General features: G+C 65.6%; 95 protein-coding genes and 1 pseudogene (1 of these 96 running past the window's edge). 42 read left to right on the top strand and 54 right to left on the bottom strand.

Annotated elements, in window-relative coordinates:
* The 11 genes from DFS13_RS24875 to DFS13_RS39975 form a co-directional block, all read right to left on the bottom strand.
* Positions 1-1,840: the 5' portion of a DUF927 domain-containing protein gene (locus DFS13_RS24875; protein ID WP_166677930.1), read on the bottom strand. The gene continues 1,022 nt to the left of window position 1, outside the view; only the first 1,840 of its 2,862 coding nucleotides appear in the window; it begins with the start codon at positions 1,838-1,840; its stop codon lies beyond the left edge, outside the window.
* 127 nt (positions 1,841-1,967) lie between these two features.
* Entirely contained in the window at positions 1,968-2,294 is a 327-nt protein-coding gene (locus DFS13_RS24880; protein ID WP_111442229.1) for a hypothetical protein, read from the bottom strand.
* A gap of 9 nt (positions 2,295-2,303) precedes the next feature.
* Positions 2,304-2,651, bottom strand: a complete 348-nt coding sequence (locus tag DFS13_RS24885) for a hypothetical protein (RefSeq protein ID WP_004522498.1) — start codon at positions 2,649-2,651, stop codon at positions 2,304-2,306.
* The gene (locus tag DFS13_RS24890; protein WP_111442230.1) at positions 2,644-2,856 is read right to left on the bottom strand and encodes a hypothetical protein; all 213 of its coding nucleotides are present in this window, start codon (positions 2,854-2,856) and stop codon (positions 2,644-2,646) included. Before DFS13_RS24890 ends, DFS13_RS24885 begins: the two co-directional genes overlap by 8 nt.
* Complete coding sequence (locus tag DFS13_RS24895; protein WP_111442241.1) at positions 2,849-3,151, bottom strand: hypothetical protein; 303 nt, start codon at positions 3,149-3,151, stop codon at positions 2,849-2,851. The genes DFS13_RS24890 and DFS13_RS24895 overlap by 8 nt, the downstream gene beginning before the upstream one ends.
* Entirely contained in the window at positions 3,144-3,320 is a 177-nt protein-coding gene (locus DFS13_RS24900) for a hypothetical protein (RefSeq protein ID WP_111442231.1), read from the bottom strand. Before DFS13_RS24900 ends, DFS13_RS24895 begins: the two co-directional genes overlap by 8 nt.
* Before the next feature lie 360 nt (positions 3,321-3,680).
* Positions 3,681-3,959: a hypothetical protein gene (locus DFS13_RS24910; RefSeq protein ID WP_069239085.1), complete on the bottom strand. Its 279-nt coding sequence runs from the start codon at positions 3,957-3,959 to the stop codon at positions 3,681-3,683.
* Positions 3,956-4,177 carry an AlpA family transcriptional regulator gene (locus DFS13_RS24915; RefSeq protein ID WP_080484275.1) on the bottom strand — a complete coding sequence of 74 codons (222 nt, stop codon included), beginning with the start codon at positions 4,175-4,177 and terminating at the stop codon, positions 3,956-3,958. Before DFS13_RS24915 ends, DFS13_RS24910 begins: the two co-directional genes overlap by 4 nt.
* Positions 4,178-4,293: 116 nt before the next feature.
* Positions 4,294-5,085, bottom strand: coding sequence for a transcriptional regulator domain-containing protein (locus tag DFS13_RS39965; RefSeq protein WP_124259945.1), 792 nt, complete (start codon positions 5,083-5,085; stop codon positions 4,294-4,296).
* 141 nt (positions 5,086-5,226) lie between these two features.
* Positions 5,227-6,690, bottom strand: coding sequence for a helix-hairpin-helix domain-containing protein (locus tag DFS13_RS39970; protein ID WP_134163168.1), 1,464 nt, complete (start codon positions 6,688-6,690; stop codon positions 5,227-5,229).
* The gene (locus DFS13_RS39975) at positions 6,687-7,439 is read right to left on the bottom strand and encodes a hypothetical protein (protein WP_124259947.1); all 753 of its coding nucleotides are present in this window, start codon (positions 7,437-7,439) and stop codon (positions 6,687-6,689) included. The genes DFS13_RS39970 and DFS13_RS39975 overlap by 4 nt, the downstream gene beginning before the upstream one ends.
* Before the next feature lie 316 nt (positions 7,440-7,755).
* Between DFS13_RS39975 and DFS13_RS24920 the strand changes: the two genes are divergently transcribed.
* The 4 genes from DFS13_RS24920 (at position 7,756) to DFS13_RS24935 (ending at position 12,686) form a co-directional block, all read left to right on the top strand.
* On the top strand, positions 7,756-8,331 hold the full coding sequence (locus DFS13_RS24920) for a recombinase family protein (protein ID WP_111442232.1): 576 nt from the start codon (positions 7,756-7,758) through the stop codon (positions 8,329-8,331).
* A 988-nt stretch (positions 8,332-9,319) separates the two neighbouring features.
* Positions 9,320-10,882 carry a recombinase family protein gene (locus tag DFS13_RS24925; protein ID WP_241308728.1) on the top strand — a complete coding sequence of 521 codons (1,563 nt, stop codon included), beginning with the start codon at positions 9,320-9,322 and terminating at the stop codon, positions 10,880-10,882.
* Complete coding sequence (locus DFS13_RS24930) at positions 10,879-11,766, top strand: ParB/RepB/Spo0J family partition protein (RefSeq protein WP_111442233.1); 888 nt, start codon at positions 10,879-10,881, stop codon at positions 11,764-11,766. The genes DFS13_RS24925 and DFS13_RS24930 overlap by 4 nt, the downstream gene beginning before the upstream one ends.
* The gene (locus tag DFS13_RS24935) at positions 11,766-12,686 is read left to right on the top strand and encodes a plasmid partitioning protein RepB C-terminal domain-containing protein (protein ID WP_111442234.1); all 921 of its coding nucleotides are present in this window, start codon (positions 11,766-11,768) and stop codon (positions 12,684-12,686) included. Before DFS13_RS24930 ends, DFS13_RS24935 begins: the two co-directional genes overlap by 1 nt.
* 46 nt (positions 12,687-12,732) lie before the next feature.
* Here the strand turns inward: DFS13_RS24935 and DFS13_RS24940 are convergent, their stop codons facing one another.
* From DFS13_RS24940 to DFS13_RS24950, 3 genes are read right to left on the bottom strand one after another with little or no spacing between them, the layout of a single operon-like run.
* On the bottom strand, positions 12,733-13,851 hold the full coding sequence (locus DFS13_RS24940; RefSeq protein ID WP_048986015.1) for a DUF3396 domain-containing protein: 1,119 nt from the start codon (positions 13,849-13,851) through the stop codon (positions 12,733-12,735).
* A gap of 4 nt (positions 13,852-13,855) precedes the next feature.
* Positions 13,856-14,617, bottom strand: coding sequence for a VRR-NUC domain-containing protein (locus DFS13_RS24945; protein ID WP_048986016.1), 762 nt, complete (start codon positions 14,615-14,617; stop codon positions 13,856-13,858).
* Complete coding sequence (locus DFS13_RS24950) at positions 14,614-15,111, bottom strand: PAAR domain-containing protein (protein WP_241308727.1); 498 nt, start codon at positions 15,109-15,111, stop codon at positions 14,614-14,616. The genes DFS13_RS24945 and DFS13_RS24950 overlap by 4 nt, the downstream gene beginning before the upstream one ends.
* Positions 15,112-15,875: 764 nt before the next feature.
* Between DFS13_RS24950 and DFS13_RS24955 the strand changes: the two genes are divergently transcribed.
* Positions 15,876-16,079 carry a hypothetical protein gene (locus tag DFS13_RS24955; protein WP_011546589.1) on the top strand — a complete coding sequence of 68 codons (204 nt, stop codon included), beginning with the start codon at positions 15,876-15,878 and terminating at the stop codon, positions 16,077-16,079.
* 108 nt (positions 16,080-16,187) lie between these two features.
* Here DFS13_RS24955 and DFS13_RS24960 read toward each other — a convergent pair whose 3' ends face one another.
* Positions 16,188-16,988 carry a transporter substrate-binding domain-containing protein gene (locus DFS13_RS24960; RefSeq protein ID WP_111442236.1) on the bottom strand — a complete coding sequence of 267 codons (801 nt, stop codon included), beginning with the start codon at positions 16,986-16,988 and terminating at the stop codon, positions 16,188-16,190.
* Positions 16,989-17,269: 281 nt separating this feature from the next.
* Between DFS13_RS24960 and DFS13_RS24965 the strand changes: the two genes are divergently transcribed.
* A complete protein-coding gene (locus DFS13_RS24965) occupies positions 17,270-17,587 on the top strand; it encodes a hypothetical protein (RefSeq protein WP_048986020.1) in 318 nt (105 codons plus the stop codon).
* 81 nt (positions 17,588-17,668) lie between these two features.
* Positions 17,669-18,004 (top strand): hypothetical protein, encoded by a 336-nt coding sequence (locus DFS13_RS24970; RefSeq protein WP_006494425.1) that lies wholly within the window; start codon positions 17,669-17,671, stop codon positions 18,002-18,004.
* A gap of 114 nt (positions 18,005-18,118) precedes the next feature.
* Here DFS13_RS24970 and icmH read toward each other — a convergent pair whose 3' ends face one another.
* From icmH to tssJ, 3 genes are all read right to left on the bottom strand, one after another.
* The gene (gene icmH, locus DFS13_RS24975) at positions 18,119-18,901 is read right to left on the bottom strand and encodes a type IVB secretion system protein IcmH/DotU (protein WP_006491869.1); all 783 of its coding nucleotides are present in this window, start codon (positions 18,899-18,901) and stop codon (positions 18,119-18,121) included.
* Positions 18,898-20,244, bottom strand: a complete 1,347-nt coding sequence (tssK, locus tag DFS13_RS24980; RefSeq protein WP_006477098.1) for a type VI secretion system baseplate subunit TssK — start codon at positions 20,242-20,244, stop codon at positions 18,898-18,900. Before tssK ends, icmH begins: the two co-directional genes overlap by 4 nt.
* 105 nt (positions 20,245-20,349) lie before the next feature.
* Entirely contained in the window at positions 20,350-20,949 is a 600-nt protein-coding gene (gene tssJ / locus DFS13_RS24985; RefSeq protein ID WP_006485335.1) for a type VI secretion system lipoprotein TssJ, read from the bottom strand.
* Positions 20,950-21,335: 386 nt separating this feature from the next.
* On the opposite strand from tssJ, the gene DFS13_RS24990 reads away from it, so the two are divergent.
* From DFS13_RS24990 to tssA, 9 genes are all read left to right on the top strand, one after another.
* Positions 21,336-21,962 (top strand): M48 family metallopeptidase, encoded by a 627-nt coding sequence (locus DFS13_RS24990; protein WP_043204524.1) that lies wholly within the window; start codon positions 21,336-21,338, stop codon positions 21,960-21,962.
* Positions 21,963-22,008: 46 nt separating this feature from the next.
* Positions 22,009-22,524, top strand: coding sequence for a type VI secretion system contractile sheath small subunit (tssB, locus tag DFS13_RS24995; RefSeq protein ID WP_048986023.1), 516 nt, complete (start codon positions 22,009-22,011; stop codon positions 22,522-22,524).
* A gap of 15 nt (positions 22,525-22,539) precedes the next feature.
* Positions 22,540-24,030, top strand: a complete 1,491-nt coding sequence (gene tssC, locus DFS13_RS25000) for a type VI secretion system contractile sheath large subunit (RefSeq protein ID WP_006484397.1) — start codon at positions 22,540-22,542, stop codon at positions 24,028-24,030.
* A 70-nt stretch (positions 24,031-24,100) separates the two neighbouring features.
* Positions 24,101-24,604: a type VI secretion system tube protein Hcp gene (locus DFS13_RS25005; protein WP_006477093.1), complete on the top strand. Its 504-nt coding sequence runs from the start codon at positions 24,101-24,103 to the stop codon at positions 24,602-24,604.
* A gap of 62 nt (positions 24,605-24,666) precedes the next feature.
* A complete protein-coding gene (tssE, locus tag DFS13_RS25010) occupies positions 24,667-25,152 on the top strand; it encodes a type VI secretion system baseplate subunit TssE (protein WP_006477092.1) in 486 nt (161 codons plus the stop codon).
* 76 nt (positions 25,153-25,228) lie between these two features.
* Complete coding sequence (gene tssF / locus DFS13_RS25015) at positions 25,229-27,064, top strand: type VI secretion system baseplate subunit TssF (RefSeq protein ID WP_006494422.1); 1,836 nt, start codon at positions 25,229-25,231, stop codon at positions 27,062-27,064.
* The gene (gene tssG, locus DFS13_RS25020; protein WP_058901209.1) at positions 27,028-28,128 is read left to right on the top strand and encodes a type VI secretion system baseplate subunit TssG; all 1,101 of its coding nucleotides are present in this window, start codon (positions 27,028-27,030) and stop codon (positions 28,126-28,128) included. The genes tssF and tssG overlap by 37 nt, the downstream gene beginning before the upstream one ends.
* Positions 28,129-28,169: 41 nt before the next feature.
* On the top strand, positions 28,170-30,839 hold the full coding sequence (gene tssH / locus DFS13_RS25025; RefSeq protein WP_111442237.1) for a type VI secretion system ATPase TssH: 2,670 nt from the start codon (positions 28,170-28,172) through the stop codon (positions 30,837-30,839).
* A 44-nt stretch (positions 30,840-30,883) separates the two neighbouring features.
* Complete coding sequence (gene tssA, locus DFS13_RS25030; RefSeq protein WP_006494418.1) at positions 30,884-32,005, top strand: type VI secretion system protein TssA; 1,122 nt, start codon at positions 30,884-30,886, stop codon at positions 32,003-32,005.
* A 93-nt stretch (positions 32,006-32,098) separates the two neighbouring features.
* Here the strand turns inward: tssA and DFS13_RS25035 are convergent, their stop codons facing one another.
* The 4 genes from DFS13_RS25035 to DFS13_RS25050 form a co-directional block, all read right to left on the bottom strand.
* Positions 32,099-33,049, bottom strand: a complete 951-nt coding sequence (locus DFS13_RS25035; protein WP_006494417.1) for an OmpA family protein — start codon at positions 33,047-33,049, stop codon at positions 32,099-32,101.
* Between the two features lie 4 nt (positions 33,050-33,053).
* Positions 33,054-34,043 (bottom strand): type VI secretion system-associated protein TagF, encoded by a 990-nt coding sequence (gene tagF, locus DFS13_RS25040; RefSeq protein ID WP_006483243.1) that lies wholly within the window; start codon positions 34,041-34,043, stop codon positions 33,054-33,056.
* Positions 34,040-37,984 carry a type VI secretion system membrane subunit TssM gene (gene tssM, locus DFS13_RS25045; RefSeq protein WP_034201072.1) on the bottom strand — a complete coding sequence of 1,315 codons (3,945 nt, stop codon included), beginning with the start codon at positions 37,982-37,984 and terminating at the stop codon, positions 34,040-34,042. The genes tagF and tssM overlap by 4 nt, the downstream gene beginning before the upstream one ends.
* A gap of 301 nt (positions 37,985-38,285) precedes the next feature.
* Complete coding sequence (locus DFS13_RS25050) at positions 38,286-39,131, bottom strand: M15 family metallopeptidase (protein ID WP_006488977.1); 846 nt, start codon at positions 39,129-39,131, stop codon at positions 38,286-38,288.
* A 121-nt stretch (positions 39,132-39,252) separates the two neighbouring features.
* On the opposite strand from DFS13_RS25050, the gene DFS13_RS25055 reads away from it, so the two are divergent.
* Entirely contained in the window at positions 39,253-40,245 is a 993-nt protein-coding gene (locus tag DFS13_RS25055; protein WP_111442238.1) for a phage tail protein, read from the top strand.
* A 211-nt stretch (positions 40,246-40,456) separates the two neighbouring features.
* On the top strand, positions 40,457-41,485 hold the full coding sequence (locus DFS13_RS25060; RefSeq protein WP_006481924.1) for a transporter: 1,029 nt from the start codon (positions 40,457-40,459) through the stop codon (positions 41,483-41,485).
* 30 nt (positions 41,486-41,515) lie between these two features.
* Here DFS13_RS25060 and DFS13_RS25065 read toward each other — a convergent pair.
* Positions 41,516-41,662 (bottom strand): annotated as a pseudogene (locus DFS13_RS25065) (DUF1427 family protein); the annotation flags it as partial.
* Between the two features lie 27 nt (positions 41,663-41,689).
* Positions 41,690-42,667 carry a zinc-binding alcohol dehydrogenase family protein gene (locus DFS13_RS25070; protein WP_034201070.1) on the bottom strand — a complete coding sequence of 326 codons (978 nt, stop codon included), beginning with the start codon at positions 42,665-42,667 and terminating at the stop codon, positions 41,690-41,692.
* A 161-nt stretch (positions 42,668-42,828) separates the two neighbouring features.
* Between DFS13_RS25070 and DFS13_RS25075 the strand changes: the two genes are divergently transcribed.
* The gene (locus DFS13_RS25075; RefSeq protein WP_006481915.1) at positions 42,829-43,749 is read left to right on the top strand and encodes a LysR family transcriptional regulator; all 921 of its coding nucleotides are present in this window, start codon (positions 42,829-42,831) and stop codon (positions 43,747-43,749) included.
* Between the two features lie 122 nt (positions 43,750-43,871).
* Here the strand turns inward: DFS13_RS25075 and DFS13_RS25080 are convergent, their stop codons facing one another.
* Positions 43,872-46,040, bottom strand: a complete 2,169-nt coding sequence (locus tag DFS13_RS25080) for a M1 family metallopeptidase (protein WP_006481916.1) — start codon at positions 46,038-46,040, stop codon at positions 43,872-43,874.
* A 643-nt stretch (positions 46,041-46,683) separates the two neighbouring features.
* On the opposite strand from DFS13_RS25080, the gene DFS13_RS25090 reads away from it, so the two are divergent.
* The 4 genes from DFS13_RS25090 (at position 46,684) to DFS13_RS25105 (ending at position 49,916) form a co-directional block, all read left to right on the top strand.
* Positions 46,684-47,178 (top strand): LEA type 2 family protein, encoded by a 495-nt coding sequence (locus DFS13_RS25090; protein WP_060263508.1) that lies wholly within the window; start codon positions 46,684-46,686, stop codon positions 47,176-47,178.
* A 154-nt stretch (positions 47,179-47,332) separates the two neighbouring features.
* The gene (locus DFS13_RS25095; RefSeq protein WP_034201067.1) at positions 47,333-47,665 is read left to right on the top strand and encodes a YegP family protein; all 333 of its coding nucleotides are present in this window, start codon (positions 47,333-47,335) and stop codon (positions 47,663-47,665) included.
* A gap of 137 nt (positions 47,666-47,802) precedes the next feature.
* Entirely contained in the window at positions 47,803-48,936 is a 1,134-nt protein-coding gene (locus DFS13_RS25100) for a class I SAM-dependent methyltransferase (protein ID WP_006494412.1), read from the top strand.
* An 89-nt stretch (positions 48,937-49,025) separates the two neighbouring features.
* The gene (locus DFS13_RS25105) at positions 49,026-49,916 is read left to right on the top strand and encodes an SAM-dependent methyltransferase (protein ID WP_111442243.1); all 891 of its coding nucleotides are present in this window, start codon (positions 49,026-49,028) and stop codon (positions 49,914-49,916) included.
* A gap of 63 nt (positions 49,917-49,979) precedes the next feature.
* On the opposite strand, the gene DFS13_RS25110 is transcribed toward DFS13_RS25105, so the two are convergent.
* Both DFS13_RS25110 and DFS13_RS25115 read right to left on the bottom strand, forming a co-directional pair.
* Positions 49,980-50,552, bottom strand: coding sequence for a DUF1415 domain-containing protein (locus tag DFS13_RS25110; RefSeq protein ID WP_060263506.1), 573 nt, complete (start codon positions 50,550-50,552; stop codon positions 49,980-49,982).
* A 76-nt stretch (positions 50,553-50,628) separates the two neighbouring features.
* A complete protein-coding gene (locus tag DFS13_RS25115) occupies positions 50,629-51,249 on the bottom strand; it encodes a TetR/AcrR family transcriptional regulator (protein WP_006481919.1) in 621 nt (206 codons plus the stop codon).
* Between the two features lie 219 nt (positions 51,250-51,468).
* Between DFS13_RS25115 and DFS13_RS25120 the strand changes: the two genes are divergently transcribed.
* From DFS13_RS25120 to DFS13_RS25130, 3 genes are all read left to right on the top strand, one after another.
* A complete protein-coding gene (locus DFS13_RS25120) occupies positions 51,469-52,752 on the top strand; it encodes an MFS transporter (RefSeq protein WP_012492315.1) in 1,284 nt (427 codons plus the stop codon).
* 155 nt (positions 52,753-52,907) lie between these two features.
* Positions 52,908-53,513, top strand: a complete 606-nt coding sequence (locus tag DFS13_RS25125; protein WP_006482064.1) for a nitroreductase family protein — start codon at positions 52,908-52,910, stop codon at positions 53,511-53,513.
* 189 nt (positions 53,514-53,702) lie between these two features.
* Positions 53,703-54,953, top strand: coding sequence for an Hsp70 family protein (locus DFS13_RS25130; RefSeq protein WP_006494125.1), 1,251 nt, complete (start codon positions 53,703-53,705; stop codon positions 54,951-54,953).
* Between the two features lie 101 nt (positions 54,954-55,054).
* Here the strand turns inward: DFS13_RS25130 and DFS13_RS25135 are convergent, their stop codons facing one another.
* Positions 55,055-55,258, bottom strand: coding sequence for a cold-shock protein (locus tag DFS13_RS25135; protein ID WP_006477070.1), 204 nt, complete (start codon positions 55,256-55,258; stop codon positions 55,055-55,057).
* A gap of 420 nt (positions 55,259-55,678) precedes the next feature.
* Between DFS13_RS25135 and DFS13_RS25145 the strand changes: the two genes are divergently transcribed.
* Positions 55,679-57,277, top strand: coding sequence for an APC family permease (locus DFS13_RS25145; protein ID WP_006482046.1), 1,599 nt, complete (start codon positions 55,679-55,681; stop codon positions 57,275-57,277).
* 111 nt (positions 57,278-57,388) lie between these two features.
* On the opposite strand, the gene DFS13_RS25150 is transcribed toward DFS13_RS25145, so the two are convergent.
* The 7 genes from DFS13_RS25150 to DFS13_RS25180 all read right to left on the bottom strand — a co-directional run bounded on the left by DFS13_RS25150 (position 57,389) and on the right by DFS13_RS25180 (position 63,497).
* Positions 57,389-58,180 (bottom strand): class III extradiol ring-cleavage dioxygenase, encoded by a 792-nt coding sequence (locus tag DFS13_RS25150; protein WP_048986033.1) that lies wholly within the window; start codon positions 58,178-58,180, stop codon positions 57,389-57,391.
* Positions 58,181-58,382: 202 nt separating this feature from the next.
* Positions 58,383-58,979, bottom strand: coding sequence for a UbiX family flavin prenyltransferase (locus tag DFS13_RS25155; RefSeq protein WP_006482052.1), 597 nt, complete (start codon positions 58,977-58,979; stop codon positions 58,383-58,385).
* A 24-nt stretch (positions 58,980-59,003) separates the two neighbouring features.
* Positions 59,004-59,315, bottom strand: a complete 312-nt coding sequence (gene grxD, locus DFS13_RS25160) for a Grx4 family monothiol glutaredoxin (RefSeq protein ID WP_006477066.1) — start codon at positions 59,313-59,315, stop codon at positions 59,004-59,006.
* Between the two features lie 67 nt (positions 59,316-59,382).
* Positions 59,383-60,225, bottom strand: a complete 843-nt coding sequence (gene prmC / locus DFS13_RS25165) for a peptide chain release factor N(5)-glutamine methyltransferase (RefSeq protein ID WP_048986034.1) — start codon at positions 60,223-60,225, stop codon at positions 59,383-59,385.
* A 7-nt stretch (positions 60,226-60,232) separates the two neighbouring features.
* Positions 60,233-61,315 (bottom strand): peptide chain release factor 1, encoded by a 1,083-nt coding sequence (gene prfA, locus DFS13_RS25170; RefSeq protein WP_006494405.1) that lies wholly within the window; start codon positions 61,313-61,315, stop codon positions 60,233-60,235.
* 92 nt (positions 61,316-61,407) lie between these two features.
* Complete coding sequence (hemA, locus tag DFS13_RS25175) at positions 61,408-62,706, bottom strand: glutamyl-tRNA reductase (RefSeq protein WP_006482047.1); 1,299 nt, start codon at positions 62,704-62,706, stop codon at positions 61,408-61,410.
* Positions 62,707-62,732: 26 nt separating this feature from the next.
* Positions 62,733-63,497 (bottom strand): response regulator transcription factor, encoded by a 765-nt coding sequence (locus DFS13_RS25180; protein ID WP_006494404.1) that lies wholly within the window; start codon positions 63,495-63,497, stop codon positions 62,733-62,735.
* 171 nt (positions 63,498-63,668) lie between these two features.
* Here DFS13_RS25180 and DFS13_RS25185 point away from each other — a divergent pair, with 171 nt between their 5' ends.
* The 4 genes from DFS13_RS25185 to DFS13_RS25200 all read left to right on the top strand — a co-directional run bounded on the left by DFS13_RS25185 (position 63,669) and on the right by DFS13_RS25200 (position 67,025).
* Complete coding sequence (locus DFS13_RS25185; RefSeq protein WP_006477062.1) at positions 63,669-63,923, top strand: hypothetical protein; 255 nt, start codon at positions 63,669-63,671, stop codon at positions 63,921-63,923.
* A gap of 18 nt (positions 63,924-63,941) precedes the next feature.
* Positions 63,942-65,756 (top strand): aminopeptidase P family protein, encoded by a 1,815-nt coding sequence (locus tag DFS13_RS25190; RefSeq protein WP_034201063.1) that lies wholly within the window; start codon positions 63,942-63,944, stop codon positions 65,754-65,756.
* Between the two features lie 97 nt (positions 65,757-65,853).
* A complete protein-coding gene (locus DFS13_RS25195; protein ID WP_006482082.1) occupies positions 65,854-66,405 on the top strand; it encodes a cysteine hydrolase family protein in 552 nt (183 codons plus the stop codon).
* Entirely contained in the window at positions 66,402-67,025 is a 624-nt protein-coding gene (locus tag DFS13_RS25200) for an HAD family hydrolase (RefSeq protein WP_111442239.1), read from the top strand. Before DFS13_RS25195 ends, DFS13_RS25200 begins: the two co-directional genes overlap by 4 nt.
* Positions 67,026-67,165: 140 nt before the next feature.
* Here DFS13_RS25200 and ettA read toward each other — a convergent pair whose 3' ends face one another.
* From ettA to gcvA, 3 genes are all read right to left on the bottom strand, one after another.
* Positions 67,166-68,833 (bottom strand): energy-dependent translational throttle protein EttA, encoded by a 1,668-nt coding sequence (ettA, locus tag DFS13_RS25205; protein WP_006494122.1) that lies wholly within the window; start codon positions 68,831-68,833, stop codon positions 67,166-67,168.
* Between the two features lie 168 nt (positions 68,834-69,001).
* Positions 69,002-69,310 (bottom strand): DUF3761 domain-containing protein, encoded by a 309-nt coding sequence (locus tag DFS13_RS25210; protein ID WP_006482070.1) that lies wholly within the window; start codon positions 69,308-69,310, stop codon positions 69,002-69,004.
* An 89-nt stretch (positions 69,311-69,399) separates the two neighbouring features.
* Positions 69,400-70,317, bottom strand: coding sequence for a transcriptional regulator GcvA (gene gcvA / locus DFS13_RS25215; protein ID WP_006482065.1), 918 nt, complete (start codon positions 70,315-70,317; stop codon positions 69,400-69,402).
* Between the two features lie 193 nt (positions 70,318-70,510).
* Here gcvA and DFS13_RS25220 point away from each other — a divergent pair, with 193 nt between their 5' ends.
* The 4 genes from DFS13_RS25220 to DFS13_RS25240 all read left to right on the top strand — a co-directional run bounded on the left by DFS13_RS25220 (position 70,511) and on the right by DFS13_RS25240 (position 75,435).
* A complete protein-coding gene (locus DFS13_RS25220; protein ID WP_048991856.1) occupies positions 70,511-71,779 on the top strand; it encodes an MFS transporter in 1,269 nt (422 codons plus the stop codon).
* Between the two features lie 81 nt (positions 71,780-71,860).
* A complete protein-coding gene (locus DFS13_RS25225; RefSeq protein ID WP_006482050.1) occupies positions 71,861-72,208 on the top strand; it encodes an MmcQ/YjbR family DNA-binding protein in 348 nt (115 codons plus the stop codon).
* A 376-nt stretch (positions 72,209-72,584) separates the two neighbouring features.
* Entirely contained in the window at positions 72,585-73,976 is a 1,392-nt protein-coding gene (gene gabP / locus DFS13_RS25235; RefSeq protein ID WP_006482059.1) for a GABA permease, read from the top strand.
* A 253-nt stretch (positions 73,977-74,229) separates the two neighbouring features.
* Positions 74,230-75,435, top strand: a complete 1,206-nt coding sequence (locus DFS13_RS25240) for an MBL fold metallo-hydrolase (RefSeq protein WP_048986036.1) — start codon at positions 74,230-74,232, stop codon at positions 75,433-75,435.
* Between the two features lie 256 nt (positions 75,436-75,691).
* Here DFS13_RS25240 and DFS13_RS25245 read toward each other — a convergent pair whose 3' ends face one another.
* A complete protein-coding gene (locus tag DFS13_RS25245) occupies positions 75,692-76,426 on the bottom strand; it encodes a hypothetical protein (protein ID WP_048986037.1) in 735 nt (244 codons plus the stop codon).
* A gap of 158 nt (positions 76,427-76,584) precedes the next feature.
* Positions 76,585-77,679 (bottom strand): redox-regulated ATPase YchF, encoded by a 1,095-nt coding sequence (gene ychF, locus DFS13_RS25250; protein WP_006482062.1) that lies wholly within the window; start codon positions 77,677-77,679, stop codon positions 76,585-76,587.
* Between the two features lie 246 nt (positions 77,680-77,925).
* Between ychF and DFS13_RS25255 the strand changes: the two genes are divergently transcribed.
* The 4 genes from DFS13_RS25255 (at position 77,926) to DFS13_RS25270 (ending at position 82,572) form a co-directional block, all read left to right on the top strand.
* Complete coding sequence (locus DFS13_RS25255; protein ID WP_043204516.1) at positions 77,926-79,104, top strand: UbiH/UbiF family hydroxylase; 1,179 nt, start codon at positions 77,926-77,928, stop codon at positions 79,102-79,104.
* Between the two features lie 90 nt (positions 79,105-79,194).
* Positions 79,195-79,923: a DsbC family protein gene (locus DFS13_RS25260; RefSeq protein WP_006482072.1), complete on the top strand. Its 729-nt coding sequence runs from the start codon at positions 79,195-79,197 to the stop codon at positions 79,921-79,923.
* A gap of 105 nt (positions 79,924-80,028) precedes the next feature.
* Positions 80,029-81,828: a M61 family metallopeptidase gene (locus DFS13_RS25265; protein ID WP_048989066.1), complete on the top strand. Its 1,800-nt coding sequence runs from the start codon at positions 80,029-80,031 to the stop codon at positions 81,826-81,828.
* Positions 81,829-81,975: 147 nt separating this feature from the next.
* Complete coding sequence (locus DFS13_RS25270; protein WP_006482079.1) at positions 81,976-82,572, top strand: FMN-dependent NADH-azoreductase; 597 nt, start codon at positions 81,976-81,978, stop codon at positions 82,570-82,572.
* A 123-nt stretch (positions 82,573-82,695) separates the two neighbouring features.
* Here DFS13_RS25270 and DFS13_RS25275 read toward each other — a convergent pair whose 3' ends face one another.
* The 8 genes from DFS13_RS25275 to rpe form a co-directional block, all read right to left on the bottom strand.
* Complete coding sequence (locus DFS13_RS25275) at positions 82,696-83,613, bottom strand: uracil-DNA glycosylase (protein WP_048989067.1); 918 nt, start codon at positions 83,611-83,613, stop codon at positions 82,696-82,698.
* Positions 83,614-83,626: 13 nt separating this feature from the next.
* Positions 83,627-84,253, bottom strand: coding sequence for a CYTH domain-containing protein (locus DFS13_RS25280; protein ID WP_006482076.1), 627 nt, complete (start codon positions 84,251-84,253; stop codon positions 83,627-83,629).
* On the bottom strand, positions 84,253-85,038 hold the full coding sequence (trpC, locus tag DFS13_RS25285) for an indole-3-glycerol phosphate synthase TrpC (protein ID WP_048989068.1): 786 nt from the start codon (positions 85,036-85,038) through the stop codon (positions 84,253-84,255). The genes DFS13_RS25280 and trpC overlap by 1 nt, the downstream gene beginning before the upstream one ends.
* Positions 85,039-85,066: 28 nt before the next feature.
* Positions 85,067-86,098, bottom strand: a complete 1,032-nt coding sequence (trpD, locus tag DFS13_RS25290) for an anthranilate phosphoribosyltransferase (RefSeq protein WP_006482067.1) — start codon at positions 86,096-86,098, stop codon at positions 85,067-85,069.
* 13 nt (positions 86,099-86,111) lie between these two features.
* Positions 86,112-86,711 (bottom strand): aminodeoxychorismate/anthranilate synthase component II, encoded by a 600-nt coding sequence (locus tag DFS13_RS25295; RefSeq protein WP_006494392.1) that lies wholly within the window; start codon positions 86,709-86,711, stop codon positions 86,112-86,114.
* A 13-nt stretch (positions 86,712-86,724) separates the two neighbouring features.
* Entirely contained in the window at positions 86,725-88,218 is a 1,494-nt protein-coding gene (gene trpE / locus DFS13_RS25300; protein ID WP_006482077.1) for an anthranilate synthase component I, read from the bottom strand.
* A gap of 357 nt (positions 88,219-88,575) precedes the next feature.
* The gene (locus tag DFS13_RS25305) at positions 88,576-89,340 is read right to left on the bottom strand and encodes a phosphoglycolate phosphatase (RefSeq protein ID WP_006494389.1); all 765 of its coding nucleotides are present in this window, start codon (positions 89,338-89,340) and stop codon (positions 88,576-88,578) included.
* Between the two features lie 4 nt (positions 89,341-89,344).
* Positions 89,345-90,031, bottom strand: coding sequence for a ribulose-phosphate 3-epimerase (gene rpe / locus DFS13_RS25310; protein ID WP_006482066.1), 687 nt, complete (start codon positions 90,029-90,031; stop codon positions 89,345-89,347).
* A 178-nt stretch (positions 90,032-90,209) separates the two neighbouring features.
* On the opposite strand from rpe, the gene apaG reads away from it, so the two are divergent.
* Positions 90,210-90,584 (top strand): Co2+/Mg2+ efflux protein ApaG, encoded by a 375-nt coding sequence (gene apaG / locus DFS13_RS25315; protein WP_006477037.1) that lies wholly within the window; start codon positions 90,210-90,212, stop codon positions 90,582-90,584.
* 21 nt (positions 90,585-90,605) lie between these two features.
* Here apaG and DFS13_RS40895 read toward each other — a convergent pair whose 3' ends face one another.
* On the bottom strand, positions 90,606-90,749 hold the full coding sequence (locus DFS13_RS40895; protein WP_006482075.1) for a hypothetical protein: 144 nt from the start codon (positions 90,747-90,749) through the stop codon (positions 90,606-90,608).
* Between the two features lie 28 nt (positions 90,750-90,777).
* On the opposite strand from DFS13_RS40895, the gene DFS13_RS25320 reads away from it, so the two are divergent.
* A complete protein-coding gene (locus DFS13_RS25320; protein ID WP_049126219.1) occupies positions 90,778-91,902 on the top strand; it encodes a murein transglycosylase A in 1,125 nt (374 codons plus the stop codon).
* Between the two features lie 254 nt (positions 91,903-92,156).
* On the opposite strand, the gene paaK is transcribed toward DFS13_RS25320, so the two are convergent.
* The 5 genes from paaK to paaN form a co-directional block, all read right to left on the bottom strand.
* On the bottom strand, positions 92,157-93,455 hold the full coding sequence (gene paaK, locus DFS13_RS25325) for a phenylacetate--CoA ligase PaaK (protein ID WP_048989069.1): 1,299 nt from the start codon (positions 93,453-93,455) through the stop codon (positions 92,157-92,159).
* 38 nt (positions 93,456-93,493) lie between these two features.
* A complete protein-coding gene (gene paaI / locus DFS13_RS25330) occupies positions 93,494-93,946 on the bottom strand; it encodes a hydroxyphenylacetyl-CoA thioesterase PaaI (RefSeq protein ID WP_059723913.1) in 453 nt (150 codons plus the stop codon).
* A 1-nt stretch (position 93,947) separates the two neighbouring features.
* On the bottom strand, positions 93,948-94,739 hold the full coding sequence (paaG, locus tag DFS13_RS25335) for a 2-(1,2-epoxy-1,2-dihydrophenyl)acetyl-CoA isomerase PaaG (RefSeq protein WP_111442240.1): 792 nt from the start codon (positions 94,737-94,739) through the stop codon (positions 93,948-93,950).
* Between the two features lie 45 nt (positions 94,740-94,784).
* Positions 94,785-95,987 (bottom strand): 3-oxoadipyl-CoA thiolase, encoded by a 1,203-nt coding sequence (pcaF, locus tag DFS13_RS25340; protein ID WP_048989071.1) that lies wholly within the window; start codon positions 95,985-95,987, stop codon positions 94,785-94,787.
* A gap of 87 nt (positions 95,988-96,074) precedes the next feature.
* Positions 96,075-97,781 carry a phenylacetic acid degradation protein PaaN gene (gene paaN / locus DFS13_RS25345; protein ID WP_006494382.1) on the bottom strand — a complete coding sequence of 569 codons (1,707 nt, stop codon included), beginning with the start codon at positions 97,779-97,781 and terminating at the stop codon, positions 96,075-96,077.
* A 129-nt stretch (positions 97,782-97,910) separates the two neighbouring features.
* Between paaN and DFS13_RS25350 the strand changes: the two genes are divergently transcribed.
* Positions 97,911-98,687, top strand: coding sequence for an enoyl-CoA hydratase (locus DFS13_RS25350; RefSeq protein WP_006491102.1), 777 nt, complete (start codon positions 97,911-97,913; stop codon positions 98,685-98,687).
* Positions 98,688-99,023 lie beyond the last annotated feature (336 nt).

Here is a 99,023-nt window from a genome sequence, read left to right on the forward strand (position 1 = left end):
GCCCGATTTCGTCGAGGATCAGCAGCGCGTCGCTATGCTGCGTGGCGACGGCTTCGAGCGCGTTGTCGGTCGCCTTCCAGCTCCGCACGTAGTCCGGCGAGCCGAATACGGACGCGGCGATGACGCCGCCGGTCGATTTGCCCTTGGACGTCGTGCCGAGCAGGTGGAAGCCGCCCGACTGAAGCCCGGAGAAATGCAGCAGCGGACCAGCGAAGGCGGTAGCGACGCAGAACAGCAGCCGGCTATTGCCGACGCAGTAGGCCGCGACCTCGCGTTGCCAGTCGTCGAGCGTGCCGCGCTCCTTGAACTGGCTCTGGATTGGCGTGTCGGCCTGATAGATCAGCGCCTCCTTGCCGGTGCCGATCACGCGATCGGGTAGCACGAACGCGCCGTGATGCCAGCCGACGCGCGGCACGCAGCGCACGCGCTCGTCCGGTTGCGCCATCTGCACATAGTTGGCGATCTGCGTGCGGGCGATCTGCGTCACGCCGAGCTTCACGCCCATATCGAGCAGCATGCGGCGCAGCTCCGTGCCGTCGCCGGCAAAGAGGCCGGCCGGCACCGCCCATCGTTTCAGGATGCCGTCGCGATCCGTGAATTCGAGCAGGTAACCCCACTCGCTGTTCATCTCGTTCCGCGTCTCCGCAATCACGTCGATACGCGTGCTGACCCAATGCGGCGGCAGCGGATCGCCCTGATTGTTGAAGCCGTGAAACCACACGCCCTTGTCGTCGACGACAAACCGCGACTTGCCGTCCTGCGCTCGGGCCGTTTTCGGGCGCTTGGCGGGCTTCGCGGCGACTGGAGCAGCCTTGGCCTTGCCGGCGTCCGCCGAGCCGGCCGAGGCGAGCGCAGCACGCACGGCGGCGGCCACCGCATCCGGGCCGAGATGGACAGCCAGGTCGTTGAAGTCGGTGCCGGCCGCCGGGCGGTTCGGACCGAAGTCAGGCACCGCGACGATGCCGGCGACGGCCTCGGCCGCCGCACGGGCCTTCGTCACGCCCGGATTGCCTTTCGTCGTGTGATCGTCATCGGCGCATACGACGATGCGCGCGTCCGGATACTGGCCGCGCAGTGCAGTCGCCACGGCGTGCAGGTTGCCGGCGTCGAACGCGACGGCGGCCGGATAGCCCGTCGCGGCCGCGAGCGTCGCGCACGTCGCGTAGCCCTCGCCAATCAGCAGCGTGGACGGCGCGGAAGATAGCGGGCCGCCGATCAGCGAGAAGCAGCCCGCCTTGCGGCCGTTCGGCAGATAGCGCTTCTGGCCGTCCGTCAGGACGAACTCCAGCGTCCACAGCTTCCCGTCCGCGTCACGGGCCGGGATGACGAGGGCGCCGTCGCATGCGGCCGTGCCGATGCACAAGCCGCCGCGATAGACGCGCAGCGCGTCGACCGGGATGCGCTTTCGAACGAGGTACGGGTGATCGGCCGGCGCGGGCTCGGCCGCCGACCAGATCGATTCAGCGAGCGCCGACGCGGCTTGCTGTTTCTCGGTCAGTTCGGCCAGCTCGGCCGCTTCGCGGGCCGCGCGCTCGGCCTTCTGCCGCTCGCGCTCCGCTGGATCGACTGGCTTCGCCCGATGCGCGCGCGGATCGAAGCCGCCGACCTTGGCGAGGTGAAACAGCGTATTGATGGTGATCTTGCCGCCCTTGAACGACTTCCACACATCGCGCGCGTCCTTGCCGTTGTAGTTCTGCGCGCCTTGGCTCCATTCGTTCCAGAGGGCGAAGCCCTCCTCGCCAAACTCGGCCTTGAGCGCCATCCCCACCTGACGCCACGTGTCGCGGTCGTCGGGCGGAACATAGCCGAGCGCGACTCTCGCCCGCTCGAATTCGGACATGGGTGCGTTACTCATAGGTTCCCACTGGACGCGCGTCGGTCGGCTTCCGATTAGTAGTCCATATCGGGTAAGCAGCTACCCGACGCGCGAAGAATTGAATGATGCGACGATGCCTAGCGGCGCAGCGTCAGCCGGCCGCGCGAGGCACCGATAGAACGGCCCCGCCGGCCGTGACGTCGTTGCTGTAGACGTAGCGGCCGAGCCGTGACTCCCCAAGGGCGTCGTTGGCCGCCTCCAGCGCCGCGCCGATCGACGGCAGGGACGCGCGGAACAGGCTCAGCACAAGCCAGTAGTCGTCATCGGACATGGCCTTGTCAGCCGCCCAATGCAGGCTGTCCAGCAGCTCCATCGCATCGCTGATCCGTGTCCCGATGCGGGCGGAATCGAGGCGGTTCACCTCGGCCACGAAGTGCGACGCGAGCGGCTGCACGGCATTCTTGTTCGTCTTTGCCATGACCGCCCCTCAGTGCGTCGTGCGCGGTTCGCGCGTGACGAGGCCGAGCGCCGCGAACAGGTGCTGCTGCACGCGCCCCATCAGGCCGGCCGCGAACGCTTGGCGGCTGATCGTCACGCGGTGCGCGTCGACGTCGCCAGCGTCCTGCATGGCGGATTCCATGCCGCGTGCGAACGCGGCGGCTTGATGGGCCGCGTAGTCGTGCAGCCGCACGTCGCCTTTCAGGTCGAGCCATGCGTCGGCGCAGATCGCGCCGAGGTCGACGGCAAATTGCAGCTCGATCGGTGCGCCCGTATCCAGCGGCGGTGCGTTGTCGAATCCGTCGACAACCGCGGTTCGGATGCGTTGATCAGTCATTGCACACCTCCGGCTGCGCGGTACGGCGCATTTCGGCCGAATACCGGCTCGCAACGCTTTGCCCCATGTCGACGAGCGCCCGCTCGTAGGTGCCCTCCGCAAGATGCGAACGGACAGCATCGAACAGGGCTTCGAGCTGGGCGAACTGATGGGCCGCACACATGGCGATCATCGTGACTTCGTTCGGCAGGCGGTATTTAGACATGGCGCACCTCCAGAATCGACGCGAGGAGTTGCCCGACATCGATCGTGCAATCCAGCTCCGCTTCGCCGCGAATCGGCGTGAGGTTCCAGTCGTAGACGGCCGCGTGCGTGAATTCGCCGAACCGCCGATCGTAGGCGCTGCGCCCCGAGACGGGGCCGCCCAAGATCCGCACGCGCCAATCGTGATCGGGCGTCGGGCGAGCTGATGCCACCTCGACCAGCATGCCGATGCGTGAACGCGCATCGCATTGCGTGACGATCGCCAGATCGCCAATCTTGCAGCGCAGGTCAGCCATGACGCACCTCCGCACGGACGAGCGCGGCGATGGCCGCCAATGCTGCGCCGGTTGCATCGAGCGCGTCCTGATACGTGTTGGCGGTTGCCGCGTCGCGCAGAGCTGCGCGGACAATGGATTGAATGAGGTGGGATTGCTGCCCGGTACGGGCGTGCGACGACTGGCGCATTGGGTGCGACCTCCTTTTGCTGAGTTCGGAACCCGGCCCCCAACGCCAATTGGGGTGGCCGAGCACATGACGGAGTTGGCGTACCGGCGCAAAAGGAAACCGGCGTGCCCGAAGGCACCCCCGCCAAGGCCCGACCATTGAAGGCGCTTAGCGTGCGGACGTAAAAAAACCGCGCTGCGGCGGTTGTCCGCCTTTTGCATGTTCCGGACGCCAATCCGGGTCGCTGTTGTCTCAACGACGTGCACAGGATACTGCGCACCGCCGCGATGTGCAAATCGGGGAGGGACGGGCCAGCGGCGGCCGCATGAGGCGGCCGACTCGCCGCACCCTTCACCACGGCAAAGTAACTTTGGCGAGACGTCATGCCGGGGCCTTCGGATCAAGCATGAAAACCGCGTGCTTGAGGAGTTCGACAGCACGCTTGGCACGCGACGGCATGCGTTCGGCATCGCGTTCGAACACCGTGGCCGCCGCCGCGATCCAGCAAGCGGCCTCACGACGGGCTTCGTCAACGCTTTGCCCAAGCGCTTTGGCGAACCGCTCGCGCTGACGCGTCAATTCACTTTTGTAGAAAGCAGCGTCGGCTCGCTTTTTCTCGTCGCGTGCTACTGCGCGTGCGTTCGATGTGTCGTTCGTCATTGTGGTTGGCCCCGATTCGCACGCGCAGCGAGCCATGCCTCGATGTCGCGCTCGAGCCAGCCAACAGCGCGCACGCCAAGCGGAATGGGCCGAGGAAACGTTCCGGCCTGAATTTGCCTATAGATCTCGCTTTTGCTTAATCCGATGCGTTCGGTAAGTGGACGCAGGCGAACAACTCGATTTGTAGTGAGGGAAGGGTGCGGGTTTTGTATTTCCATTTGCGCTCCGGTGAAATGGAACCGCGCGGGACTGCACGGCACGAGAGTAGTGTCGTCATTTCCACGACAGCGCAAACGTCAGGTTTGAGGAAGCTATATTTATAGGGCTGAGGTTTCTACCTTGACACCGGTGCTCCTCTCATGATCGGTAACACTCGATAGTCGTGCTCTATATATCGGCGAGCCGCGTCGAGCGCGTTTCTTGCATCTTGCACATAGTCGACGTCGTCGACGTCCAGTTTTTCGTTCATGAACTGATCTGCCAATTCGTTTAGTGCCTGTGCTTCGGATAACCCGAGGTCTTTCATTGCGCGAAACCCGTCGAATGCACGCAGATATCGAGGCAACAAATTCCATCGAGGTCTAGCAGCTTTCCGCGCAGCAGGGAGTTTGGATTGCTGGAATTCCAGCACGGATTTCACTTGCTCTAGCTGCCGAGAAATTGGCATAGAGGCATCAAAAATCACCCTGTACTCAGTGTCGCGCAACGGTCGGTCAAAGTATCGTGACGAGTCTACGGGGCCACTAATGAACCCGCATGGTGCGTCGAATTCCATGTTCACAAATTGTTGGGTTCCATCGTCGAGAGTTAGCGGCCAGCCCCACACCCAAGACGGCGGGTACCAATAGTCAATACCCCAGTCCATGAGGAATTTCGAATGCGCGTCGAAGTCGGGGTGAGATGCAAGGCGCTGCTCGCGAGGAATGCGTGCTAACCGGTTACAGAAATCGGCCTGCTGCTTGATGAACTTTTCATTCCGACGCAGGAATTCCCACGCCCACCTGTCGCCGCTGACGGATGGTGGTGGGTACGCGGCTGGGTTACGCCAATCGGGAATTCGAAACCAACTCCGAACGCGACGCCGCGCATGAATAGAACCAAGTCGCCTACCATTAAAGACAAACAATGCGTGCTCTCCATACGCCCTTCAGACCCGAAGCCGAGTCAGCCGGAGAAGGTGTCCGGCTTTCGGGCGATCGCCCTAGGCCCGGCGGGCGGTATTTTCTCACGGGTCAACTTGGTTTGATCTTGACGTATTTGGAGCCCGTTACATCCATATGGCTTGTGCAACCGTATTCTTGATGCGGAAAAAGAACTTGGTGCCAATGCCCGACAGTTTTCGAAGGTCCTCGTCTGGCGCGGTGGCCAAATCTGCAATGGTTACTATGCCTGCATCGCGAAGCGTTCTGATTTTCTGCTCGGTCAATCCATAGGGATATACGTTTCTATTTCCAAGTACTTCTATGCCGAGCGCGAGGACAGCCAGGTTGCGCGACAGGTCTGGCTCGGGAACAGAAACATTGAGTACATCATTGGCGGAGTAAATCTCCGCCGGCTCGTCCGTGGCGGCTGACCAGTCGAGAAACAAATCTTGCGTTATCCGGCGCTGCGGTACGTGGTCGAGGAGCGTGCAGAGGTTGGATGCATACCGCCCACCTCGTCCACCGGATTTCAGAGCTCTAGACGCTTCGCGCCGAGAGATGAATCCCACGTATTCAAGAATTTCGAGTACCTTAACGAGGCGATGCTGATGGTCTTTGTGTAATAGCACCGATGTTGCACGTTTTTCCGCAAGATGCTTGAACAATCGCTCGGCAACCTCCTGCGCTGGATCCAGGAGCGGTTCATAAATTCCAAGCTTTGGCTTCAATTCGTCAAGCAGCGGCCAGTAGTAGTCTGCTCCGAGTTTAACGAAGGAGGAAGTCAATTCATTTAACCCGATAGTCTCGTGCTCGCTCAAAATATTGCAGGTGAAGATGAACGCTCGGGCATTTCCAAGTACTGCGCGACCAAGAAATCTGAAAATTCGTTCCTCGTCCACGAGTACGGATTTCGTAAATCTGCTTTCTAATCCGGTGTATCTTGCGGCGATCACTTCTCGAAAGAATTCCGAAAAGGCCGGGGTGCGTTCGTCTCTGGCTAAGTCGATAACGGTCGCATCGTTGTAGACGTCGAAACGCGTTCCAAACTTAGTTACTCCAGGATAGATTGCTGCTTTGCATGAAACTCCGTTCCCGGAAAGAGTGCGGAATAATCCAAAGAAATCTCCAAGATCTGTTTCGCGGCCGATGTGAGCTGCATCGTCGAACATTAAAATTAGCCGCTTGTTTATCTTGGAAGCCAACCCAACGAGAGCGGATCTTATGTCTTCCGGTCCAATTCCTGACGCTAGTTGTTCGGCTGATCCAGTGCTGCTCAGAGCCTCGTTTACCGCTTCCACAAGGAGGCGCGTAAAGAATTGTTGATAGTCATTGCCGGTCGACTGCAACAACGGAAGATGGCGCAGGCTGAGATAGACTGGCAAGGCCGTAGGCAACGAAATCCGGGCGCGACGCGTCGCTTCGATGAGAAGTGCGCTCTTGCCGCTACCGCGACCACCACGTAGCAGAACGGGGCCGTGTGCCATTAGACTTTTGATGATCCTGTCTTCGTATTCCGTGAAGCGATGGAGACGAACGAAATCCGTCTCTTCACAGTCTTCTGCGGCGAGGACCAAACCGTCGTCATTCATTTCCAAAAACCCCCAATTCTATTTGCGAAGTCGATCGCCTTTTGCTCACTCCATCGGTATAGGAAGTGATCGCTAAAATGGCTTAGCAGCGCAAAGCACGTTAATCGTTGGGCAACAGTGTGAAAGTCGCTCTCAATTGATACGGCATCGAAGGCCGCGGCCGGATTGGACAGTAGTTCACTATGGACGCCCTTTGAGAATTTGGAGAATAGTCCCTCTAGGCTGCTGCGAAGTTCGGCGCAAAATCGCTCCGGCTGCTTATTCGATAGGTCGGAAATCCAGTCGTGAACAACGCCAAATTTCGCAATGGCGTCACTTAATCTATCGAATGCGGGAATCCAAATTAGCTCGTTTGTCCATGGACCTAACAGAGAGCGACATCCATTCTCCCTCGTGTTTATGGACCACATTTGTGTTCCGGGCTTTTCGGGTGAAATGATATCGCCGGTCCACTGGATTCCGGATTTACTTCGTGCTTCGAACTCGTAATAGGACGCTTCCTGATGTCGCTTTGCTGCAAGAACCCTAAAGGGGTCCAAGCGCGCCAAAAGAGCGGTACACGCCGTTTCAAGATACGCTCGCCCCAGGTAAGGGCCATACAGAGGAATCGAATGAGCGTTCTCTTGCTTTCCTCGCAAAGTACGCGAGGCAATTTCCATGCGCAACAGTCGCAAGCGCAGGTCTCTCAAAACGCCTTGCAATTCGCTATCGGCGCTTGCAAGGTCCCCGACGACAATCCTGTTTAACATTTTCGAGCTTCCGAGTCTCGTTATGAGCATTGGCATCGCCGATCGTGTGACGACCCGGACCAGGCGAAGCCAGGGAAGTATAGCCGGTTCAACAGCCACGCCAGATAGACGACATACGGAACGCTGTTGGAAAGAGCTCATCGGAATGCACGGAGCCATGCGTCAAGCGATATGCCCTGGCTCATAGTCGGCAACAGTGTCCAAAACCGATCCCTTGCGGACATGGGAGCTCAGTCATGTCCGAAAATAAGGCTTTCATACTTCCGGACATGCGGTATGATTCGGACATCCTTTTCGAACATATTGAGAGTGCAGCATGTCCCGGACCTTCGCATACGCCCGCGTCAGCACGACCGACCAAACAGCAGCTAACCAACTCCTTGAGATCGAGGCGGCCGGCTTTGCGGTCGACAAGCGTCGGGTGGTTACGGAGAGCATTTCCGGTAGCGTCAGTGCGCAACAGCGCCCGGGGTTCGCCGAGTTGCTTCTCAAGATGGAAGAGGGGGATGTGTTGATCGTGACCAAGCTGGATCGACTCGGTCGGAACGCGATGGACGTGCGGGAGACGGTTGAAGTGTTGGCAGATCGCGGCATTCGGATTCACTGCCTTGCACTGGGCGGCGTTGACCTGACAAGCGCGGCCGGCCGTATGACGATGCAGGTCTTAAACGCTGTTGCGGAGTTTGAACGCGATTTGTTGATCGAGCGAACGCAGGCCGGCATCGCGCGAGCAAAGGCGGAAGGCAAGGCGATGGGCCGCCCGTCCGCGCTGAGCAAGCAACAACAGGACGAAGTGCGCCAGCAGTTGAGCCAAGGTGCGAGCGTCGCGAGTCTCGCGAAGAGCTATGGCACGAGTCGCCAGACGATCATGCGGGTGCGCGACGCAGTCTAAGCGGCGAACACCGTTCAACTCACGACCTGCTAGAGCCCGGCTCGCTCGGTGGTGGCGGAGCGAGCAGCTTAAAGGCGCGAGGAGGTGCATGCACGGTTCCGGGCTGGATGTCGGTCCGCATTGCCCAAATGGCCGCACTCAAAAGTGCGTCATGCCTCTCGTCGCTTCGCTCGGTGTTGCGGTAGGAGATCTCGCGTTGAAACGCTTGGACGGCATCCAAGACGGTCGGGGATGCGACCAACGTCAAAGCATTCACCGCGTCAGCGTAGCGCTCTTGCGCAGCGGGTGTTGATCGGCCTGAAACAATAGCAGACAGCGCGGCCATGTACTCCTGGTACCGATCTATCTTCACTTGCCGCCAATCGGACGCGTGCTCGCGCTTTTGAGCAAGTGTCGACGTAACTACCACACCGACTAGGGCGAATAAGCCGGATGCGAGCGCGGCGAGCACCGCCGATACCACTGCGGAGTTTGTCATGGTCAGCCCCCGAATTAACAATCACGTCGCGATTATGCCGCAGTCACTTGTGCCAATCAGCGGCACCATGGAGCGATGGCAAAGTAACTTTCTTGGATTACGGTACCGGAAGCTGTAGAGGCGCGTGCGCCGCCATGTGCATGCCGTCCGGCCGCCCTACGGCGTCAGCGATACGTGTACCGATGCGGTTACGTCCCGGTCCTAGGTCGGGTGCCAACGTAGCGTGACACAAGCGATTGAGCAGCATTCTTGTCTTCTCCGCCTCGTCCGACTCTCGCCGCGTCATTCGTGGCTTTTGCGGTGACTGCCCGAGCGCTGCAGCAGATACTACTTTCGCGCCTCATTACGCCGGCCGCGAACACTTGAGGAATGATCCTGACGAGATTCGCATGCTACTAGCTGCGACGTGCCGTTATCGATCGCGTCCTGAATAAATGATCGTCGCTGCCATCAATCTGTCATGCATTCGGCGAACGATTGCCATTCAAGGTGGGTCGTTGGAGCGTGATCATGCAGCACTCGCTAGCGATTGAAGAAGAGAGCGCGGACAGACGGATTCCAGTCGCGCAGTACACGCGTATGTCCACCGAGCATCAGCGGTACTCGACTGAGAATCAGGCGCAATTCATTGCCGAGTTTGCTAGTACGCACGGAATGGATATTGTCCGGTCGTACCAGGACGACGGAAAGAGCGGACTGAATATCGAGGGGCGGCAAGGGCTCCGAAGTTTGCTTCAGGACGTACAGAGCCGAAACACAGATTTTGTTGCGGTACTCGTCTACGACGTCAGTCGTTGGGGGCGTTTCCCTGATCCGGACGAAGCTGCTGTTTATGAACAAACATGCAAGCGCAACGGCGTCCAAGTCATCTATTGCGCGGAGCAGTTTGGAAGCGATACGTCGCTCGGTTCCACCTTGCTCAAGAGCTTGAAGCGGAGCATGGCTGCGGAGTATAGCCGCGAACTTTCCGTCAAAGTATTCGCCGGCCATCGCAACCTGGTTCAACGCGGCTATAGGCAGGGAGGCATTCCGGGCTTCGGTCTGCAACGGCAGTTGATCGATGAGAATCACGTCGTCAAGGGGCTACTACATCACGGCGAGAAGAAGAGCATTCAGACCGATCGCATAGTGCTGGTGCCTGGGCCTGCGGAAGACATTGCCACGGTACACCGTATCTATCGGCTCTTTCTTGACCACGGTATGCCCGAACGCGTCATCGCCTCGCACATGAATCGCGAAGGCGTTTTGAACCACTGCGGCCGACCGTGGACGCGGGGAACGATTCATCAGATTTTGACGAACGAGAAGTACATCGGAAACAACGTATACAACCGCACGTCGTTTAAGCTCAAGATGCAGCACGTGCGGAATCCGCCGGAGCAATGGATTAGGAAGGATGGGGCGTTCGACGCTATTGTCCCCGCTGACTGGTATTACAGGGTACAAGCCATCATCGCGAACCGCTCTCGTCATCTGGACGACGGCGAAATGCTTGCGGCGCTTGCAAGCATTCTGGACAAGTACGGCGCCTTGTCTGGATTGATCATCGACGAGGAAGACAACGCACCGTCAAGCGCGGCATATCGCTCCCGCTTTGGCAGCCTTCTACGGGCATACAGCCTCGTGGGTTTTATGCCCCGACGTGATTATTCGTATCTGGAAATAAACCGCGTACTTCGGCAACGCTATCCCGCTGTGCTCAACGAGATCCAGGTAGGCATCGAAAAGTCAGGCGGATTCTCGCGTCGCGACGGTGAAACGGATCTTCTCGACGTCAACGGCGAATTCACCGTGTCGCTTGTGATAGCGCGATGCAAGGTGACGCCCGCTGGAAGCTATCGCTGGCGTGTCCGCCTTGATACGAGTTTATCGCCGGACATCACGATTGTTGCGCGCATGAACCACGACAACACGAAGCCATACGATTTCTATCTGCTGCCATCGATCGATTTCACCCCAGCTTTGTTGCCTTACGCGGAGTACAACGGTTTTGCCTTGGACGTGTACCAGTTCGAGACGCTTGATATGTTCTATCGAATCACGGCCCGACTGCCGCTTGCGGAGGCGATATGAGCGACGCGACCGGAGAAGTTGTGATGATTCCCGTCGAAGCAATCGTAGTCGTCAATCCCCGAATACGGAACAAGAAAAGCCATCGCGACATCACGGAGAACATTCAGCGGATAGGGCTAAAGCGTCCGATTGAGGTAAGGCGCATGCCCGGCGAACCGGGGAAGTATGCTCTGGTGTGCGGCCAAGGCCGGTTGGAGTCCTTCAAAATTTTGGGGCAGAGGGAGATCCCAGCGATTGTCCTAGATGTTGATGAAGACACGGGCCTGATTATGGGCATTGTGGAGAACGTTGCTCGGCGCAATCCTCTGGCGAGCGAGATGCTGGCTCAGGTCGACATACTGCGAAAGAAGGGATATTCGGATGCCGAGATAGGGAAGAAGATTGGCTATACAGCATCGTGGGTGAACATGGTTGGCACACTGCTGGAAAAAGGAGAGAAGCGTCTGCTTGTCGCAGCGGAGGCCGGGCATATTTCACTGCACTTAGCTATAGAAATTTCGCGTGCATCCGATTCGGAGGCCCAGCATTTGTTGCTCGCCGCAGTGAACAGTGGCGAGATCAAAGGGAAGAAGGTGGCAGTGATTCGACGTATTCTCGAGCAGCGATCACTGACTGGTAAGGCACCTCATGACGCAACCAGTCGCAGCACTAAGCGGAAGAAGCTCAGCTCTGAGGATCTGATGCGTCTGTATCAGCGAGAAGCTGATCGGCACAAACTCATTCAACTGAAGGCGGAACGTGTAAGCACGTCGTTGTTAGTCGTCAATGAAATTTTCAAGGACTTGTTTGCCGACGCAGAATTTGTCGATCTGATCAGGGATGAGGGACTTGTAACCGTTCCACAACCGCTGGCCGCCACTGCCAACCGCGGAGGGTTGATCTGATGGAAAGACTACGCGCCAAAGTCGTCGACAGCGGCTTCAACCACGAATGGTTCGACGTGCCGCTCGCGGTACTGCATCCATCGAAAACGCTGCCGCCCAAAGTTAAGGAAAGTGCGAAATACGTTCAGATCCGATCATCGGTGAATGTCGTCGGCCTTGTTGAGCCGGTAATCGTCGTCCCGCATTCGTCGATTCCCGGGCACTTCTCGATTCTCGACGGTCATCTTCGAGTCGAAGCGTTGATGGAGCTCGGACGAGGGCACGCTCGATGTTTGATCGCAAAAGACGACGAAGGACTCACATACAACAAGAGAATCAGTCGCGTGACTGCAATTCAAGAGCACAACATGATTCTGAAAGTGTACGAAAGCGGGGTGCCGATCGAACGTTTGGCGGCGGCGCTTGGTCTGACAGCGGCAACGATCCGAGCTAGGTTTCGGATGCTGGACGGAATTTGCGACGAGGCAATCAAGTTGCTGGCCGACAAGCGAGTGCCATGCCGCGTTTTTCCGATCCTGCGGCAGATGAAGCCATTTCGTCAGATTGATGTCGCGCTAGCAATGAACAACCTCGACAACTACTCAGGAAAGTTTGTGCTAGCAATGCTAGAGACGACCCCAGATGACCAGCTAGTTGACGGTCCTAGGGACCACGCAACGAAGCCTGGAACGTTCGAAGCTGTCCGGCGTTTGGAGCGAGAGTTGGCCGTTCTACAGGCCGATACCAAGGTTATCGAGGAAAATTACGGCCCAGACAGTTTGAAGCTGGTCGTCATTAAAACCTACATCACCAGTCTTCTAGATAACGCGCGAGTCGTTCGATGGCTGGCTCAGTTTCGGCCGGACTACCTCAAGCAACTGCAGGCAATTGGTGAGGTGAAGGCACTGACGCCGGCAAATGCAGAAGGGAAGGCTGCGTGACGGACGCGGTGCACATGTTGGGGGCAATCGCATCGTATTCGTCACGTTATGCCGTGTTGCCATGCAGCTTTGGCGTTTTGTGCAGCTCGATCCAGATGCTGTTGAGTTGGTCATCTTGTACGGTGAGCCGACGCAGCCAACCTTCGGTCGCTACGACCGTATTTAGCAGGGGCGCGGTACTGTCCAGTGTCCCGTCTTGCAGCGTATCGACCTCATCCGCGATGATCGGCCGCAACGCGTGGTTCAGAATGACGTACGCGGCGGGTGGAGATACGGGAATGCCTGGTCCATTGGATACGCCGGCCTGCGGCGCGACGCCGGCCTGAATAATCAAGCCCCCGTTCCCGAGGGGAATACGGGCGAACCAATCTGGCGGAAGTCCGAGCGCCGATGCACCACCAACAGCCGCGACCAAGTCCGCATCGAGCGCGTTGAGCCAGTCAACGGTCTTGATCTTCGTGTAAAGCTTACGAACGGTGGAACGCATTGGATCGCCGACGTCGATGCCAGGCCCGAAACGGCGCGCGTAGAAATACTCGCTGGCTTCGTTTGGTCGCCGCCCCATTGGAGGCACGTTCACGGCCAGCCCGCCGTGACCGCTAACTATCGGCAACGCTTCTGCGAACGCGCGGAACATCGCCTCGAACACGCCGGGGCGGTGGGCGATAAACGCACGCGGTACCGTGAAGACCAGTCCGTCGAGACCGCGTTTCCGTGCAGCCTTCTTTTCGCTAAGCGCGAACACCGTGAATTCATAGAAACCGGTCGCGAGCTTGTGCTCGGCGCTGGTGATCGCGACCGCAAGGGTCTCGTCGGAGGGAACGCTCGTCGCGAGACTTTCGAATCCCGGAGACTTGTCGTACTGGATCGGTTCTTCTCCCTCGGAATAGAACCAGCGCAGCGGCCCGGACTTCGACGGCGTCTGGCCGGCCGCCACTTCGAGCGCGTGTTGATATTCCTCGATCGCCGCGTTGTACTGCTTGAAGCAGCCCACCAGCGCTTGCCGAACCTCCGACGTGAAACCGTTGCGGAAGTAAAGCACGCCCCGCACTACAAGGGCGGCACCCGTGATCCCTTTTTGGTGCGTGGGCTCGTAAAGCCCGAAAGGCATGGTGTCCGCACGGCGCGGATCTTTGGCCCAAGCTTCAATTTCGTCGTTCGTCATGGCGTCAAAGCGGGAGCGGGAATGCAGGTGGCGGCAAGGAGGGCGCGGTCGGGAGCGGTGGGCCTCCGGGCGCGGTGCTATTCCCGCCGAACAAGTCGTCAAGCTCGGATTGTCGCGCGGATTGCTTCGAGCGCGAAGTTTCCTTCTGGCCGTCGTCGTCGCCGCATCCGCAATCAGCCGCGCCGAGGTGAACAAACTTCGACGGGCCGCCCGCGATTTCGATGTAGTCGTCTTCCTGATCAGGGCCGTATCGATCGCCTGGGAATTTCATTTCCACGACGGTCTTGATATTCGATTGCTCCGGAGGTTTCGACGGGTCGTTCACGATGACGACGTCAGGGCGGCGGACATCGCCTTTCTCGTATTTCCTGCCCTTGCTGGGCCACACATCCTTGATCCACTGGCGAATGCCCGAATTGGGCTCCAGCGGATCTTCGTAGTCCATGATCGGTTGGGGTGGATTCGTCGTCATATCGTACGGTTGCTCCGGCCGGTATTCCGTTGGAACGCCCGTCTGCATCTTCGACACCTCATTGGGGAGCCCGAGGCGCATTTCGACGCAGCGCTGCCGCTGGATTGTTCCGGCTTTCGTCGCGACGCCGATCCGACGGCACTCGCAGAACGTGTGACACAGAACTTTCCGATCCTTCGGGGAGAGTTTGGAGGCGCTTAAACCTACCTGCGTTGTCTGACCGGCCGAGCTTGAGCCCCCAGTCGACGACCCAGGGGAATAACCACCGTTCCCCGGAGAATAATCGCCACTCACGCGTCGCTCCCTGGCTGACTAAACGATAGCGACGATGCTTGTTGACTGCTGATCCAATCGGTGTGGCCGCTCGCGTCCGTCGTGCCTTGAATCGTTTGACCGTCCGCTGACGTGACCGTGTATGGGTGATTCGGGATCGGCGCGCGCGTCTTGTCGTCGACGAGCTGGAAGCGGCCGCGATATGTGCCATCGTCTTGCGCGGTCGTCTGCGTGACTACACTTTTGCCTGCGCCAACCGAGCCGCCTGCGCCGGAGGTCGGCTCTACCGTCGCCATGCCTTGCGATGCTATCAGCGTCGCACCGCATGCAGTCTTGTCGCCTTCGGTCGCAACAGCCCGGCCGCCAAACGTCATGCTGCGAACGCGGACGCCGATGATTGGGTAGACGCCGCTGCACTTGGGACACGACACCATGTCGCCTTCGAGCGCAAGTGGCTTGCCGAAGACGATGTTGGTAGACGTGCAGGCGAGTACCCGGCCACCGTGCCCGCCCAAAGTCACTTTTCATTGAACACAAGGCCAGCTTTTGCCGTTGCCTCGGGGAGGGCTGCGGGACGGGAGTTTCTTTGCGCGCTGCGTTCCAGACCGCAGGGTGCTTCTCGACACGGCTGGCGTCATGCGGCGTATTTGCCGGCTGTCTCCAACTTTGTCTCCAAGTAAATGAGTGTTTTGGAGATACACTTGGAGATAGCCGGACCCTTGACCAGTAAGGCTTCTGGGGGTGAATCGAGCATATATCTCCAAATCTCCAGAAGTTTTCTGTTCGGGCGGCCGGCACTCGGCGGACTTACGCCACAATTTTTCGCTCGGTGGCCTCATGCACATGGGCGCAACCGATTGGGGGTATGTTTGGGGGTTCAGATCCCAATCGCCGATTCAATTTTCTTTTTTAATCAATAGATTGGATGAGGATTGTTGATCCTGCAGCCGCACCAAATCCGAAAAAGGGTTACGGAGTTTTCCGTAACCCTTTTTTCGTTCATGGAGTCGCGCGCCGCGATGGCGCGGGCGCCATCGCCATCCCCCTTTTCTTGTCACGCCCGCGTCACGCTGTACCGCTAACGTTGCACGTTCCCGTCGCGGCAGCCTGTTCGCGATCAGGGGGTACGTGACTGCGTCCGACGCCGTGCCCGCGGCGCACAGGATCACCCGGGATCTCGCTCCCGGCAGCGTATTGGCCTCTGCCTCGCATCCATTCCATTCGACAACACGATCGACGCCTATCGAACTGTATCGCGTACGATCAGGAGACATGGACCATGTTGAGTCCGCATGAATTTTCTATGCTGCTGCGCATTGCGCGTGCGCCCGACAGTGTCGACCTCGCGAACCCGGCCTTTGCCGTGCTCGTCGAAAAGCGGCTGGTCGACGATACGCAGGTCCGCGTGAATGCGGTAGCGGCGCGCCCGGCGCTGACGCCGATCGGCCAGATGCTGCTTTCCCGCTTCGACGAGGCGGCCTGAAGGAAAAAGGAAAAGGGGAAGAAGGGAAAGGCGAGGAGAACGCTGCAACTGCGCGTCACGCCTTCGCCGCAGCGAAAAACGTGACGCATCGAACGCGCGCCGAACCGCTTACTGCGCGACCGGCACCGTCACGTCGCTGCCGAACCAGTGCGTCGAGATTTTCTTCAGCGTGCCGTCCTTGCGCAGCGAATCGAGCGCGTCGTTGATTGCCTTCTCGAACTTCGGATTGCCCTTGCGGAACGGGATCGCCATTTCCTGCTTGCCGCCGTTCAGCACCGCCCCCGCGCGCAGCGGCAGGTTCGACGTCTTGATCATGTACGGCAGCATCAGGCGGTCGTCGAGCGTCGCCTCGATCCGGCCCGCAGCGAGGTCGCGCAATTTCTCCGGCGCGCCCGGATACGTCTGCACCTCGATGCCGGGCACGGTGCGCGCCATCTGGTCGTAGTTGGTGCCGAGCGTCACGCCGAGCTTCTTGCCCTTGAAATCGTCGAGCGACTTGAAGTTGCGCGTGTCGTCCTTGCGCTGAATCAGTTGCGCGGCCGAGTACGTGTACGGCTCGCTGAAGTCGAGCGCTTCCTTGCGCTGCGGCGTGATCGTGACCTGGTTGACGATCACGTCGAACTTGCCGGCCTGCAGCCCGGCGATGATGCCGCTCCATTCGGTCGGGATGAACTGCGTCTTCACGCCGAGCTTGCCGGCAACGGCGTTCGCGACGTCGACGTCGAAGCCCTCGAGCTGGCCGGACGTGCCGCGCGAGTTGAACGGCGGATACGTGCCTTCGAGGCCGACGCGCAGCACGCCGGCTTTCTTCACGGAATCGAGCAGGTCTTCCGCATGGGCGCCGACGGCCGTGAAGCCGAGGGCCGACGCGAGCAGGAGGCCCGACAGCAGGAACTTCGAACGTTTCATCGCAGATCTCCAGGGTTCAGTGTCGTAGTGTGAGCGCCGGGTATCGGTCGGACCCGGGGCCGGCCGGAATGCGGGCACGTAGACACTACTCGCAACCGCGCCGCGCCGGAAGTCGAATTGGCCCTGATTGCAATCGATTTCACCGCGAACGAGTGACGCGATGCGTCATCTGACGCGCGCCGGGAGGCGGGCGGGCGAGGAATTGGCATAATCACGGCCTGCCGCGGGTGGCTCGCGGCCGATGCAACGCAATCATCAATCCGGATCCCACCGCAATACTCATGTCGACCGACTCCCCGACCGCAGCGTCGCTCCACCATATTCTCGAACGTCCCGGCGATTTCTCCGGGTGGCTTTACCTGCCGCCGATGCCGTGGACGCTCGACACCGAGGGGGCGTTCCTCGAAGGCGCCGATGACGCGGAAGCCGACGTTGCGCCCGCCATCGCGGCCCAACCCGGCTGGAAAGCCACGCTCGACAGCGCGACGATCGAGGACATCGTGATCAACGCACACGATCAGGTCGACGAGCCGAGCGTCGCACAATTGCTGGACGCGTTTGTCTTCTACGTCGAGAACGACGCGTTTATCCTGTTCTGATGCTGCGCCGCCGGCACGGCGCCGATCCACGGTTATGCTGGCAACCTGGCTGACTCGCTGCACGGCAGAAAGGAAATGAACATGGCCGACGATCCGGCAGCATTGCGCACGCAACAGGAAGCGCTTTGCGCACGCCACGGCCTGCAGGCCGTCGAACCCGAAGAGATGGTTGCCGTCGCGATGTCGACGCTCGGGCGCATGCCGATCTACGGCACGCGCATCGCGCTGTCCGAAGGCGACAACGTCAGCTGGTTCTTCCACTGCGGCGAATACTCGGACGCCGACGATTTCTATCAGCCGCTGCATGCGGCGCACCTGTCGACCTATTTGCCGTCGGTTCTGCCTTATCTGCGGCTGCCGCCCGGCGCACGCTTCATCATCGACGACGCCGGCTATGAAGACATCTGGATGGCGTGACGCGTTGGCACACCATCGATCTTTTTCAGTTGTCCGGAGGAAGCGCGCAAAAGCAGAAAAGGACCGCCAGGCGGTCCTTTTCTCATGAAGCGGCGATCGAAAATCGCGTGCCGGTTACGGCAACGAGATCGTCAGGTTGGCCGACTCCGGCCCGACCTTGATCACCTGCGAATACGGCGCGAGCGCTTGCAGCGTCTTGTCCTTCAGGTACGTGTTGAGCCCGAGGTACCCGAGCAGCGCCACCAGCGCGAACACGGTCCCGATCGCCCACACCGGCACCTCGCGCTTCAAGCGGTGCGCGATCTGGTCCGGCAGCGGCCAGTGCGGCGCGAACGGCGCGCGCTTGCCCTTCATGTGCGCGATCTCGTCGCCCAGCCGCGCGGTCAGGTACGCGAGCTTTTCCGGCCCTTCGAGCAGGTACTTGCCCTGGAACCCGAGCAGCAGGCACATATGGAACACCTCGAGCGACTGCAGCCGTGCCGCACCCTGCGCACGACCTTCCTCGAGATACTGGAAGAACTTCTCGCCGGCGAGCTGCTCGCCGAACAACACGAGCTGCAGCGGCCGGCGTTCCCAGTCCGCGCGGATCTTGAACTGCGACGACAGCACCATCTCGTCGATGGCCGCGCAGAACGCGAACTTCGCGCCGTACACGTCCTCGGCGGCGATATTCAGCTTCTTCGCGCCGCGCTCGAAATCCGACAGGAATTCCTGGATCCGCGTGCTGAACTCGCTGGCGCTGTCCGGCTCCCGTCCGTTCTTGAGCAGGAACAGCATGAAGAACCCGTCGTACAGCAAATCGAGCAGCGAACGGGCCTGGAACGCGGAGTCCGTCGACGCCGGGGTATGCAGCGGTGCCGGCGCGTTGTCGCCGAACAGGGAAGGCGCGTAGCTCATGATGTGACCGCGATCAGTTCGAATTTCAGGTCATTGATGCCAGTCGGCGCGTAGATCATCGCGGACTGGGCCTGCAGCATGCGCTCGTACAGCGGGCTGCGCGAATCGAGCGCGAAGTAGCACGCGCCGGGGCGCACCGGAATCGCGGGCGGCACCTGCGGCGTGTACGACAGCCGCACGCCGGGCATCGCCGACAGCACGAGCTTGTCGACGTCGTCCGGCGCGCCGACCTTGAAGCGGGCCGGCACCGCATCGACGAGCTCGACGCTCGGCATGTCCGCGGACACTGCGAGGTAGAACTCGGTCTTGTCGTCGATCTTGCCGGAATCGAGGCGGCCGAGGTGGAACGACGGGCGCACCTCGTCGAGCGTGATCGCGAAATAGCGCGTCGAGATCACGGTGTCGAGCAGTTCGCGCAGCATCAGGTCGAGACGCGCGAAGCTCGGGCCCGGATCGTCGTGGCGGTACACGGGCAGGTCGGCGAGCGTATAGCCCTTCGAGAACGTCATCAACTGGCCGGCGAGGCGCAGCAGCTCCTGGAACAGCCGCTCCGGATGCAGCGCCGCATGCTGGTGCAGGTGCGCGAGCGTCGCGAATGCGGCGTTCGCCGTGTGCAGCAGCCAGAACGACGCGATGTCGCCCGAGCGGAACTCGATGATGTTCTTCGACGGCTCGCGGTGAAAGCCGTACAGCGCGTTCACCTTCGCCTGCAGCGCGTCGACCAGCTGGCGCAGCCGCTGGTGCAGGATCGGCGACGCTTCGATCGCGAGGCACGGCGGCACGAAGCTGTCGTCGATCTCGAAGCCGGACGTCGCGGTGCGGCGCACGCGTACGAGCGGCACCGACAGCAACTGGTCGCGCGGCTCGCTGTGTGCGATCAGCTTGACCTGCGTCTTCAGGAACGTGATGTCGGCTTCGGCGGCGTCGGTGAAGTTGTCGGCGACGCTCGTCTGCTCGCTGACGAACCGCGTCATGAAGCCGGCGGCCGGATCGTCGCTGTAGTTGGTGCCGTTCTCGCGCAGCGGGTGCAGCGCGAGATAGAACACGAATTCGTTGATGCCGTCGGGCAACGTATCCAGTGCGATCGGCGGCGGCAGGTCGTCGGCCTGCGGCGCGGCATACAGCGCGCCGTCCGGGAACACGAGCGCGAGTTCGGCCACCCGCAGCACGTTGCTGCCGAGCGCGTCGCGGTCGATGCGCACCGAGCGCACGCCCCAGTTGTATGGCTGGATCGCCTGGATGGACTCGAACAGGCGCGCCTCGTGGTACGCGTCCTGCCGCTGAAAGTGTTGAGGCCGGAGGAACAGCCCTTCCCCCCACAGCACCTTGGCCGAATAACTCATGTCAAATCCGGTTAATGTGGCGTTTGCGATGTAATCGATTTGGTCGTGCCCGAATTAAATCGCCAAGTGTGTTAACTCTTGTTAATTGACATTCGTGCGTCATGTTTAACCGCAGGAGACCGAAGACAGCATATTCAGCGGTTGCGAAGGCGCACCCTGTTGCGGTGCGATGACCGTGCCGTCGGTGACCGTCATCGCGCAATTATGCAGGCCGATGATTATGCCGGATTTCTCCGACTTCACCGGATCGAACGTCAGTTTCCAGCGTTGCAGTGCGGGATCGCGGAACAGCGCGACAATGCCGAATGCCTGCGCTTCGCGCGATACCTTCTCGGTTGCCGTATAGCGCTGGCCCGGAATCAGCGTGATTTCACGCACGTTCAGCAGATCGGCGCCGAGTGCGGTTTTTTCCTTGGCCGGGTCGGTAAATGCGTCGAACGGCGCTTGCTGGAACGAGGTCGGGTCTTTCAGCGCATAGAGGCGCACGACGAGCGCGAGCGGCTTGTTGTCGGTCGCGGCATTCAGGTTCGGTGCGGCGGCCAGCGTGAGGCCGATGTTGCGCGGCGGCTTCTGCGCGTCGGGCACCTCGGGCTTGCCGATGCCGGCCGCGGACATCACGGCGCTCGCGGCCGAGCCGAGCAGCGGAGCGGCCGCGCATCCGGCCAGAAGGGCGCACGCAAGCAGCGGCAGCGCGTAGCGAATCATGGACGATCTCATCGTTTTTTCCGGCGTGCCGCCTTTATCCCTGTCAAAACTGCCGGGATATTGCCGCGTTCGCTGCGTATCCCCGACATTGCACCGTTCAACTATTAAGCACGCCCGCGTCAGGCGAGCATCCGGAAATTTTTTCCGCCATCCGGGCGGCGCGTCGTGCAACCAGTAAAACTTGCGCATTCCGGTCGAAAGAAAAACCGCTGCGAGCCCGCAGCGAGCGGCCATTCGAGGGGGTAGCGCCTGGTTTTAAAAGGAATTACTCTTCACACGACGATTGAATTATGAAAAATTGATCGGTACTATACCCGCGCGCTTCTTGCAAAGCAAAAGAACCAGATTCTCAACGATTTAAAACTCACGCGCCGGTGGATATAACGATGAAAGACCGTCTCTTCGCAAAACTGTCTGGGGTAGTGGTGGCTTGCGGCGTGATCGCCGGTTGTGCGAGCCAGCCTCCCGCGCCGCCGACTGCGGAAGTGTTCAACAAGTCGCTGGCCGATGCAGACGCCGTCGCGAAGGCGGGGGACCAGGACAAGGCGCTCGGCCTGTACCAGCAACTCGCGAAGTCGGACCCGACGCGCGAGGAACCGTGGTCGCGCATCGCGCAAATCCAGTTCGCACAAAACCATTACGGGCAGGCGATCGTCGCCGCCCAGGAAGCGCTGCAGCGCGACGCGACCGATCGTCAGGCGAAGAGCGTGCTGGCCGTCGCCGGCCTGCGGATCGCGACGCAGTCGCTCGGCGAGCTGCGCCAGGATGCATCGCTCGCGGGCGATGCGAAGTCCGACGCGCAGGCGCTCGCGAAGCAGTTGCGCGACACGCTCGGCGAATCGGCGCTGTTTCCGCCAGAAACCAAGATCGCGAAACCGCGCCCGCCGCGCCGCGTCGTCCATCGTGCGAAGGCCGCGGCCGCACCGGCGGCCGAAGCGGCCGCGAGCGCCGCCCCGACGCCGCCCGCGGCGCAAAAGGGCAGCGCGGATCCGTTCGGCGCACTGCGCAACTGAAACCGCAACTGACGCGATAACCACAACTAACCTGGGAGCCGTCGAGATGGCCAAGAAAGAAAGCATTCAGAAAAGCTTGCAGAAAATACGGCCGCCGCGCGTCCAGCTGACCTACGAGGTCGAGAAGGGCGATGCGATCGAGGTGAAGGAACTGCCGTTCGTCGTCGGGGTCGTCGGCGATCTGGCGGGCCAGTCCGAAATCGAGCAGCCGAAGCTGCGCGACCGCAAGTTCGTCAATATCGACCGCGACAATTTCGACGACGTGATGAAGGCGATCGAGCCGCGCGCCGCTTTCCAGGTGGAAAACCGCCTGAGCCCGGAAGGCGGCAAGTTCGCGGTCGACCTGAAGTTCCGCTCGCTGTCGGATTTCAGCCCGGACGAAGTCGTCGGACAGGTCGAGCCGCTGCGCCGCCTGCTCGAGGCGCGCTCGAAGCTCGCCGACCTGCGCAACAAGCTTGCCGGCAACGACAAGCTCGAGGATCTGCTGTCCGAGGTGCTGAAGAACACGCAGCAGCTGCAGGAGCTCGCGAAGGGCACCGGCGGCGACAAAGACGGCGAATGACGACGGAGTGTTGAGATGAACCAGCAAACGGCTGCGGCCCAAGCGAGCGGCGCGGAATACGCCGCCGGGACTTCGTTGCTCGACGACATCGTCGAGAAGAGCAAGGTCGCGAAATCCGATTCCGAGCATGCGCGTGCGAAGGACCTGATCGGCGAGCTCGTGCACCAGGTGCTCGACGGCACGGTGATCGTGTCGGACAACCTGTCGGCCACGATCGACGCGCGCGTCGCGGAACTCGACCGCCTGATTTCCACGCAGCTTTCCGCGGTGATGCACGCGCCGGAATTCCAGCGCCTCGAAAGCACGTGGCGCGGGCTGGACTATCTGGTCAAGGAAAGCAACACGGGCCAGACGATCAAGATCAAGGCGCTGCACGCGCCGAAGCGCGACCTCGTGCGCGATTTCAAGGGCGCGAGCGAGTTCGACCAGAGCGCGCTGTTCAAGAAGGTCTACGAAGAGGAATTCGGCACGTTCGGCGGTTCGCCGTTCGGTGCGCTGATCGGCGATTACGAGATCTCGCGCCAGCCGGAAGACATGTATTTCATCGAGCAGATGTCGCACGTCGCGGCGGCCGCGCATGCGCCGTTCATCGCGTCGGCGTCGCCGGAGCTGCTCGGCCTCGAGTCGTTCTCCGACCTCGGCAAGCCGCGCGACCTCGGCAAGGTGTTCGACACCGTCGAATACGCGAAGTGGAAATCGTTCCGCGACGCCGAGGATTCCCGCTACGTCGGCCTGACGCTGCCGCGCTTCCTCGGCCGCCTGCCGTTCAATCCGAAGGACGGCCAGACCGCGGAGAACTTCAACTTCGTCGAGGACGTCGACGGCACCGACCACGACAAGTACCTGTGGTGCAACGCGGCATGGGCCTTCGCGGCACGCCTGACGGCCGCGTTCGACGACTTCGGCTGGTGCGCGGCGATCCGCGGCGTCGAAGGCGGCGGCCTCGTCGAGGATCTGCCGACCCACACGTTCAAGACCGACGACGGTGAAGTCGCGCTGAAGTGCCCGACCGAAATCGCGATCACCGATCGCCGCGAGAAGGAGCTGAGCGACCTCGGCTTCATCCCGCTCGTCCATTGCAAGAACTCAGATTACGCCGCGTTCTTCGCTGCGCAGTCGGTGCAGAAGCCGAAAAAGTACAGCACCGACAGCGCGAATGCGAACGCCGTCCTGTCCGCCCAGCTTCAGTACATCTTCTCGGTATCGCGCGTCGCGCACTACCTGAAGGCGATGATGCGGGACAAGATCGGCAGCTTCGCATCGGCGCAGAACGTGGAGACTTTCCTCAACCGGTGGATTTCGCAGTACGTCCTGCTCGACGACAACGCCTCGCAGGAACAGAAAGCGCAATTCCCGCTGCGCGAGGCATCCATACAAGTGTCGGAGATTCCGGGCAAGCCGGGCTCGTATCGTTCGGTCGCGTTCCTGCGTCCGCACTTTCAGCTCGACGAACTCTCGATTTCTCTGCGACTTGTCGCTGATCTGCCCAAACCGGCAAATTCATAAGCGAGTAAATCGCCCGGGCGGGCCGCCTGGGTAGGACGTTAAAACCACCTCTTTGGGGAGTCGAAGGGCCATGTTACATATGCACTTGCAGTTTGGTAGTCCCGCGGTGAAGGGCGAATCCGCGGACAAGGACCATCAGGGCTGGATCGAACTGAAATCGTGGGATCACTCGATCGTTCAGCCGCGTTCGGCAACCGCATCGACCGCTGGCGGTCACACGATGACGCGTTGCGAGCACGGCGACATGATCTTCACGAAGGAAATCGATTCGTCGAGCCCGCTGCTGTACCAGCACGCTTCGGGCGGTACCACGTTCGACGAAGTGACGGTCCATTTCTCGCGCGCGGACGGTGAAGGCAAGCGCGTGCAGTATCTGGAAGTCAAGCTCAAATACGTGATCATCTCGAGCATCGCCCCGAGCGTCCGCGAGGAAGGTCTGCCCCTCGAGACGTTCTCGCTGAAGTACGCAGCCGTGCAGTGGAAGCAAACCCAGCAGAAGATCGGCGGCAACCAGGGCGGCAACACGCAAGGCGCCTGGAGCCTGACGAAGAACGACAAGACCTACGCGGTCTAAGGTCGGTTGCGGCAACGGGGCGCTCGGCGTCCCGTTGCCGTTTTCGCTGTCAACACCGGCCGATGAAACGATTCGAACCCAGTTTTCTCGACAAGCTGTTCGACGACGAACCGCATCTGCCGGCCTCGGCCGCGATGCGGCAATTGTCGCTGGACGAGCTCAAGAACACGGTCGCCCGCGACGTCGAGGCGATCCTCAACACCCGTATCGCGCATACCGAGAACGAGCTGGCCGCGCTGCCGGAATGCCAGAAATCGGTGCTGACCTACGGGCTGAACGATTTCGCGGGGCTGAGCCTCGCGAGCCACTACGACCGCGCATTCATCTGCAAGTCGATCCAGCAGGCCATCGCGCGCCACGAGCCGCGCCTGCAGCAGGTGCAGGTGACGTTCGAGCTGAACGAGCAGGCCACCAACGCGCTGTACTTCGCGATCCAGGCGCTGCTCGTCGTGCACCCGGCCGAGGAGCCGGTGAGTTTCGACGCGATGCTGCAACCGTCGACGCTGCAGTATTCGGTCACGCGCGCACGCGCGGCACGCATGCAGTAAATCAAGCCGCCGAGCGGGCCGGACCGCCCGGTGGTGAATCAGGTCCGGCAGGAAATATTGAGGTTCGGGGTCGTCGATGGAAGAATTGCTGCCGTATTACGAACGCGAATTATCGTTTTTGCGGCGCTATTCGCGAGATTTCGCCGAACGCTATCCGAAGATCGCCGCGCGCCTCGCGCTGTCCGGCGAGCATTGCGAGGATCCGCACGTCGAGCGGATGATCGAGTCGTTCGCGCTGCTCGGCGCGCGCATCAACAAGAAGCTCGACGACGACTACCCCGAATTCACCGAAGCGCTGCTGGAAGTGCTGTATCCGCACTATCTGCGGCCGTTCCCGTCGTGTTCGATCGCGCAGTTCACGCCGGCTTCGCCCGGCCAGCAGACCGAACCGGTCGTGATCGAGCGCGGCACCGAGCTGAAGAGCCGTCCGATCCGCGGCGTGCAATGCCGGTTCCGTACCGCCTACGACGTGACGCTCGCGCCGATCCGCATCTCGGAAGCACGCTATACGCCGGTCGCGCTCGCGCCGAGCGCGACGGTGCTGCCGTCGAACGCGACGGGCGTGATCTCGATCACGTTCGAATCGCTCGCCGCGCAGCTCGATCTCGGCGCGCTGAAGCTGTCGACGCTGCGCGCGCACCTGCACGGCGAGCAGTCGTTCGTCGCCGCGCTCACCGACTGCCTGTTCGTCAACGTGCTCGGCGCGTACGTCGAGCCCGAACGCAACGGCCGCTGGACCGCGCTGCGCAAGCTGCCGATCGCGCAGGCCGGCTTCGCCGAGGACGACGCGCTGATCGACTATCCGGCGAAATCGCATCCCGCATACCGGCTGCTCACCGAATACTTCGCGTTCCCCGACAAGTTCGATTTCGTCGACTTCGACCTCGCGGCGATCGCGCGCGCGTCGGGCCGCTGCCAGCGCGCGACGCTGCATCTGGTGCTGCAGGACGTGCGCAGCGATTCGCACGTCGCGCGCCTGCTCGAATTGCTGACGGCGAGCCATTTCCGGCTGTTCTGCACGCCGATCGTGAACCTGTTCCGCCAGCACGGCGAGCCGATCCGCATCACGCACCGCGCGGTGTCGTATCCGGTGATCGCCGAGGCGCGGCGCGCGTTCGCGTACGAGGTGTACTCGATCGACTCGGTGAAGCTCGTCCGGCAGCAGGCGCACGAGGAATCGGTGATCGAGTTCCGGCCGTTCTATTCGCTGCATCACGGCGAAGCGGCGCGGATCGGCCACTACTGGTTCGCGCGGCGCAACGACTGGGTCGCACAGAAGAGCCCCGGCTACGAAACCGAGATCTCGATCGTCGACATCGACTTCGAGCCGACGTCGCCGCAGACCGACACGCTGAGCCTCGATCTCACCTGCACGAACCGCGACCTGCCTGCCATGCTGGCGTTCGGCCTCGAAGGCGGCGACCTGTTCCAGGAAGGCGGCGCGCAGACGAGCGGCATTTCGCTGCTGCGTCGCCCGACGCAGAGCGTGCGCTTCGAGCGCGGCCGCGCCGCGCACTGGCGGCTCGTGTCGCACCTCGCGCTCAACCACGTATCGCTCGTCGCGCACGGCCTCGCACCGCTGAAGGAAATGCTGACGCTGTACGACCTGCGACGCACGGCGGTGTCGATGCGCCAGATCGACGGCCTGGTCGGCGTCGAGCAGCGCGGCGCCGTGCAGTGGCTGCCCGGCAAGCCGTTCGCGACCTTCGTGCGCGGCATCGAGATCCGGCTGACGATCGACGAGGAACACTTCGTCGGCGCGAGCCTCGCGTCCTTCGTGCGCGTGCTCGACAGCTTCTTCGGGCTGTACGTCCACCTCAACAGTTTCGTTCAATTGGTCGTCGTGTCGAAGCGCACCGGCGAGGAGATCATTCGATGCAAGCCCCGAACCGGCGAATCGATCCTGGCGTAGTCGACGCGCTGCTCGACGAGCCGCACCGCTTCGAGTTCTTCCAGGCGGTGCGCGTGCTCGAAGGGCTGTTTGCGCGGCAGGCGTCGGATGCGCCCGGCGCGTGGCGGCAGGGCGACGTGGTCGCGCAGCGCATCGCATTCCGCAACACGCTGTCGCTCGGCTTTCCGCCGAGCGAGATCGAAGGCGCGCGCTCGTTCGACGACGACGGCGCGTCGCTGAGTTCGGGCGAGCAGCGCGGCGCCGCGCTGGCCGCCGGCGAGCTCGGCCGCGTCGAACTGACGCCCGCGTTCTTCGGGCTGCTCGGCGGGCAGGGCGCGCTGCCGCTGCACTACACCGAGCAGATCGTCGCGCGCGAGCATCTGCGGCGCGACCATGCGGCGCGCGCGTTCTTCGACGTGTTCTCGAACCGCGCGACCGCGCTGTTCTACGCGGCGTGGAAGAAATACCGGCTGCCGTTCCACTACGAGCTCGACCGCGACGAGCGCTACCTGCCGCTGTTGCTCGCGATCGCGGGCGTGCCGAGCGACGAGGTGCGCGACAGCCTCGCGGCCGGCGCGGGCGGCGTGCTCGACGAGGCCGTGGCCGGCTACGCGCTCGCCGCGCGGCACCGGCCGATGTCGGCCGCCTACCTGCAGCGCACGCTGTCCGATTACTTCCGCGTGCCGGTGAAGATCGACCAGTTCGTCGGCAAGTGGTACGACGTGCCGCCCGATCAGCTGAGCGTGCTCGGCGAAGTCAACGCGGTGCTCGGCGCGACGGCGCTCGTCGGCGAGCGCGTGTGGCAGCGCGACATGCGCGCGCGAATCGTCGTCGGCCCGCTGTCCAAGCGCGACTACGAGGCGTTCCTGCCCGGCGGCGCGCAGGCCGTTGCGCTCGAGCGGATGCTGACGCTGCTCGCCGGCGTCACGCTCGAATACGAGGTGAAGCTCGTGCTGAAGCGCACCGAGGTCGGCGCGAGCGTGCTCGGCGCGGGCTCGCGGCTCGGCTGGGATGCGTTCCTGTGCACGCGCGACGCGGCCGAGGACCGTTCGGACGCCCGCTACGAACTGCACGTGATTCACTGAGACCCTAACAACAACACGCAATCGAACCTGAGATCGACGCCATGAGCACGCCTCTGAAGACCCTGATCACGAAACTGAACCCGCTGTGCCGCCACGCGACCGAGCGGGCGGCGAGCGCGTGCCTGGCGCGCGGCCACTACGAGGTCGATCTGGAACACCTGTTCCTTGCGTTGCTCGACGAGGCGACGGGCGACCTGCCGCTCGCGTTGCGCGCGAGCCGCGTCGATCCGCATGCGCTGCACGCCGATCTCGAACGCGAGCTCACGCGCCTGAAGACCGGCAACACGCGCACGCCGGTGTTCTCCGTCCATCTGATCGCGCTGTTCGAGCAGGCGTGGCTGATCGCGTCGCTCGATTCGCAGCTCGGCCGCATCCGGTCGGGTCACCTGCTGCTCGCGCTGCTGACCGCGCCGGATCTCGCGCAGTTCGCGCAACGGATGTCGTCGCGCTTCGCGGAAATGAACGTGACGGACCTGAAGCACAAGTTCGACGAAATCATGGCCGGTTCGAGCGAAGCCGAGCCGCGCCAGACGGACGACGAGGGCAGCGGCGTCGCGCCCGCCGCCGACGGCATGGCACCCGCGGCCGGCCCGTCGAAGACGCCCGCGCTCGACACGTACACGACCAACCTCACGCAGCGCGCCCGCGACGGCAAGATCGATCCGGTGATCGGCCGCGAAGCGGAGATCCGCCAGGCGATCGACATCCTGATGCGCCGTCGCCAGAACAACCCGATCATGACCGGCGAGGCCGGCGTCGGCAAAACGGCGGTCGTCGAAGGGCTCGCGCTGCGGATCGCGGCCGACGACGTGCCGCCGCCGTTGCGTGGCGTCGCGCTGCACGTGCTCGACATGGGGCTGCTGCAGGCCGGCGCGAGCGTGAAGGGCGAGTTCGAGAACCGGCTGAAGAGCGTGATCGACGAGGTGAAGAAGAGCGCGCATCCGATCATCCTGTTCATCGACGAGGCGCACACGATCATCGGCGCGGGCGGCCAGGCCGGCCAGAACGACGCGGCGAACCTGCTGAAGCCGGCGCTCGCGCGCGGCGAGCTGCGCACGATCGCCGCGACGACGTGGAGCGAATACAAGAAGTATTTCGAGAAGGATGCGGCGCTCGCGCGGCGCTTCCAGGTCGTGAAGGTCGAGGAGCCGAGCGAGCCGCTCGCGGCCGCGATGCTGCGCGGGATGTCGGGCCTGATGGAGAAGCACTTCAACGTGCGGATTCTCGACGACGCGATCACCGAGGCCGTGCGCCTGTCGCATCGCTACATCAGCGGCCGTCAGCTGCCGGACAAGGCGATCAGCGTGCTCGACACCGCGTGCGCGAAGGTCGCGCTCGCGCACAGCGCGACACCGGCGGCGATCGACGACACCAAGAAGCGCATCGAGCGGATCGATGCGGAAATCGCGTCGCTGGAGCGCGAGGTGGCGGGCGGCGCGGCGCATGACGAGCGGCTCGGCGAGCTGCGCGGCGCGCGTGACACGGCGCTCGAACAACTGGCAAAGGACGAGGAACGCTACGAAGCCGAGCGCGTGATCGTCGCCGAGATCACCGAGCTGCGCGATGCGCTCGACCGCGCACGCGGCCCGTCGGAAGACGGCCAGCCGGTCGACGTGCAGGCCACCCGCGACAAGCTCGCGGAGCGCGTCGCGGCGCTGCACGCGCTGCAAGGGGGCGAGCCGATGGTGCCGCTGCAGGTCGACGGCCACGTGGTCGCCGAGATCGTCGCCGCGTGGACCGGCATTCCGCTCGGCCGGATGGTGAAGGACGAGATCGACACCGTGCTGAACCTGCAGCCGCTGCTGACCGCGCGCGTGATCGGCCAGGACCATGCGCTGGAGGCGATCGCGCAGCGCGTGCGCACCGCGACCGCGAACCTCGAGGATCCGAACAAGCCGCGCGGCGTGTTCATGTTCGTCGGGCCGTCGGGCGTCGGCAAGACCGAGACGGCGCTGGCGCTGGCCGACATCCTGTACGGCGGCGAGCGCAAGATGGTCACGATCAACATGAGCGAGTACCAGGAAGCGCACAGCGTGTCGGGCCTGAAGGGCTCGCCGCCGGGCTACGTCGGGTACGGCGAAGGCGGCGTGCTGACCGAGGCCGTGCGCCGCAACCCGTATTCCGTCGTGCTGCTCGACGAAGTCGAGAAGGCGCACCCCGACGTGCTCGAAATGTTCTTCCAGGTGTTCGACAAGGGCACGATGGACGATGCGGAAGGGCGCGAGATCGACTTTCGCAACACGCTGATCATCCTGACCTCGAACGTCGGCTCGGCCGCGGTGATGCAGGCGTGCCTGAACAAGCCGGCCGAGGAACTGCCCGACCCGGACACGCTCGCCGAGACGCTGCGTCCGCAGTTGTACAAGACCTTCAAGCCGGCGTTCCTCGGCCGGATGAAGGTCGTGCCGTACTACCCGATTTCCGACGACGTGCTGGCCGAGATCATCGAGCTGAAGCTCGAACGCATCCGCCGCCGGATCGAAGCGAACCACAAGGCCGCGTTCGAGTGGGACGAGTCGCTCGTCGACGCGGTGCTCGCGCGCTGCACCGAGGTCGACTCGGGCGCCCGCAACGTCGACCACATCCTGAACGGCACGCTGCTGCCGGAGATCGCGGGCCACGTGCTGGGCCGGATCGCCGACGGCGCGGCCATCGCGCGCATCGCGGTGCGCGCGGACGAGGCCGGCGAATTCGCGTACACCGTCGAATGAGTCCCCGCACGCGACATCTCATGCATCAACGGATTCACTGAACCATGCCGATCAATCTCCCCGAGCTGCTGACGCCGATCAGCGAGGCGTCGCCCAGCGGCGACGACCTGCTGTTCTCGAACGAATTCGACGCGATCCAGGACGCGCGGCGCTACGACGACCCGACGCTCGACCAGGGCGAATGGGTGACCGAGATCAAGGAGGCCGACTGGGGCTTCGTCGTCGACCATGCGGGCGAGCTGCTGCGCACGCGCACGAAGGACCTGCGGCTCGCCGTGTGGCTGACCGAGGCGCTCGCGCTCGAGGACGGCATCACCGGCCTCACCGAAGGCTATGCGCTGCTCGAGGGTCTGTGCCGCGAGTTCTGGGACACCTTCCACCCGCTGCCCGAGGACGACGACATCGAGCACCGGCTCGGCAACGTCGCATGGCTGTCCGGTCGCACGGCCGAGCTGCTGCGCGCGGTGCCGCTGACCGACGGTGCATCGAATGCGTTCAGCACGCTCGACTGGGAAGTCGCGCAGCACGTCGCGCAGTCGATCAAGCGCGACCCCGAGCATGCGGACGACATCGCGCGCGGCAAGCCGTCGATCGAGCAGATCGACGCGTCGCGGCGCGTGACGTCGATCGCGTTCTACACGGCGCTGCTGGCGAACCTGAAGGCGTTCGAATTCGCGCTCGATGCGTTCGAGGAGCGGCTCGTCGAGCGCGCGGGCGATTCGGCGCCGAGCTTCCGGCAGGCGCGCGACGCGTTCGAGACCGTGTACCGGCTCGCCGAGCGCTTCGCGCGCGAACAGGGCTATACCGGCAGCGCGCCGCACACGCAGGCGGCGCAGCAGGCCCAGCCCGAGCGCATCGAGCCGGTGTTCGGCCAACCGATCCAGACCGAGGAGACTCACGTGCAGCAGCAGACCGCTTCGCGTCCTCCGGTGACGCAGACGATCGCCGGCATCCAGAACCGTGCGCAGGCCGTCGACCAGTTGCGTGCGGTGGCGCGCTATTTCCGTCAGACCGAGCCGCACAGCCCGGTCGCGTATCTCGCCGACAAAGCGGCCGAATGGGCCGACATGCCGCTGCACAAGTGGCTCGAGAGCGTCGTGAAGGACGACGGCTCGCTGTCGCATATTCGCGAACTGCTGGGCGTGCGGCCCGACGAGCAGTCGTAAACGCAAGACGGGCGGTGCATCGCTGCCGCCGCCCGTCGTATGCCGTGCCGCCGCCGCGCTCCGTCATGGAGACGGCGGCCGGTCGAGGTCCCGTTACTGCCCGACGCGGAATTCGATCCGCCGGTTCCGCGCCCGCCCGTCGGCCGTATCGTTCGGCGCGATCGGCTGATCCGGCCCGACGCCCGTCGTCGTCATCTGCTGCGGCGGAATGCTCTTCGTGATCAGGTAGCCCTTCACCGCATCCGCGCGCGCCTGGCTCAGCGCGATGTTCGACGTCCGGTTCCCCGAGTTGTCGGTGTGGCCGATGATGTCGACCGTGCGGTTCTGCATCTTCGCGAGCGCGGCCGCCATCTGGTCGAGGATCAACTTGCCCTGCGGCGTCAGCGTCGCGCTGCCGGTCTCGAACTCGATCGTCCGGTTCGCGAGCGTCTGGTCGAGCACGCCCTGCTCGGACGCCGACACGCGCAGCCCGTTCTTGATCGTGTACGTCGGGTTCAGCGTGTTCGCCATGTCGCTCGCGAGCTGCTGGCGCTGCGCCTCGTTGTGCACCTCGCCCTTCATCTCGATCTGCGTGCCGTTGATCTTCAACTGGCCCTTGCTGATCTGCTTGAGCTGCGCGCCGAGCAGTTTCTGCACGTTCGCGCTCCAGTTCGGCGGCGTCGCGACGTCGCCCACCTCGATCTGGTCGACGACGTTCGTCGCGCCGTAGGTATCGCGCAGCTTCTGCAGCACGGCGGCCTTGGTCGCCTCGTCGGGCACCTTGCCGCCGACCACCACCTGGCCGGGCGCCGCGTTCGCGGGCGGCGGCGTGAGCGTGCCGGCGGTGCCGTGCACCACCGTGCCGGACGCGCCGCCGGCGTTGGGGTTGGCCTGCGGCAGCGCGGTCGTCGCGACCGTGCCGTTGCCGACCGGCGTGACGGTCGCGCCGGTGTTCTGCGCGAAGGCCGCGCCGCTCGCGACGAGGCCGGCCGCGAACAGCGCGGCGAGGGCGGGCGAGACGGCGGCCGACAAGCGCGCGCGCCGGACCTGAATCGTGCGATGCATGCGGTCAGCCTCCGATGAACGCTTCGCGGAACGCGTCGATGGCGACGCGCAGCGAGAGTTGCGGTTGGTCGAGGTAGCTGACGAGCTTGCTGATCTGGTGATCGTTTTGCGCATGGGCGTCGATCCACTCGGGATCGTCGATGTCGATGTTGTGGGCGGCGTAGGTCTGCGGGTCGACGACGCTCAGCAGCGTCTTCGCCGACGCGCCGTTGAAGCCGATGACGAGCCGTTCGCGTTCGGCGATCGTGCCGATGAAGATCGCGAGCTCGAAGTCGGCCTGCGCGACGAACGGCGCGATCAGCTCGAGCCAGAACGCGGCGACGAGGCTGCGGTAGAACGGATCGACCGGCAGCGGCAGCGTGAGGCCGCGTTCGATGTGCGACGAACCGCTCTGCATCACCGGCCGCAGCAGCGAGCCGAGCGCGAGCATCGCGCCGCGCAGCCGCACCGGATGACCGCTTTCGAGCAGCATCTCCTGCAGGCCGTGCAGCGTCTGGTGTTCGACGAAATCGTTGAAGGTGCCGTCATGTGACGTGCCGGGGCCGCCGATGTCGATCGGCACCTGCGTGTCGCCGAGCGCCTGCAGCGCGCCGGGCGGCTCGTCCTTGCCGAGCAGCGGCGGGATCTGCGCGGCGACGCGCGACCACAGCCGCGCGAACGCGAGCGGGCTGCGCGCGAGGAACGCGACCGGCCGGTCGACCTCCAGCGCGGTGGCGCCGAGGAACGGGAAGCGGCGCATCGACACGTCGTGACTCGCGACCATGTGGCCCGCGATCGCGAGCTTGCTGCGCGAGCCGAGAAACGCGAAATGCATCGGCTTCGCATCCTCGTAGACGATCTTCCAGCGCGGATCTTCCGCGAGCAGCTCCAGCGCCTGCGCGATCCAGCGATCGAGCGTCTGCAGCAGTTGCGGATTGTGCGCGCTCTTCACGAAGTCGCCGCGCGACGGAATCTTGCCGAAGTAGGCGATTTGCGCCTGTACGGTTTGCGTCATTGCGCCCTCTGTGCATTCGTTGCGTTGGCGGCCGCGACCGCCGGCGCGGCGCCCGGCGTGCCGGTGCCGGCTTGCGTCGCGTTCTGCGCGGCGCCCGCGCTCGCGTCGGCGACCGACGACGGCAGCTGCAGGCCGCGCAGGCTTTGCTGCTGCGGCTGGTCGCCGCCACCGGCCGACGGTTGCGACGTGCTGATGATGCGCATCGTCACCGACACGTTCACGCTGCCCTGTGCCCACGTCAGGTCGAAGGTGCCGTCCGGACGGCGCTTGCGCTGCGCCGAGTTGATCAGCTTCTCGAGACCGTAGCGGCCCGGCTCGTTGACGAGCTGCACCGTGCGGCCGTCGAAGGTCGTCGCGGACAGCGTCGCGCCCGGCGAACCCTGCGGGTTCGGCCACACGAAGTTGGTCCACTGCGGCGGCGTGTTGCGGTAGCGCAGCTGCTGGCCGTCGATCGCGATCGTGTATTCCGTCGTGCCCGTGCTCGGTTGCGGCAGGATCTGGAACACGGTCTGCGGCTCGGCCGACGCGGCTGCGCTGCCGGCCGCGCCGCCCGCGAGCGGCGCGACCCAGCGGGCGAAGCCGTTGGTGAAGTCCGGCGTGAGTCCGATGCCCATGTCGCCCCACGTGCGGGCGGCGAGCGTGTCGCCGCGGCGCACCGCGAGCGGCCCGAGCGTCGTCCCGACGAACTTCGCGATCGAGCCGTCCGGACCGAACACCTGCGCGATCTCGCCGGCGCCGGCCTCGACCTTCGCGTTCGCGGCGAACGGGTACTTCGTCGCGAGCGAGCTCTGGAACGGCTGGTAGACCTGCGCGTTCCACACCTTGTTGACTTCGGCGCTGGCCGGCTGGATCACGACCGCGAACGCCTGCATCAGCGGCCGCACCAGCAGCGGACGCAGCGACTTGCGTTGCGAATCGGTCAGGCCCGTCAGCATCTGCTCGTCGACGAGCTTCAGCGAATCGGCGAGTTCCGAACCGCTGCCGTCGAGCGTCTGCTGCATCAGCTGGCGCGCGCCCGGCCCCGGGTCGCCCTGGTTCTTGATCACGTTGAAGCGCGTGCGGACCTTCGACAGCGACTCCATGTAGCCCTTCAGCATCGACGTGCCGTCGTGCGTCGCGACGATCCGCGCGAGCCCGACGAACTCCTGGCCGATCGGACCCATCGGCACCTCGGCCGGATTGCCGTTGATGTCGATGTTGGCTGCCGCCACCTGGCCGGCCTGCGAGCGCGAGAACAGCTGCTTGACCCAGTTCACGACGCCCGTCTGCGCCTTCTTGATCGTCACGTTCGCGAGCGACGGGTTGTCCCACGACGTCTGGTCGTACGCGGTCTCGAGGATCTTGCGGATCGGCGAATCCTGCGGGTCGCCGAGGCGGTTCATCCCGTCGACGGCCTGGCCGAAGCTGGTGAAGCCCTGTACCGCGATGCCCTGCATGAACTTCTGCCAGTGCTGCGCGTACTCGGTCTTGTACATGCCGACGAGCGTCTTCTGGATTTGCTCGGGGCTGCCCTCGAGCGTCAGGTCGTCCTGCGTCGACGTGTTGAGCACCCAGTCCTTCGCCTGCAGCTCCTTGGTCGCCGCATCGCGGATCGCCGGCTGCACGTAGTCGAACCACGCTTCACGCGTGAACGTGCCCGGAATCGCGTAGCTGCCTGCCACGAGCCCCTGGTTGCCGTCGCCGACGATGCGCGCGATGGTCATCGGCGCGAAGCGGGTCGACGCGCGGGCCTTGATTTCCTCGTAGACGCGCTGGCGGGCCGGCATGCCGCGCACCACGCGGCGCAGGTTCTCGCGCGTCTGGTCGACGAGCGCGAGGTTCGCGTCGATCATCGGCCAGTCGTTGTCGTTCACGCGGGACAGGTAGAACGAGATCATCCGCTCGGCGCTCCGGATCATCTCGTCGCGCGGCATGTTGCCGCGATTCGTCTCGAGCCAGCCGCGCCAGAAGCGGGCGAGCTGGTCGGTCAGGTGCGCCTGTTCGACGTGACGCTTGTCGGACAGCATCAGGTACGTCTTGAGCGCGTTGTACGCATCCTGCACGTTGGTTGGCGACGCGTCGCTGTAGAGGCCGCCTTGCGGGGCCGCCGCCTGTTGCGGTGCGGTGGCCGGCGCGGTGCCGGACGCGGCCGGCGCGGCGCCCGCCTGCGGGGCGGCGCCTGCCGCGTTCGTCGAGACCGGTATCGTGCCGCCCTGCACGGCGCCCGATTCGGGCGGGCGCGTCATCGGCACGAGCTGCTCGGGGTGCGCGTTCACGTCCTTCATGAACGACGCGAGGTTTTGCGAGACCGGCGCGAGCAGGATCTGGCGCACGCCGTTGTAGTACTCGGTCAGCAGATGCTGCTCGAGCCGGTCGCCCTGGTACAGGCCGAGCGACACCGACATCGGCTTGTCGCGGCGGAACTGTTCGAGCTGCTCGATCCGGTCCTCGAGGATGTCCATCGCCTGCAGGCGCGACTGCAGGTCGTTGCGGCCCTGCTGCAGGCGCGTGACGTTGTCGAGGTCGGCCTGCACGTTCGCGACCAGCTGCTGGTTGCCGATCGTCGACCAGGTCCAGCCGCCCAGCGCGAGCGCGAGCGCCGCGACGAAGCCGAAGAAGGTCGCGTAGCGCAGCCGCGTCTTGGTCGGGCTCGCGAACTGGCGCACCGTCTGGCGGTCCGCGAAGATCACCTTCGAGAACAGGTCACGCAGGAAGAAGCCGTTCTTCGAGAACGCACTGTGCGGTTTCGGCAGCGCATTCCCGTCGAGGCCGAAGCGGTGCGCGATGCGCTGCGCGGCCGCGCTGTTGGTTTCGCCTTCCTGCAGCGCGCTGGTGAAGTAGAAGCCGCGGAAGATCGGCTTGTACTGGAACGGGTTGTTCTCGAACAGCGTCGCGAGGAACGCGCGCAGCGACGGCTTGATCGTCGAGAATTCGAGCGGGAAGCTCAACTGGCCCGGCGACAGCTGGTTGCCGCGCGACAGCGACAGCTGCGCGACGCTGATTTCCTTCAGCCCTTCGTAGAGTTCCTCGAAGTGCGTGTCGAACTGCGCGACGACGTCGCGCTTGTCGTCGGGCTCGTAGGGCAGGGTGGCGCCCCACACGCGGTCGTACTCGTGCTTGTCGCTGCTGCTGAAGAATTCGGTGAAGCCGGTGATCAGGTCGGCCTTCGTGAACATCACGTAGACCGGCGCGAACACTTCCAGCTTTTCCGTCAGCTCCTGAACGCGCTGACGGAGGTTCTTCGCGAGGTTGATCGCGAATTCGGGGCGATTGCCGGTGAGTTCGGCGATGCTGGCCGTGACGATGATGCCGTTGATCGGCGCTTTCGGACGGTAGCGCTTGAGCAGCCCGAGGAAGCCGAGCCATTCGCTGCGGTCTTCCTCGTGCACCGAATAGCGGCCGGCCGTGTCGAGCAGGATCCCTTCGGTCGTGAAGAACCAGTCGCAGTTGCGCGTGCCGCCGATGCCGTGGATCACGGCGCTGTTCTTGTCCGCGAACGGGAACTGCAGGCCGGAATTGAGCACGGCGCTGCTCTTGCCCGCGGCCGGGTTGCCAATCACGATGTACCACGGCAGTTCGTACAGCGCGGAGCCGCCCGACACCTGGCCGATCTTCGACGTCTTGATCGTCTTCACCGCATCCGACAGGCGCGTGCGCAGCACGTCGAGGTCGGCCGTCTTCGCGTCCGGTGCGAGCGCGGCAGCGGCCGGCGCGGCGATCTTGCCGGTTTCCGCCTGCTCTTCCAGCACCTGGCCGAGCTGCTGGTTCGCACGCTTCACGCGCCAGCGGCGCCACAGCGCGACCACGAGCCACAGCGCGAGGATCGCCGCGAACGCGGTCGCCGCCCACAGGAGCGGCAGCTGCAACATGTCGGCGACGATGAACAGAATGGCCGCTAGCGCGACGATCCCGACGATCGAGAGCGTACGCGGATGAGTCAGCACGTTGAGGATGCGTTGCATAGGACGTTCAGGTTCCGGTGCGATTCGGTGAGGCGACGCAGGCGCGTCGAGCGGCAAGGGTGGCGCCGCGATGTGTCGCCATGCTGTCAAACGGGATGAAGGGGGCTGGCATCAATGCGCCCGCGGCATCGGAGAAGGCGCGCGCATTAACGAAAGGACGCTGTGAGATTTAAAACGGAAGCGGCGGCCGGAAAAAATCGCGCACCGGAATGCCCGATTTTCTGCGTCGCCCATATCGTTTCCTGCCGGGATATTAAAAAGCCCCATGCCGCCCTCATTATTTCCTGTCCGGCAGCCCTGGCTAGCTGCCGCGTCCCAGTTTAAAACCGGGTTTATGGTATTCCACGTGCCCGAGATCCATCATTTTCCATCGGCCGCCCCAGGTCAGGCCGACTTGTTCGGCGACCTGGCCGTACAACTGGTAGCCGCGCATCGCCCACGGATCTTTCTCGGAAATGACCAGCTTGCCGTCGCGCAGGAATGCGTTATCGGCCGCCAGCCCGAATTGGTGATAACTCTGGAAGGCTGCCGCGTTGGTCACGTTGCTGCCCATCTGCGCCAGCCGGTTCTGCCGTTCCGGGCTCCGGTAACCTTCCAGCAACGCCATTTCATAACCGTGCTGTTCGTGCATGATCTTGTAGACCAGCAGCAAACGCGTACGGAAATCCGGATCCAGCAGGTTCCAGTCGCGGCTCGCATCCTTCAGCGCCGGGCGGACCTGTTCGACTTCCTTGGTGGCGAAGACTTCCGGCGGCAGCGGCGGGGGCGGCACGAGTTGCTCGCCCTGCAGCAGCGCGGCGATCTTCTCGTCGGGCACGCGCGCCGTGTCGTCGTACTGGAACAATTGCCGGCCGCGTAACGCAATGGCGACCAATGGCGGCGTCGCAAGAATACCTGCCGATACCATAATCATCAAGCGCCGCCGAACCAGTAAATTTTGCACATCGTTTAATGCGCCGCGCGTAACGCTTGCCGATTTAACAATCTGACTCCGCGTGCGCGCGGCGCGATCGTTCGCACGGCGGGTAAGACGGCCGTGAAACTGGGCAACGGATTCGAAAACGGTCGCGCGGATACCCGGTAAAAGCAACAGTGCCGCAACGGCGACGGCAAGGGCGAAATAGGCGACGAGTGCGACGGCAATCAACGATATCCCCGGAAATTGGAATTGATTGTGTTTTGCAATGCTTGCTCTTAGAATCAGGCTGCTTCGAGAGGCCGGGCTATATTATCGCGGTGAATTAAACCAGGATTCAATGAGACGCTGAATGAGTGCGCCGGAAAATTCAAATTCGAAAACTCCGCCCAGCCTGCTGTCCGATACTAAACCGGCGGGCGAGGGAGGGCCACGGCAGTCGCGCATTCTCGCGGATCTGGAAGGGCGTGTCACGCCGCCCGCCGAGCCGCCGCGCCGTTCGCTGAAGGCGCCGATCGCCGCGGTCGTGGCGTTGGTCGTGGCCGTCGGCGGCTGGGGCGCGTGGCGCATGCAGCAGTCGTCGGGCGAGCAACCCGCGGTCGTCGCGGCCGCGACGGCACCCGCGGCGGCTGCGCCGGACAAGGCCGCGCCGGCCAGCGGCGCCGCCGCGCAGGTCGCGCAGAACGGGGCGTCCGCTGCGCCGGCCGTGCAACCGGCCACGATCGTCAACGACGATTCGGCGTCCCAGGCCGTTGCATCCGCATCGGCTTCCGCCGCCTCCGCGGCGGACAACAGCCGGCTGTCGCGCGCGCTCGCCAACGGCGCCGAAGAGGGCTCGGGCGGGGCGGCCGCGGCCGGCGTCGCCGCCACTGCGGCCGCCGCAGCGGCGACGTCCAAGACCGCGAAGGCCGACGTGTCGAAGAGCACGAAGGTCGCCGCGCACGGCAAGACCGACACGAAAACCGAGGCGAAGGCCGACACGAAGGCCGAAGCCCGCAAGCATCGCAAGGAACAGCAGGCCGAGCTCGCGCAGGCGAAGAAGCGCCGCGAGGCGACGCCCACCCGAACCGCGAAGGCGGCGGGGAAGGACGATCCGGATGCCGATCTGCTCGCGGCGCTCGTCGCGCGCACGAAGCCGGCCGACAAGAAACTCGCCGCGCAGAAGGGGCAGGCCGTGCCGACCAAGACGGCGGCAACCACCGGCGGCTCGCTGGCGTCGCGCGTGAAGGAGTGTTCGGAGCGCGGTTTCTTCGAGGATCAGCTGTGCCGCTGGCGCGTGTGCGACGGCCACTGGGGCAAGGACCCCGCGTGCCCGAGCGCCGCGCAGTCGGAGACGCGGCAGTAACGCGTGCCGCGCCCGTCACGAGGTCTTTCCGGTCAGCGCCGCCCATTGGGCGGCGCGTTGTTTTTGGGGCAGGAGAAGCTGCCGGTATGATGTCGCGTGACACTGTCACGCGCGCGTCACGCCCGTCGGGCATACGTCTCCTTTCCTTACCCGGCGCGGGCCCGCGACCCGCGATGTGCGGCGCGCCGCGTGCCGCACCTCCTTCGACACGATGGACCTGATCGTACAGACTTACGGCGCCGATACCTCCGGCATGGTGTGCGGATTCCGCTTCGATCCGGGCGGCGCCGGCGCGCTGCTCGATGCCGACGCGGCCGCCGCATGGCTGCGCACGTGCCGCGAGCACGGCGCGGCCGCATCGGGCGATTTCGTCTGGCTGCATTTCAATCTCGCGCACGGCGCGAGCGAGCGCTGGATGCGCACGCATCTCGGGTTGCCCGACAGCTTCTTCGAATTCCTGCACGAAGGCTCGCGCTCGACGCGCATCGAGCAGGAAGACGGCGCGTTGCGCGCGATCGTCAACGACGTGATGTTCAACCTCGAACTGACGCCGTCGGAGATCGCGACGCTGTTCGTCCACGTCGAGCGGCGCATCATGGTGACCGCGCGGCTCAAGCCGCTGCGCTCGGTCGACACGCTGCGCGCGTGCGTGCGCGACGGCGAGCAGTTCCGCTCGCCCGCGGAGCTGCTCGTGCACCTGCTGCGCGACCAGGCCGACCTGCTGATCCAGATCATGCGGCGCACGAGCATCGACGTCGACCGCATCGAGGATCGCTTCCTGTCGCAGCGGCTCACGTCGAGCCGCATCGAACTCGGTGCGATGCGCCGCACGCTGACGCGCCTGCAGCGCATGCTCGCGCCGGAGCCCGGGTCGATCTTCCGGCTGCTCGCGAAGCCGCCCGCGTGGCTGCACACGGAAGACGTTCAGGAGCTGCGCGAGTCGACCGAAGAGTTCTCGCTGGTGCTCGCCGATCTGGCGGGGCTCAACGAGCGGATCAAGCTGCTGCAGGAAGAGATCGGTTCGCGCCTCGACGAGCAGAACAACCGGACGCTGTTCACGCTGACGCTCGTCACCGTGATCGCGCTGCCGATCAACATCGTCGCCGGCTTCTTCGGGATGAACGTCGGCGGCGTGCCGTTCTCGGAGAACAAGCACGGCTTCTGGCTGATGGTGCTGCTCGTTGCCGGCTTCACCGCGCTGGCCGCGTGGTGGGCGTTCCGGCGCCGCGACGATCGTTAGCGCGGCATCGGGCGTTGCATCGACGCATCAACGCAGCAGCGCGATCGCGCGTTCGCCGATCACCATCCCGAGCAGGCCGACGAGCGCAACGAGCGGCGGGGCCGGCGAGCGCACGTGCAGCAGCGCGTACAACACGCCGACACCGACGCCCACCACGAGCGAGGTCACGTAATCCATCATGGCGGTCTCCCGTTGGGGCCGGTGTCAGGGCTTGAGGATGACGCGCTCGCGCGCGCCGGCCAGCACCGCGCGATACGCGTCGTGCGCACGCTCGAGCGGGTACACGTAGTCGTCGCCGATCGGGAACGGGCGCAGCGTGCCGTTGCCGAAGCCGGGCGCGAGCGTATCGAGGATCTGCGCGACCGCGGCCGCGCCGAGCTGCAGCGAATCGATGCCCACGAACGTGTGCTGGCCGCGATAGAACGCGAAGATGTCGAACGGCACGCTGCGCTCGATCGTCGAGATGAAGATCTGTCGCGCGCCGATCGCCATCGACGCGTTCGCCGCTTCGAAATACGGGCTGCCGACCGTGTTGTAGACGATGTCCGCGCCGTGGCCGCCGGTCAACTCGCGTACCGCGTCGGCCACCGTCCGGCTCGATGCGTCGATCATGGGGACGTCGCCCGACGCATGGCCGCGATAGGCGCCGGGCCCGCGCTCGACGCCGATCACGGTCGCGCCGCGTGCGGTGGCGAGCTGGATCGCGGCCTGACCGACCTTGCCGTTCGCGCCGAACACGAGCACGACGTCGTCGGCCGTCGGCATGCCGGCTCGGCGCAGGCCTTCGTACGCGGTGACGAACGGCACGCCCACGCCGGCCGCCTCGTCGAGCGTCAGCACGCCCGGCTTGCGGCGCACGTGCGCGGCGTCCAGTACGAGCCATTCCGCATGCGAACCGTCGCGCCCGACGCCGAGATCGCCACCCGAGCCCCACACCGGCGCGCCGATCCAGTTGTCGGGGCCGCTGCGCACGATGCCGGCCCAGTCGCGCCCCGGCGTGCGCGGCCACACCGCATGCGGCATGCGGCCGAGCGCGGCCTTCACGTCGCTCGGGTTCACGCCGGCCGCGCGCACCTCGATCAGCATCTGGCCGTCGGCCGGTACGGGCGGGGCGATGTCCCGGACCCGCGCGTCGAGCGACTCGATGTCGGCGGCGGGGCTGTCGAAGCGGATGCTGCGCATGATGATCTCCGTGAACGATGGCGGCTGCCCGGCCCGGCGGGCCGGCGCGTGCGGCGGATGAAACCGGTGAATGCAGTCTAGTGGGCCCGGTTTGACGCGGAAACGTGCAAAGGCGGATGATTGTTTTGCGTATTCCGCATAGCCCATCCACAGGCTCACGAATGGACGACTTCCTTTCCCCGCACCTCGCGCTGTTCGTCGACGTGGTCGACCAGCAGAGCTTCTCGGCGGCCGCGCGCCGGCTCGGCGTCGCCGCGTCGTCGGTCACGCGGCGCATCGACCGGCTCGAGACGCAGCTCGGCATCCGTCTCCTGCATCGCACCACGCACGCGCTGCGGCCGACCGAGGCCGGGCAACTGCTGTACGGGCGCGCGACCCGAATGCTGGCCGAGCTGCGCGGATTGCAGGAAGACCTGCACAGCCAGCACGACGAACCGGGCGGGCTGCTGCGCGTCGACTGCCCGGCGCCCTTCGGCCGGCGGCACCTGATGGCCGCGCTGGCCGCGTTCATGCAGCGCTATCCGGCGCTGCAGGTCGACCTCGTGCTGACCGACAGCATGGTCGACCTGCAGGGCGCGCGGCTGGGTTCCGACGTCGATCTCGCGGTGCGCATCGGCCCGCTCGAGGACACGCGTTTCGTCGCGACGGTGCTGGCGCCGCAGCGGCGCGTGCTGTGCGCGAGCGCGGCCTACCTCGCCCGGCGCGGCGAGCCCGCATCGCCCGACGCGCTCGCCGGCCACGACTGTCTCGCATGGCATGGCGCGCCGCCGCCCGGCGCGTGGCGCTTCGGCGAGCGCCGTCACGTGCCGGCGCAGCCGCGGTTTCGCAGCAATCATTCGGAAGCGTTGCTCGAGGCGGCCATCGACGGGCTCGGTCTCGCGCATCTGCCGACCTGGCTCGCGGCGGACGCGCTGCGCGACGGACGGTTGCGCGCGCTGCTGCCGCAGTACGCGGCGGCGCCCGAGCCGGCGACGATCCACGTGCTGCGTCAGCAGGCGCGCGGCAGTGCGCGCACGTCGCGGCTCGTCGCGTTCCTCGCCACGTGGTTCGCGCAGCCGGCGTGGGACGCCGCGTGGGCGTGACGACGGGTGAACGCCGCGCCCCATGAAAAAAGGGCCTCGCATGCGAGGCCCGTCAACAGGTCGGAGAAACCGGTACGCCGGCCGGCGCCGCGGGTCGCGCGGCACCGGCCGGACGCGCACCGTTACTGCGTGACTACCTTGCGCGGCTTGAAGATGCCCTGGTATTGCAGGGCCGGGCGTTGCTTCGTCACCGGTTCGATGCCGCCGAAGCTCGGCGTCTGGCGCAGCTTCATCGCGGCCGGCGAAGCGACCGAACCGATCGACGTCGAGCGCGAAGCCGGCGCGAGGTTGTTCGCGACGAGCAGCGCCGCTTCGCTCTTCAGGTTCGCCAGCAGCACCGGATCGGTGGAGCTGTTGATCTGCGTGAGCAGCCCGCTCCAGGCCGCGTCGCTGTAGTTCACGACGTAGTAGTCGAGACCGCTCGGGTCGGCGACCACGCCCGTGCAGCCGTCGATCCGCGTCTGCGTCTGCGTGTCCTTCAGCGCGAGCGTCGTGCGTTTCGCGAGACCCTGGCCGTACGCGAGCGTGAGCGGCACCGTCCACTGCAGGCCCGGATACGCGTTCTTGTTCGGGAACGGCTGCTGTTTCAGCGTGACGACCGTCTGGTTCTTCGTCAGGTCGCATTGCGTGTCGAGCGAGATCAGCGGCACGCCGGTCTGGCGCACGTAGCTGTCGCCGATCGGGCCGACCGCCTGGCCGCTTTCCTTCGACAGCGCATCCCACAGACGCTTCGGCGTCCCGTTGCCGAACGAGTAGTCGACCAGGTACTGCTGCAGGCCCTTACGCAGCGTCTGCTCGCCGAGATAGTTCTCGAGCGTCTTCAGCACGTGGCCGCCCTTGTCGTACGTGAACGCGCTGGCGCTCAGCACGAAGTCGTTCGACGCCCAGTCGTTGAAGTTCGGCGCGACCGGGAATGCGTTCGGGCCGATGTCACGATTGATCACGCGATACTTGTTCTTCACCTGGTCGAGCCAGCTGAACTCGTCGGGGAAGAACTGGATCGTCGTCTTCGTCTCGAAGAACGTCGCGAACGATTCGTTGAGCCACACGTTGTCCCACCAGTCGGTGGTCACGAGATCGCCGAACCACTGGTGCGCCACTTCATGCGTCAGCACCTCGTTGCCGTAGTGCGACATCGGCTGGCCCGGCTGCGGCAGGATGTCGTCGGCGAACTCGAGGATCGAGCCCCAGTTCTCCATCCCGCCGAAGTTCAGGTCCTTCTGCTCCTTGAACGCATCGTTCGCGGCCACCGTGTCGAACTTCGTGAGCGGCAGCGGGATGCCCGTGTAGCGGTAGTAGTAGTCGAGCGCCTGCTTGGTGCGGTCCATCGCCGGCTTCGCCCACTCGCTCATGCCCGGCGGCGTGAACACGCGCAGGTGCAGGCCGCCCTTGCCGCCCGGCAGCGGGCTCGTGAAGTCGTCCTCGTAGGTGTCGAACATGCCGCCGCCGAAGAACAGCAGGTACGACGGCATCGGCGGGGTCTTCTCGAACTGCACGAGCTTGTAGCCGCCGCCGACGTTGGTCGACGGCTTCTCGGCCGCGTTCGACACGACGCGCCAGCTTTGCGGCACTTCGGCCGTCACTTCATAGGTCGGGCGGAACGCCGGCTCGTCCCAGCCGGGGAACCACTGGCGCGACAGGTTGGTTTCGCCCTGCGTCAGGATCGCGCCGCTCGTCTTGCCGTCGGTGCCCTTCAGGTCGACGCGGAACACGCCTTCCGCGGCCGAGCAGCCCGGATACGGATCGTCGCCGCAGCTGCCGCCCGTGTGGTTGACCGGATCGTCATACGACTTGAAGTTGATGATGCCCGACCACTCCATGTGCAGCGAATAGTTGCCCGGCGAGATCGAGCCGCTCACGGGGCGCAGCTGATAGAAGTCGCCCTTGTCCTGCGGCGTCGCGATCAGCTGGATGTTGCCCGGCTGCAGCGTGATGCGGCCGTTGGTGAACTTGATCCGGTGGCCGGCGATCACGATGTTGTTGACCGGCTTGAGCACCTTGATCTCGACGTCGGCGCGGCCGTCGAACGCGTTCAGCGCTTCGTTCGGGCGGAACCACAGCCGGTAGTTCACGGGCACCACGGTGTCCGGCAATTCGACGGGCGAGACGCTCTTGTCGACGTTCGATGCGCTCGGCGGCGCGGCGACGGTGGGCGACGAGCCCGTATGCGGCGCGCCGGCGGAGCTGAGCGCGGAAGCGGAGCCCGCACCGCCGTCGTCGCCGCCGCACCCGGCGAGCGCGAGTGCGGCGACGAGCGGCAGATAACGCATCTTGCGAATATGGATCGACATGACTGAAACCTCGATTGTTGAAAGAATCGTTCAGTGCTGCGAAAACGCCGGCAAAAAGCAATCCCCTCGCCGTTTAATCAACAGCGAAAAAATGCCAATGACGGATTATTCGAAAAGACGGCGGCCGACTACGTGAAGGTAATCATGGTTTACTGCCCCCTCTGGATTTCCGGATGTCGGTTAACTTGCCGGTTCAAAATGGCCGGGCGCGTGTTGTACTGAATTGATTTCGCGCGCACGACACGGGGCAGCACGCCCGGCGCAGGCGCGCAATCCCTTTGAACCGACGACCTACGGGGCTGGCCGGGCCAGGCCGCAGGACGGAAGGACAGCGTGTCGCCGTCCCGTAAATTCGCCGTCATGCGGCTTCAAGGTTTGTCGGCTTGCTCCAAGGATGCGTAAATATACTTGATGGTTTTGGGTAAAGGAAACGAAAAATTTAGAAAGAGCATCTATTGAATTCCGAGCGCTTCATTCAATGCTGAAAGTCATTAATGCGCTTTCCGTTTAGCCGGAAATTTCGTAGTTTTAATCTATTAACGATCTGCCGGCGCCACGAAAACTACGAAGTCCGGCGAGAGGCTGCATGGTCGGTACAATGCGTCGACGACCCGTTCACCGATCGCCACGAGGAGGCCTCCCCATGCCATGCGCCCTGTTCCGTATCGCGCCGCTGCGCGCCGTGCTGCTGCTGTTCGCGACCGTGTTCGTGCTGGGCGGTTGCGCGGCGCTCACGCGCGAGCCCGTGCGCGTGTCGGTCGCCGGACTCGACCCGCTGGTCGGGCAGGGTCTCGAGATGCGCTTCAGCCTGAAGTTGCGCGTGCAGAATCCGAACGATGCGCCGATCGACTACGACGGCATCTCGGTCGCGCTCGACCTGAACGGCGCGCCGTTCGCGAGCGGGGTCAGCGACCGGGCGGGCACCGTGCCGCGGTTCGGCGAGGCCGTGCTCGACGTGCCCGTGTCGGTGTCGGCTTTCGCTGCCGCACGGCAGGCGTGGAACCTGCCCGGCGCGGCCGCGAACGGCGAACTGCCGTATGCGTTGCGTGGCCGGCTCGCCGGCAGCGTGCTGGGCACGGTGCGCTTCAACGACGCGGGCACGCTGCGCCTGCCGACCATGCCGGGATGGGGCGGCTAAATCGTTCGGCCGGATTCAACGTCGGTCAAATGTGTCTGAAAATTCACTATTTGACAGTCTTTAATGCTTATCTCCGCGAAATGTCGATTTTTGTCGGCATGCCCCTTACACTTGCCGATGTCCGAGGGTCGGACATTCTTTTTAGGGGAACGCCATGGCGGCAAAATTCGAACTCAAGAAGGCCACGAACGGCCAGTACTACTTCCACCTGAAGTCGGCGAACGGGGAAATCATCCTCGCGAGCGAGCGGTACGAGGAGAAAAGCGGCGCGAGGAACGGGATCGCGTCCGTGCGGGAAAACGCGCCGCTCGACGAGCGTTACGAACGGAAGCTCGCCCACAACGGTGAGCCCATGTTCAATCTGAAGGCGGCCAACCACCAGGTCATCGGCACGAGCGAGACGTACAGCAGCGTGCAGGCTCGCGAGAACGGCATCGCGGCCGTCAAGCGCGATGCACCCATTGCGGAAACCGTCGATCTCGCCTGATTGACGAGATTGCGCCGCGATGAACGCTTCCGGGCGATTGTCGCGGCGCCTGTTTTGCCGGGTCGGGCAAAGCGCGGTATGGTGTGGTCCGCGCGGCGAATTCTCGCTGCCGCTGAGCCAACCGTAACCGAGTTCGCGTGACCGATTCCCCCGTTTTCCACTGGACCGACGCCGACGGCGTCGATCATGCCGTGCGCTGGCGCTCCGAAGCCGGCGTGCAACCGCCGAAGCGCGCGGTGCCCGCCGACGACCGCCTGACCGCCGACGCGGCCTACCGCCTCGCGTGCGAGGGCACCGCGCTCGTCTGGCAGGGCGACTTCCAGAATGCACGCCAGCTCGTGCAGGCGATGGCGCGCCGTGTCGAACGCAAGCCGAAGAAGGCGAAAGCCGCGGCCGGCGTCGATGCGTTCAACCTGCATCGTCTCGCGCAATCGCAGCGCGCCCGCACGCTCGGCATGCTGCTGATCCCGCTCGACGCCGATTACACGATCCCGCTGCGCCGCGCGCCCGACGTGCGCGCGGCCTGCGAGGAAGCGTACGGCCCCGGCGGCGCGCCGTCGGTGGTGTCGCTGCGCGAACTGCTCGGGCTCGTCGGTGCGCATGAGTGGCGCAAGAAGGGCGTGCCGATCCCGGCGCTCGGCGGCGCGCCGATCCACCCGCATTACGGCGTGTTCTCGCCGGTGCGCGGCGAATACGTCGAGCTCGTCGCACGCGCGCCGCTGCCGGCGACGTCGCTCGCGTTCGACATCGGCACGGGTACCGGCGTGCTGGCCGCGGTACTTGCCTCGCGCGGCGTCGAGCATATCGTCGCGACCGATCAGGATCCGCGTGCGCTCGCTTGCGCGCGCGAGAACGTCGCGCGGCTCGGTCATGCGGGCCACGTCGATATCGTCGAGGCCGACCTGTTTCCCCCCGGCCGTGCGCCGCTCGTGGTCTGCAACCCGCCATGGGTGCCGGCCCGGCCGAGCGCGCCGATCGAATACGCGGTCTACGATCCGGACAGCCGCATGCTGCGCGGTTTCCTCGCGGGGCTGGCCGCGCATCTGGAGCCGGGCGGCGAGGGCTGGCTGATCCTGTCCGATTTCGCCGAGCATCTCGGCCTGCGGCCGCGTGAAACCCTGCTGCAATGGATCGACGAAGCCGGCCTCGTCGTGCTCGGCCGCGACGACATCCGTCCCGCGCACCCGAAGTCGACGGACGCCGACGATCCGCTGCATGCGGCGCGTCGTGCCGAGATCACGTCGCTGTGGCGGCTCGGCGCCCGGGCCTGACCGCGTATTTTCGGTAAACTGTCGCCATTCCTCACGAATTTCCGCCGCCGGGCCGTGGTCGACCGACCGTGGCCCGGCGGCGCTTCACGATGTCGAACAAGACCCACGAAATCCGCCCGGAGCAGTCCGTCGAGCTGCTGAAGGAACTGCACATCCTCACCCGCGACGGGAAGCTGAACCAGGACAGCCGCCGCAAGCTGAAGCAGGTCTATCACCTGTTCCAGTTCATCGAGCCGCTGCTCGCCGGCGTGCAGGCCGACAAAGGCCACGTGACGCTCGTCGATCACGGCGCCGGCAAGTCGTATCTCGGCTTCATCCTGTACGACCTGTTCTTCAAGCAGCAGCCGGGGCACGGCACGCCGGCGTTCGCGTCGCACGTGTACGGCATCGAGACGCGCGAGGAACTCGTCACGCGCTCGACCGAGCTCGCCGCCCGGCTCGGGTTCGGCGGCATGTCGTTCCTGAACCTGTCGGTCGCCGATTCGATCACGTCGCCGCAGCTGCCCGACACGGTCGACGTCGTCACCGCGCTGCACGCGTGCGACACGGCGACCGACGACGCGATCCGCTTCGCGCTCGCGAAGCGCGCGCAGCACATCGTGCTGGTGCCGTGCTGCCAGGCGGAAGTCGCGGGCGTGCTGCGCAAGAACAAGGGCAAGTCGCTCGCGAATGCGCTGACCGAGGTGTGGCGCCATCCGCTGCATACGCGCGAATTCGGCAGCCAGATCACCAACGTGCTGCGCTGCCTGCAGCTCGAAGCGCACGGCTACCAGGTCAGCGTGACCGAACTGGTCGGCTGGGAGCATTCGATGAAGAACGAGCTGATCATCGCGCAGTACAAGAACCTGCCGCGCCGGCGCCCCGGCGAGCGGCTGAACGAGATCCTCGGGATGTTCGGGCTCGCCGAGCTGAACGAGCGCTTCTTCGTCGCGCAAGCCGCTCCGGCGAGCGACGTCGCCGTCGAGCCGGCCGAAGGCTGACGGCGCGCGTGCGCGGGCATGGCGCCCGCGCCGCACGTTGCACGCCGCACGTGACACGCCGTGTCACACGTCGTCGCCCGGCCGGCGCATCCATTCGCGCCAGCCTGCGTGGCCGAGGCGGCGCAGCGTTTCCTGATTCTTTTCGTAGATCGCGGACGCGTCCGGAAACGCGTCGACCGCGCGCGCGATGCTGTCCTCGCGCAGCAGGTGCAGGATCGGATACGGCGCGCGGTTCGTGTAGTTCTCGATGTCGTCGGGTTCGGTGCCGTCGAACTGGTATTGCGGATGGAAGCTCGCGATCTGCAGCACGCCGTCGAGCCGCAATTGCTGAACGAGCCGCTCGGCGAAGAACAGCGCATCGTTGTAGTCGACGAAATCGGCGAACGCATGCGGGTAGATCACGAGCGTCGTATCGATCTGCTGCGGGTCCGCCGCGTCGAGCAAGCGCAGCTCGGTTTCGAGTTCGGCGAGCGCGTCTTCGAGTGTCGTCGCTTCGCTGATCGCGTAGCGCACCTGTTCCTTCACATAGACGCTTTTCGCGAACGGGCACAGGTTGAGCCCGATCACCGCGCGCGCGAGCCAGTGCCGCGTGGCGGCGAGAATGTCGTCGTGCGAGTCGGGGCGGGTGTCGGTCATCGTGATACCAGTCGGGCGGAGGAGCGGCGAGGGCCGCATTGTAGCGGGCACGCCGGCGACGGGCGGGCGCGGCCCGTCACGCGCAGGCGGCTTCGATCAGCTGCGTGACGAGCGCGGGCGCGGTGCCGATCGGCGTTTCGCCGTGCCGATAGGTCTGGCTCGCCGCATAAATGCCTTCGACCACCAGCGCGAGCGCATCGGCGAGCGCCTTCGGCTGTCGCGCGCCGGCGCCTTCGCACAGCGCGACGAGCCGTTTCATCAGCTGTTCCTTGTTCTGCGCGACGCGTTCGCGCGCCGGATGCGACGCGTCCGGGAATTCGGCGGCCACGTTGACGAACGGGCAGCCGCGATAGTCCTTTTGCGTCGCGCGTTCGGCGAGATCGACGAAGTACTGGATCAGCTGCGCCTTCGGCTGCCCCGGATGCTTCGCGGCGCTCGTGTCGAGCCGCTCGAAGAAGCACGCGTCCATCCGTTCCAGATACGCGAGGATCAACTCGTCCTTCGACGAGAACTGGCGGTACAGGCTCATCTTGTTGACGCCCGCGCGCTCCACCACCGCCTCGACGCCGACCGTTCGCACGCCTTCCTTGTAAAACAGCTCCTCGGCGGCGCGCAGCAGGTGCTCCTGCGCGGTGGCGCCGTCGATCGGCCGGCGCGTGCGCCGTGCCGGCGGTTTGGCGACCTCGATGCCCGACATGATGACCCTCGACTTCGTGGTGAATTGCTTGACATGTTACCGACTGGTCACTACGATCGCAACACACTTGTGACCGGTCGGTAACAATCGCGGCCGGATCAACAGACGAATGCCAAGCGTCGGCCCGGGTCAGCCGATGTTGAAATGCGCGGCGGAGGTGGCCTGGTTGGGACGGAGCGGGTGCGACGACACCGGAACCGTCAACTGGAGAACATGAAGATGAACTGGGCAGTGACACGAATCGGCGGGCGCTTCCATTACGGATGGCTCGCGGCGGCGGTGGTATTCCTGATCCTGCTGGCGGCAGCCGGCACGCGCGCGACGCCGAGCGTGCTGATGGTGCCGCTCGAACGCGAGCTCGGCTGGAGCCGCGCGGCGATTTCGCTGGCGATTTCGGTGAACATCGCACTGTACGGCCTGACGGGCCCGTTCGCGGCCGCCGCGATGCAGCGCTTCGGGCTGCGCCCGACGATCCTCACCGCGCTCGTGACGATGAGCGCGGGCGTCGCGCTGTCGTCGATGATGACGCAGAGCTGGCAGATGGTCGTGATCTGGGGGCTGATGGTCGGCTGTTCGACGGGCGTCGTCGCGCTGACGCTGTCCGCAACCTTCGTCACGCGCTGGTTCCACGCGCGGCGCGGCCTCGTGATGGGGATTCTGACCGCGAGCACGGCCACCGGCCAGCTCGTGTTCCTGCCGATGCTCGCGGCGATCGCGCAGCGCCACGGCTGGCGGCCGGTCGTGCTGGTCGTCGCGGTGGCGGCCGCGATCGTGATTCCGCTCGTCGCGTTTCTGCTGCCCGAGCGGCCGGCCGACGTGCGGCTGCGCCCGTACGGCGAGCCGGCCGATGCGCCGCCCGCGCCGGACGCGACGAAGGAGAATCCGCTCGCGGTCGCGTTCCGCACGCTGCTGATGGCGAGCCGCTCGCGCGATTTCTGGCTGCTGTTCTTCAGCTTCTTCATCTGCGGTGCGAGCACCAACGGCTATGTCGGCACGCACCTGATCGCGATGTGCAGCGACTACGGGATGACCGAGGTGCAGGGCGCGTCGCTGCTCGCGGCGATGGGCGTGTTCGACCTGTTCGGCACGACGTTGTCGGGATGGTTGTCGGACCGTTACGACAATCGCGTGCTGCTGTTCTGGTACTACGGGCTGCGCGGGCTGTCGCTGATCTACCTGCCGCATGCGTTCGGGATCGATTTCTTCGGGCTGCCGTTGTTCGCGATGTTCTACGGGCTCGACTGGATCGCGACCGTGCCGCCCACCGTGCGGCTCGCGACCGACGTGTTCGGCAAGGCCGCGGCGCCGGTCGTGTTCGGCTGGATCGTCGCCGGCCACCAGCTCGGCGCGGCATTCGCGGCGCTCGGTGCCGGGCTGCTGCGCGCGAGCCTCGGCACCTACACGATCGCGTCGATGATCTCGGGCGGGTTGTGCATCGTCGGCGCGCTGATCGTGCTGCGGATCAACCGCGGCCCGTCGCGCGCGGCCGCGCAGGCGGCCTGATCGCGGCGGACCGGCCGGCCGCACCGCCGCGGCCGGCCATTGCACGCACGCAGATTTGCATAGCGCGGCGGGATCGGGCGCGCTGTCGCTCAAGCGGGTATGCTTGCGGTTCGCCGGGCGTTCGCGCCCCTTCATCGATGTCAGCGAGGAACCGCATGTCCGTCAAACCTGCTCCCACCACTGTTTCGATTCACGATCTGATCGCGGGCCGCTGGAGCCCGCGCGCGTATTCGGATGAGCCCGTCAGCGCCGGCGATCTCCACGCGGTGCTCGAAGCGGCACGCTGGGCCCCGTCCGCGTACAACGCGCAACCGTGGCGTTTCATCGTATTCGATCGCACCCAGGACGAAGACGCGTTCAAGCGCGCATTCGCGACGCTGGTGCCGTTCAACCAGGGCTGGAATGCACCGGCGCCGGTGCTGATCGCGGTCACCGCGCACACGCTCACGCCGAAGGGCGAGCCGGCGCCGACCGCGCTGTACGACGCCGGCGCTGCCGCGATGTCGCTGGTGCTGCAGGCGCACGCGCTGGGCCTCGCCGCGCACCAGATGAGCGGTTTCGACCCGAAGGCATTCCGCGACGCGTTCGCGATTCCGGCGGACGTCGCGATCGTGTCGATCATCTCGCTCGGCCACTACGGCAACGTCGACAAGCTCGATCCCGTGCTGCGCGATCGCGAGAAGGCGCCGCGTACGCGCCATGCGATCGGCGAAGTCGTCTACGCGGGTGCGTGGAAGAAGAGCTTCGACGCGGCAGCCTGATCCCGCGGGCGGGCAGGCTGCGTCGCGCATCCTGTCCGCGCATGTTCGCGGCGCGCCACGGCGCGCGCCGTCGCCACCGGGCGCCCGTTGCGCGGCGCCGCTGGCCGGCCCCGGTTGTGATCCCGCGGGCTTCATGTTAAAAAGCCCGTCCTTTCCGTTTTCGCGCCGGCCCTGCTGCGGCAATTTCCCATGACTTACTGCGCGATCGATTTCGGCACGTCCAATTCCGCCGTGGCGCTGCCCGACGGCGATGGCATGCGCCTCGCGCCCGTCGAGGGCGACCACCTGACGCTGCCCACCGCGATCTTCTTCAACAACGACGAAGAGACGGTCGAATATGGCCGGGCGGCGCTGGCCTCCTATATCGACGGTTTCGACGGCCGGCTGATGCGCTCGATGAAGAGCATCCTCGGCTCGCCGCTCGCGGAAACGACGACCGATCTCGGTGACGGCAGCGCGATCGCCTACACCGACATCATCGCGCGCTTCCTGACGCACCTGAAGCGCAAGGCCGAAGCGCGCGCGGGCGCGCCGATCGGCCGCGCGGTGCTCGGCCGGCCGGTGTTCTTCGTCGACGACGATCCGCGCGCCGACCGGCTCGCGCAGGATCAGCTCGAGGCGGCCGCGCGCTCGGTCGGCTTCGCGGACGTTCACTTCCAGTACGAACCGATCGCCGCCGCGTTCGACTACGAGTCGCGCCAGCAGGCCGAGCGTCTCGTGCTCGTCGCCGACATCGGCGGCGGCACGTCCGACTTCTCGCTGGTGCGCGTCGGCCCGCAGCGGATGGCGCGGCTCGAACGCAAGGACGACGTGCTGGCGCACCACGGCGTGCACGTCGCGGGCACCGACTACGACCGGCGGGTCGAGCTGGCGGCGATCCTGCCCGCGTTCGGCTACCGTTCGCTCGACCCGGAAGGGCGCGAGCTGCCGAACAAGATCTACTTCGATCTCGCGACCTGGCACCTGATCAATACCGTCTACACGCCCAAGCGCGTCGGCGAGCTGAAGCTGATGAAGCACCTGTACCAGGATGTGCGGCAGTACGACCGGCTCACGAGCGTGGTCGAGCAGCGGCTCGGGCATGCGCTGATGGCGCGCGCGGAAGAGGCGAAGATCGGTGTCGCGGCGGGCGGGGAGACGATGATCGACCTGAACGACGTGGAAGAGGATCTGCTGATCGCGTTCGACGCGGATCGCCTCGTCGACGCGAGCCAGGACGATACCGCGCGCATCGTCGATGCCGCACGCGAAACGGTGCGGCTCGCGGGCGTCGCACCGCGTGACGTCGGTGCGCTGTATTTCACCGGCGGTTCGACGGGGCTCGCGTTCCTGTCGGGTGCGCTCGCCGGCGCGTTTCCGGATGCGCAGCCGGTGTTCGGCGATCGCTTGGCGAGTGTCGCGACGGGGCTCGGCATTCACGCGCAGCGCCTGTTCGGCTGAGCGGCGCGGGCGGCTATAAGCCGCCATGCCGGACGACCGGCGCACAAAAACAAAAAGCCCCGCCGAAGCGGGGCTTTTTTACACGAATTATCGCGCCAAGCTTAGACCGGACGGATGTTCGCAGCTTGCAGACCCTTCGGGCCCGTCTTCACTTCGAATTCAACCTTCTGGTTTTCTTGCAGCGTCTTGAAGCCTTCGACGCGGATTTCCGAGAAGTGCGCGAACAGATCGTCGCCGCCGCCTTCCGGGGTGATGAAGCCGAAGCCCTTTGCGTCATTGAACCACTTGACGGTACCGGTTGCCATGTTACTTGTTCCTAAAAAGATAAAACGGGGCCGAAGCCCATGGGGTGCGGAAAATCAAGGAAGGGGTAATAGGACCAACCGGAGTACCGTTGATGGGCGAACTACGAAAGAACCAATTCACTCGCCACTTGAAATCCTGCGAAGTCCTTTATACGGCTAATCGGTCTGATGGTCAACCGTATTCCCATGCTCTCAGGGTTATTGCGGAGATCGGGTTTACAAAGCTTGCAAGCGATGCGAATTTTTTGTAGGGGCCGATCGATTTTGGCGCCACGTTCGAGGTGCAACCGTTAAACTACGCGCCGCGTGGACGGGTTGCCCCGATCGGGTTGACCGTCCCCCCAAGAATGCGTGCGCGGTGCTGTCCGAGCCGATCCCGGACCGCAGGCCGACCATGCTTTTTGAGACACAGGAGAGGATGTGAAGAGTTCTATTCAACGGAACATCGGCCCGTTTGCATTGATGCTGACGGGGCTGGGTTCGATTATCGGCTCGGGCTGGCTGTTCGGTGCCTGGAAAGCCGCGAAGATCGCCGGTCCGGCGGCGATCTGCGCATGGATCATCGGCGCGGTCGTGATTCTGGCGATTGCGCTGACGTATGCGGAACTGGGCGCGATGTTCCCCGAGTCGGGCGGCATGGTGCGTTACGCGCGGTACTCGCACGGTTCGCTGGTGGGTTTCATCAGCGCGTGGGCCAACTGGATCGCGATCGTATCCGTGATCCCGATCGAGGCGGAAGCGTCGATCCAGTACATGAGCACGTGGCCGTATCCGTGGGCGCATGCGTTATTCGTGAACGGCGAATTGCAGACTCTCGGTCTGCTGCTGTCGGCCGTGCTGGTCGTCGTCTACTTCCTGCTGAACTACTGGGGCGTGAAGGCTTTCGCGCGGGCGAACACCGCGATCACGATCTTCAAGTTCCTGATTCCGGGCCTCACGATCCTCGGCCTGATGCTGACGAGCTTCCACGCGGAGAACCTCGGCACCGCGTCGAATACGAGCTTCGCGCCGTATGGCTGGTCGGCCGTGCTGACCGCGGTCGCGACGAGCGGCATCGTGTTCGCGTTCAACGGCTTCCAGAGCCCGGTGAACCTGGCCGGTGAAGCGCGCAATCCGGCGCGCAGCGTGCCGTTCGCGGTGATCACGTCGATCCTGCTCGCACTCGTGATCTACGTGCTGCTGCAAATGGCCTATATCGGCTCGGTGAACCCGGCCGACGTCGCGAAGGGTTGGGCGCACTTCAACTTCTCGTCGCCGTTCGCGGAACTCGCGATCGCGCTGAACCTGAACTGGCTCGCGATCCTGCTGTACGTCGACGCGTTCATCAGCCCGAGCGGCACCGGTACGACCTACATGGCGACGACCACCCGCATGATCTACGCGATGGAGCGCAACAACACGATGCCGAAGATGTTCGGCAACGTGCACCCGATCTACGGCGTGCCGCGCCAGGCGATGTGGTTCAACCTGCTCGTGTCGTTCATCTTCCTGTTCTTCTTCCGCGGCTGGAGCTCGCTCGCGGCAGTGATCTCGGTGGCGACGGTGATCTCGTACCTGACCGGCCCGATCAGCCTGATGGCGCTGCGCCGCTCGGCGACCGACATCGAGCGCCCGCTGTCGATTCCGCTGATGAAGCTGATCGCCCCGTTCGCGTTCGTGTGCGCGTCGCTGATCCTGTACTGGGCGAAGTGGCCGCTGACGGGTGAAATCATCCTGCTGATGATCGTTGCGCTGCCGGTGTACTTCTTCTTCCAGGCGAAGTCGGGCTGGACCGGCTGGGGCGCCGACCTGAAGGCCGCATGGTGGCTGGTCGCGTACCTGCCGACGATGGCCGTGCTGTCGCTGATCGGCAGCAAGGAATTCGGCGGTTATGGCTTGCTGCCGTACGGCTGGGACATGCTGGTCGTCGCGGCGATCTCGCTGGTGTTCTACTTCTGGGGCGTGAATACCGGTTACCGGACCCAGTATCTCGACGAGCGCGAGTCGCACGACGAGATCCTCGAAGGGGTCGGTGCCTGACGCCTGACCTGCCGCCGGATTCGGCGGCGGCAGGATGCAGCGAAAAAAGCCCGCCCGAGCGATGCTCGGGCGGGCTTTTTACTGGCCCGGCGGTGGCGCCCCCGTTCAGGTTCAGGCGCCGGCGCTCGCGAACACGTAGTTCGTCATCGCGAGCACGCGCTGGTAAGTGCCGAGCGACTGGATGCCGAGCCGGTAGTCGTCGTCCGCCGCGCCGAGCGCCGTGAAGACCGGCAGCAGATGTTCGTCGGTCGGATGCATCAGCGCCGCGTGCGGCGCCTGCCGGCGGTAGTCCAGCAGCGCGTCGATGTCGCGTGCGGCCAGTTTCGCCTCGAACCAGTCGGTGAATTCCGCGACGCGCGGGTCCGCATCCTCGGGCGCGGCGCCGAAATCGGCGGCGCGCAGGTTGTGCGTGATCTGCCCCGAGCCGATCACCATCACGCCTTCGTCGCGCAGCGGCCGTAGCGCGCGGCCGAGCGCGAAGTGATGCGCGGCGTCCGCGCGCGGCTGGATCGACAGTTGCGCGACCGGCACGTCGGCTTCCGGAAACATCAGCAGCATCGGCACCCACGCGCCGTGATCGAGGCCGTGTTCGGTCGTCGCGGTCGCGATGCCGGCTGCGTTGAGCAGCGCGGCCGCGCGTTCGGCCACGTCGGGCGCGCCCGGCGCCGGATAGCGGATGTCGTACAGCGCCTGCGGGAAACCGTAGAAGTCGTGAATCGTGTCCGGATGCGCGGCGACGCTCGCGACCGGCCGCTGCGTGCCCCAGTGCGCGGACAGCATCAGTACCGCGCGTGGGCGCGGCAATTCGGCACCGAGGTGCGTGAACGCGCCGGACGGCAGCGCCGGGTCGATCGGCAGCGTCGGGGCGCCGTGGGACAGGTACAGCGAAGGCAAGCGGTTCATGGTGGTGACCTGCGAAAGAGTTTGCCTGTGACTATAGGCGTGCACCACGCATTGATAAATCGGCACGCTGGAATTTGATTGACGCCTGGTTGTTGATAATCGTGGCGACAGCGGACTTCCGACTGCCGACTGGCATCGGAAGGCGTGGAATCGACGGAGTTGTGGTGAGGATCGGCGGAGATGCGCGCAGAAGAGACGTGACTTACTGCGCGTGCCGGATGCCGGCCCACGGTGTCGTGAGCGGCGCGCTGAGCGCGAACAGGTCGAGCACGCGCGTGACGGTCTGATCGACGAGTTCCTCGATCGTCTTCGGCATCGCATAGAACGCCGGCAGTGGCGGAAAGACGATGCCGCCCATTTCGGTGACGGCGGTCATGTTGCGCAGATGCGCGAGGTTGAACGGCGTTTCGCGCACCATCAGCACGAGACGGCGGCGCTCCTTCAGCGTGACGTCGGCCGCGCGCGTGATCAGATTGTCGGACAGCCCGTGCGCGACGCTCGCGAGCGTCTTCATCGAGCAGGGTGCGATCACCATGCCATCGGTCGCGAACGAGCCCGACGCAATCGTCGCGCCGACGTCGCGCACCGAATGCACGACGTCCGCACGGCTTTCGACGTCGGCCTTCGGCAGCTTCAGTTCATGCTGGATGTTGAGCCAGCCGGCGTTCGAAATCAGCAGGTGTGTTTCGACGCCGCCGGCGGCGCGCAGCAGGTCGAGCAGCCGCACACCGTAGATCGCGCCGGTGGCACCGGTGATCGCGACGATCAGCCGGCGTGGCGGCGCGCTGGAAGATGCCATCGAAAGGGGGACGGGTGCCGCGTGTTACGCGGCGGCGAACAGTTGCTGCAGTTCGCCCGACTGGTACATCTCCATCATGATGTCCGAGCCGCCGATGAATTCGCCCTTCACGTAGAGCTGCGGGATGGTCGGCCAGTTCGAGAAGGCCTTGATGCCCTGGCGGATTTCGTCGTCCTCGAGCACGTTGACGGTCTTGAACTGGTCGACGCCGCAGGCCTTCAGCACCTGCACGGCGCGGCCCGAGAAGCCGCACATCGGGAATTGCGCGTTGCCCTTCATGAAGAGCACGACCTGGTTTTCGTCGACGATTTGCTTGATACGTTGTTGGGTGTCCATGACTGACCTTGCGTTTGCGGGGCGTTAGATCGAAATGATAGCGGATTTCAACCGGGCGGGCCGGGCATCAGCCCGGCAGGCGGCCGCCGGTCGTGCGTTCGATGGCGGCGAGATCGGTCAGCGATTCGACCGCGACGAAGCCGTGCGACACCAGGATCGCGCGCACGGCTTCGGCCTGGTCGTAGCCGTGCTCGATCCAGAGCGTGCCGCCCGGCTTCAGATGGGCGCCGGCGCCCGCGACGATCGTGCGGATCGCGCTGAGGCCGTCGGCGTCGTCGGTGAGCGCGCCGCGCGGCTCGAAACGCAGGTCGCCCTGGGCGAGATGCGGATCGTGCTGCGCGATGTACGGCGGGTTGCTGACGATCGCATCGAACGCGAGCGCGGGATCGAGCGCCGCGTACCAGTCGCTCTGCAGCCAGTGCAGCGGGCCGCCGGGGCGCTGCGCGTCGAGCAGCTTGTCGGCGTTGCGTTGCGCGACCGCGAGCGCGGCCGGCGAACGGTCGAGCGCCCACACGCGTGCATCGGGGCGCTCGGCCGCGATCGACACGGCGATCGCGCCGCTGCCGGTGCCGAGGTCGAGCACGGCCGCGTGCGGCAGCCCGTCGATCGCATCGAGCGCGGCTTCGACGAGCAGCTCGGTTTCAGGGCGCGGGATCAGCACGTCGGGCGTCACGTCGAACGGGCGGCCGAAGAACTCGCGCATCCCGACCAGTTGCGCGACGGGTTCGCCGGCGACGCGGCGCGCTTCGAGTGCGCGGTAGCGTTCGACCGCGGCCGCGTCGAGCGGCGCGTCGCCGCGCGTGATCAGTTGTGTGCGGGTCCAGCCGAGCGCGTGCGCGAGCAGCACGCGTGCATCGACCGGGTCGAGCGGCGAGGCGCGCAGCAGGGCGTCGGCGGTGGTGTCGGGCATCGTGGCCTCAGTCGGCTTCGCCGAGCGACGCGAGCAGCTCGGCCTGGTGCTCGGTGACGAGCGCGCCGATCAGTTCGTCGAGATCGCCGTCCATGATCGCCTCGAGCCGGTACAGCGTCAGATTGATCCGGTGGTCGGTCATCCGGCCCTGCGGGAAGTTGTACGTGCGGATGCGTTCCGAACGGTCGCCGGAGCCGATCAGGCTCTTGCGCGTCGCGGCTTCCTTCGCATGCTGCTCGTGATACTGCTTGTCCTTGATGCGCGCGGCGAGGACCTTCAGCGCGCGATCCTTGTTCTTGTGCTGCGAGCGATCGTCCTGGCATTCGACGACGATCCCGGTCGGGATGTGCGTGACGCGCACCGCCGAATCGGTCTTGTTGATGTGCTGGCCGCCCGCGCCGGACGCGCGGAACGTGTCGATGCGCAGGTCGGCCGGATTGATCTCGACCTCGCCGATCTCGTCGGCTTCCGGCATCACCGCGACCGTGCACGCGGACGTATGGATGCGCCCCTGCGTCTCGGTGGCCGGCACGCGCTGCACGCGATGGCCGCCCGATTCGAACTTCAGCCGCGAATACGCACCCTGGCCCGCGATCCGCACGATCACTTCCTTGTAGCCGCCGAGATCCGACGCGCTCTCCGACATCATTTCGACCTGCCAGCGCTGGCGTTCCGCGAAGCGCAGGTACATGCGCAGCAGGTCGCCCGCGAACAGCGCCGATTCGTCGCCGCCCGTGCCCGCGCGGATTTCGAGGAAGATGTTGCGGTCGTCGTTCGGATCCTTCGGCAGCAGCATCTTCTGCAGCTCGGTCTCGAGGCGCGCCATGCCCTCGCGTGCGCTGCGGATTTCGTCTTCCGCGAAATCGCGCATCGACGGATCGGCGAGCAGTTCCTGCGCGGCCGCCTCGTCGCTGCGCGACTGGCGCCATAACGCGTATTGCTCGACGACCGGGCCGAGTTCCGCATGTTCGCGCGTCAGCTTGCGGTACTGGTCGAGGTCGGCCGTGACGTTTTCGCGGCTCAGCAGGTCGTTCAGTTCGGCCAGCCGTGTGGACAGCTGGTCGAGCTTGCGTTGCATGCTCGTCTTCATGGTGTGGAGCGGCGCTCCCGGGCAAGGGTATTCGGAAAGGATAGGCCGGCGGCAGGGCAATGCGCGGCCGGCGGCAGGGCGACCGGCCGGCGCTAGTGGCCGGACTGGTCGTTCGAGCGCGGCGCGTGCTGGTAGAAGCCGCGCATCAGGTCGATCAGCGAATCGCGATCGGCGCCGTTGACGCGGTTGAGCGCGCTCGTCGGGCCGTGGATCAGCTTGTTGGTCAGCGCCTGCGACAGGGCTTCGAGCACGGCGGCCGGATCGTCACCGCGTGCGAGCAGCTTCTGTGCCTTCTCGACTTCGGCGCGGCGCAGCGCGTCGGCCTGCGTATGCATGTGACGGATCACCGGCACGACGCTGCGCGTGTCGAGCCATTGCATGAAATTCTGCACGCGGGTTTCGATGATCGCTTCGGCCTGCGCGACCGCGGCCTGACGCGACGCGTTGCCTTCGCGCACGATCGCGCCGAGATCGTCGACGGTGTACAGGAACACGTCCTTCAGCTTGCCGACTTCGGGCTCGATGTCGCGCGGCACCGCGAGGTCGACCATGAAGATCGGCCGGTGACGACGCGCCTTCACCGCACGCTCGACCGCGCCGAGGCCGATGATCGGCAGCGTCGACGCGGTGCACGACACGATGATGTCGAATTCGTGCATGCGGGTGGGCAGGTCGGCCAGCGGCATCGCGCGGCCGTTGAAGCGTTCGGCGAGCCGCTGGCCGCGTTCGGCCGTGCGGTTCGCGACGACGAGTTCGCGCGGGCCCTGCGCGGCGAAATGCGTCGCGCACAGCTCGATCATTTCGCCCGCGCCGATGAACAGCACGCGCTGATCCGACACCTTTTCGAAGATGCGCTGCGCGAGGCGCACCGCGGCCGCGGCCATCGACACCGACTGCGTGCCGATTTCGGTCGTGCCGCGCACTTCCTTCGCCACCGCGAACGTGCGCTGGAACAGCTGGTTCAGATAGGTGCCGAGCGCGCCGGCTTCCGTCGCGGTGCGAACGGCATCCTTCATCTGGCCCAGAATCTGGGTTTCGCCGAGCACCATCGAATCGAGGCCGGAGGCGACGCGGAACGCGTGCCGGACCGCTTCCGACTGCGGCAGCGCGTAGACGTGCGGCGCGAGTTCGTCGACCGGAATCCGGTGATACTCCGACAGCCAGCGGAGCGCGCCTTCGCGGGCCGCGCGATCGTCGGTCGCGCAATACAGTTCAGTGCGGTTGCAGGTCGAGAGGATCGCCGCTTCGGGCGTATTGGGCGCCTGCGGGCCGAGAAACACGTTCTTGAACGTGACGAGAGCCGGTTTGATTTGCTCGAGCGGAAACGCCACGCGTTCGCGCAGGGCGACAGGCGCAGTGTGGTGGTTGATTCCGATCGTGAGGAGTTGCATATCGAGGGCTATCGTTTAGCCCCATATTATAGCGTTTCAGCGATTTCCTCACTCGCCGCATACCGGGCATCAGCGTGGCGGGGGCGCGAATTTGGGGGCTCGATCGGTACGCGGTCAAGCTGGTAGCCGAAGCCGTAGAGCGGCAGCAGCCGGTAGCCGCGCTCCGGAAGCAACTGCAATTTGCTGCGCAGCCGCGACGCGTGGGTATCGAGCGTGCGCGACTTCATGTCGCGGCGGCGCGCCCATACCGTTTCGAGGATATGGGCGCGCGACACGGGCCGCGACAGGTTCGTGAACAGCAACTGCGCGAAACGGAACTCCTTCGGCGTGAGTGAAACGATTGCGTCGCCGAAACGCACGAGGCAGTGCGTGGCGTCGAACGCGTATTCGCCGTACATTTCGCGCGAGCGGGTGGGCGGCCGGCGAACGCCGGCGCGCCGGCTCAGCGCGTTGACGCGCGCGAGCAGCTCGGGCCCGCTCACGGGGCGCACGAGGCAATCGTCGGCGCCCGCGTGCAGGCACGAGACGATTTCGCTTTCGCGTGCCGACTGCATCACGGCGATGGCCGGCAATCCCGGCAGGACCGCCTGCGCGCGCGGAATGACTTCCTGCGCCGGCTGATCGCCGGCCCAGTGGCCGGTGACCAGCATGTCGCAGGTGTTGTCGGCGGCGAGCCACTCGAAGAAAGCGGCGCTGGATGGAAAAGCATGGCACACGTGACCGCCGGCAAAGAGCAGGCGGTTCAGGAGTGCGGTGTGACGCGACTCCGGATCGATCAGCGCGATTCGCATGAGAATTTCTTCAATACGGCAGCCGGTGTGCGCTTGCCATAACGTCGAGTCGGCCCCTACACTCGAATGTTCGCGGCGCCCGGCTGGTCTCGGGTTCGATGGATGAATCGATGCTAGCCGCTGGCAACGTTCACGCCTATGGGACGAATCTGAATTTATAGAAGGCGTCGAATGAACTGGTTTGGAATCCTTGTCCTGGGAGCGGCCGTCGGGTTGTTCGGCCGCTGGCTGCATCCGATGCGGCGCACGGGCCGGCCGGCGTGGTGGATCGCGGTGCTCGTCGGCATCGTGGGCGCGGCCGCCGCCCGCATGGTCGGCAATCTCTCGGGACTGTTTTACGATGGCGAGACGCTCGAATGGCCGGTCTGCACCGGCGTCGCGTTCCTCGCCGTAGCCGTGACGGTCGCGCTGTCGGCCCGTCGCTGAATGCTCTCAGGTGAAATCATGAATGCCCGTCTCCCCGAAGTCTCGCCGGTGCCGGCCCGTCTCGCGCTATTGCGCGACGCCATGGTCCGCGAGAACCTGGCCGCCTATCTCGTGCCGTCCGCCGATCCCCACCTGTCCGAATACCTGCCCGAACGCTGGCAGGCGCGCCGCTGGCTGTCCGGCTTCACGGGTTCGGTCGGCACGCTGGTCGTCACCGCGGACTTCGCGGGGTTGTGGGTCGACAGCCGCTACTGGGTGCAGGCCGACGCCGAACTGGCGGGCACGGGCGTGCAACTGATGAAGATGACGGGCGGGCAGCAGAGCGCGCCGCACGTCGACTGGCTCGCGCAGAACGTGGCGGCGGGCGCGACGGTTGGGGTCGACGGCGCCGTGCTCGGCGTCGCGGCCGCGCGCGGGCTGACGGCCGCGTTGAGTGCGCGCGGCATCGCGCTGCGTACCGACGTCGACCTGCTCGATGCGATCTGGCCCGAGCGGCCGGGGCTGCCCGGCGATGCGGTGTTCGAGCACGTGGCGCCGCAGGCCGACACGACGCGCGCGAGCAAGCTGGCCGACGTCCGCCGCGCGATGCACGCGCAAGGCGCGCAGTGGCATTTCGTGTCGACGCTCGACGATCTCGCGTGGCTGTTCAACCTGCGCGGCGCCGACGTCAACTTCAATCCGGTATTCGTTGCGCACGCAATGATCGGCACCGATCGCGCGACGCTGTTCGTCGCCGACGGCAAGGTACCGCCGGCGCTGGCCGCGTCGCTCGCGCAGGATGGCGTCGACGTCCGCGCCTACGACGCCGCGCGTGCGTCGCTCGCGGCGCTGCCGGACGGCGCGACGCTGCTGATCGACCCGCGCCGCGTGACGTTCGGCACGCTCGAGGCCGTGCCGGCCGGCGTGAAGCTCGTCGAGGCCGTGAATCCGTCGACGTTCGCGAAGTCGCGCAAGACGACCGCCGAGATCGAGCACGTGCGCGTGACGATGGAGCATGACGGCGCCGCGCTCGCCGAATTCTTCGCGTGGTTCGAACAGGCCGTCAATCGCGAAACGATCACCGAGCTGACGATCGAGGAGAAGCTCACGGCCGCGCGCGCGCGGCGCCCCGGCTATGTGTCGGCGAGCTTCGCGACGATCGCCGGCTTCAACGCGAACGGCGCGATGCCGCACTACCACGCGACGCGCGAGTCGCACGCGACGATCGCCGGCGACGGCCTGCTGCTGATCGATTCGGGCGGCCAGTACGTGACGGGCACGACCGACATCACGCGCGTCGTGCCGGTCGGCACCGTCAGCGACCTGCAGCGGCGCGATTTCACGATCGTGCTGAAGTCGATGATGGCGTTGTCGCGCGCCCGCTTCCCGCGCGGCATCCGCTCGCCGATGCTCGACGCGATCGCGCGTGCGCCGATGTGGGCGGCCGGGCTCGACTACGGCCACGGCACCGGGCATGGCGTCGGTTACTTCCTGAACGTGCACGAAGGCCCGCAGGTGATCTCGCACTACGCGCCGGCCGAGCCGTACACGGCGATGGAAGAGGGGATGATCACGTCGATCGAGCCGGGTGTGTACCGTCCGGGCCAGTGGGGCATCCGGATCGAGAACCTGGTCGTGAACCGCGCGGCCGGGCAGACGGAATTCGGCGATTTCCTCGCGTTCGAGACACTGACGCTGTGCCCGATCGACACGCGCTGCGTGCTGATCGAGATGCTGCACGACGAAGAGCGCGCGTGGCTGAACACGTATCACGCGACGGTGCGCGAGCGCGTCGGCCGGCATGTGAGCGGCGACGCGAAGGCGTGGCTCGACGCGCGCACGCAGCCGATCTGACGCAACGCGCGGCAGGGCCGGATAGCGGCTGATCGCGATCGGACAGCGATCGGACAGCGATCGAACGACGGCCGGACAATAACAGCGAGGGCAGGCAATGGCGGACACTGCGGTGATCGTGGTCGACATGCAGCGCGGGCTGGTGGAGCGGGCGCGGCCCGCGTACCGGCTCGACGACGTGGTGTCGGGCATCAACCGGTTGACGGCGGCGGCGCGCGCGGCGAACGCGCCGGTGTGCTTCGTGCAGCACGACGGCGACGCGGACGACGACGTCGTGCCCGGCACGCCGGGCTGGGAACTGCATGCGGGGCTGGTCGTCGGTCGCGACGACTGGCGCGTGCGCAAGCAGGCGAGCGACGCGTTTCACGACACGCCGCTCGCGGCGCAGCTCGATCGCCACGGCATCCGCTCGGTGCTGATCTGCGGCTATGCGACCGAGTTCTGCGTCGATTCGGCCGCACGCCGCGCCGCGTTGCTCGGCTACCGGACGACCGTCGTGTCCGACCTGCACACGACGAACGAGCGCGTCCACCTGTCGGCGGCGCAGATCGTCGCGCACCATCACTTCATCTGGAACAACAATTCGCTGTCGGGCAACGCGGTGACGCCGCGTCCGCTCGCGGACGTGCTCGCTACGGAGTTCGCATGACGATCAAGGCAGTGGTGTTCGATTTCGGCGGCGTGCTGATCGACTGGAGCCCCGAGTACGTTTACCGTGAACTGATTCCCGACGACGCCGAGCGCCGCTGGTTCCTCACGCACGTGTGCGCGATGGACTGGGTGGTCCGTCAGGACGGCGGGCAGACGATCGAGGAAGGCACGGCCGAACTCGTCGCGAAGTTTCCCGAGCACGAAGCGCTGATCCGCGTGTTCTATGCGCGCTGGCACGAGATGATCGGCGGCGTGCTCGAAGAAGGCGCGGCCCTCGTCGACCGGCTGGACGCGCAGGGAATGCCGCTGTTCGGGCTGACGAACTGGTCCGCGCAGACGTTTCCGTATGCATGGGACAACTTCCCGGTGCTGCGCCGGTTCAAGGACATCGTCGTGTCGGGCCGCGTGAAGCTCGTGAAACCCGATCCGGCGATCTACCGCGAGATGCACGCGCGGATCGAGCCGCACCTGCCCGGCATCGCGTCGCACGAACTCGTGTTCATCGATGACAACGCGAAGAACGCGGCGGCCGCCACGGCGCTCGGCTGGCACGGCATTCATCACACGAGCGCGGCGGCGACCGAGGCGCGGCTGCGCGAGCTGGGCGCGCTGGTGTAAGCGGCGGGACGAGCGCCAGGCGAAAAAAAGCGGGCCATGGGCCCGCTTTTTCGTTGTGCCGTTCCGGATGCGGCCTCCTTCGATCACCTTCGGCGTCCAGCCCCGCGTGAGCGCGAGGCCGGATGCCCGGGCCGCACCGGTCAGCGGCTGATCGGCTTGTAGCGCAGACGCTTCGGCTTCGCGGCTTCCTCGCCGAGGCGCGCGCGCTTGTCGGCTTCGTACTCCTGGTAGTTGCCGTCGAAGAACGTGACCTGCGAATCGCCTTCGAACGCGAGGATGTGCGTCGCGATCCGGTCGAGGAACCAGCGATCGTGCGAGATCACCATCACCGAGCCCGCGAATTCGAGCAGCGCGTCTTCCAGCGCGCGCAGCGTTTCGACGTCGAGGTCGTTCGACGGTTCGTCCAGCAGCAGCACGTTGCCGCCCGAGATCAGCGTCTTCGCGAGGTGCAGGCGGCCGCGTTCGCCGCCGGACAGGTTGCCGACGATCTTCTGCTGGTCGCCGCCCTTGAAGTTGAAGCGGCCGATGTATGCACGCGACGGCGTTTCGTACTTGCCGACCGTCAGCACGTCGGCGCCGCCCGAGATTTCCTCGAACACCGTCTTCGAACCGTCGAGCGCGTCGCGGCTCTGGTCGACGTACGCGAGCTTCACCGTCGGGCCCATCACGACTTCGCCCGAATCCGGCTGTTCCTTGCCGGTCAGCATCTTGAACAGCGTCGACTTGCCGGCGCCGTTCGGGCCGATGATGCCGACGATCGCGCCGGCCGGGATCTTGAAGCTTAGGTTGTCGATCAGCAGGCGATCGCCGAACGACTTGCTGACGTTCTTGAACTCGATCACTTCGTTACCGAGGCGTTCGCCGGCCGGAATGAAGATTTCCTGCGTTTCGTTGCGCTTCTGGTATTCCTGGCTGCTCAGTTCCTCGAAGCGCGCGATACGCGCCTTCGACTTCGCCTGACGCCCCTTCGGGTTCTGGCGCACCCACTCCAGTTCCTTCTTGATCGCCTTCTGGCGTGCCGATTCCGACGCTTCTTCCTGCTTCAGGCGCTCTTCCTTCTGGTCGAGCCAGCTGCTGTAGTTGCCCTTCCACGGAATGCCGTGGCCGCGGTCGAGTTCGAGAATCCACTCGGCCGCGTTGTCGAGGAAGTAGCGATCGTGCGTGACGGCGACCACGGTGCCCGGGAACCGCACCAGGAACTGCTCGAGCCAGTCGACCGATTCGGCGTCGAGGTGGTTGGTCGGTTCGTCGAGCAGCAGCATGTCGGGCTTCTCGAGCAGCAGCTTGCACAGCGCGACGCGGCGCTTCTCACCGCCCGACAGGTGCTCGATCTTTGCGTCCCACGGCGGCAGGCGCAGCGCGTCGGCGGCCACTTCGAGCTGCTGCTCGGGGCTGCCGCCGTCGCTCGACGCGAGGATCGCTTCGTATTTCGCCTGTTCGGCCGCGAGCGCGTCGAAGTCGGCGTCCGGTTCGGCGTAGGCCGCGTAGATTTCTTCCAGCTTCTTGTTCGCCTGGAACAGGTCGCCGAGGCCTTCCTCGACGGCTTCGCGCACGGTCTTCGTCGGGTCGAGCTGCGGCTCCTGCGGCAGGTAGCCGATGTTCAGGTTCGGCATCGGCGTGGCTTCGCCCTCGATGTCCTTGTCGACGCCCGCCATGATGCGGATCAGCGTCGACTTGCCCGAGCCGTTCAGGCCGAGCACGCCGATCTTCGCGCCGGGAAAGAACGACAGCGAGATGTCCTTCAGGATCTGGCGCTTGGGCGGCACGATCTTGCCGACCCGGTTCATCGTGAAAACGTATTGGGCCATTTCGGTGTGAAAGTCAGAAGTGGTTGAGACGGCCGCGCAGCGCGCGGGCTGGCGGCGTCGGGTGATTCGGTACGGAGCGTGCCGCGCGGGGCGCGGCGGTGCGAGCGCGTATTGTACTTCGCCGCCGGCTGCCGCTGGCACCGCGCAGGCCATTCGGCCGACCCGCGCTCACAGCCACGCGGCGACGCCGCCATGCCCGGAGCAGGTGCCGCGCCGGTGGCGGCTGAAGCTGTACGTGCCGTCTCGGCAGCGCGCGCTCGCGCCGTCCGGCACGCGGCCCGATTTCGAATGCGCGGGCGCATGCACGGTTTCGCCGTCGCGGTTGCGATAGGTGTCGTGACGGTCGAGATCGGCTTCGTCGCCGTAGCCGGGCGACGCGCGATAGGCGTGCGCGGCAGGCGGCAACGCGGTGCACGCGACGAAAAGCGCGGCGGACAGGGTCGCGACGTGGGTCGCGCGGCGAAGCAGGGCACGCATGGTCTCTCTCGTTCTGTTCGTTGTTATCGATGTCGGGCCGACGGCCCGCGCCGCATGTTAGCGGATCGGCGCCGGGGCGCCGCGCGACGCTACGCCGCGCCGGCCATCGACGCCGCGCCGTCGGCCTGCGCGGCATCGAGAATCCAGCGGCGGAACGCGGCAACCTTCGGCCGTTCCGCGTGATGCGGCGGATAGACGAGGTAGTACGCGAAATCGTCGAGCCATGCGACGTCGGCAAGCTGCACGAGCCGGCCGCTCGCCAGTTCGCCGCGCACCATCGCCGCCGGCAGCAGCCCGGCGCCCTGGCCGGCGACGATCGCCTGCAGCAGCAGGCCCGAGTCGTCGAACGCGGGGCCGCGCGGCGGGCCGAAATCGTCGATTCGCTGCGCGCCGAACCAGATGTGCCAGCCCTTGCGTTCGGCGTCGTGCAGTTGCGGCCAGCCGACGAGCTCGGCCGGCGTCGCCGGCATGCCGAGCCGCGCGACGAGGTCGGGCGACGCGAGCGCGACGATTTCCACCGTCAGCAGCCGTTCGCTGCAGAGCCCGATGTAGCGCCCGAGGCCGTGACGGATCGCGACGTCGACGCCGTCGCGCGCGAAATCCGCGAGCGCGTGGCTCGTGACGACCTGCAGGTCGACGTCCGGGCAAGCCTGCCGGAACTGCGCGAGGCGCGGGACGAGCCACGCGGATGCGAAGAACGGCGTCACGCTCACGGTCAGCACGCCGCTGTCGGCGGCGCCCGACACGCGCTGCGACGCGTCGGCGATCTGCCGGAACGCGTTGCGCACGGGCGGCAGGTAGTCGCGGCCGGCGGCCGTCAGCAGGATGCCGCGGTTCACGCGCTCGAACAGCTGCACGCCGAGATGCGTCTCGAGCGTGCGGATCATCTGGCTCACCGCACCGGGTGTGACCGACAGCTCCTCGGCCGCCGACTTCACCGACAGGTGGCGGGCGGCGGCTTCGAAGGCGCGCAACGCATTGAGCGGCGGCAGGCGCGAACGGTTCATTCAGTTTTTCTAAAGCGAAAGGTCGACGAAATATCGTTTGAGACGACGCGTACGCGCGAGTACCGTTGACGCATCGGATCGTCCGTTTCACGGCTGCCCGCCGGCGGCCGATGCGATCAACATAGTTCAACTATATCCACGAGGCAATCCGGACGCCGCCCGGCAGCCGGTGGAACCCGAAAGGAGCATCGTCATGAATCGCCCGGGCGCATCGCGCCTTTTCTACGGCTGGTACGTGGTGGCGGCTGCGTTCGCCGTCACGTTCGTCGGATTCGGCAGCGCGTACACGTTCAGCGCGTTCGTCGAGTCGCTGCAGCGGGATTTCGCCGCGTCGCGTGGCCAGATCTCGCTCGTGTTCTCGCTCGCCGGCTTCCTGTACTTCGGTTTCGGCATCGTCAGCGGGCCGCTGGCCGATCGTTTCGGCTCGCGGCGGCTCGCCGTGGTCGGGATGTTGCTGACCGGCGCGGGGCTCGCGGCCGCCGGCGCGGCGCGCACGCTGCTGCAGGTCTACGTCGCGTACGGGCTCGGGGTCGGGTTCGGCGTCGGCTGCGCGTACGTGCCGGCCGTCGGCGCGGTGCAGCGCTGGTTCGTGCGTCGGCGCGGGCGCGCGTCGGGGCTCGCGGTCGCGGGGATCGGCGTCGGCACGCTGGTGATGCCGCCGCTCGCCTCCGCGCTGATCGCGCAGGTTGGCTGGCGCGGCGCGTATTTCACGCTGGCCGCGATCGCGCTCGTGCTGGGGGCCGGCATGTCGCTGCTGATCGAGAACGACCCGCGTGGGCGCGGATTGCTGCCGGACGGCGAGGTCGCCCGTGACGGCGGCGGCCGGCATGCCGGTGCTTCCCCGGCCGCCGCGAACGCGCCAGCCGGCGCGACGGTGCGCGAAGCCGTCACGTCGCGGCCGTTCGCGAGCCTCTACGCGGCCTGCCTCGTCTGCTCGTTCGGCGTGTTCGTCCCGTTCGTTCACCTCGTGCCGTACGCGCTCGATCATGGCGTCGCGCCATCGACGGCCGTGCTGCTGCTCGGCGCGATCGGCGTCGGCAGCACGGCCGGCCGCTTCTTCCTCGGCGGCCTCGCCGACCGCTTCGGCCGCCGCGCGTCGCTGCTCGCGATGTTCGCGGGCATGGCCGTCGCGCTGGTCGCGTGGGCGGGCGCCGGCACCGTTGCGACGCTCGCTGCGTTCGCGCTCGTGTTCGGCGTGTTCTACGGCGGCTGGGTCGCCGTGCTGCCGGCGGTCGTGATGGACTATTTCGGCGGGCGCAACGTGAGCGCGATCATCGGCATCCTGTACACGAGCGTCGCGTTCGGCACGCTGGTCGGGCCGGCCGCCGCCGGCTTCGTCTACGATGCGGGCGGCGGCTATCTCGTGCCGATCCTCGCGAGCGCCGCCGCGAATGCGATCGCGTTCGCGATCGTCGCGACCACCGGGCGTGCGCCGGCCGCCGCCCGCGCGGCCGGCGGATAGCGCCGCGAGGCTGGGTGCGTCGCGCGATTTCCGGTAGGGTGGCCGGATCGTCAACCATCGACGCATGGTCGGGGAGGCATCGTGACATTCGACGAAGTCCGGCAGATCGCACTGGCGTGGCGCGGCGTCGAGGAAGGTACGTCATACGGCACGCCCGCTCTCAAGGTGAAGGGCAAGCTGCTCGCGCGACTGCGCGAGGACGGCGACACGCTCGTCGTGAAGGGCGTCGGCCCCGACGAGCGCGCGTGGCTGATCGAATCGGCGCCCGACGTGTATTACGTGACCGATCACTATGTCGGCTGGCCGATCGTGCTGGTGCGCCTGTCGGCTGCGCATCCGGACGCCGTGAAAAACCTGCTTCTGCGAGAATGGCACGCAATCGTGCCGGCGCAGTGGCGGAACGAAGCCGCCGCCCGCGACGCGAACTGAACGGCGCGCCCGGCGCGCGAGGCGCGGCCGAACCGGAGCAAGCGTTGCATCGGTTCGCATCGATGCAACGAGTGGTTCCATCGAAATGCTTCAATTGGTTCTTAGTGAAGAACCGTTTGATGCTTACACTCCTTCGCTTCGAAGGCGGCTGACGACAGCCGACGGAACGGGCGTACGCGATGCGCCGGCGCCCGGTGCGCCGCATCGCACCCGCAGCTTCGCAGACTGCGCGGACGACCCGGCCGGAACGGCCCCATCCGGCCCATGCCCGCGTGCGACGCACGCGCGGTCGCAGCCGGATTCAAGAACGACAACTCCCCGCGCCGCCTTCACGCGACACCCGGTCGTATCGGAACCGTTTTTTGGAGAGAGACAGATGAGTGGAAGCAACACAGGCCTCGGCACCGGCCTGAAGCAGCGTCACGTGACGATGATGTCGATTGCCGGCGTCATCGGCGCGGGCTTGTTCGTCGGCTCCGGCCACGCGATCGCGGAAGCCGGGCCGGCATCGATACTCGCGTATGCGATCGCGGGCGTGCTGGTCGTGCTGGTGATGCGCATGCTCGGCGAAATGGCCGTCGCGCATCCGGACAGCGGGTCGTTCTCGACCTATGCCGATCGCGCGATCGGCCACTGGGCCGGCTTCACGATCGGCTGGCTGTACTGGTGGTTCTGGGTGCTGGTGATCCCGATCGAGGCGACCGCCGCCGCGACCATTCTCAATGCGTGGTTCCCAGGCATCGCGACGTGGATCTTCGCGCTCGGCATCACGCTGCTGCTCACCATCACCAACCTCTTTTCCGTCAAGAACTACGGCGAATTCGAATTCTGGTTCGCGCTGATCAAGGTCGTCGCGATCGTCGTGTTCCTCTGCATCGGCGGCGCGGCGATCGTCGGCATCATTCCTGCGCCGTCCGTGTCGGGCGTGTCGAACCTGTTCGTGCACGACGGCTTCATGCCGCACGGCGCGAGCGCGGTGCTCGCGGCGATGCTCACGACGATGTTCTCGTTCCTCGGCACCGAGATCGTGACGATCGCGGCCGCCGAATCGGACAACCCGCAACGCCAGATCGTGCGCGCGACGAACTCGGTCATCTGGCGTATCACGCTGTTCTATCTCGGCTCGATCCTCGTCGTCGCGGCCATCGTGCCGTGGAACGACCCGCTGCTGCCGAAGCACGGCTCGTATCAGCGCGCGATGGAGCTGATCGGCATCCCGAACGCGAAGGCGATCATCGACGTGATCGTGCTCGTGTCGGTCGCGAGCTGCCTGAATTCGGCGCTGTACACCGCGTCGCGGATGCTGTTCTCGCTGTCCCGGCGCAAGGACGCGCCGGCCTTCCTGCATCGCACCGATTCGACCGGCACGCCGCGCGCGGCCGTGCTCGCGTCGACCGCGTTCGGTTTCCTGACCGTGATCGCGAACTACCTGATGCCGGAGCAGGTGTTCGGCTTCCTGCTCGCGACGTCGGGCGCGATCGCGTTGCTCGTGTATCTCGTGATCGCGATCTCGCAACTGCGGATGCGCAAGACGCTCGAAGCGGGCGGCGCCGACCTGACGCTGCGGATGTGGCTGTTCCCGTGGCTCACGTGGGCCGTGATCCTGTTCATCTGCGGCACGCTGACCGTGATGTTCGTCAGCGAGGAGCACCGGATGGAAGTCGGCGCGACGGCCGTGCTTGCCCTGATCGTGCTGTTCGCGTCGTGGCTGAACAAGCGTGGGCGCGATGCGCAGGCGAACGCCGGGCGGCGGGTGTCGGCGACGTGAGCGCGCGAGCGGCCGGATCCGATAGCACCTGAGTGATACGGCCCGGAAGTATCGTGGCCCGACCGGCGTGTGCCGGCCGGGCTTTTTTTGTTCATCAAGGATTACCGGGTAACGGCCCGGCCGGCGTCCGCTCGGACGGCCGCGTCGCGGTCGATTCATTCCTGCTGGGAGATAAATCATCGACAAGCGGGATATTTGTTACCGAGACAGTTTCACTTATTCTACGGGCTCACCACCAATCAAGAGTCCGACCATGTCGATCCGTCATCTGTTTTCTTCCGCACTCGCGGCGACTGCGCTGCTCGGCGCCGCATCCGCAAGCATCGCTGCCCCGCTGACCGTCGATGTCTACAATCCGGGCGCGCATGCGATCTTCCCGGTTTCGTCCGAAATCGTTTCGGGCAAGACCGAGGCGATCCTGATCGACGCCCAGTTCCAGCGCAACGACGCTCAGGCGCTGGTGAGCCGGATCAAGGCGAGCGGCAAGACGCTCAAGGCCGTCTACGTGAGCCACAGCGACCCCGACTATTACTTCGGGCTGGAAACCATTCACGCGGCGTTCCCGGATGCGAAGATCGTCGCGACGCCGCAGACCGTCGCCGCGATCGAGGCCAGCAAGGACGGCAAGCTCGCCTACTGGGGCCCGATCCTGAAGGACAACGCGCCGGCTTCGGTGATCGTGCCGCAGCCGCTCGACGGCAATACGCTGCGCGTCGACGGCGAGCCGCTGCGCATCGTCGGGCTCGACGGCCCGACGCCCGATCGCACGTTCGTGTGGATTCCTTCCGCGCGGACCGTGGTCGGTGGCATCCCGGTCGCCGCGAACATTCATGTCTGGATGGCCGACACGCAGACGCCGCTGTCGCACGCGAACTGGCTGGCGACGCTCGACCGGATCGATGCGCTGAAGCCGGCGCGCGTCGTGCCCGGCCATTTCCTGCCGAATCGCGACGGCGGCCAGCCGTTCACCACGGGCGTCGCGTTCACGCGGAATTACGTGAAGGCGTTCGACCAGGAAGCGGCGCGCGCGAAGGATTCGACGACGCTGATCGCGGCGATGGAGGCGCGCTACCCGGATCTCGGCGAGAAGCCGTCGCTCGAGCTGAGCGCGAAAGTTGCCAAGGGCGAGATGCAGTGGCCCGCGCCGGCGCCGTTCCCCGCGGCGGGCAAGACGGTGCGCGTGCAGTTCGGCGCTACCGCGTTCGACCTGAACTTCAAGGACGACAGGACGATGTCGTTCGTCGGCACGGCCGGCCAATTCAAGGGCGTGACGGATACGGTGCAGTACACGGCGCGCGAGGTCCGTCCGCAGGTGTACATGGTGTACTGGCATGAGCCGTCCACCGGCTCGAACGTCGTGCACGTCGAGGATTTCGAACGCGGCGCGGTGGATACGAACATCGCGATGAAGGACGGACAGTTCCTGCATATGTCCGGGACGCTGAAGATTGCTGAGTAGGAGCAAGCGACCGACGGCGAAACGTGCGGTCGAAGGTTCGGCGACTGTTCCAGACACAAGGTCCGCATCGCGCGGGCCTTGAGGACATGTGGCGGCGCGCGGCGCTGAGTCAAGATATTGCTGTTCTTGGCCTGCTCGAGGCCGGTGCAATGATGCAGGCGTGGCAGTCTACCTTTCGTCGATCCGTGTGCCGTTCGTGCATCGCGGTGAGCGTCATCACGGCCGTTCGCCTGTTACGCCAGCCATGCCTTGCGTCTTAGACGGTCGCCGATATGGCCCGCGCCGCTAGTCGCTCAAGTTGCATACACGCTTTGCTTACGACGATGTGGTAATGCGTTCTACCGAGCATTCTTGGATCTTCTCGCCGAGCAATTTTTTCCGACAATAGTCCGAGATTCTTTAGCTTCAACAAAAAGATGCCCATGTCAGCTAAATCCGGCATGTCGTAATGGATTTTGGGCGCGGTGGTTGAAGGTGAGACTCGATCGGTCGAAATCTCCATAGAGCCAAACTCAATAACCATGCCATTCTGTTCTAAATCGTGCTTATCACTTTGACGGCGAGCTAGCCACGAAGTAAGACCAAGGAAGTCGTGATCGTTTAGCGTTTCCGCACCCTGGAAAATCAATTCTTCATCAGGGGTGGCCTCGCGGTCTTCGAGCACGATGTTGGCGGTCAACATTCCGATGATCATCGGACCGATATCCTTGGACGCCGACAGTGCGACTCGTCGGTACGCGTCGAAGAGTGCGGTCGTTTTCTTATCACTATTCGACATGGCGCGAAGCATATCGTTAAGATCCGCAGACTCGAATCGAACGTCCTTTTCCTTACGGATCTCGTCGAGCAAGGCGTCGAAAAACCTGTTGGCTCGATATTCGCTCCATCGGCCGATCAGATGGTCCTTGAAATACTGAGTCGCCATCTTTAAGGCTTCTTTTTCTGCTAGCTGCTTTGCGACCGCAGTTGCAGTGCTGATGGTAATCGACATGGTTTCCTCTCAATATTTTTCTCAATGAGTCTCGACATATCAGGCATGATGCCTTGTTAGTGACGTCGACGTCGCTAAAAAAGCAAAAAAGGCCCGCTTTTAGCAGGCCTTGACGGTTTTTCGTACTGCGTGAAACGTGGCGATTCGGCTCGTTTCCCTCAGACGTTGAACAGGAAGTTCATCACGTCGCCGTCGTGCACGACATATTCCTTCCCTTCCGCACGCATCTTGCCGGCTTCCTTCGCGCCTTGCTCGCCCTTGTACGTGACGAAGTCGTCGAACGCGATCGTCTGCGCGCGGATGAAGCCGCGCTCGAAGTCGGTGTGGATCACGCCCGCCGCTTGCGGCGCGGTATCGCCGATGTGGATCGTCCACGCGCGCACTTCCTTCACGCCCGCGGTGAAGTAGGTCTGCAGGCCGAGCAGCTTGAAGCCTGCGCGGATCACGCGGTCGAGGCCCGGCTCTTCCATGCCCATGTCGGCAAGGAAGGCTTCCTTGTCCGCGTCGTCGAGATCGGCGATTTCCGCCTCGATCGCCGCGCATACGGCGACCACCGGCGCGTTTTCGCTTTCCGCGTACTTGCGCACCGCCTCGAGGTGCGGGTTGTTCTCGAAGCCGTCGTCCTTCACGTTGGCGACGTACATCGCCGGCTTCGCGGTGATCAGGCAGAACGGCTTGATCAGCGCCTGTTCGTCGTCCGACAGCGCGAGGCCGCGCACGGCCTTGCCCTGGTCGAGCTGCGCGCGCACCTTTTCGAGCACCGCGACGAGCTTCGCCGCTTCCTTGTCGTTGCCCGACTTCGCCGCCTTCGAATAGCGCGTGAGCGCCTTCTCGATGGTGCCGAGGTCGGCGAGCGCGAGTTCGGTGTTGATCACTTCGATGTCGTCGATCGGGCTGACCTTGCCGGCGACGTGAATGACGTTCTCGTCCTCGAAGCAGCGCACGACGTGCGTGATCGCGTCGGTTTCGCGGATGTTCGCGAGGAACTGGTTGCCGAGGCCTTCACCCTTGCTCGCGCCTGCGACGAGGCCCGCGATGTCGACGAACTCGACGACGGCCGGCACGACACGCTCCGGCTTGACGATCTCGGAGAGCGCTTTCAGGCGCGTATCCGGCACTTCGACGATGCCGACGTTCGGCTCGATCGTGCAGAACGGGTAGTTCTCGGCGGCGATGCCGGCCTTGGTCAGCGCATTGAACAGGGTGGACTTGCCGACGTTGGGCAAGCCGACGATGCCGCATTTGAGACTCATGGAATCCTTCGGACGGGTGAGGCGGCGCGGCCGGACAAGGCACGGCGGCGCGGGAAAAAAGGGCGGCCGGCGCGTGGAGCGCGGCGGGCCGACGGTCAAAGACGCTATTGTACCGTGCCGGCGGCCCGGATTCCGGGCTGGCGCCGAACGGCCGATGCGGCGGGCCGCCGCGCCGGCGCACCGGGCTGCGATTCTGCTGATTTCCCGCAAAGTCCGGCCGCGTAAGGGTTTGGCCCCGCGGCTATAATGCCCGCCATGACTGCCCACCACTCCTTCGACGTCGCCGTGGTCGGCGGCGGGCTCGTCGGCAAGACGGCCGCGCTCGCGCTGACCCAGTCCGGCTACAAGACCGCGTTGCTCGCCCAGCCGGCCACGCCGCGCCCCGCGGATCTCGCGTTCGACACGCGCGTCTACGCGCTGTCGTCCAGCTCGCAGGCGTTGCTCGAGCGGCTGCGGGTCTGGCAGGCGCTCGACCACAGCCGGCTCGCGCCCGTCTACGACATGCGCGTGTATGGCGATGCGCATGCCGAACTGCATTTCTCCGCGTATCAGGCGTCCGTGCCGCAGCTCGCATGGATCGCCGAATCGTCGCTGGTCGAGGCGTCGCTCGACGCCGCGCTGCGCTTCCAGCCGAACCTGACGTGGTTCGACGCGCGTGCGCAGGGCTTCGACGTGCGCGACGACGCGGCCGTGCTCACACTGTCGTCGGGACAGGTGCTCGAAGCCGATCTCGTCGTCGGCGCCGACGGCGCGCATTCGTGGGTGCGCTCCCAAATGGGGGCCAGGGTAGAGCGGCGCGACTACCGGCAAACGGGCGTCGTCGCGAATTTCAAGGCATCTTTGCCGCACCGCGAGACCGCGTACCAATGGTTTCACGAAGGCGAGATCGTCGCGCTGCTGCCGCTGCCGGACGGCCACGTGTCGCTCGTGTGGTCCGCGCACACCGCGCACGCGGACGCACTGCTCGCACTCGATCCGGCGCAGCTCGCGGCCGAGGTGGAGCGCGTGTCGCACGGCCAGGTCGGCGCGCTCGAATGCGTGACGCCGGCCGCCGGCTTCCCGCTGGCGCTGCAGACGGTCGACAAGCTGATCGCGCCGCGCGTCGCGCTGGTCGGCGATGCCGCGCACCTGATCCACCCGCTCGCGGGGCAGGGGATGAACCTGGGATTGCGCGACGTCGCCGCGCTCGCCGATGCGATCGCGGGCAAGGAAAGCTTCCGCAACCTCGGCGATACGGTGCTGCTGCGCCGCTACGAGCGTTCGCGTCGGGAGGACATCCGCGCGCTGATGGTCGCGACCGACGGCCTGCAGCGGCTGTTCGCGGTGCCGGGCTCGCTCGCGAAGGCGGTGCGCAATGCGGGCATGGCGTTCGTCGGCGCGCAGCCGCTCGTGAAGCGCTGGCTCGTGTCGGCCGCGCTCGGCTGAGCGAACCTTCCGCCACCGCGCCGGTCGGAGACGGTTCCGTTACGGCGTACACTGTGCCGTGCACTCCGATTGAGCTGAAGGAAGATTTCAATGAAAAAAACGATCCGCATCGCATCGCTGGCGCTGGCCGTCACGATGGCGACGCTTGGCTGCACCGCGCAGGCCGACCAGACCACCGACAAGCTGAAGGCTACGCTGCAGGCCCGGCTGGGCAACGACGCGCCGATCAAGAGCGTGTCGAAATCGCCGGTTGCAGGCCTTTACGAAGTGAACCTCGGCTCGCAGATCATCTATAGCGACGCGGCGGGCGACTACGTGCTGCTCGGCGATCTCGTCGACGCGAAGACGCACAAGAACCTGACCGACGCCCGCCTGTCCGAAATCAACAAGATCGACTTCGCGAGCCTGCCGTTCGCGAATGCGATCAAGGTCGTCAAGGGCAACGGCGCCCGCAAGATCGCGGTGTTCTCCGATCCGAACTGTCCGTACTGCAAGAAGCTCGAGACGACGCTGCAGTCGGTCGACAACGTGACCGTCTACACGTTCCTGTATCCGGTGCTGTCGCCGGATTCGACCGCGAAGTCGAAGGCGATCTGGTGTGCGACCGACCGCGCGAAGACGTGGGAAAGCTGGATGCTCGACCACCGTGCGCCGTCCGGCGCCGGTACCTGCGATACCAGCGCGCTGGACAAGAACCTCGCGCTCGGCCGTGGGATGAACGTCACCGGTACGCCGACGATCTTCCTGCCGGACGGCCGCCGCCTGCCGGGCGCGGTATCGGCCGACCAGCTCAACCAGGCGCTCGCCTCGAGCAAGTAACCGACTGCACGCCGGGCGCATGGCCCGGCCAGCGAGGGGCGCCCGCATGATCTGCCGGCGCCTCTCTTCGTTTTCGCCGCCGTATTCGACCGACCGATTGCCACGATGACCCAGCCGATCCGCTATTCGATTGTCCCGAAAGATCTTGCCGCGCACCTGTTCGAAGTGACGGTGACGGTTGCCGATCCCGATCCCGAAGGCCAGCGTTTCTCGCTGCCGGTATGGATTCCGGGCAGCTATCTCGTGCGCGAGTTCGCGCGCAACATCGTGACGCTGCGTGCGTTCAACGACGCGGGCCGCAAGGTGCGCATCGCGAAGACCGACAAGCACACGTGGCAGGCCGCGCCCGTGACCGGCGCGTTGACGCTGCGTTACGACGTGTATGCATGGGACCTGTCGGTGCGCTCCGCGTATCTCGACGAATCGGGCGGCTTCTTCAACGCGACGGCCGTGTTCCTGAGCGTCGCCGGTCGCGAGGACGCGCCGTGCGAAGTCGATATCGCGAAACCGGCCGGCGCGGCGTTCCGCACCTGGCGCGTCGGCACCGCACTGCCCGAAGCGGGCGGCACCCGGCGCTACGGTTTCGGCGCATATCGCGCGGCCAACTACGACGAGCTGTCCGACCATCCGGTGACGATCGGCGAATTCGCGCTCGCGACGTTCGACGCGCACGGCGTGCCGCACGACATCGTGATCGCGGGGCGCGTGACGCAGCTCGACCTGGAGCGGCTGCGCAACGACCTGAAGCGGGTGTGCGAGGCGCAGATCGCGTTGTTCGAGCCGAAGTCGAAGAAGGCGCCGATGGAGCGCTACGTGTTCATGACGCTCGCGGTCAGCGACGGCTACGGCGGCCTCGAGCATCGCGCGTCGACCGCGTTGATCTGCAACCGTACCGACCTGCCGGTGAAGGGGCGACCGGAAACGACGGAAGGCTATCGCACGTATCTCGGCCTCTGCAGCCACGAGTATTTCCACACGTGGAACGTGAAGCGCATCAAGCCGGCGGCGTTCGTGCCGTACGACCTCACCCGCGAGAACTACACGTCGCTGCTGTGGCTGTTCGAGGGCTTCACGTCGTATTACGACGACCTGATGCTGGTCCGCAGCGGGCTGATGTCGCAGGACGACTATTTCGCGGCGCTCGGCCGCACCGTGGGCGGCGTGCTGCGCGGCACGGGCCGGCTCAAGCAGAGCGTCGCGGAAAGCTCGTTCGACGCGTGGATCAAGTACTACCGTCAGGACGAGAACGCGACCAACGCGATCGTCAGCTATTACACGAAGGGCTCGCTCGTCGCGCTGGCGTTCGATCTCGCGATCCGCGCGCAGACGCGCAACCGCAAGTCGCTCGACGACGTGATGCGCCTGCTGTGGCAACGCTACGGCCGCGACTTCTATCGCGGCAAGCAGGCGGGCGTCGAGGAAAACGAAGTCGAGACGCTGATCGAAGAGGCGACGGGCGTCGCGCTCGGCCGCCTGTTCGCCGACGCCGTGCACGGCACGCGCGACCTGCCGCTCGCCGAACTGCTCGCGCCGTTCGGCGTGACGCTGACCCCCGACGTCGCGACCGGCGCTGCCGCGAAACCGACGATCGGCGCGCGCCCGCGCGGCGGCGCGGACTGCACATTGGCGGCGGTCTACGAAGGCGGCGCCGCGCATCGCGCGGGGTTGTCGGCCGGCGACACGCTGATCGCGGTCGACGGCCTGCGCGTGACGGGTACGAACCTCGATGCGCTGCTGGCCCGCTACCGGCCGGGCGACAAGGTCGAGGTTCACGCGTTCCGCCGCGACGAGCTGCGTACCGCGAAGCTGAAGCTCGACGGCCCGGAAGTCACCCGCTACCGGCTGACGGCGGCCGCGAAGCCGGCTGTGGCCACGAAGGCCCGCGAAGCCTGGCTGAAGGGGTAAGCGGACGCACGCGGGTATCGGGGCGCGATCAAGGATTGTTCCGTTGTTGCAACAATCCGTCGCCCTGAACCCGCTTTTTCGCGGTCATATGGCCACGCACAATGGCGTCACTCGCGCTACCGAAGCGCAACCCCACTGGAGCCTGACATGACGACCATTCTGCAAATCAATTCCGCCGCGCGTTCGCAAGGTGCGCAATCCACGCTGCTGGCCAACGAACTGACGGCAAAGCTGCAACAATCGAATCCCGGCGCGAACGTCGTGGTTCGTGACCTGCTGGCCGATGCGCTGCCGCACCTCGACGAATCGGTGCTCGGCGCGTTCTTCACGCCGGCCGACAAGCGCACCGCGGAACAGAATGCGATCGTCGCGAAGAGCGATGCACTGATCGCCGAACTGCAGGCTGCCGACATCATCGTGATCGGCGCGCCGATGTACAACTTCGGCGTCTCGTCGCAACTGAAGACGTATTTCGACTGGATCGCCCGCGCAGGCGTCACGTTCCGTTACACCGAGAACGGTCCGGAAGGCCTGATCAAGGGCAAGAAGGTTCACGTCGTGACGGCCCGCGGCGGCAAGTACCTCGGTACGCCGAACGACAGCCACACGCCGTACCTGCGTTCGTTCCTCGGCTTCATCGGCCTGACCGACGTGAATTTCATCCATGCGGAAGGCCTGAATCTCGGTCCGGATGCGCAAAGCGCCGCACTGGCCAGCGCACGCGAAGCGATTGCCGCCGCGTAACGCGCAAGCTCGACGCGGGTGCGACGCACCCGCTGCGTCGCCCGATAAAACACGCCGCGCCCCGAAAGGGACGCGGCGTTTTTGCATGCGGTGGGGTAGCTGGCGAACCGGCTGCCGAGGCCGTTACGCGAACGTTTCGGCCACGTCCGGCAGGCGCCAGTCGATCGGTGCGCGGCCCGCGCCGACCAGATAGTCGTTCGCGAGCGCGAAATGGCGGCAGCCGAGGAAACCGCGGTGCGCGGACAGCGGCGACGGGTGCGGCGCCTCCAGCACGCAGTGTTCGCTCGGATCGAACAGCGCGCGCTTGGCCTGCGCATGTGCGCCCCACAGCATGAACACGAGCCCGCGATGGCGGTTGGCGAGTTCGCGGATCAGCGTGTCCGTGCATTGTTCCCAGCCGCGCTTCGCGTGGCTCGCGGCCGCGCCGCGCTCGACCGTCAGCACGGTGTTGAGCAGCAGCACGCCCTGCCGCGCCCACGTATCGAGGCAGCCGTGGCGCGGCGTGTCGTGACCGAAGTTCGCGGCGATTTCCTTGAAGATGTTGCGCAGCGACGGCGGCGTGCGCACGGCCGGCGGCACCGAGAACGCGAGGCCGTGCGCCTGCGGCGTGCCGCGATCGTCGCCGTGGTACGGGTCCTGGCCGAGGATCACGACCTTCACGTCGTCGGGATGCGTCAGGCGCAGCGCGCGGAACACGTCGGTCGGGTAGACCGTCTTGCCGGCCGCGCGCTCGTCGTCGACGAAGCGGCACAGCGGCGCGTACGCGTCGCTGTCGATGAACGGCTTCAGCACGTCGCGCCAGACGGCCGGCAGCGCGTCGAATTGCGCGGCGAGATGCGGTACGTCGGCGGCAACGGACTGCGGTGCCGCGGCGGCCGGGGCCGGCGCGGACGCCGGTGCGGCGGTTTTCTTCGCGGCTTTGCGCGCGGCCGCGGGCGGCTCGGAAGCCGGGGACGGAAGGTCGGCCGGTGCCGTTTCCGGCACGGGATCGTCGAACAGCGACGCCTGTTGCGGCGCGCGGGAAGTCTTGCGGGTTGCCATGCGTGATGCGTGTTTATTGCGCGCGCAGCCGGTAGCCGCGCTGCGCCTTGCTGATGTTTTCGGGAACGAGGCCCGGCAGCGCCTGCTGCAGTTCGGCGGCGAGCGTCGCGAGCGCCGTTTCCGGGCCGTCGATCAGTTCGAGTTCGATTTCGCTGATCGGTTCGCGGCGCGTGTCGCGCTCTGCCTGGACGACGATCTCGCCGAGGTCCACCGCGGCTTCGACCGTTGCGCCGCCGATTGCGATGCGCCACAGCGTACGCGAAAAATCCGTGCGGAACAGCGCGTACAGGGCGCCGGCCGCGTCATTCAGCGCGGCGGCGGCTTCCGGCACGTCGCAAGCCGCAACGAGCGCGTCGATTTCGAGCGCGTCGCCGGCGACCGGCAGTTCCCATTCGTGGCGGCGGTGCAGGCCGCCTTCCGCACTGCCGACGGTCTTGAACGTCTGCAGCCAGCCGTCCGGCGTGCGGCGCACGCGCACGGCGCTCTTCGAGCGCGCCAGCGCGAGATCGGGCGTGTCGTAATAGACGTTCGCGAGCGTGATCGCGTGGCCGGGTTCGCCGGTCAGCGTCTCGAAGAAGCGGCGCGCGGCGTCGGCCTGGCCGGCCGGCAGCGCGAGCTTGATTTCCTTTTCGATCGCCATCAGAAGAACATCCGTGCGAGTTCCTCGCCCGGCTGGTCGGCGCGCATGAACGCTTCGCCGACGAGGAACGTGTTCACGTTCGCCGCGCGCATCGTGTCGACGTCGGTGCGCGACAGGATGCCCGATTCGGTCACGACGATGCGGTCCGCCGGAATCATGTCGAGCATGTCGAGCGTGGTCTGGATCGACGTCTCGAACGTGCGCAGGTTGCGGTTGTTGATGCCGAGCAGCGGCGTCTTCAGCGTCAGCGCCTGTTCCATCTCGTGGCGGTCGTGTACTTCGACCAGCACCGCGAGCCCGAGCGAATGCGCATACGCTTCGAGATCCTGCATCAGCGGCGTGTCGAGCGCGGCGGCGATCAGCAGGATCGCGTCGGCGCCCATCGCGCGGGCTTCGACGATCTGGTATGCGTCGACGATGAAGTCCTTGCGCAGCACCGGCAGCGAGCAGGCCGCGCGCGCTTCCTCGAGATAGCGCACGCCGCCCTGGAAGAACTGCTCGTCGGTCAGCACCGACAGGCACGCGGCGCCGTGCGCCGCATACGAACGCGCGATGTCGGCCGGCACGAAATGCTCGCGCAGCACGCCTTTCGACGGGCTCGCCTTCTTGATTTCGGCGATCACGGCGGCGTTGCCGGCCGCATGCTTCGCCCGCAGCGCGCCGACGAAGTCGCGCAGGTCGCGCGCCGATGCGTCGAGTTTCAGTGCCTCGAGCGGCGTGCTGCGCATGGCCGCCGCGACTTCTTCGCGCTTGACGGCGATGATTCGGTCGAGAATGTCGCTCATGTGGGTTCCTGCTGGATTCGTAAGAGGGTCAGCGCTTGAACTGCTGCGTGAAGCGCACGAGTTCGTCGACTTTCGCGCGGGCCTTGCCGCTCGCGATCGCTTCGCGGGCGAGCTGGATGCCGTCCGCGATCGATTCGGCGACGTTCGCCGCATAGAGCGCGGTGCCCGCGTTCAGCGTGACGATCTCGCGCGCGACGCCCGGCTGGTTGTCCAGCGCGCCGAGCAGCATCGTGCGGGATTCGTCGGCATTTTCCACCTTCAGCGTGCGGTTCGACACCATCTGCAGGCCGAAGTCCTCCGGATGGATCTCGTATTCGTGCACCTTGCCGTCGCGCAATTCGCCGACGAGCGTCGCGGCGCCGAGCGATACCTCGTCCATCCCGTCCTTGCCGTACACGACGAGCACGTGCTGCGCGCCGAGGCGCTGCATCACGCGCACCTGGATGCCGACGAGGTCGGCGTGGAACACGCCCATCAGCTGGTTCGGCGCGCCGGCCGGATTGGTCAGCGGGCCGAGGATGTTGAAGATCGTGCGCACGCCGAGCTCGCGGCGCACGGCCGCGATGTTCTTCATCGCCGGGTGATGGTTCGGCGCGAACATGAAGCCCATGCCGGTTTCGGCGATCGACGCGGCGACCTGGTCCGACTGCAGGTCGATGTTCACGCCGAGCGCCTCGAGCACGTCGGCGCTGCCGGACTTGCTCGATACGCCGCGGTTGCCGTGCTTCGCGACCTTCGCGCCCGCGGCCGCCGTGACGAACATCGACGCGGTCGAGATGTTGAACGTGTGCGAGCCGTCGCCGCCGGTGCCGACGATGTCGACGAAGTTCGAGTTGTCCTGCACTTCGACGTGGTTCGCGAATTCGCGCATCACGGTCGCGGCGGCGGCGATCTCGCCGATCGTCTCCTTCTTCACGCGCAGCCCGGTGATGATCGCGGCCGCCATCACGGGCGACAGGTCGCCGCGCATGATCAGCCGCATCAGGTGCAGCATTTCGTCGTGGAAGATCTCGCGGTGCTCGATCGTGCGTTGCAGCGCTTCCTGCGGGGTAATCGTCATCGTGAGGCTCCCGTCAGGCGGTGGGCGCGGCCGCGCGGGCCGCTCCGCGCGTCTGCTTCAAGAAATTCTCGAGCAGCGCATGGCCGTGCTCGGACAGGATCGATTCCGGGTGGAACTGCACGCCTTCGACCGGCAGCGTCTTGTGGCGTACGCCCATGATTTCGCCGTCGTCGGTCCACGCGGACACCTCGAGGCAGTCCGGCAGCGATTCGCGCTCGATCGCGAGCGAGTGGTAGCGCGTCACGTCGAAATGCTTCGGCAGGTCGGCGAACACGCCGCGGCAGTCGGTTTCGATCCGGCTTACCTTGCCGTGCATGATGGTCTTCGCGCGCACCACGCGGCCGCCGAATGCCTCGCCGATCGCCTGGTGGCCGAGGCAGACGCCGAGGATCGGCTTCTTGCCCGCGAATTCGCGCAGCACCTCGAGCGTGATGCCCGCGTGCTGCGGATTGCTCGGGCCGGGCGACAGGCAGATCGCGTCGGGGTTCAGGCGCGCGATGTCGTCGAGCGTGATTTCGTCGTTGCGGTAGGTACGCACGTCCTCGCCGAGTTCGCCGAAGTACTGGACCAGGTTGTAGGTAAACGAGTCGTAGTTGTCGATCATGAGCAGCATGGTCAGTCTCCGGTCAGAAGTCGCTATCGAGGCCGTCCTGGACCTGTTCGGCCGCACGCAGCACCGCGCGCGCCTTGTTCTCGGTCTCTTGCCATTCGGATTCGGGCACCGAATCCGCGACGACGCCGGCCGCCGCTTGCACGTACAGGTTGCCGTTGTGGATCAGGCCCGTGCGGATCGCGATCGCGAGATCCATCTCGCCCGAGAACGACAGATAGCCGACCGCACCGCCGTACAGCCCGCGCTTGACCGGCTCGAGCTCGTCGATCAGTTCCATCGCGCGCACCTTCGGCGCGCCGGACAGCGTGCCGGCCGGGAAGGTCGCGCGCAGCACGTCGTAGTTCGTCATGCCGGGCTTCAGCTTGCCTTCGACCGAGCTGACGATGTGCTGCACGTGCGAGTACTTCTCGATGACCATCTGGTCGGTCACCTGCACCGAGCCGATTTCCGCGATGCGGCCGACGTCGTTGCGCGCGAGGTCGATCAGCATCACGTGCTCGGCGATCTCCTTCGGGTCGTTGAGCAGCTCGGTCGCGAGTTCCGCGTCGCGCTCGGGCGTGTTGCCGCGCGGGCGCGTGCCGGCGAGCGGGCGGATCGTGACGATCTGGTCTTCGCCGCGCTTTTCCTGGCGCACCAGGATTTCCGGCGATGCGCCGACCACGTGGAAATCGCCGAAGTTGTAGTAATACATGTACGGCGACGGATTCAGCGAACGCAGCGCGCGGTACAGCGACAGCGGATTGTCGCGGTACGGCTTCGTCAGCCGCTGGCCGACCTGGATCTGCATCAGCTCGCCGGCGGCGATGTATTCCTTGGCCTGGCGCACGGCGGCCAGATAGTCGTCCTTCTTGAATTCACGGAACGTCTCGGTGCGCACGCTCGCCGACGTGACGGGCGGCTGCACGGTCGTGCGCAGGCGCTGCTTCAGTTCGCGCAGGCGCTGTTTCGCCTTCGCGTACGCTTCGGGCTGGCCCGGGTCCGCGTAGATGATCAGGTAGAGCTTGCCGGCGAGGTTGTCGATCACCGCGACTTCCTCGGTCAGCAGCAACTGGATGTCGGGCAGGCCGAGATCGTCGCGCGGCGCGGTGTTCGCGAGCTTCTTCTCGATGTAGCGCACCGCGTCGTAGCCGAAGTAGCCGGCGAGGCCGCCGCAGAAGCGCGGCAGGCCCGGGCGCTGCGCGACCTTGAAGCGCGCCTGGAACGATTCGATGAACTGGAACGGGTCGCCGTCGTGCGTCTCGACGACCTGGCCGTCGCGCACGACTTCCGACACGCCGTTGCGGGTGCGCACCAGCGTGCGGGCGGGCAGGCCGATGAACGAATAGCGGCCGAAGCGTTCGCCGCCGACCACCGATTCGAGCAAGAACGAGTTGGCGCCCGCGCGTTCGGGCTGGGCCAGCTTCAGGTAGAGGGACAGCGGCGTTTCGAGATCGGCGAGGGCTTCCGCGATCAGCGGGATGCGGTTGTAGCCTTCGTTCGCGAGCGATTGGAATTCGAGTTCGGTCATGTTCCGGTCCTGTTCGGGACGAGCGGCGCGTGCGCCAGGGATCACTTGACGCTGCGCGGGTGGCCGTCGGCGAAAGGGCGGTCGATCGAGAAGTGCCTGTTGCCGGCCGGCACTCCGGGCGTGAACGTCGCGAGCCTGCGGCCGGTCCTGAACGCGAGCGTTCGGACGCGGTGGAACTCGAGGTGGTGCGACGGTCGGCGCGCGGATGCGCAGCGAGATAAAAAACGGCGCTGAAGACGTGCTTCAGAGTACCTCATCGAAGAGGTTAGCGCGACCAGCGACGCCAGGGCCAGGCTCCCCGGTCGATGCTGCTCAGACTCCGTTTTTTATTCAGAAACATGCGGATGGAAGAAATAATCAGATGGTTGGCCGGCCGGCGTTGTGCGCGGAAATTGCGCGAGCCGCGACCAGCAACGAATCGACTATACCATCCGAATTTATCGTTTGTATAGCTTTGCCGTGGTTGTAGCCGTACGGCACCGTCAGCGTCGCCATCCCGGCCGCGCGGCCCGCCAGCGCATCGTTTTCCGAGTCGCCGATCGCGACCGCGGCGTCCGGCGCGACGCCGAGCGCGTCGCAGGCCGTCAGCATCGGCAGCGGGTCGGGCTTCTTGCGCGCGACGCTGTCGCCGCCCAGCACGATGCCGAAGCAGCCGGCCAGCCCGTATTGTTCGAGCAGCTCGACCGCGAAGCGGTGCGGCTTGTTCGTCACGCACGCGAGCCGGATGCCGGCCGCGCGCAGTGCATCGAGGCCGGCTGCCACGTCCGGATAGAGGCGCGTGTGGCGGCCGTTGATCTTCGCGTATTCGCTCTGATAGATCGCTAGTGCGTCGTCGAAGCGCGCGTGCGCTTCGTTGGCCGGGAAGCGCGGCTTCAGCACGCTCTGGATCAGGTGTTCGGAGCCCTTGCCGACGTAGCCGATCACTTCGTCGCGCGACGTGGCCGGCGCGCCGAGCTGCGCGAGCATCCCGTTCAGGCCGGCCGTGAAATCGTCGGCGGTATCGACCATCGTGCCGTCGAGGTCGATCAGCGCGGCGTCGATGCGCGGCGCGGCAAAGCGGATCGGGGCCGCGTCCGTGGCGGCCTCGGCCGGCGCGCGGCCGGCGAACGACGAGTCGGCCACGGCGTCAGCTCCGTTCGACGGTCGCGAGCGCCGCGCGCATCTCGTCGATCACCTTGCGGTAGTCGGGCTTGCCGAAGATCGCCGAACCCGCGACGAACGTGTCCGCGCCGGCCGCCGCGATTTCCGCGATGTTGTCGGCCTTCACGCCGCCGTCGACCTCGAGCAGGATCTCGCGGCCCGTGCGCTCGGTGTACGCGTCGATGCGCGCACGCGCCTCGCGCAGCTTGTTCAGCGTTTCCGGAATGAACGACTGGCCGCCGAAGCCGGGGTTCACCGACATCAGCAGCACGAAGTCGAGGCGGTCCATCACGTGGTCGAGGTAGTTCAGCGGCGTGGCCGGATTGAACACGAGACCGGCCTTGCAGCCGTGGTCGCGGATCAGCGACAGCGTGCGGTCGATGTGATCGGAGCCTTCCGGGTGGAAGCTGATCAGATTCGCGCCGGCCTTCGCGAAATCGGGCACGATCCGGTCGACCGGGCGCACCATCAGGTGCACGTCGATCGGCACCTGCACGTGCGGGCGGATCGCCTCGCAGACGAGCGGGCCGATCGTCAGGTTCGGCACATAATGGTTGTCCATCACGTCGAAGTGAATCCAGTCGGCGCCGGCGGCGACCACGTTGCGGACTTCTTCGCCGAGCCGTGCAAAGTCGGCCGACAGGATGCTGGGAGCGATGCGGAATTGAGTCATGACAGGGGAGCGGGGGACGTTGCGGCGCAAAACCGTCATTCTACCGTCCGGCGACCCGGCGCGCGGCGGCAGGCCGTGCGGTTGCGGCCCGATTGCGCATAGAATGCCGAACCAATGCGGCGCGCCCGCGGCCCGGCCGCTCGAGTCGGCGCGCGCGGTTACCTAGAGCGGACACACCATGAGTCAGTATCAGTTCACCGTTTCGGTGAAAACCAGCTACTTGCCGGAACAATCCGACCCCGATCACCGTCAATACGCATTCGCGTACACGCTGACGATCCGCAATACCGGACAGGTCGCGGCGCAACTGATCGCCCGTCACTGGATCATCACGGACAGCGAGAGCCACGTGCAGGAAGTGAAGGGACTCGGCGTCGTCGGGCACCAGCCGCTGCTGCAGCCGGGCGAGCATTTCGAATACACGAGCTGGGCCGTGATCGCGACGCCGGTCGGCACGATGCGCGGTGCGTACTTCTGCGTGGCGGAAGACGGCGAGCGTTTCGAGGCGCCGGTCGACGAGTTCGCCCTGCACATGCCGCGCACGCTGCATTGAGCGTGCAGTGTGCGACGGGCGTCAGCGCGGCTGGCGGTCGTTGTGGCGGGCCTGCTTCTTTCTGCCCGACGACGTCCACACGACGATGAAGATCAGCAGGGCAAGCGCTACGAAGGCTTCGAGCGCGAAGATGAGCATCGGATATTGGTCGAGAAAATCTGACATGGCGGTTTCCATCAAGAACGGACATTGTATGTGGTTTGGGCCCCGGCTGGCCGGGTGGATGGCCGCCGCCGCGGCGGCGGCGCTGCTCGCGGCGTGCGGTGGTGCGCCGACGCGGACCTCCGCGCTGAAGCCGCCGACCGGCGCGGCGATCGTGCCGGGGCAGGTCGCCGCGAAGCGGCTCACGCCGGTCGCGTGGCAGCAGGTGCCGGGCTGGCAGGACGATTCGTTGATCGGCGCGACGGCCGCGCTGCGGCAGAACTGCGCGCGGCTCGCGCGCCAGCCGGCCTGGGCGCGCGCTTGCGCGGCCGCCGACCGGCTCGACGAACTCGACGTCAGCAGCGCCCGCACTTTCTTCGAAACGTATTTCACGCCGTTCCAGCTCGCGAATACCGACGGTACGCTCGACGGGCTCGTGACCGGCTATTACGAGCCGCTGCTGCACGGTTCGCGCGTGCGCCGCGGCCCGTATCAGTACGCGCTCTATCGCTGGCCGGCCGGCTATCGCGCGGGCGCCCCGCTGCCGGCACGCGCGCAGCTCGAGCGCGCCGGCATCCTGAACGGCAACGAACTCGTGTGGGTCGACGATCCGATCGAGGCGTTCTTCCTGCAGGTGCAGGGCTCGGGTCGCGTGCTGCTCGACGACGGTTCGGTGATGCGGGTCGGCTTCGGCGGCACCAACAACCAGCCGTACCGTTCGATCGGCAAGTGGCTGCTCGATCGCGGCGAGCTGACGCCCGCGCAGGCAACGATGCAGGGCATCAAGGCGTGGGCGAAGGCGAACCCGACGCGCGTCGACGCGCTGCTCGACACGAATCCGCGCTTCGTGTTCTTCCGCGACATGCCGACCAAGGAAGATGCGCCGCATGGCGGCGCGGACGGTCCGATCGGCGCGCTCGGCGTGCCGCTGACGCCGGAGCGCTCGATCGCGGTCGATCCGTCGTCGATCCCGCTCGGCACGCCGGTGTTTCTGCAGACCACGCGTCCGCTGACGAATACGCCGATGAACCGGCTCGTGTTCGCGCAGGATACGGGCTCGGCGATCAAGGGTGGCGTGCGGGCCGACTATTTCTGGGGGCTCGGCGACGACGCGGGTGATCAGGCTGGCCGGATGAAGCAGGTCGGCCGGATGTGGCTGCTGTTCCCGAATTCGTGATTCGGGATGACGCGGGCTGCACGGAGGAGGCGGTCTGTGCATGAGCCGCGGGGTTCGTGGCGTGTCTCGGGTGCGTGGCGCATGCCGACGGTCTGATCGCGGGTGTGGCCCTGTGATTTAGGTTCGCGTGATGCAGCGATGTCGCGTCGAACGACGCTTTGGAATTGAAACAGCCCGATCGGTGTTGGCCGATCGGGCTGTTTCATTTGCCGGCACGGATTCGCCGTTGGGCGACGTACAGGTGGCGAGCGACCTCAGCCCTTGCGCTTGTCGACGACCCGGCGCGCCTTGCCGACCGACCGCTCGATGCCGTTCACGGGCAGCACGTTGATCACGGCCGTCACGCCGATCAGCGACTTGATGTCGTACGCGAGCGCCTGTTTTGCCGCCTGGATCGCCGCGGTGTCGGGCGCGGTTTCCGGGCAGGGTTCGACGTTGAGCGTCAGCACGTCGAGCGGGCCTTCCTTCGTCAGCACGATCTGATAGTGCGGCGCGAGCGCGCGCTGCTTGAGCAACTGTTCCTCGATTTGCGTCGGGAACACGTTGACGCCGCGCACGATCATCATGTCGTCCGACCGGCCGGTGATCTTCTCCATCCGGCGCATCGTCCGGGCGGTGCCCGGCAGCAGGCGCGTGAGGTCGCGCGTGCGATAGCGGATGATCGGCAGTGCTTCCTTCGTCAGCGACGTGAACACGAGCTCGCCAAGTTCGCCGTCCGGGAGCACTTCGCCGGTTTCCGGATCGATGATTTCCGGATAGAAGTGGTCTTCCCAGATGGTCGGGCCGTCCTTGGTCTCGACGCATTCGGACGCCACGCCGGGGCCCATCACTTCGGACAGTCCGTAGATGTCGACTGCGTCGATGCCCATCCGCTGTTCGATGGCGACGCGCATGTCGTTGGTCCACGGCTCCGCGCCGAAGATGCCGATGCGCAGCGAGCTTTGCACGGGATCGAGGCCCTGGCGCTCGATCTCGTCGGCGATCGACAGCATGTAGCTCGGCGTGACCATGATGATGTCGGGCCGGAAATCCTGGATCAGCTGTACCTGCTTTTCGGTCTGGCCGCCGCCGAACGGGATCACGGTGAGGCCCGCGCGTTCTGCGCCGTAGTGCGCGCCGAGCCCGCCCGTGAACAGCCCGTAGCCGTAGCTGACGTGCACCTTGTCGCCGCGGCGCGCGCCGGCGGCGCGGATCGAGCGGGCGACGAGATTCGCCCACGTATCGATGTCGGCAGCCGTATAGCCGACGACCGTCGGCTTGCCGGTCGTGCCCGACGACGCGTGGATGCGCGAGATCCGGTCCTGCGGCACCGCGAACATCCCGAACGGATAGCTGTCGCGCAGGTCGCCCTTGGTCGTGAACGGGAAGCGCGACAGGTCGGCGAGCGTCTTCAGGTCGTCCGGATGCACGCCGGCTTCGTCGAACTTGCGGCGATAGACGGGCGAGTGATCATACGCATGCCGGAGCGACCACTTGAGGCGCTCGAGCTGCAGCGCGGTCAGCTCGTCGCGTGAGGCGGTCTCGATCGGCTCGAGCGGTAGCGGGGTAGTCATGCATGTCTCCAGTGTTTGTTATGGGCGAGCCGTCGACGTCAGCGGTCTTCCGGGATGACCGTGCCCTTGATCTGGGCGGATTTGCCGCGAAACATCGCGACCGTGTCGCCTGTCTGGTTCGTGACGCGGATGTCGTAGATGCCGTGGCGGCCGGCGCGCGCCTGCTCGATCGCCTCGGCCGTCAGCACGTCGCCGCCGTGCACGGGGCGCAGGAATTCGATCGAGCAGCCGGCCGCGACCGCACTCAGGTTGTACGAGTTGCACGCGAACGCGAACGTCGAATCGGCGAGCGTGAAGATGATCCCGCCGTGGCAGGTCTGGTGCCCATTCAGGAATTCGGGTCGCACGCGCATCTGCAGGCGGGCGTAGCCCGCGCGTACTTCGGCAATCTCCATGCCGAACGCGCGGCTGCAGGCGTCGGCGTCGTACATGGCCCGCGCGGTCGCGCGGGCGAGCGCATCGGGGGCGAGCGTGGCGGTGGCGTTCGTCATGTCAACGTCCCTCGAAGCGCGGTGCGCGCTTCTCGATGAAGGCCTGCACGCCTTCCGCATAGTCGTGCGACTGGCCGAGCTTGCGCTGCAGGTCGCGTTCCAGGTCGAGCTGCTGATCGAGCGTGTTCGTGACGCTGTCCCGCATCGACTGCTTGATCGATGCGATGGCGAGCGTCGGCTGCTGCGCGAGCTGGGTGGCGAGCTGGCGGGTTGTCGCGACGAGCGCTTCGTCGTCGACCGCACGCCAGATCAGACCCCACTGTTCGGCCTGTTCGGCGCCGAGCTTGTCGCCGGTCAGTGCGAGCCCCAGCGCGCGTGCCATGCCGACGCGTTGCGGCAGGAACCACGTGCCGCCCGAATCGGGCACAAGCCCGATCTTGACGAAGGCCTGGATGAAACTGCTCGAACGGGCGGCAAACACCAGATCGCACGCAAGTGCGAGATTCGCGCCGGCGCCGGCGGCCGTGCCGTTGACGGCCGCGATCACCGGAATCGGCAGACGCTGCAGGCGGCGGATCAGCGGATTGAAATGCTCGTCGATCAGCGTGCCGAGATCGGTGGACGCGCCCGGCGTGAAGTCGAGGTCGGCCAGATCCTGGCCCGCGCAAAAGCCGCGGCCCGCACCCGTCAGAATCAGCGCACGCGCGCCGGCCGCCTCGACTTCATCGAGCGCCGACTGCAGTTCGCGATGCATCGCCCGCGTGAAGCTGTTCAGCTTGTCGGGCCGGTTGAGCGTGATCGTGGCCACGCCCGCGGCCTGATAGATATCCAGCTGGATCGCCTGATAGGACATGCAGTGTCTCCTTCATGACTTCGTTATAGGCGGACGGTGCGTGGGTTACACGCGTTCGATCGCGATCGCGATGCCCTGGCCGACGCCGATGCACATCGTACAGAGCGCGAACCGGCCGCCGGTGCGCTCGAGTTGATGGAGCGCCGTGGTGACGAGCCGGGCGCCCGATGCGCCGAGCGGGTGGCCGAGCGCGATCGCACCGCCGTTCGGGTTCACGCGCGGATCGTCGTCAGCGACGCCGAGCATGCGCAGCACGGCGAGACCTTGCGACGCGAACGCCTCGTTCAGTTCGATCACGTCGAACTGGTCGATGCGCATCCCGAGCTGGTGCAGGAGTTTCTGCGTGGCCGGCGCGGGACCGATGCCCATCACGCGCGGCTCGACGCCGGCGGTCGCCATGCCGACGACGCGCGCGCGGCGGCGCAGGCCATACTGGTCGGCCGCCTGCGCATTGGCGAGCAGCAGCGCGCAGGCGCCGTCGTTCACGCCCGACGCGTTGCCGGCCGTCACCGAGCCGTCCGGGCGCACGACGCCCTTCAGCTTCGCAAGCGCCTCGAGCGACGTTTCGCGCGGATGCTCGTCACGCGATACGACGATGGCATCGCCTTTCTTCTGCGGAATCGTGACCGCGACGATTTCTTCGGCGAGCGTGCCGTCCTGCTGCGCCCGCGCGGCTTTCTGCTGGCTGCGCAGCGCGAACAGGTCCTGATCCGCGCGGCTGATGCCGTAGTCGAGCGCGACGTTTTCGGCCGTCTCCGGCATCGAATCGACGCCATGCAGCTGCTTCATCAGCGGATTGACGAAGCGCCAGCCGATCGTCGTGTCGAAGATGTCGGCCTGGCGCGCGAACGCGCTCGCGGCCTTGCCCATCACGAACGGTGCGCGCGTCATGCTCTCGACGCCGCCAGCAATCATCAGACGTGCTTCACCTGCCTTGATCGCGCGCGCGGCCGTGCCGACCGCGTCCATCCCGGAGCCGCACAGCCGGTTCAGCGTCGTGCCGGGCACGGCAGTGGGCAGGCCCGCCAGCAGCGCCGACATGCGTGCCACGTTGCGGTTGTCCTCGCCGGCCTGGTTCGCGCAACCGTAGACCACGTCGTCGATCGCCGCCCAGTCAACGTCGCGGTTGCGCTCGATCAGCGCCTTGAGCGGCACCGCGCCGAGGTCGTCGGCACGGACATCTTTCAGGGCGCCGCCGTAGCGGCCGATGGGGGTGCGAATCGCATCGCAGATGTAGGCGTCTGTCATGGGCGTATCGATGAGTGACGAACCCGCCGGGTGGCGGATTCGTTCATGGTAGAGAACATGGCGGCGTTTGCACGTCGGCCAATCGGGTTATGCCGTCTGGCCGGCTTCCGCAGGTACCGCCTTTGGGGCAACATGGACGCGGCTTTGCACCACGCGGAACCGGTTGGCGACGAATGCCGGATCGGCCAGCGCGGCGTTGGCCGCCGGGTTCGCGCCCGTGCCGTGGAAGTCGGAGAACGCGGCCGACTGGTTGACGAATACGCCGCCCGTGAGGTTGATCGACAGCGCGACGCCGCCACGCACCGCCGCCTCGTGCGCGGCGTCGACGATCGCGTCGTCGGTGCTGTAGACGGAGAGGGTCAGTGCGCCATGCTCGGCGGCGATTTCACCGGCCAGGTCGAGCGACTGGGCGGTCGAGTCGGTCGAGATCACGAACGAGATCGGGCCGAACCACTCCTGCGTGAATTTCTCGCGGTCGGCCACGTCGAGTTGCAGCACGAGCGGCGTGCGCACGCGCGCATCGGGGAACGCGGGGTGCTGGAGGGTCTGGCTGTCGGCGAGCACGCGGCCGAGCTTGCGTGCGTCGTCGATGCGCGCGGTCACGCCGTCGTTCTGGATCGCGCCGATCAGTTCGACCGAGCGTGCCGGGTCGCCGGTGAGTTTCTGCACGGCAACCGCGATGGCTTGCGCGACTTCGTCGAAGCTCGCGTGGCCGTCGGCCGTCCGGATGCCGTCGCGCGGCACGTAGATGTTCTGCGGTGCGGTGCACATCTGGCCGGAGTACAGCGCCAGCGAGAACGCGATGTTCTTGGCGGCGGCCTTCAGATCGTCGGTCGAATCGATCACGATCTGGTTGACGCCGGCTTTTTCGGTGTAGACCTGTGCCTGATGGGCATGGCGTTCGAGCCACGTGCCGTTCTGCGTGCTGCCGGTGAAGTCGATCAGCTTGATCTCGGGGCGCAGCGCGAGTTCCTGGACCAGCGCGCCGTCGTTGGGCTCGGTCGCAAGCAGCGTGACGACGTTCGGGTCGAATCCGGCTTCGCGCAGCACGTCGCGGGCGATCCGCACCGTGATGGCGAGCGGCAGGATCGCGCCCGGGTGCGGTTTGACGATCACCGTATTACCGGTTGCCAGGTCGGCGAACAGGCCGGGGTAGCCGTTCCAGGTCGGGAATGTGCAGCAGCCGAGCACGAGGCCCGTGCCGCGCGGCACGATCGTATAGCGCTTGTGCATCGCGAGCGGCGGGTTCTTGCCTTGCGGCTTTTCCCAGTGCGCATCGGCCGGGATGCGGCGCAGCTCGTCCCACGCATAGGCGACCGCTTCGAGGGCGCGGTCCTGCGCGTGTGGGCCGCCGGCCTGGAACGCCATCATGAAGGCTTGCCCGGTGGTGTGCATCACGCTGTAGGCAATTTCGAAGCTTGCGCGGTTCAGGCGCGCCAGGATTTCGAGGCTGACGCCGACCCACGCGCTCGGGCCAGCTTCGCGCCACGTGCGTTGCGCGGCGGCGGCGGCAGCGATCAGTGCGTCGGGCGTCGATTTCGGGTACCGGACGCCCAGCGCGATGCCGTACGGCGAGCGCTCGGCGCCGACCGTTTCACCGGTCGCCGGCTGGTCGAGTACGAAGGTCGTGTCGAGGTGCGACTTGAACGCGGCCTCACCGTCCGCGCTTGCGCTTTCCCCGTACACTTTGGGGCTCGGCATTTCGGCGAACGGGCTCCAGTACCCGCGGCTCTCGATGGCGGCGAGTGCGTGTTTCAGCGTGTCTTCGTGCTTCGTGAACAGGGCATGGGTCATGGCGGCGGCCTGATGAACGTTGAGAGGGATTGGATCGATTAATTAACCGACCGGTTGGTCGGAGAATGGTAGCATCAAACTATTCGCATGTGCGAGGCGTTTCTCATTTCATTGATCGAGGAGAAATAGATGGCTTACGAGAACATCCTGGTGGAGACCCGGGGGCGTGTCGGTCTGGTGACGCTGAACCGTCCGAAGGCGCTGAATGCGCTGAACGATGCTCTGATGGATGAGCTGGGCGCCGCGCTGAAGGCGTTCGATGCGGACGACGACATCGGCGCGATCGTCGTGACCGGGAGCGAAAAGGCGTTCGCGGCCGGTGCGGACATCGGCATGATGGCGACCTACTCCTATATGGATGTCTATCGGGGCGACTACATCACGCGCAACTGGGAGACGGTCCGCGAGATCCGCAAGCCGATCATTGCCGCGGTTTCGGGCTTTGCGCTGGGCGGTGGCTGCGAGCTGGCAATGATGTGCGACATCATTTTCGCGGCGGACACGGCCAAGTTCGGTCAGCCGGAAATCAAGCTGGGCGTCATGCCGGGGGCGGGCGGCACGCAGCGTTTGCCGCGCGCGGTATCGAAGGCGAAGGCGATGGACATGTGCCTGACCGCGCGCTTCATGGACGCTGTCGAAGCGGAGCGTGCCGGGCTCGTGTCACGCGTGCTGCCCGCCGACAAGCTGCTCGACGAGGCGATTGCCGCCGCCACCACGATCGCCGAGTTTTCGTTGCCGGCAGTCATGATGGTCAAGGAGTCGGTGAACCGCGCGTACGAGACGACGCTGGCTGAAGGCGTTCACTTCGAGCGCCGGCTGTTCCATTCGCTGTTCGCAACCGAAGATCAGAAGGAAGGGATGGCGGCATTCGTCGAGAAGCGGAAGCCGGTCTTCAAGCACCGCTGATCGACTGGCGTCGGTCGGGTGTCCGGTGGCTGGCCTGCACCGGTTGTCGGCGTGATCGCCTTGCCCCGTTCATCAAAAGCCTCCGTGCGCGTGAGCGCACGGAGGCTTTTTCAAACTTTCTTCACAAAGCGCTTGCATGGATGGGGGCAGGTGCTTAGAATCACGCCTCTTTCGCGCTAACGGAAACACGGCGCGGAAGGAAGGGAAGCGGTGCTGTTGGGGTTCGGAAGTAGCGAGCCTTGGCGGTACGGAAGTTGAGCCCCGCAGTCGCAACGAAGTCGTTCAGAAAGTTGTTGACGAACTGCGAAACACGGTTCATAATCTCGCTTCTCTGCT

Source organism: Burkholderia sp. 28_3, from assembly GCF_003253915.1.
In the GTDB taxonomy this organism is placed as follows: Bacteria; Pseudomonadota; Gammaproteobacteria; order Burkholderiales; family Burkholderiaceae; genus Burkholderia; species Burkholderia cenocepacia.

Coding starts and splice junctions, on each gene's coding strand:
- prmC (WP_048986034.1), bottom strand. CDS start 60,225: ATGCCCGACACCACCGCCGACGCCCTGCTGCGCGCCTCGCCGCTCGAC.
- paaI (WP_059723913.1), bottom strand. CDS start 93,946: ATGACGAACGCCACCGCCACGCTCGCCCCCGATGCGCTCGCCCGCGCG.
- trpC (WP_048989068.1), bottom strand. CDS start 85,038: ATGAGCGACATTCTCGACCGAATCATCGCCGTCAAGCGCGAAGAAGTC.
- pcaF (WP_048989071.1), bottom strand. CDS start 95,987: ATGACAGACGCCTACATCTGCGATGCGATTCGCACCCCCATCGGCCGC.
- tssJ (WP_006485335.1), bottom strand. CDS start 20,949: ATGATTCGCTACGCGCTGCCGCTGCTTGCGTGCGCCCTTCTGGCCGGA.
- DFS13_RS25260 (WP_006482072.1), top strand. CDS start 79,195: ATGAAAAAAACGATCCGCATCGCATCGCTGGCGCTGGCCGTCACGATG.
- gabP (WP_006482059.1), top strand. CDS start 72,585: ATGAGTGGAAGCAACACAGGCCTCGGCACCGGCCTGAAGCAGCGTCAC.
- DFS13_RS25115 (WP_006481919.1), bottom strand. CDS start 51,249: ATGTCGGGCATCGAGGTCGCCAAACCGCCGGCACGGCGCACGCGCCGG.
- tssG (WP_058901209.1), top strand. CDS start 27,028: ATGCAAGCCCCGAACCGGCGAATCGATCCTGGCGTAGTCGACGCGCTG.
- gcvA (WP_006482065.1), bottom strand. CDS start 70,317: ATGAACCGTTCGCGCCTGCCGCCGCTCAATGCGTTGCGCGCCTTCGAA.
- ettA (WP_006494122.1), bottom strand. CDS start 68,833: ATGGCCCAATACGTTTTCACGATGAACCGGGTCGGCAAGATCGTGCCG.
- DFS13_RS25155 (WP_006482052.1), bottom strand. CDS start 58,979: ATGGCATCTTCCAGCGCGCCGCCACGCCGGCTGATCGTCGCGATCACC.
- trpD (WP_006482067.1), bottom strand. CDS start 86,098: ATGACGATTACCCCGCAGGAAGCGCTGCAACGCACGATCGAGCACCGC.
- trpE (WP_006482077.1), bottom strand. CDS start 88,218: ATGACCGAACTCGAATTCCAATCGCTCGCGAACGAAGGCTACAACCGC.
- DFS13_RS24930 (WP_111442233.1), top strand. CDS start 10,879: ATGAGCGACGCGACCGGAGAAGTTGTGATGATTCCCGTCGAAGCAATC.
- DFS13_RS24920 (WP_111442232.1), top strand. CDS start 7,756: ATGTCCCGGACCTTCGCATACGCCCGCGTCAGCACGACCGACCAAACA.
- tssC (WP_006484397.1), top strand. CDS start 22,540: ATGAACCAGCAAACGGCTGCGGCCCAAGCGAGCGGCGCGGAATACGCC.
- DFS13_RS25255 (WP_043204516.1), top strand. CDS start 77,926: ATGCCCGCCATGACTGCCCACCACTCCTTCGACGTCGCCGTGGTCGGC.
- DFS13_RS25035 (WP_006494417.1), bottom strand. CDS start 33,049: ATGCATCGCACGATTCAGGTCCGGCGCGCGCGCTTGTCGGCCGCCGTC.
- DFS13_RS39975 (WP_124259947.1), bottom strand. CDS start 7,439: ATGTTAAACAGGATTGTCGTCGGGGACCTTGCAAGCGCCGATAGCGAA.
- tagF (WP_006483243.1), bottom strand. CDS start 34,043: ATGACGCAAACCGTACAGGCGCAAATCGCCTACTTCGGCAAGATTCCG.
- DFS13_RS24955 (WP_011546589.1), top strand. CDS start 15,876: ATGTTGAGTCCGCATGAATTTTCTATGCTGCTGCGCATTGCGCGTGCG.
- DFS13_RS25295 (WP_006494392.1), bottom strand. CDS start 86,711: ATGCTGCTCATGATCGACAACTACGACTCGTTTACCTACAACCTGGTC.
- DFS13_RS24990 (WP_043204524.1), top strand. CDS start 21,336: ATGAAAGACCGTCTCTTCGCAAAACTGTCTGGGGTAGTGGTGGCTTGC.
- DFS13_RS25195 (WP_006482082.1), top strand. CDS start 65,854: ATGGCGGACACTGCGGTGATCGTGGTCGACATGCAGCGCGGGCTGGTG.
- tssM (WP_034201072.1), bottom strand. CDS start 37,984: ATGCAACGCATCCTCAACGTGCTGACTCATCCGCGTACGCTCTCGATC.
- DFS13_RS25070 (WP_034201070.1), bottom strand. CDS start 42,667: ATGCGCAGCATCCGCTTCGACAGCCCCGCCGCCGACATCGAGTCGCTC.
- DFS13_RS25105 (WP_111442243.1), top strand. CDS start 49,026: ATGTCGAACAAGACCCACGAAATCCGCCCGGAGCAGTCCGTCGAGCTG.
- DFS13_RS25245 (WP_048986037.1), bottom strand. CDS start 76,426: ATGTCGATTACCATCAGCACTGCAACTGCGGTCGCAAAGCAGCTAGCA.
- hemA (WP_006482047.1), bottom strand. CDS start 62,706: ATGCAACTCCTCACGATCGGAATCAACCACCACACTGCGCCTGTCGCC.
- DFS13_RS24910 (WP_069239085.1), bottom strand. CDS start 3,959: ATGACGAACGACACATCGAACGCACGCGCAGTAGCACGCGACGAGAAA.
- DFS13_RS24895 (WP_111442241.1), bottom strand. CDS start 3,151: ATGGCTGACCTGCGCTGCAAGATTGGCGATCTGGCGATCGTCACGCAA.
- DFS13_RS39970 (WP_134163168.1), bottom strand. CDS start 6,690: ATGAATGACGACGGTTTGGTCCTCGCCGCAGAAGACTGTGAAGAGACG.
- tssK (WP_006477098.1), bottom strand. CDS start 20,244: ATGAGTTATTCGGCCAAGGTGCTGTGGGGGGAAGGGCTGTTCCTCCGG.
- tssB (WP_048986023.1), top strand. CDS start 22,009: ATGGCCAAGAAAGAAAGCATTCAGAAAAGCTTGCAGAAAATACGGCCG.
- ychF (WP_006482062.1), bottom strand. CDS start 77,679: ATGAGTCTCAAATGCGGCATCGTCGGCTTGCCCAACGTCGGCAAGTCC.
- DFS13_RS24965 (WP_048986020.1), top strand. CDS start 17,270: ATGTCGACCGACTCCCCGACCGCAGCGTCGCTCCACCATATTCTCGAA.
- DFS13_RS25080 (WP_006481916.1), bottom strand. CDS start 46,040: ATGTCGATCCATATTCGCAAGATGCGTTATCTGCCGCTCGTCGCCGCA.
- tssA (WP_006494418.1), top strand. CDS start 30,884: ATGCCGATCAATCTCCCCGAGCTGCTGACGCCGATCAGCGAGGCGTCG.
- DFS13_RS25130 (WP_006494125.1), top strand. CDS start 53,703: ATGACTTACTGCGCGATCGATTTCGGCACGTCCAATTCCGCCGTGGCG.
- DFS13_RS25180 (WP_006494404.1), bottom strand. CDS start 63,497: ATGCGAATCGCGCTGATCGATCCGGAGTCGCGTCACACCGCACTCCTG.
- DFS13_RS40895 (WP_006482075.1), bottom strand. CDS start 90,749: ATGTCAGATTTTCTCGACCAATATCCGATGCTCATCTTCGCGCTCGAA.
- DFS13_RS25200 (WP_111442239.1), top strand. CDS start 66,402: ATGACGATCAAGGCAGTGGTGTTCGATTTCGGCGGCGTGCTGATCGAC.
- DFS13_RS25185 (WP_006477062.1), top strand. CDS start 63,669: ATGAACTGGTTTGGAATCCTTGTCCTGGGAGCGGCCGTCGGGTTGTTC.
- tssE (WP_006477092.1), top strand. CDS start 24,667: ATGAAACGATTCGAACCCAGTTTTCTCGACAAGCTGTTCGACGACGAA.
- DFS13_RS25220 (WP_048991856.1), top strand. CDS start 70,511: ATGAATCGCCCGGGCGCATCGCGCCTTTTCTACGGCTGGTACGTGGTG.
- DFS13_RS24915 (WP_080484275.1), bottom strand. CDS start 4,177: ATGGAAATACAAAACCCGCACCCTTCCCTCACTACAAATCGAGTTGTT.
- rpe (WP_006482066.1), bottom strand. CDS start 90,031: ATGACTCAATTCCGCATCGCTCCCAGCATCCTGTCGGCCGACTTTGCA.
- DFS13_RS24925 (WP_241308728.1), top strand. CDS start 9,320: ATGCAGCACTCGCTAGCGATTGAAGAAGAGAGCGCGGACAGACGGATT.
- DFS13_RS25190 (WP_034201063.1), top strand. CDS start 63,942: ATGAATGCCCGTCTCCCCGAAGTCTCGCCGGTGCCGGCCCGTCTCGCG.
- DFS13_RS25240 (WP_048986036.1), top strand. CDS start 74,230: ATGTCGATCCGTCATCTGTTTTCTTCCGCACTCGCGGCGACTGCGCTG.
- DFS13_RS24900 (WP_111442231.1), bottom strand. CDS start 3,320: ATGCGCCAGTCGTCGCACGCCCGTACCGGGCAGCAATCCCACCTCATT.
- DFS13_RS24885 (WP_004522498.1), bottom strand. CDS start 2,651: ATGACTGATCAACGCATCCGAACCGCGGTTGTCGACGGATTCGACAAC.
- DFS13_RS25090 (WP_060263508.1), top strand. CDS start 46,684: ATGCCATGCGCCCTGTTCCGTATCGCGCCGCTGCGCGCCGTGCTGCTG.
- tssF (WP_006494422.1), top strand. CDS start 25,229: ATGGAAGAATTGCTGCCGTATTACGAACGCGAATTATCGTTTTTGCGG.
- DFS13_RS25275 (WP_048989067.1), bottom strand. CDS start 83,613: ATGGCAACCCGCAAGACTTCCCGCGCGCCGCAACAGGCGTCGCTGTTC.
- DFS13_RS25350 (WP_006491102.1), top strand. CDS start 97,911: ATGGCTTACGAGAACATCCTGGTGGAGACCCGGGGGCGTGTCGGTCTG.
- DFS13_RS25265 (WP_048989066.1), top strand. CDS start 80,029: ATGACCCAGCCGATCCGCTATTCGATTGTCCCGAAAGATCTTGCCGCG.
- DFS13_RS25125 (WP_006482064.1), top strand. CDS start 52,908: ATGTCCGTCAAACCTGCTCCCACCACTGTTTCGATTCACGATCTGATC.
- DFS13_RS25005 (WP_006477093.1), top strand. CDS start 24,101: ATGTTACATATGCACTTGCAGTTTGGTAGTCCCGCGGTGAAGGGCGAA.
- DFS13_RS24970 (WP_006494425.1), top strand. CDS start 17,669: ATGGCCGACGATCCGGCAGCATTGCGCACGCAACAGGAAGCGCTTTGC.
- icmH (WP_006491869.1), bottom strand. CDS start 18,901: ATGAGCTACGCGCCTTCCCTGTTCGGCGACAACGCGCCGGCACCGCTG.
- DFS13_RS25270 (WP_006482079.1), top strand. CDS start 81,976: ATGACGACCATTCTGCAAATCAATTCCGCCGCGCGTTCGCAAGGTGCG.
- DFS13_RS25280 (WP_006482076.1), bottom strand. CDS start 84,253: ATGGCGATCGAAAAGGAAATCAAGCTCGCGCTGCCGGCCGGCCAGGCC.
- DFS13_RS25320 (WP_049126219.1), top strand. CDS start 90,778: ATGTGGTTTGGGCCCCGGCTGGCCGGGTGGATGGCCGCCGCCGCGGCG.
- DFS13_RS25095 (WP_034201067.1), top strand. CDS start 47,333: ATGGCGGCAAAATTCGAACTCAAGAAGGCCACGAACGGCCAGTACTAC.
- paaG (WP_111442240.1), bottom strand. CDS start 94,739: ATGTCCTATCAGGCGATCCAGCTGGATATCTATCAGGCCGCGGGCGTG.
- grxD (WP_006477066.1), bottom strand. CDS start 59,315: ATGGACACCCAACAACGTATCAAGCAAATCGTCGACGAAAACCAGGTC.
- DFS13_RS25060 (WP_006481924.1), top strand. CDS start 40,457: ATGGACCTGATCGTACAGACTTACGGCGCCGATACCTCCGGCATGGTG.
- apaG (WP_006477037.1), top strand. CDS start 90,210: ATGAGTCAGTATCAGTTCACCGTTTCGGTGAAAACCAGCTACTTGCCG.
- DFS13_RS24960 (WP_111442236.1), bottom strand. CDS start 16,988: ATGAAACGTTCGAAGTTCCTGCTGTCGGGCCTCCTGCTCGCGTCGGCC.
- paaN (WP_006494382.1), bottom strand. CDS start 97,781: ATGACCCATGCCCTGTTCACGAAGCACGAAGACACGCTGAAACACGCA.
- DFS13_RS25110 (WP_060263506.1), bottom strand. CDS start 50,552: ATGACCGACACCCGCCCCGACTCGCACGACGACATTCTCGCCGCCACG.
- DFS13_RS25075 (WP_006481915.1), top strand. CDS start 42,829: ATGGACGACTTCCTTTCCCCGCACCTCGCGCTGTTCGTCGACGTGGTC.
- paaK (WP_048989069.1), bottom strand. CDS start 93,455: ATGACTACCCCGCTACCGCTCGAGCCGATCGAGACCGCCTCACGCGAC.
- tssH (WP_111442237.1), top strand. CDS start 28,170: ATGAGCACGCCTCTGAAGACCCTGATCACGAAACTGAACCCGCTGTGC.
- DFS13_RS25150 (WP_048986033.1), bottom strand. CDS start 58,180: ATGAACCGCTTGCCTTCGCTGTACCTGTCCCACGGCGCCCCGACGCTG.
- prfA (WP_006494405.1), bottom strand. CDS start 61,315: ATGAAGACGAGCATGCAACGCAAGCTCGACCAGCTGTCCACACGGCTG.
- DFS13_RS25210 (WP_006482070.1), bottom strand. CDS start 69,310: ATGCGTGCCCTGCTTCGCCGCGCGACCCACGTCGCGACCCTGTCCGCC.
- DFS13_RS24940 (WP_048986015.1), bottom strand. CDS start 13,851: ATGACGAACGACGAAATTGAAGCTTGGGCCAAAGATCCGCGCCGTGCG.
- DFS13_RS24890 (WP_111442230.1), bottom strand. CDS start 2,856: ATGTCTAAATACCGCCTGCCGAACGAAGTCACGATGATCGCCATGTGT.
- DFS13_RS24880 (WP_111442229.1), bottom strand. CDS start 2,294: ATGGCAAAGACGAACAAGAATGCCGTGCAGCCGCTCGCGTCGCACTTC.
- DFS13_RS25120 (WP_012492315.1), top strand. CDS start 51,469: ATGAACTGGGCAGTGACACGAATCGGCGGGCGCTTCCATTACGGATGG.
- DFS13_RS25135 (WP_006477070.1), bottom strand. CDS start 55,258: ATGGCAACCGGTACCGTCAAGTGGTTCAATGACGCAAAGGGCTTCGGC.
- DFS13_RS24935 (WP_111442234.1), top strand. CDS start 11,766: ATGGAAAGACTACGCGCCAAAGTCGTCGACAGCGGCTTCAACCACGAA.
- DFS13_RS25055 (WP_111442238.1), top strand. CDS start 39,253: ATGAGTGCGCCGGAAAATTCAAATTCGAAAACTCCGCCCAGCCTGCTG.